The organism is Algoriella sp. (assembly GCF_036647415.1).
In the GTDB taxonomy this organism is placed as follows: domain Bacteria; phylum Bacteroidota; class Bacteroidia; order Flavobacteriales; family Weeksellaceae; genus Empedobacter.
The window spans coordinates 1-82,765 of record NZ_JAVXKG010000012.1; the positions used below are offsets into that span (position 1 = coordinate 1).

An 82,765-nucleotide genomic window follows, 5' to 3' on the forward strand; every position below is an offset into this window, starting at 1 on the left:
TAGCTCAGTTGGTAGAGCACAACACTTTTAATGTTGGGGTCCTGGGTTCGAGCCCCAGCCAGGTCACAAAAAGCTAAGCAGTAATGTTTAGCTTTTTTTATGCAAAAAATTGAGATTAATATGATAAATGTTGCGGTAAATAGCTGCGTCATTATTTTATATTAAAAACTTATCTCAGTTACTTTGCACAACCAATTATAAGTGATTATGAAGAAGAAGAAAACGGTTCTCTCTAAATTAATGAAAGTACTTAAAATTACTGGATTTTCTTTGGGTGGAATTGCATTGGTATTATATGTTTCACCTTATTTTTTTAAGGATCAAATAAATGATGGAATAAAAGAAATAGCCAAAGATTACGTAAAGACTGAAATAGAATTTAAAGATTTAGATATTTCATTTTTCAATCATTTTCCGAAACTAACGGTAACACTTACCGACTCTTCAATCAAAGGTTCTGCACCATATCAAACAGAAAATCTGATTTCTGCTAAAGAAATTGCACTTGGTGTTGATGTAAAAACATTGTTTAGCCACAAAATTATTTTCAACGAATTATTTATCAAGAATGCGAATATCAATCTTAAAGTAGATAGTTTAGGAAAAAATAATTTTGATATTATGGTTCCTTCGGATGAAGTTAAAAAAGAAGAGGAATCGAGTGTAGGATTAGCTTTGAATGATTTTGAAATCTCAAATTCTAATTTTTTATACGACGATAAATCTTCGACAACTTATCTTAAATTGGATCAATTTGATTATGATGGATTGATAGATTTTACAAATAATCAATTGACATTAGATGCTGATACCGAAATAAAGAATGCGAATTTCAGTTTTGATAATCAAAAATATGTAAAAAATTTACCTTTGAAGGGTGAAATAAATTCTAAGATTGATCTGAATAATTTATCTTTTTATTTTATTGAAAATGATTTAGAATTGGGAAATTTTCCTTTTTCATTGAAAGGTTCATTATTAATGCTAAATGAAACCAAAATATTTGATTTAAAAATTTTTTCGGATAAAAATGATCTGAAATATATTCCAGTAATTATTCCAGAAGCTTATCAAGAATGGGCGAAGGACGTAGAAATGGAAGGTTCGTCAGAAATTCTTTTTACAATGAAAGGAATCATGAATGCTGCGACTAATCAAAATCCGGATATTCATATTGAAGCAAAAATTGAGGATGGATTATTAAATTATAAAAAATCATCAACACCGATAAAAAATATAAATCTTGTTTCGACAATAGATTTACAAGCTTTGGATCCTGATAAAATGCGAGTTAAAGTAGAAAATTTAGACTTTAAACTTTTAGATGGATCAACAAAAACGAATTTCACTTATTGGTCTGGGAAAACAATGTTTTCGGAAGGTGTAATTAAATCAACTATTGATTTAGAAGCCATGAAAAATGCAACGGGTTTTCGTCAATTTGATGCAAAAGGAATTCTTGATTTAGAAGGAAATTGGAAAGGTTCTATCGTTCAGAATACAAAAAATCCATTGCAAAAAATCCCAACATTTTATCTAAAAGCAAATCTTGAAAACGGTTATTTCAAAATGAATGAAATGCCTGCGGCTTTGGATCATATTAATTTGGATATGGAAATGACGAATAAAGATGGAAATCTAAAAAATACATCGATTTTAATTCGTCAAATAGATGCAAAAGCCTTAGATAATTTTATTTTAGGAAAATTAGAAGTAAAAAATCTGAAAAATTTCCCGATTAATGCAGATTTTAAAGCAAAAATAAAATTACAAGATATTTATAAAATTTATCCCATTCAGAATATTGACATGCGTGGAGATTTGTTTGTGCAAATGAAAGCAAATGGTACATACGAACCGAAACGTAAAAAAGTACCTGTGAGTAATTCTGTTGTTATTTTGCGAAATGGATACATCCGATTGAAAGATTATTCGGATTTACCGTTAGAAAATATTACGGTTGAAACGCGTATAAAATCGGGTAGAGGATCTTTTAATGATTTATCAATAGATATTTTGCCAATTCAATTTACGATGGCAGGAAAGCCTTTTATGGTAAATGCTAATCTTAAAAATTTGACTAATCTAGATTATCGAATTCATTCGAAAGGAGAATTAAATTTAGCAGATTTTTATAAATTATTTCCAATAGAAGGTTTAGATATTGATGGAATAATAGAAACAAATGTAGGCTTGAAAGGGAATAATGGAGCTGCTTTGGAGAGTTTACAAAATCGTGGTTATGTAAAAATTCAGAACATTAAAATTAATACAAAATTTTTCCCAAGTAAATTTGTCATCAAGCAAGGAGAATTCAAATTTGAAGGTGCTCGTTTGACTTTTAAAGATGTAAAAGCACGTTATAAACGCAATGTTTTTGTATTTGATGGAGATGTTTCTAATTATATCAACTATGCGTTAAAGGAAAATGAGGTTTTAAAAGGAAATATAAATTTCACGACAAATCGCGTTAATATTGATGATTTTATGGCGTTTAATTCAGGAGAATCTTCGTCAAAATCAAGTGCTGCAGAAGGCGTTGTTTTATTGCCAACAAATGTGGAATTGAGTATAAAAGGAAAAGCAAAAGAAGTTTTATTTAAAGATATTATTCTTCAAGATTTTGATGGAGATTTGGCTTTAAACAAAGGTTTTTTAACGCTAAATCAAACTAAATTTGAGATGATTGGTTCACATTTTACAATGAACGGAACGTATAAGCCAATCAATGCCAGAAAAGCGAATTTTAGTTTTGATGTAAAAGGAAAAAATTTCGATATACAGCGCGCTTACAAAGAATTGACATTGTTCCGAGAAATGGCTAGTGCTGCGGAAAATGCGTACGGAAAAGTTTCTTTGGATTATAAATTGGCAGGAGATTTGGGTGCGGATATGTTTCCGAAAATGAAAACTATAAAAGGAGGAGGAGTTTTAACGCTGGAAGATATAAAATTCAAAGGGTTTAAATTGTTCAATTCTGTTGCAGAAAAAACCAATACAGATGCTTTGCATGATGCAAATGTGAAGAAAATTGATGTAAAAACTTCAATTGAAAATAATGTAATGAAGATAGAGCGTACCAAGTTTAAAATTGCAGGTTTTCGCCCACGTGTCGAAGGTCAAGTAACGTTAGATGGTTATATGAATGTCGGAATGCGACTTGGTTTGCCACCGTTCGGAATTATCGGTATTCCAATTAAAGTGACAGGGCCATCAGATACATTCGAGGTTGAAGTAGGAAAATATCAGAAAGAAGATTTGGACGAAAAAGATGATGATTTTACAGATTATCAAAAATCGTTAGAAGAAGAAAAATTGAAGCAAGAAGCTGTACAAGTCAAACAATAAATACAAAATCCTTCAGAATTTTCTGAAGGATTTTTTTGTTGAAAATATTCAAATTTTATTGCCAAACGCCAACTCCTGGTAAGTTGATATTGGTAACAAATTCTTTATGCCATTCTAATATTGGACCAATTTTAGCAACTTCTGGTTTTGTCCAATCTCTAAAAATTTCTGTGATAAATGCAACAAGCGTGTTAGGAACAACACCAGCTTGTATCATTCTTTTTATCGCCATTTTATTCGCTTCTATACTAATTCCGCCAATAGCATCTGTAATTGTCATCACATCAAAACCTTCGTTCAACGCTTCGATTGCAGGAAATGTCAAACAAATTTCAGTGTAAAGCCCTACCATTACCAATTTCTTTTTACCTGTAGCTTTTACTGCTGCAACAAAAACTTCGTCGTCCCAAGCATTCATTGTATTTCTGTCAATAATTTGTTGTCCCGTAGGAAGTTCTTCAGAAATTGTGCTCACAACAGGGTCATTAATTCCAATCCCAACACCAACGCTAGACATTACCGTAGGTATTTCCAATGCAGTTGCAAGTCTTGCCAATGCTTTTGTGTTATGTTCTATGTAATCTCTGTTTCCACTAGTTATAGAGGCTAACATCTGTGGTTGAAAATCTATAATAACTATAGCAATTTCTTTTAAATCCCAAATTCCAGGATTTGTTTTTCCGAATTCATTTTTCATTTTTGGTAATTTTAAGTGAATTAATTTTTGATGAAAATACAAAATAACTTGTTGGTTATCAATTATTATATAAATGAATTATTTTTTAGATGTATTTTTTCATTATAAATAGTGATTGTAATTCATCAATAAAAAGTCTAATTTTAAGATTCAAAATCAACCAATTCTGAAATTAATTTCTACAATAAAAAACACTTCGTGGTGGAAAATAGTACTTTTCCTCGTTTGGCTTTATTTCTTCGGATTAATGCTTCAAATCACGTTGCGTTATATTCCCATTTCGTCAGATGTTTCATTTTTAGCGATAAAACAAGATGAAGTTACGACAATTCCGAGTTATTTAACGATCTTCTACATTCACGTTTATTCGTCAATATTTACATTATTTTTTGGGATTGTACAATTTGTCAAAATAACCAATCAACAGGTCAAGAGAATTCATCGATTAATTGGTAAATTCTATTTTTATATTACCGTTTTTTTAGCTGCTCCGAGTGGAATTTACATTGGTTTTTATGCAAACGGAGAATTAATTGCTCAGTCAGCTTTTATAATTCTCGGTATTCTTTGGTGGGTTTTTACAGTAATTGCAGTTATCAAAATCAAACAAAAAAATATTAATTCGCACCGAAATTTTATGCTCAGAAGTTATGCGTTGGCGATTTCTGCGCTTACGTTACGTGCTTGGAAAGTTATTTTGGTTTATTTATTTCAGCCTGCGCCAATGGATGTTTATCAAATTATTGCGTGGTTGGGATTTATTCCCAATTTATTACTCGTAGAATATTATATTTATAAAACTAAACAATCTAAAATATGAAAAAATTAGCACTATTTATTTGTACAATTCTTATTGTTGCAAGTTGTAAAGACGACAAAAAAGAAGCCATTAAAAATAATGATTCTAATGATACGATTTCATCAATTCATATCGAGCCAACACAAGAAGATGTAGGGCTTTGGTCTGGAATTTTTGAGGCAGATTCTGTTGATTATGATAAAGGTGATAAATGGTCGAATCAAAATATAATTAGTGTCGTGATTCAGAAAATAAATAATGATAATACGGTTGAAGGTTATAGTGTTTCGGCTGGAAATATTCGGCCTTTTAAAGGAGATTTGGTAAAAGAAGGAAATTCGCGTTATGTGATGGCAAATGAACCTGGTGATCAGAAATATGATGGAACGTTTAAGTTTAATATTTCCGAAAATGAAGATTCTATTTACGGAACTTGGGTTTCGAAACGAAAAGATTTACCAGTACTTTCTCGAAAATTTAGTTTGAAAAAAACAACGTTTACCTATAATCCGAAAAATATCTTGGTTCAGCCAAAACATGGCATAGACGAAGAGTATACAGACGAATATGATAATGTAGATTGGGTAAACTCTAAAAAGAAAAAATACGAAGAGGCAGGAGATGGTGAAGAATATTTTATAGATGTACAACGTTCAGCTTCTAATGAGATTTATAAGATAAATGGTTCGACACAAAAGTTGACGGAAAAACAGCTAAAAAATTTACATAAGTTAGATTTAGAGATTATTCGTAATACGATTTATGCGCGTCATGGCTATTCGTTTGCGAATCGTGGAGCTCGTCAGTTTTTTGATAATGTAGATTGGTATGTACCATTGTATATAAATGTAGAGGATAAATTGTCGCCAACGGAGAAAGAAAATATTGCGTTACTAAAACGTTTCGAAAAATATGCAACTGATAATTATCAACAATACGGACGATAATATTGATTTAAAAACAGTTGATTTTTATTTTATAGATAAAACACATACAAAAAGTATTATTTTAAAATCATCATTTTGTTAATTAATGTGCAAAAAAAAAGCGTTTTTTATAAATATTTTTCACTAAAATTAAATTTTTCTAAAGTAATTGTTGATTAATTTAAATTAAATCAATTATATAGTGATTAAAAATAAATTTGTCGTAAATTTGCACCCATAATTTTCAAGGATGCAAAACATTAGAAATATTGCGATTATCGCACACGTTGACCACGGTAAAACGACGTTGGTTGATAAAATTCTTCACTCAACAAACGTTTTTAGAGAAAACCAAGAGTCAGGTGAATTAATCATGGATAACAACGATATCGAGCGTGAAAGAGGGATTACGATCTTCTCTAAAAATGCTTCGGTTATGTACAATGATGTAAAAATCAACGTTATTGATACTCCTGGCCACGCGGATTTTGGTGGTGAAGTTGAGCGTGTATTGAAAATGGCTGACGGTGTTATCTTATTAGTAGATGCTTTTGAGGGACCAATGCCTCAAACTCGTTTCGTATTAGGAAAAGCGTTAGAATTAGGTTTAAAACCATTAGTAGTAATTAATAAAGTAGATAAAGAAAACTGTCGCCCTGATGAGGTTTATGACAAAGTTTTTGAATTATTCTTCAACTTAGATGCTACAGAAGAGCAATTAGATTTTCCTGCATTCTACGGATCTTCTAAACAAGGTTGGTTTAATACAGAAAATGTACGTACAGAAAATATCTTACCATTAATGGATGGAATTTTAGAACACGTACCAGCTCCAGAAGCAAAAGAGGGATCATTACAAATGCAAATTACATCTTTAGATTATTCTAAATTCTTAGGACGTATTGCTGTAGGTAAAGTAACTCGTGGATCTGTAAAAGAAGGTGATTGGATTGCTTTAACTAAGCCAGACGGAACTTTCAAAAAACATAAAGTAAAAGAATTATATACATTTACAGGTTTAGGTAAAGTAAAAGCAACAGAAGTAAAAGCAGGTGATATCTGTGCTGTTGTTGGTATTGACGGTTTCCAAATTGGAGATACAATTGCTGATCCAGAAAATCCAGAAGCATTACCAGTAATGCATATTGATGAGCCTACAATGAACATGTCTTTCGGAATTAACAACTCACCATTCTTTGGTAAAGATGGTAAATTTGTTACTTCTCGTCACTTAGTAGACCGTTTAACAGACGAATTAGAGCGTAACTTAGCTTTACGTGTAGAGCCAACAGAAGATTCTAATACACAATTAGTTTACGGACGTGGTATCATGCACTTATCTGTATTGATTGAAACAATGCGTCGTGAAGGATATGAGTTAACAGTAGGACAACCACAAGTTATCTTCAAAGATATTGATGGTGTAAAATGTGAGCCATACGAAACATTAGTTATTGATGTTCCAGATGATTATTCTTCTAAAGCAATTGACTTAGTAACACAACGTAAAGGTGATTTATTGGTGATGGAAGCAAAAGAAGGTATGCAACATTTAGAGTTCGAGATTCCTTCTCGTGGTTTAATTGGTTTACGTTCTTTAATGTTAACTAGTACTGCAGGTGAAGCTGTAATGGCACACAATTTCTTAGCATACAAACCTTTCAAAGGTGCTATTGCTGGACGTTCTGCTGGAGTTATCATTTCTAAAGATCAAGGTACATCAACTCCTTATTCTATTGATAAATTACAAGATCGTGGTAAATTCTTTATTGCACCAGGAGAAGAAGTTTATGAAGGAATGGTTATTGGAGAACACTCTCGTAACAATGATTTAGTAGTAAACGTAGTAGAAGCGAAGAAATTGAATAACATTCGTGCAGCTGGTAAAGATGATTCATCTTCTATCGCTCCTAAAATCGAAATGACTTTAGAAGAATGTATGGAGTATATTCAAGGTGATGAGTGTATCGAAGTTACACCAAACTTTATTCGTCTACGTAAAATTCATTTAAAAGAGAATGATCGTAAACGTTTTGACAAAACTATGAGTTAATATTTTTTCTAAGAATATTATTACATTATAAATTAAAAGCCCGAACAATTTGTTCGGGCTTTTTTATGTTTCATATTTTGTAGTTACTGATATTGTATTTTTTTAATTATTAATAATGATTATAAATATTTTTATATATATTTGTTCACTTAAAATCAACCAATTAAAATTACAATGAAAAAGATCTACACTTTAGTAGGGATTAGTGCTATGCTATTCTCTATAAATTCGTATGCCCAAGTAGGTATAAGTACTAATACAGCTTTCACACCTAATCCTTATTCAATATTAGACGCAAACTCTAATTCAAAAGGAATTTTAATTCCACGAGTAACTCTAACCGATATTAATACATTAGCGCCAATATCAGGAACAGCATCTGCTCCCGAAGCATTAATGGTTTATAACACAGTAACTGCAGGTACATCTCCTAATAGAGTAACACCAGGTTTTTATTTTTGGTCAGGAGCTAAATGGACTCGCTTCTTGAATAATGATAATGAGGCTAAACCAATGGTATTTTATGCACCAAGTATTGCTTTGGATACAACTGTAGGAAATCATACAGTAGACTTATACCAAGAATATAGTAATCAATTTGGATCTCCTAAATTATCTTCAAATGTAGACACACCTTTGTCTACTTATACTGTTACTCAATTGGCATATTTCATTACTTACATTGATACAAAGGTTTTTACAAATGCAACTTTAGCTAATGACGGTAAATTAACTTATACAGTCCCTGCAAATCCAGATGTTACAGAGAAAACGTTTATCAACGTAGTATTTAAAGTTAGAAACTAATTCTATGAGAAAAATATATTTCTTTTTTCTACTTTGTCTAACATTATTTAGTACGAAGGGATTAGCAGCAGACTTTTATTGGACAGGGAATGGTGCTGATGATAATTATAATACAGTGAAAAACTGGGCCTTAGGGAGTATTTCTGGAGGTCAGCCAACTGTTGTTCCTGGAGCATCTGATAATGTTTATTTTACAGATGGAGCCACAAAATTTAATGTAAATTTTAATGCATCAAATATTGTATTTAATAATTTTACAGCAAGTTCTACGAACAATAATTATATTTTTAAGTTAACAGCTATTAATGGGGCTACTAAAACAATTACTGTAAATGGGATAATGGATTTATCTCAAAAAGCTAGTTTTTCTAGTAATTCTACTGGAAATATTAATAATATAGGTTCTTTGATTTTAAAAAAAGCTCCAGTTCTTAGTAATAATGATTTAGGTGTTTATGTTGTTTTTAATTCGGGAACGAATATCAAAGTGAGTAATAATTTTAGTGCAATGTCTATTATTGTTGATAATGGAACAGTATTAGATTTATCTAATCTATCAATTACTTTGAACAAGAGTACCAATGTAAATGAGGACACAGCAGGAATGTTGAAGATATTAAATAGTGCAAGTGGAATAAACTTAGCATCTACTATTTTAAATACTGAAACAGTATGGCTTTTAGATTTTGATTTAGCAAAATCTAATTTTACAAATTCTACAATTTATATTCATGGTGGAGGACATTCTTGGACTACTTTTAGTCACAATACAACTCTTACTACATACTATAGAGGGTTAATAGTAGAGAAACCAAATGTTAATTTACCAAATGTTATCATAGATAATATAAACAATTATACCAATAGAACTTGTACGATTATTAATAATAACAATTTAACAATTGGTAATCTAACAGTAAAAAATACAAGTGTTTATTTTGACACTAATAATTTAACCGTAAGTAATTTAACTTTAGATAAAGGATATGAGTATACTTTTTATGGAACTTCGACACAAACAGCACCAAGTACAAATCCTAACGTAAAAGTTACTAATTTTAATTTTAATCCAGCATCCTCTGGTACTACAAAGTTTAAATCTTATATTTCAGGCTCTAGTACTTTAGCTTATTTAGATATTCCAGTAGTTTCAAGTCCACCGTATAGTAATATGATTGCCAATGGTATTTATTCTAAAAATGTAGTAACCTTTACTAATTCAGTTTTAGAAAATCTAACCAAAAATATTAATGTGACAAGTGGTGTTGCTGTAGATTACTATTGGGGTGGTAAAAGTGATGGGAAAACTTGGACAGATTTAGGAAATTGGAGTTCTAGCGGTACAGGTCAATTACCAGTTGCTAATCTACCTACTTCAATTGATAATGTATTTTTTAATACAAATTCTACGATCTCTGGAAGAATAGATATTGATAGAGTGATAGATATTCATAATTTCACTGTATTACCAGATTTTATTGGGAAAAATTTTGAAATTTTTAGTTTAACAAATAATGCATTTACAATTCGCGGTTCTTTACAATTACAAGTAGGTGCCACATTAAGTATTCAGAATTTATATTTTGTACCTAAATCTACTAATATTAATTCTCCAGAGACAATAACATTAAATGATGGAGTTTTAAGAGGTTCAACTTCTAATGGAGATAGATTAGTTGTAACTGGAGGAGGTGCATTAAGTTTGAGAGGTTCAACATTTTCATATTACAATTTTACGGATGCGCTTGCCAATACATTTATTTTAGAGAACGGATCGTTAATATTTGATGTAGCTACTGCAAATTTCAACGCTTTTTCTGGAATTATTGAAAATGGTTCAAGTTTCAAAACAAATTTATATTTAAAAAACAGTATTATAAATACAAAATATTGGAGGTATAATAGTGTGAATACTACCAATCCGAGTGGTCAATTTACATTAGACGCAGCAACCAGTACAATAAATGTTTATCAAGCTTTTGTTGTGGCTGGAGATACTAATTATTATACGATTGATAATAAATTAAAATATAATAAAGTAGTATTAAAAGATTCTAATAGTGAAATATCTCAATTAATATATGGTGTTTTTGATGCTGCTTATTTAGAGTTAGAACCAAACGCCTATTTTAGGACTGAAGGAGCTGGAATATTTTCAACATCAACAAATCAAGTTAATATTAATGAGCTAAAAGTATATGCAGGAAATTTAATTTCTTTTGAAACGAACTATAGAATTAATATTATAGATAAGTATCAAACAATTAGTACAGGAAGTTGTCAATTGGTTACCATATTAGATGGGCAATTAAGCACGGTTAATTTTAAGGTTGCAGCAACAGTTAGAGATGAAACTAATACAGCAAATAAATTAACACTAAAAAATTATGATGTAAAAAATATTCAGTTCATAAAGGAATCGAATTATACATTAAATATTATTGGTAGTGCAGATGCTAAGACAGCAGGCTACACAAGTGTTACAAATGCAATACCTAATGATTTATATTTTATAGGTAGTACTGCAACGACAAATCAATGGCATAATTCTGTTAACTGGACATCAAATTCTAATGGTTCTGTAAGTTCTAGTTCTTGTGCTCCTACAAAGTTTGATAATGCACACTTCAAATCATATTCAAATTCAAAAGGAAATGAAGTTGCTATAAACAATGATGTTTACATTAATAATATCATTTTTGAGAATGATTCACCTGCAGGAATGTCTTTAAAAGGAAATGGTTCTAAAGATATTTATTTAGGCGGTTCTTTAGTTTTAAATAATAATGTGATTACAGGTTTCAATAGAGTTTTGGCAGCAGGTAAACAAACTGATGCTACTTATGATGGAACTGCAAGACATAAAATACAATTAAGAGGTACAGATTTGAAAATGCGAATTAATTTTCAAGATTTTGCGTATTATAAATTTGTTGATGATTATAAAAGTACAAATGAAGTTTTATATTTTATTGGATCTTCTGATCTTGATGCTTCAAATATTACAATGAATTTAGGAACTATTTCCGCTGCAACTGCAGCGCCAAAAGCTTCTGGTAAATTAAATATTAATAATTCTAATGTTAATATCACAGTAGGTTTTGATAGTCAATCCTCTGATTTTTTAGTTACTGCAGATAACGCAGTTATTAAAATGAGTTCAAATCAACCATTCATTACTTACAATAATTCAACAAATAGTACGACTGCATTTAGTACGGCTACTGTAGAATTTATTCGTAATACTGCCTCTACTAATGACATTACAGGACCTTTTAGTACTGCATTAGTTTTTAAAAGTATCACAACTCGTGGTATAACTTTTAATGTAAAAACAGATGTAACAACAAGTGTATTAAATTCTTTAAGTAACAAAATAAGTATTGCTGCAAGTAAAGAGTTAAAAGTAACACAACAGACAAATATAAGTGGAACTTCATGTGACGTTACACGTTCTGTAGTTTCTGCAACCGCAGGTACAAGAGCTAAATTTACAATAACTGGAGGAGCTACAAATTTTGATTATTTAACTGTAAAAGATATTGATGCAAATTCTAGTTATAAAGTTTTAGTTTTCGGAACTTATAGTACAAATGGAGGAAATAATACTAATTATGTTACTTTCTTAGATAAAACAACAGACGATTCTACTTATGGTTTTGGAGCAGTATATGCTTGTAGAGATATTACAGTAGATAAAATATTATCAGCTTCAGGTTTTTATCCAAACGCAGTAACAACTTACAAATGGTATAAATTGACAGGAGATAACGCCAATTTAACTACACCTATTGCTACAACGAGAGATATTGACTTGTCGTTGTACGGTTATGGAAGGTATAAATTAGAGATTAATTATGATCCTACTACTGTAGGGTCATGTGTTATTACAGATCAAATTAATATTAATCCAATACCAACAGCGCCAACAGAATTACAAGATGATAAATTCTGTAAAAATAAAGTAGCAACATTTGATGATATCAAGATACCAGGCTCAACATTGGTTTGGTACGATAGCGCTTCTTCTACAACACCTATATTAGGTACAGCACCTATTGTGAGCGGAACTACATATTATGTAGCACGTAAATATGATAGTGGAAGTGGAATGGACTGTGAATCTACTCAACGAGTAGCTTTAGTTTTAAAATTAGATGCATGTGGTGGAGTATACATTAATCCAGCATTAAGAATGAGAAGCTTCTAAAATAAAATTTTAATAATTTATATTACCATAAAAGGGATTGTTCATAAGAACAATCCCTTTTAAGTTTTAACTAAAAATAAAGCTTATTAGATTGATAGAATAATTGTCTTTAGTTTTTTTACTGCAAATACTAATTCGTCTTGACTTGCACCATATTCCAAAATAATTAATTCCTCTTTATATCTTGACAAGTTATAACCTTCCTCTACATCATTGTACCAAATAATCCAATTTTGATGTTTGGCAACAACCCAAAAATTTTCATGAATTACATCTTCACAAGTCCATGTTTCGGGAGAAATTCTAATTTTATTCCAAAAAACAAGTATTTCATCAGTCAAATCTTGCTCGGCTAAATAAAGCTCAAGCAAGAACTCTTTTTTAGGAAAAGGATTCCATTTATCCATATATTATTTACTTTTTACCAAAAGCCAGTTAGAGAAACGTTGTAGTTGATCAGAACCCGATTCAGTCCATTCAATCACATACCAATAACTTGTTGTTTCTACTACAAAACCATTTTGCATTCCGTTCCACGTAAAATTATTTGCCTCAGAACCTTCAAAAATTAATTTTCCAAAACGATCAAAAATAGTAAACTTCGGATTTATTTTATTTTTTAATTGCGAATAATCTAATACATCATTTTTACCATCACCATTAGGCGAAATAAAATTAAGCAATTTAATGACCGAAAATTCTTTCGAAACAGGTACACATCCCAAATTAGATTTTACATGAATAATATGATTGCCTAATGTAACATTTGTAAAAATATTTGAGGTTTGAAAATTTCCATTATCTAATGCATACAAATAAGGTGGCGTAGATCCCGAAGCAATTACAGTTACCGTAGAGCCTTGTATGTTGATAGATGTAATAATTGGATCTTCGGCAGCAATTACATTTACCTCTTGTGTATAAAAACAACCATCATATTCTAATTTTACATGATAAACACCAACAGGTACATTTTGTATAGTAGATGTTGTAGCACCATTACTCCACAAATACGAATCAAAACCAACACCAGCATCTAAAATTGTTGTCGCATTTTTACAAATTGTCACATCCTTTAAAATTGTAGATCGCTTTGGTTGCTTAAATTTAAAACTGATAGGAGCAATGTTATCACATAAACCACTTTGTTTAAATCGAATGTAAAAGGTTTTATCAGAATTAATTGTTTGAGTGAAATGAATAGAATTTACACTTTTTTTCGCATCATCCTCGTTGTTATAATAAGTTGGTAATCCATCAATATTCGTAATCAAAGTATTGATATAATCAGATAAATTAACTTCTTCTTTACCATCAATTTCTATATCGCATATTTCGACAGGTGTTATAATGTTATATTGACTTAAACCATTGTTGATAAATATTATTTCAATAATTGTTTCTTTACAGCTTCCTGGTTGTATGCGTATATAAACGCTTTTCGATGTTTCGGTAGATAAAAAAGAAACTTTATCTATTCCTGCAAAAATATTATCTTCAGCCTCTTTTTTAGTTTCAAAATATTTTATACTAAAGATAGAATAGTTAAAATCTTCAATAATATAATCTGTAAAATCGCTTAGAGATTCTTCAATTTTTCCATCTAAATCATTATCACAAACATTAAAAATGGTTTGGCTAATAACTGGATCGATTTGCATTTCGACGGTTAAATTTCCGTTTAATTTACAACCACTTATTTGTGTAATTTCCACTTCGTAATATCCAGCTTGGTCAACAGTTAATTTAGCATTGGTTTCGCCTAAAATTTCTACACCATCTTTATACCATTTGTAGCTTTGTGCATTTTTTGTTGTAGCATCAATAACATGAGTAGATCCCTGACATAGCCCTGTACCATTAGCAGTTAATAAATCATTTCCTAAACTTTTTGTAGCAACAAAACTACCAGCTTTCAAGAAAACTCCCGAATCATACAAACCATTTCCTTGATCGGCGATAACAATTTTTAAATGATATTTCTCGCCAGGAATTATAGCAGTTGTTGCTGTTAATACTTTTGTTTGACCATTAAAACCAATTGGCGAATTTGTAGGATTAAATTGACCAAAATATTGTGGATTAACAGGTGTACATTTTCCATCATTTCCATAAACTGTATTTACAGAAACTGGAGTTGATGTGTTAGGTAAAACAGCTAAGTTTTTATAAGAATCAGTACTTCCAGCTTTTTTTATTAAGAAAGCAAAACCATCTGTATAACCACAACTACCGAAGTCAGATTGTCTTAAATATTGTTCTGATGCAAACAGATAATCAAAACTAATGTGATTACTTTCTGACGAAATAAAATCAAATTCTAAGATTGTAGCATTAGTTGTTCTTGATACTCCTAAAGCATTTTCCAAATCATTATCTCCTTGCCATCCTGAGTTATCAGCACTATTTATTCCGTTATTTGGTCCAGGCGCGTCGTTTAGTTTTCCAGAAGAAAGTAAAATACCATTTTCTATTGGAAAAGAACTAGTTCCTTTATCAAAATATCCGTAACTTTTATCACCATCACCAAAATTCCAACCTTGTATTTTAATAGATCCATGGACAACTTCAATACAACTGGATCCTATAAAAATATCTTTCACCAATTTTTCTGCAGTATAATTAGGCTCTACTTTTATATATTGAGCAGATAAAAATTGAGCAGGAATGGTAAATAAAAAAAATAGTATAAATAACTTTAAAGTAAAGTTTGGTTTCATATATTTTTAATTAAATGAATAAAAAAGAGGTAAAAGGTAAGAATAAAAAAACTGTTAAATTGATTAAATTTAATCAGTTTAACAGTTTTCTGAGCATATTAGAAAAGTATTAACCTACTTTTCCTAAATTTTCTGCTATTGTTTCGATAAAAGAAGTCAATGGTTTTTTCGCCATCATTTCTATCATCATATTAAAGTTTCCGTCAAAATCTAATGTTACATCAGAAGAAGTATCATCTACAGCATCAATCGTAATTTCTAACGTATATTCAAAAGCTGGAGCTGGAGACTCAAAAACAATTTTTGATGGCTCAACAGTTTCTTTCAAACGCATACCAACCTTTGGTAAAGCACCAACACCAACCGTAAATCCTTTTCCAGATTCGTGGATTTCAAATGATTTTGTATCAGCAGGCATCAATTGCTCATAATTTTTCATGTCTAATAAAAAATTGAATGCTTCTTGTTGATTTTTTGCAAAGCGTACTTTATTTGTATTTACCTTCATATCCTTGTGAGTTTTTATTAAATTTGTAACAAATCGCTCAAATGTACAAAGTTTTTTTTAATGAAAGTTTGCTAACTTTCAGTAATCAATCGAATCCCGAAGCAAAAAATATTTTATTTCATCACGAAACACAATTTGATGAAGCTTTTCATTTATTATCGTCTAAATCAGCAGATTTAGTAAATATTTTTAATGAAAACATTGATGAGGTTTGGACGAATTTTCTAAAATATTACAAACATATACAAGCCGCTGGTGGTATTGTGAGAAATTCACAAGACGATTTTCTTTTTATTTTTAGATTAGGTAAATGGGATTTGCCAAAAGGAAAAATGGAAAAAGGAGAATCAAGAGAAGAGTCGGCAATTCGAGAAATTGAAGAAGAATGTAGTATTACAAATTTAGAATTGAAACGATTTTTGATGCCAACATTCCACATTTATTATCTGAGAGAATATATTGTGAAAGAAACTTTTTGGTTTGATGTATATTATGACGGTGCAGAGTTACCTTTACCACAAACCGAAGAAGGAATAGAAGCAGTTGTTTGGAAAAATAAGAGTGAAATTCCACAACTGTTAGAAAATTCTTATCCAAACATTCAGCTTTTAATGAATAATTATTTAGATTTGTAATAAATAAGATAATTATGAAAAAATATATTTTAGGAATTTGTGCTGTAATGGCTTTTGCTGCAACAACTAACGCGCAAACTAAAAGTAAAGATAAAAAAGTAAAAACAGAAAAAGTTACAAAATCTCAAGAAAAGATTTTAGCTAATGGAACTGCAAAAGTTGATGATATAAATGTTTATCAAGTTTATGGAGAAACATTTGATTTAAAAAATACATTAACAACTAACGAAATAGGTAAATTGTACGAAAACATGAAAAATGGAGATTCTGTAGAGAATGTTCAGTTTGTTTCAACAATAGAATCTGTTTGTAAAAAGAAAGGTTGTTGGATGAAAGTTGATCTTGGTAAAGGCGAAGAACAATCTTTTGTACGCTTCAAAGATTACGGATTTTTTATGCCTTTAGACGGTGAAAAAGCGAATGTAGTGGTACATGGAAAAGCATTTGTAAGCGAAGTTTCTGTAGATAAATTACGTCATTATGCAGAAGATGCAGGAAAATCTAAAGATGAAATTGCTAAAATTACAAAACCACAGTTACAATATAATTTTGAAGCTGATGGAGTTTTTGTAAAAGAAAATTAAGAAATTTTTATTCAAAATAAATGCAAACCTTTCTAATTTTTTAGAAAGGTTTTTTTATAAAATTAACTGAAAATAATAAGTTCAAAAAATGAATTCATTTCAAACGAATCCAGATTTATTTCTTCAATTATTAGGACAATCTATTGATGATAATTTGTATCAAAAATTTAAAGAAGAATTTGAATCTTCTACATTTAGCCGCGATAATTTTACTGAAAAATCTCCAAAAACATACGATTATGATGTTTTGTACAAAGAGAAAGGAATCTATTTAACTATTCTGAATAACAAAGTTGCATCAATCAAATTTTATTTGTCTCCAAATCCAGTTTGTACACCTTATAATGGAAAAACAGTAAATGGTTTATCGGCTGTTGTAGACGAAACTCAGGCAATTAGAAAATTTAATTTTGTGAAGAAAGGCAATTACGACCCCAACCATTTGATTAGTGAATATGTAAAAGAAAATATAACAATTGCGTTTGATTCTATGACAGGAGAAATTTTACATGTAGAAATTTCTGAAAAATTAGTTAAATAATTTTCCCTTACATATTATTTATTTTTTAGATATTTATACATTATTATAAAAATATGATGAAAAAATATTTACTTCTTGCCATTATTTCAATTTCAATTAACGGAATTTCACAAACTAATTCTACTCAAACTGTTTTCGCCAATAGAGCTATTTCTACAAAAAATTATGTAATAAATGATCGTGTAGATTCATACTCATTTCGTGGTGTTTTTACTCTAAATAAACGTGAATTAATTAAGAATAAAATTGATTCTATTATAGGAAAAGCAAAAATGAATGAAGGTGATTTTATTTGGAACAATGATGGAGGTTACTCGATAATATTGAGTTCAGGAGAAATAAAATTTGATTTACAAAAAAGTAATGACAACGAATTTTATTATCTAAAAATGAAAGAATTAGAAAGAGAATTGAAGTTGGTTTTAGATAATCCTGGACCTAAAAATATTGCAATTTCTACAAAATCTTATGTGTTGAATGACAATGTTTCGGTTTACTCGTTACGAGCAGTTTTTCATAATCGTAAAAATAATTCGATAAGAGAATTGATTGAATTTCAGTTTGGAAAGCCAGAAATTGAAGAAAATAAGCTGGTTTGGAATAAAAATGGAAGTTATAAAATTGAGCTTTTAGATGGGGTTGCGAAAATCAATTTAGGAAAAAGTAGTGACAATGATTTTTATTACAATAAAGCAAAAACGTTAGGTAATGAAATTATTTCTTCTTTGAATTAAATTATCTAATAATACATTAACGCATCGTTAACCGTTCATTAACCATTGTAAATTACATTTTTTCTGAGTTTTATAAAAAATTAAAATCAATGAAAAAGTGGATATTATTAATTGTATTGGCAGGTTCTTTTTCTGCTCATGCACAACAAGTGAAAGCGAAAACAAATACAACAACTACTCACTCTAAAACAGCAGTTAATGTAAGTGATAGTGATGAAATTTATTCTTATTCGGCAATTTTTGACTTAGATAAATCAAATAAAGCAATTAATGAAATAGAAAAAGTTTTTGGAAAAGGAAAAAAGGAAGGAAATTATACGACTTGGCGTGATGGAGAAAAATTAGAAATAAAAGCACGTGAAGGAAAAATCACGATTGAATTTGAAAAAGGTTCTACCGTTTTATATGAAAAAGTAAAACAATTAGGCGAATCGATTTCGGAAACTGTCGGAAGTAAAAAATAACAAAAAACGCATCGAAATTTTGATGCGTTTTTTGTTTTCTATAAAGCTGAGTATTATTTTACAAATTCTATTTCGAAAAGACTCATATTACCACCTCCAACAGCAGTGATGTCTATAGTTTGTGGGGAACCTGAATTTACTGTGTTAACACTAGATGTTCCAGTATCTTCAATGTATAGTGTTACTCCATTAGTAACAGCAAAATTATAAATGGTGTCCTTAGTTAATCGTGCCATTAATGTGAAATTTTGAGTCATTGGATGTCCATAATAAGATTGAGCAGTACCAATAGCAAATATTCCTTTAACAATCCATGTATCGCTTTGGTCAACTAAGCCAAGAACAAATTGACCAAATCCATTTGCACTACTAGCATTAGTAGAGGCAAAATCAAATGTAGCAGCCGCACTCATAGATATACGGTAAAGACCTGTTTTTGGAGCCTTAAATCCTCCTGTTGTAGCATCCATATTATTACCTGGGTCGTCGTATTTTTCAAAGTTTGATACTTTATATTTTACAGCCCAAGAGGCATCGGTACAATTAGGACTAGGAAAATATTGAGGAGTACCATTACCATCATAGCTTACAATAATATTACTACAAGGTGTTTCAAATTGTTGTTTTAATCCACCTCTAAAGATACCGTCTTGTAATTTTCTTTTTACAACGCCAGTAGCATCTATTACTAAGTTTTCGTCATTTAATTCTATACTTGTATCTACTTTACGTATTCTTGTATCCCCATTTACATCTAACGTATTAGTTGGTGCCGTATTTCCAATTCCTATCCTATTGTTAGCTGCGTCAACAGATAATGTGTTTCCATCAACAGAGAAAGAATTAACTACAGATCCAGTAAATGCTAATGTATTTTCATTTTGGTCGATTGTTGTTGGTTTTATTAATAAACCACCTAATTGAACTTTTTCACCACTTAAACTTAACCCATTATTGGCATTTCTAACTGCAAAACCAGTAAGCATTTTAACCCATTTTGTTCCGTCAAAATAATAATAACCTACAGAATTTACATCAACAACCTGTGTTTCACTTGGTTTACTAGATACATCACTAGTATTATCTGTTACATAAACAATGCTACCAGTTTGGTTTGTATTAAAAGTGCCGACAAGTTTATTAGCTAATTGCAATTTTGTAAGTTGCGGAGCCATAACACCTTCAGGTTTATCATTTGCATTTGCATATTCTTTTACATGTAAAGTTGCCATTGGGGTTTCAGTACTAATCCCAACTTGTGCATTCAATTGACTGAAACCAATAAGAGTAATGATAGTAATAATTTTTTTCATAAATTCATAATGATATTAAGGTGTTCAAATTTATTAAAATAAATGACATTACTCATGAAATTTTTAGTCTTTATAAATCAAATATTTTACTCTAATTTTTTTGAAAGATTCCAGATCTTTTTGCCATGTTGCTTTAATTTCACTTTCCGATAATCCGGCTTCTATTTGCTTGCGTAAATCATCTGTTCCAGAAAGTTGATCTATCCACAATTTTTTACCGTTCATCGTCCAAAAAGGCTGTTTTGTATTATTTTTATATGCATTTATCAACCATTTAAGATTAATTTGAGATTGATAGGGAACTTCCGAAAGATTTTCACCGTAGCACACTTCATCTTTAAATTTTGGACTCGTCGCACCAGGTTTTGAAGTTGGTGTATACTGATAGGGCATATTTTTAAGAAAAGGCGAACCATAAACCTGAAATTGTAAATCTGTTCCGCGACCTTCATTTACGTTTGTACCTTCAAATAAACAAGTACTTGGATATAAATTTATTGCTTGCGAATTAGGTAAATTTGGCGATGGTTTTACAGGTAAACTATATTTAGATTGATGTGTATAATTAATTAATGGAATGACTTCTAAATCTGCTTTCGCTTTATTTGCCAACCAACCTTCGCCATTTATCATCTGTGCATATTCGCCAATCGTCATTCCATAAACAATCGGAACATTGTGCATACCTACAAAAGATTTGAATTCTGACTTCAAAACTGGTCCATCAATATAATGTCCATTCGGATTTGGTCTGTCCAAAACAATTACTTTTTTACCATTTTCTGCAGCCGCTTCCATCACATAATGCAACGTAGAAATGTACGTATAGAAACGCGCGCCAACGTCTTGCATGTCAAAAACCAATACATCAATATCAGCAATTTGATTCGCTTTTGGTTTTTTATTATCGCCATAAAGTGAAATAATTGGCAAACCTGTTTGCGCATCAACACCAGATTTTACTTTTGCACCAGCATCAGCATCACCACGAAAACCATGTTCGGGTGAATAAATTTTTGTCACATTTATTCCATTTTTCAACAATAAATCTACCGTATGTGTTGTTTTTCCATCAATTGTTGCAATTCCTGTTTGATTGGATACAACGCCAACTTTTTTACCTTTTAATTTTGAGAGATAATTCGTTGTATTTTCTGCTCCAACAACAATTGGTTTTGTAACAACAGAAGTAGATGAAACCTTTTTTTCTGTTAATGATTTATTTTGAGCATTACTTTGGCTAGCAATAGATAGAAGTAAAGCAATTGATGTATATTTGACAAAGTTTTTCATTTCTTTTTTTTTAATGATATGATTTTGGAAAAATTTATACTATTTAGTTAGTTTAAGTATTTGAAAGAATTTAAAATCTGCAAAAAAAACAGGAAAATAAGTAAATACAAAAATTAATAAATAGGCATTATGCCTTAATCTTATAAAAATTATAAATATTGAGTTTTTCTTGGTGGTTTTCCAAAAAAATTGCGCTTGGTAAAAATACGAAAAATAACCTTTCGAGTATCATTATTCGAATAGGTCAAATTGCTGTAGCATTGGGTTTAATTGTTTCATTGATTACAATTTCGACAGGAGTTGGAGCGCGAATTGCGATTAAAGAAAAATTGGCCGATTTCAACGGACATATTACCATCAAAAATTATAACAGCAATACATCGTTAAATTCAGATTCTATTTCTATTAATCAGAAGTTTTATCCAAAATTTAAAGAAGTTCCAGAAATTGTTCATGTTCAGGCAATCGCTAATAAAAGTGGTGTTATTCGAACAAAAGAAAATTTTAGCGGTGTTGTTTTCAAAGGTGTCGGAACGGATTATGACACGGTTCGTTTTCATAAATTTTTGGTAAAAGGGCATTTTCCTAAAATCAACAATGATTCTATAATGAATGATGTTGTGTTGTCTAAAAAAATTGCGGACGAAATGAAATTAGACGTTGATAGCTCGTTTGTTATGTATTTTGTACAAGATGATAGCACGCCAATTTATCGTCGTTTCAAGATTTCTGGATTGTATAAAACAGACATCAAAAATTTTGACGATGTTATTATGTTAGGCGATTTGAAACATGTTCAGCGCCTTAATCGTTGGGATTCTACAACAATTGGTGGTTTCGAACTATTTGTAAATGATGTCGAAAATATAGATCCTGTTGCAAAACGTGTAAATGATTTGCTTCCGTACAATTTAACGTCAGAATCAGCAACATCTTCGTTTGCCCAAATTAATGATTGGATCACAATTTTTGATAAAAATATTATGATTATCGTCTTTATTATGCTTTTTGTAGTCGTAATTAACATGGTAATGGTTCTTTTAATTTTGATTTTAGAACGCACACATTCTATCGGAATTCTGAAAGCATTTGGTGCAACAAATTGGCGAATCCGAAAATTATTCATCAATTATGCTTTATTTATTATGTTACCTGGATTAATAGCAGGAAATGTAATTGGACTTGGATTATTATTCATTCAAAAATATTTCGGAATAATAAAACTTCCACCTGAAAACTACTATTTATCCACTGCGCCAGTTTATTTGGATGTAGGATCAATTATATTATTAAACGTTGGAGCTTTATTAGTTTGTGCAATTGTATTACTTTTGCCATCGTATATGATTTCTAAAATTACTCCTGCAAAAGCAATTAATTTTAGATAAAATTTAATCGTTTAAACTAAAAAATAGAATAAAATGAAATACGCAAACAATATATTAGAAACGATAGGTAACACGCCTTTGGTTAAAATTAATCACATTACAAAGGATTTACCATGTACTGTTTTAGCAAAAGTAGAATATTTTAACCCAGGTTCTTCATGTAAAGATCGTATGGCGCTTAAAATGGTGGAAGATGCAGAAAAAGACGGACGTTTGGTTCCTGGAGGTACAATTATCGAAGGAACTTCTGGTAACACAGGAATGGGATTGGCTTTGGCTGCGGTTATCAAAGGTTACAAATTGATTTGTGTAATTACAGATAAACAATCCAAAGAAAAAATGGATATTTTGCGTGCGGTTGGTGCTAAAGTTGTGGTTTGTCCTACAGATGTTGAGCCAACAGATCCACGTTCTTATTATTCAGTTTCGAAACGTTTGGCACAAGAAACGCCAAATGGTTGGTATGTAAATCAGTACGATAATCCATCAAATGCACAAGCAAATTATGAGCAAACTGGACCAGAAATTTGGGAACAAACAGAAGGGAAAGTAACACATTTTATTGTTGGAGTAGGTACGGGTGGAACAATTTCTGGAGTTGGAAAATACTTGAAAGAAAAAAATCCGAACGTTAAAATTTGGGGAGTTGATACATATGGATCAGTTTTCAAAAAATATAAAGAAACAGGAATTTTCGACGAAAATGAAGTATATTCTTACGTAACAGAAGGTATTGGTGAAGATATTTTGCCAGAAAACGTAGATTTTGATATTATTGATGGATTTACAAAAGTTACCGATAAAGATGCTGCTGTTTATACGCGTCGTTTAGCATTAGAAGAAGGATTATTTGTAGGAATGTCTTCTGGTTCTGCGATAAAAGGATTATTACAAATGAAGGACGAATTTGGTCCAGATGATGTTGTGGTTGTTTTATTTCACGATTCAGGTTCTCGTTATGTTGGAAAAATATTTAATGATGATTGGATGCGCGACAGAGGTTACTTAGAAGAAGAAGTAAAAACTGCTGTTGATTTAATCAAAGAACATATTGACAAACCATTGTTAACAGTTCGTACAGAGGAATTAGCTGCTCATGCAATTGACCGTATGCGTCGTTTCAAAATCTCTCAAATTCCAGTAATGGATATCAACGGATTTGTAGGTTCTTTGGATGAATCAGATTTGTTTCAAGCATTTTTAGAAGATAGAAATGTAGCTGATAAACCAGTTCATGAAATCATGGGAAAACCTTTCCCAATTGTTAAAGCAAATGCTTCGATAGAGGAAGTTTCAAAATTGATTACAAAAGATAATCAGGCAGTTTTAATCGAATTAGAAAACGGGAAATATCATATCATCACAAAATATGATATTATCAACGCAATTAAATAACAAAATATCTATCTTTGGAGTGATATGGGAATTGTATTAAAAGGACAGAATTTAGTAAAAGACTACGGTAAGAAACACGTTGTGAAAAATGTGTCTTTTCAGGTAGAACAAGGAGAAATTATCGGATTATTAGGACCAAATGGTGCTGGTAAAACAACTTCTTTCTATATGATTGTTGGTTTGGTAAAAGCAACGCAAGGTAAGGTTTTCATGGATAAACATGATATCACGAGCGATGCAATGTACAAACGAGCACAGAAAGGAATTGGATATTTGGCACAAGAAGCGTCAGTTTTTCGTAAACTTTCTGTAGAAGATAATGTTAAATCTGTATTACAATTTACGAAACTATCCAAAAAAGAGCAGCAAATGCGTACAGATGCTTTGATAGAAGAATTTTCTTTGGAGCATGTTCGTAAAAACCGTGGAGATTTACTTTCTGGTGGAGAGCGTCGTCGTTGCGAAATTGCACGATGTTTAGCAACAGAGCCAAATTTTATTTTATTAGATGAGCCTTTTGCTGGAGTTGACCCTATTGCGGTAGAAGATATTCAGAAGATTGTAAGATCATTAAAAGAAAAAAATATCGGAATCTTGATTACAGATCATAATGTTTCTCAGACATTAGCGATTACCGATAAAACATATATTATGTTCGAAGGTAAAATCTTGAAAGAAGGTTCGCCAGAAGAATTAGCAAACGATGAAGACGTTCGTCGTGTTTATCTTGGTGAAAACTTTATGTATCAACAGATATAAATTACAATATAGTATTTTCTAAACCACTCAATTTTGAGTGGTTTTTTTATTTTAATCCATCTGTCATTCCAACTTGAAAAGCTACTATAAATAAGATAACAATAAGTGGTATTAAGATTATTAATAGCCAATTTGTAGATTCGTTTTTTATCATATTTTATGATTTGATTAAATGTATGAAATAAAATTAAGATTTCCTTAAATCTTATGTTGTAAGAGATTTGTTAGTTTCTTTTATTTATATTTAAGTATCAAAACCTATAACTAAATAAATGCTTAGACTTAACTATTACTTGGCTTTCTTTTTAGCCTTTTTTATACTGAATGCTTGTACACAAGAAGAAGATTCTGTAAAAGACTCTAAAACATCGCAAAATAAAGGCGGAGTTGTTTTAACTTTTGATGATGATTATGTAGACGATTGGTTTAATGTAAACATCAAATTGAAACAATACAATTGGAAAGGAACTTTTTATATAACACATTTTGATAAGTTAACAACAAGTCAAATTCAAGAATTAAAATATTTACAAAAAAACGGAAGCGAAATTGCAGCACATGGACTACATCATATCAAAACAGTTGATTTTATTAAACAAAATGGTGATGATAAGTTTATTCATCAAGAAATATTACCAATGTTAGATTTGATGAAACAAAAAGGATTTAATGCAATAGATTTTTCTTATCCGTATGGAAATAGAAATGTAGAATCAGATCAATTGTTATTGAAATATTTCAAGACAATTCGTGGTACAACTTATGGTAATGAAGCACCAAATTTGCAAAATTGTTATTACAATAAAAATAACTTAATTTATGGTTTAGGATTAGATAATAGTTATTCTCATTTTAATATGTCATACTATTTATCATTGTTGCAATATGCAAAAGAGCATAATAAAGTGGTGATATTTTATGCGCATAAAACTGTGGCGAAAGCAACAAAAGAATACGAAACAGAATTTAATACACTCGAGCAGATTTGTAAGTTTGTAAAGAATAATAATATGAAATTTTATACAGTTTCAGATTTAGATAAAATTAAATAAAAAGCAAAAACCTCAAATCTTAGATTTGAGGTTTTTGCTTTTTATAAATCAACGTAAATAATATTTCCTTTCTGATTTACTGTATTTTTAAAATATAAAAAAAGGTCTTGTATATCAAATCGTCTAAAACTGATAAGTTGGATTTCTGGGTTATTTGGTAATTGATAAGTCATTTCAAAATTTAACATATTTCCGAAACCAGAACTTTCTATTTTTTCTACCAAAATACCAATAGATTCTAATCGTTCTATCAAACGACTTATTTCCAAATCATTATGTCTCATACTGCCTAAAGCTCACTAATTATGCGGCCTCAAAGCTAAAACTTAATTAGAAAATAATTCATTTTTATTTTAAAAAATTTACACTGTAATGCTTTATATTTATTTTAGTTCTTTTTTCAAGAAAATGACGATATCATTTATAGTTTCAAATTGTTTTACACCGTATTTTTCAGCGGTAATATCAACATTTCCTTTTCTCCAAAAACCTTCAGGACAAACAATCAAAAGTTTTCCAGTTCTTGCATATAGTCCCATTTCTAACAAACTGATTGGGCTTTTAGAATCTTTTCCAAAATACATAATAATATAATTTGCTTGCTCCAAAGCATTCAATTCCCACTCAACTTGTTTACGAAATTCAGGCTCCTCTTTTATGGGTTTCCAAGCGGTATTCCAGTCATCACGTCGTGGATTAAGTAAAATAATATGTTCATTTTTTAACTCATTACTAACTTTCGCTTGCCAATCTTCGGAATTTCCCATATCAATTGTTCCACCCAAAAATATTTTTGTTTTATCGGATTGAGCAGGAATAAGATTAGGCGATTTTATTTCGATTGCTTGTGCAGAAACAATTATACTCAACAATGAAATGATGATAGAAAAAAGAATAGTTTTCATTAATTTTTTTGCAAAAATAAGATAGAATATTTTTTTTTGAAATGATTTATACGATACTTTTAATTTGTGAAGATGAGAAAGAGAATTAGATAAAATAAAAAAGCTGAAAATCGAATAGATTTTCAGCTTCAAAAAATTACTTTTTAGCTTTCTTAGCAGGTTTTTCTTCAACAACTTCGTCTTCGTAATAATACTTGTTCCGTGGTCGTTTTACACCATAAGAGCCATTTACAATTTTTCCTCTTTTTGATTTTTTATCTCCTTTTCCCATCTAAAGTGTTTTAAATTAATAAATTTGATAATATTACAACAAGATAATTAAATCATTTTATTTAGCAAAAGTTTTACTATAACTTTTAGAAAACGCGTAATTTTGCGACATCATTTGGCGTTGCTGAATTTTAATTTTATAGAACAAAAAGAATGAGTAGAAATACAGATGCGAATAAAAAAGCTGTAAAAGCGAAAAAAGCACAAAAAAGAAAAAAGGTTAAAGATGAAGAAGCGGAGCGTAGAGCGCGTTTAAAAGAAATTAACCGAATTTTTAACGAAAAAAATAAATCAGAAAACGAAGATTAAATAATGAAAATTCTACACACTGCCGATTGGCATTTAGGTAAACGATTAGACAATTACTCTCGAATAGAGGAGCAAATAGAAGTGATGAACGAAATTTGCGAAATTGCTGATGAACAAAATATCGATTTGGTATTAGTTGCTGGCGATTTATTTGATACGTTTAATCCGAGTGTAGAAGCTGTCGAATTATTTTATAAAACGTTGAAAAGATTAGCCAATAATGGTCAACGTCCCGTTATCGCAATTGCGGGTAATCATGATTCTCCCGATCGTATTGACGCACCCGATCCTTTGGCGCGCGAATGTGGAATTATCTTAATTGGTCATCCAAATACAAAAGTGCAGGAATTTAAATTACCTGAATTTGAAATTTCTAATTCAGTAGAAGGGTTTATTGAATTAAAATTGAATCATATAAAATTTCCTGTCAGAATTATTCATACTTCTTATGCGAATGAAATTCGGCTGAAACACTATTTTGGAGAAGAAAAAGAGCAACAGTTGAATATTCTCTTAGCGGAACAATGGCAAAGTTTAGCCAATGATTTTTGTGATGAAAATGGTGTTAATCTTTTGATGACACATTTGTACATGAACAAAAAAGGACAAGAATTATTGGAAGAGCCAGAAGGTGAAAAACCGATTAAAATAGGAAATGCAGATTTGGTTTTTTCGGACGGAATTCCTACTCAAATTCAATACACTGCTTTGGGACATCTACATGCGTATAATAACGTCGGAACAATAGAAAAACCAGTTGTTTATAGTTCATCACCTTTGTGTTATAGTTTTAGTGAAGCTGGTCAAACCAAATATGTTTCAATTATCGAAGCAAATCCAAATGAAAATGTCTCGTTTGAAAAGATTGCATTGAAAAAAGGAAAACCATTGGTTAGAAAAACTTTTGATTCAGTCGAAAATACTGTCGAATGGTTAAATGAAAATCAAAATACATTGGTAGAATTGACTTTAGAAAGCGAAACTTTTTTAAAAGCTGAAGACAGAAAATTGATTTATCAATCTCATCCTGGCATTATTCATTTGATTCCGAAAGTTAAAAATGAAAAAAACTCAGAAAATCAAGCAAAAGAGATTAATCTGAACCAAAATATGGAAGATCTTTTTCAAGATTATTTCAAGTCTAAAAATGGTAATCAAGAACCAAACGATGATTTAAAAAACTTGTTCAACGAAATTCTAAATGCTTAAAGTATTTTTTTAGTTAGATTCATCACTTCGTTCAGAATGACAAATGATTATAGTCGTTCAGTTAAAAAATGTCATTCCGAGTTTATCGAGGAATCTAAAAAAAAGTTTATTTCACAATAAAAGGTATTAAATAGTATTAATAAAAAATATGATTCCAGTTAAATTAACAATAGAAGGTTTATATTCTTACCAAGAACGCCAAATAATAGAGTTTAATAATCTGACAGAAGCTGGGTTATTTGGGATTTTTGGAAAAGTTGGTTCAGGAAAATCATCAATTTTAGAAGCTATTACATTTGTATTATATGGCGAAACAGAACGATTGAATAATCGTGATAAGCGAGCATATAATATGATGAATTTAAAATCAAACCGATCATATATTGAGTTTGATTTTTATAATTATGAAAACAAATTATTTCGTGCAACGCGAGAGTTTAAACGGAATTCTAAAAATTTTGAAGATGTAAAATCTCCAACGGTCGTTTTATATGAATTCAAAAATGAAAGCTGGATTCCTTTAGAAAGTTCAGATGTTGAAGAAATTATTGGTTTAAGTTATAAAAATTTCAAGCGAACAATTATTATTCCGCAAGGTCAATTCAAAGAATTTATTGAATTAGGAGCAACGGAACGTACCAAAATGATGAAAGAAATTTTTAGTCTACATCGTTTTGATTTACAGGATAAAGTTGGTGGTTTAGTCAAACAAAATCTATCTAATTTAGATAAACTTCAAGGAAAATTAACAGGTTTTGAAGATGTTTCTACTGAGAAAATAGAAGAATTAGTAGAAGAATCAAAAATTGCGGAAGAAGAATCAAAAAAAATCAAGGAAGAATATACAATTTTAAGTGAGGTTTTTGAGAAATTGAAAAATTTAAAATTAGACTTTGATAACTTAAAAAATCGTAAAGTTGAACTTAATAATCTAAGTGAAGAAAAAATACTGATTGATGAAAAAGAAGAGAAAACAGCTGTTTATGAGCAAATTTTCAATTCATTTTTTCAATTATTAAAAAATAAAAATAAATATTCGACAGATTTAGAATTTAAAAATCATGATGTCGAAAATCTAAAAAAACAATTTCATTTAATAGATAATCAATTAAAAGAAATAAGAAAAGAATTAGAAATAATTCAACCTCAATTTGAACAATTAAATCAAAAACGACAAGAAGAAACTGATTTAGGTTTGATTGCTGAAATTATAAAATTTACAAAAGAAATTGAGGTATTAAAAGAGCGTACAGAAAAAGGTTTATTTCAGGTAGAAGAAGTAAGGAAAAATGTGATAAAAATCAATCAATCGATTGATGAAAAAGAACAAAAAATAAAGACTTTACAAGCAAATAAAGTTGATTCTCAAATTATATTTGAAGTTGGAAATTGGTTTAATCAACAAAAAAATTTAGAAAATTCTATATCTAATCAACAAAAAAAAGTAGAGCAAGTTAAGTCACAAATCAATCAATTAGAAAAAGATTTGATCGATTTTAATGTAAACAAAGATTCGTTTGAAAAGGAAAATTTAGCGCTTAAAAAACAATTTCTAAACCGTAAAAAAGAAGTTGAAGAAAAACGTAATCAATTAGAAATTCAACAAAAATTAGCACAATATGCGCATGATTTACACGATGGAGATGCTTGTCCTTTGTGTGGATCGGCGGAGCATCCACATATTATTGAAGTAGAGGATGTGAGTAATAATTTGCTGCTTTTGAAAAATTTGTATACAGAAATTGAAAAAGAGGAGACAGATTGGCAAGAAAAAGTTAATAATATTCAGCAAATTTTTTCTCATTTACAAATTTTTGGAGATCAGTTAAAACAAGAAAATAGTTTAATTGAGGATTTGAACAATCAGTTTACAAATCATTTAAAATTATTTACTTGGACTACTTTTGATTCTGCAAATTTTGCTCATTTTCAGGAAATACAACAAAATTCTATTCGATTAGAAAAAGAAATTGAACAAGAAAATGAAGCGTTAAAAAATGATCGAGTTGCAATAGAAAAAGAACGTCAAGATTTGGATAAATTTTCGAAAGCATTAGAGAGTTTTAAACTTGATGAAGGTGAAAAATTAGCTCGAATTAATCAAAATAAAACAAATTTGAAAGTTCTTTTATTTGATGATTTTAAAGTGTTTTCGGAGGAAGATATTTTATTAAAAGCAAAAGAATTAAATCAATCTAATCAGAAAATTGAACAAATTTTTCATGCTTTGAGTCAAAATTTAAATGATCTGAATCCAAAATTAGCATCTCAAAAAACGTCGATTACGTTAATTGAAGAGCAAATTAAAGAGATTTTGAATGAGTTAGATCAAATAAATACACAAATCAATACAGCATTAGTAGAGCATCGTTTAGATAAAATAGAAGAGGTAGAATCTATTTTAAAACAACAAATCAATATTTCTGAAGAACAAAAAATAATTCATGATTTTAAAGTTAGGTACGAAACAGCGAAACAAATAATAAATGATTTAGAGCATAAATTGGATGGATTAAATTTTGATGATAATGCTTTTTTAGAAGCTGAAATTAATTTTAAAAATGCAGAAATTAGAAAGAATGAATCATCCAAAAAAGTTGTTTTACTACATGCAGAAATTGATCGTTTAAGAAAAGAATTTGATGCTAAAAAAGAATTATTAGAGGAGCAGACTGCATTACAAAAACGCGCGGATAATCTTAAAATAATGAAAAATTTGTTTGATAGCGCAGGTTTTGTACAATATGTTTCATCTATTTATTTACGACAATTGTGTGAAAATGCAAATGTTCGTTTTCATCGTATGACGCGAAATCAGTTGAGTTTACAGATGAATGAAAATAATGATTTTGAGATTATCGATTATTTAAATGAAGGTAGAACACGAAGTGTGAAAACGCTTTCTGGTGGGCAAGCATTTCAGGTTTCTCTGAGTTTGGCATTGGCATTAGCAGAAAGTGTGCAAGCGAATGTGAAGGCGGAAAAGAATTTCTTTTTTATAGATGAAGGTTTTGGTACACAAGATTCTGAAGCTGTAAATATTGTTTTTGAAACATTGATGAATTTGCAAAAAGAGAATCGTATTGTCGGAATTATTTCTCATGTTGATGAGTTGAAAGATAGAATTCCAGTGGCTTTATCCATTGTAAAAGATGAAGAAAAAGGAAGTTTAATAGAGTTTATATAACGATATAGAATTAATATCAAAAAAAATCCGTTCGATTATTCGAACGGATTTTTTTTGTTTTATGATATCCTATTTTTGGTTCAATCTAATTTTCTTTAATTTTTATTGTACCTAAAATTTCAGGTAAAAAAGTATTCGGAAAAATCTCTCTCGCTTCATCTAGCAATACGCTATAATCATGATATCGATTAGAGAAATGTCCAATCACCAATTTCTTTACATTAGCTTCTTTTGCAATCATTGCAGCTTCTTTTGCTGTTGTATGACCTGTATATGTTGCCAAGTCTTTCAATTCATGTAAAAAAGTTGCTTCATGATACAATAAATCCACTTCTTTTATGATAGGAACAATATTCGGTTTGTATTTTGTATCCGAACAAAAAGCATAACTTAATGATTTTTGAGCTTCGAAAGTTAAATAATCATTCGGAATTATTTTACCAGATTCTAAGACAAAATCTTTTCCATTTTTTAAATTTTGATAATCACAAATCTCAATTTCAGGAAATTCTTCTATCGTGTCAATATTCAGTTTTCGAGGTTTCTTTTTCTCTCGGAAAAGATAACCATTTGTATAAACTCTGTGATTTAGCGGAATAGAAAAAACTTCTACTTTATCATCTTCAAAAACCAAAACAGATTCTTTGGTGTGTAATTCATTGAAAATTATTTGATAAGAATTATTTGATTCCGTTAATCGCAATTGTGTCATAATAAATTCCTCGATTCCTTTCGGACCATGAATATGTAGCGGCGTGTCACGTCCTAATAACTGAAAAGTAGAAATTAATCCAATCAATCCAAAAACATGATCGCCATGCAAATGCGAAATAAATATGTGATTTATTCGGTTAAATTTTGCCTTCGCTTTACGTAATTGCACTTGCGTTCCCTCTCCACAATCTATCAAAAAATAACGTTCTGCTATGTTGAGTAATTGCGCAGTTGGATGTGTAAAGGCTGTTGGTAATGCCGAATTAAATCCTAATATGGTAAGTTTTAAACTCAATTTTTGTTTAGGTTTATTAAAAAATTATTTAGTTTTTCTACTGCTTTTGCTCTGTGGCTTATTGCATTTTTTTCTTCTGCGGACATTTGAGCAAATGATTTCGAAAAACCATCTGGAATAAAAATAGGATCGTATCCAAAACCATTTTCTCCTAAAATTTCAGTAGAAATAGTTCCATCAATTCTTCCTTCAAAAAAATATTCCTTTCCATTCAAAATTAAGCAGAAAATCGAAATAAAATAAGCTTTTCGGTTTGTTTTTCCATCTAATTCTTTCAGTGCTTTTGCAATATTATCTTCATCTTTTCCTGTCCCAGCATAACGTGCAGAATACACACCTGGAGCGCCATTTAAAGCATCAATTACTAAACCAGAATCGTCTGCAAAGATATTTTTTCCTGTTTTCTCGAAGATTGTTTTTGCTTTTAATAGAGCATTTTCTTCAAAAGTTTTACCAGTTTCTTCTATTTCATCAAAAAAACCAATATCAGTCAAAGATTTCATCGATAAATAAGAAGGTAAAATTTGTGCAACTTCTTTTACTTTATTGTTGTTGTGTGTGGCAAAAATTAATTCCATTATATTGTTTTTTGTTGCGTCTGTTTGTATAATAAAAATACGCTTCCAATTCCTAAAATTGTTAATCCTATTAAGATTAAATAATCAGATTGTACAAAGACATCGCCTTCCATATCGCCCTGAATAAGCATTAATGAATAAGCAAGTGTGTTGTTTAAGAAATGTAAAATCATCGGTATTAATAAAGATTTTGTACGATAATAAACAAACCCAAAAATTACACCCAAAATTCCGGCACCTATAAATTGCCAAGGATTCATGTGTGCGCAACCAAAAATAAAACCATTAAGTAATATTGCAACTGTCGGATTTACATTAAAATTCAACATTCCTTTTAGTATAATTCCTCTGAAAATAATTTCTTCAAATATTGGTGCTAAAAGACAAACCATTATAAAACCTGCGATTTTATAATCTAACATCATTTCGAAAGATTCTTCGAAGATTTTATAAACAGCTTCTAAAGGACCAGTTGTCGGAATTAAACTTGTGAAAAATTCTGCTAAAGGCAAGAATAAAAACCAGCAGCAGACAGCTAAAATGAGCTGTGTAAAGGTAAATTTATGTTTGATAGATTGTAAAATAACCGTAAATTTTGTTTGTGTCAACATGAGTAAAACCACAATTGCAGCAAGCGTTCCGCTCAAAAACCCCAATGGTAATGTAATATGGTTTAATGGTTTATAAAACATTCCTGGAAGTGAAATTATACTGCCTACAAATTGCCAAACAATAACGGCTACTAAACTGTATAAAATGGCTTTTCCGATTCCGAAACTTATGATATTTGGTTGAGTTGATTTTTTTTCCTCAACATATTCTTGGTATGGAGATTTCTCATTCATGGTGATAAGGTTTACCCTGCAAGATACTAAATCCGCGGTAAATTTGTTCTGTTAAAAATAAACGAACCATTTGGTGCGTAAATGTCATGTTGGATAATGACATTTTTTTATTTCCACGATTATAAACTGTTTCATCAAAACCATAAGGTCCACCAATCACAAAAACTAAATTTTTGACAGATTGATTCATATAATTCTGAATATCGTCTGCAAATTGCTTAGAAGTTGGTTGTTTTCCTTTTTCGTCCAAAATAATTACAAAATCAGTATTTACAATTTTTGCTAAAATTTGTTCACCTTCTTTCTGTTTTTGTTGAATTTCTGACAAATTTTTACGATTTTTAAGGTCAGGAATTTCAATTCTTTGATAATTTATATGTGAAGGTAATCGATTTTCATACTTTTGCAGAAGAATTTCGATGGCTTTTTCGTCGGTTTTACCAATACAAATTGTCGTAATATTCATTTAATAAAATTATAAGGCAAAAATATGCGCATTCTGCAAGATTTTAAAACATATACAGGAATAAATTATTTTAGATCTTGGTCGAAAGCAACAATGATGAACAAAAAAACGGGCATCACGGTATATGATTTCTTGAAAGTTTTCTGGATTCGTGTAATGAAAGGAAATTTTCCACTTCGTTCTGCTGCAGTTTCTTGGATCTTGTTTTTTAGTATGTTTCCTTTTTTGCTTTTTTTGTTTAGTGTTTTGCCGCATTTGGCTTATTACGAAGAGATAAAAAACTTACTTTTCACACAACTTTTACCACAACTTTTACCGAAACATGTGAGTAATGAAGTGATTTCTTATATAGATAGCACGACGGCTTTACAGGGAAAACGAAAGGTAAATTGGTTGCTTATTATGGTGACGATTTTTATGTCATCTAATGGAATTCAGGGAATTATAAATGGATTTAATGTTTCGTATCAAGATGTTTATGTGAAGAGAAAAAATTCAAAATCAAGAATGATTTCAATTATTTTAACTTTGTTTTTTACAGTTTTTATAGTGTTGCAAGTTTTTCTTTCGTATTCAACATCAGTTATTTGGAAATATTTGAGTCATGTTAAATTTTTAACGCAAATAGGACAGTTTTCTTATTTAATCAATTATTTTACAGTATTTATTTTCTATTTTGTGTCGATGTGTATGTTGTATTATTTTGGTCCAAATCATAAAAAATCAAGAAGCACAGTTTTACCAGGAGCAATTTTGACATCGGTATTATTTTTATTAACCGTTATTGGATTTAATACATATCTAAGTTATTTTTCTAATATCGATTTATTGTACGGATCGCTTGGATTAGTGATGATTATGATGATTTTTGTTTACATTAACGTGATATTGATGTTGGTTGGATATGAACTAAATATGTCTATTAATTATACTAAAAATTATGAATATGTAAGCCATATTGATAGCAATAGATACATCAATTTAGATAAATAAAACTAGCGAAAAGGATAAACTATTCATTCAGTTTATGTCCGCAAGTTTTGCAGTAAATAGAGCCGTCAAGATGATAATCATCGCCACAATTTCTACATTTTTCGGTGTTTTTCGGAATATCTAGTTTTGATGCTTTATTCATTTCCATCGTTACAATTCCTGTTGGTACAGCAATTATTCCATAACCAATTATCATCACCAAAGAAGCAAGAAATTGTCCCAAACCTGTAACGGGAGAAATATCTCCATAACCTACCGTTGTTAAAGTTACAATTGCCCAATAAATACTAATCGGAATACTTGTAAAACCAGATTCTGGATGATCGTGTTCTACCATAAACATGATAGAGCCAATAACAACTACAATTAAAATAACGTAGGATAAAAATACAATAATTTTGTCTTTACTTTCTTTAAGACCAATAACCAAGACATTTCGTCCGTGTGTAAATTGCGTTAAATTAAAAATTCTAAAAATTCGTAATAAACGTAAAATACGAATACTCGATAAATATTTACTTGAAGGGAAAAATAATCCTAAATAGAACGGAAGAATTGACAATAAATCGATAATCCCGTAGAAACTAAAAATATAACGCCATCTGTTTTTTACACAATAAACTCTCAAAAGATATTCTATCGTAAATAAAGATGTTAAGGTCCATTCCAGTGTAACTAATGTAGAATGATAACGAGCGTTAATAGCTGGTACAGACTCTAACATTACCAAACCAACACTTACCATTATCAGAAACAATAATGTAATGTCAAATAATTTTCCATAAGGTGTATTTGCCTCGAAAATGACATCAAATATTTTTTGTTTTAATTTATTTTCTTCATCCTTACTCATTCTTCGGAATGTAGGAAATTGACTTTTAAACATTGGTTTATATTTTGGAATGAGCTAAATTAGAGAAAAAATAATTATGAATATTCTTTTAACTGGTGGAAGTGGTTTAATTGGTTCTGCATTAGTCAAAAAATTGATTGATAATGGTCATCAAGTTCGTATTTTAACACGTGAAAAAGAAGTACAACACCCTTTTTATAATTGGAATATTGATAAAATTGACGAAAAAGTTTTTGAAAATTTAGATGGAATTATTCATTTAGCTGGTGCTTCAATTTCTAAAAGATGGACAAAATCATATAAAAAAGAAATTCTGAATAGTCGTGTAGACACAGCAAATTTGCTTTATAAATATGTGGAAAAATTAAAACCGAAACTTAAATTTTTTATTTCTGCATCAGGAACTTCTTATTATGGACAAATTACTTCGGACAAAATTTTTACAGAGAATGATGCGCCTCACAACGATTTTTTAGGAAGTATTTGTGTCAATTGGGAAAACGCAGCTTATCAGTTTCAGGATTTTGATGCCAGAGTGGTTTGTTTACGAACTTCGTTGGTTTTGGCAAAACAAGGAGAAGGATTCAAGTTGCTAAAAAAGCCGATACAAATGGGTGTTGGGGCTAATTTGGGAGATGGGAAACAATGGTTACCTTGGATACATCTAGACGATTTGGTGCAAATGTATGTTGATGCTGTAGAAAATTCCACTATAAATGGTAGTTACAATGCGTCTTCACCAGAAATGATTAATCATACTACATTTAATCATATACTTGCTAAAAAACTGAACAAACCTTTTTTTATGCCAAATATTCCAAGTTTTATGATGAGATTAGTTCTTGGAGAAATGAGTGATTTGGTGTTGAAAGGTTCTCGAATTGATCCCGCAAAAATAGAAAAAGAAGGTTTTCGATTTAAATATCCAACATTAGAAAAAGCTTTAAAAGAATTATTGTAAAAGTTGATCAAAACCTTCATAAAGGATTAGATATTTACTTTTATTTATTATTGTATTTAGTAAATTTGCAAAATTATATATTTTAAAGATGAAATTTAAACTTACTCTACTTTTTGCTTTGACTACTTTTTTGAGTTTTGGTCAAACGAAAGATTTTAAATTCGGAAAAGTTTCGGAACAAGAAATTAACTTGAAAGAAGTTTCTTTTGAGAAAGATGCAGATGCAGTTATATTATCCGAAGAAGGAAAAATAGACTTAACGCCTTCTAATTATTATTTAACAGTTAAAAGACGAATCAAAATTTTGACTGAAAAAGGAATTGATGAAGCTAATATTGAATTATCTTATTACAGTAAAAATAAGAACGAAAGCGTATCAAGTATAAAAGCCAATACAATAAATATAGAAAATGGTCAACCTGTAATTAGTACTATTACAGATAAAGATATTTTTGATGTTCAGGTAAACGAGTTGTATTCTGCAAAGCGTTTTGCGTTACCAAATGTAAAAGTTGGATCTATTATCGAGTATTCATATACTAAAAGTAGCGAACATAATTTTTCTATCGACGCATGGAATTTTCAACATGAATTGCCAACTTTATACAGTGAATTTAAGTTGAATAATCAAGCCTACAACAATTTTTCTATCATCACAATTGGAGATAATCTTAATACAAAATACAAAGGAAAATCAAGCGCAACAACTTGGGCTTTAACAAATATTGAAAGTTATAATAAGCTGAAATACGTTTATAATCCTCAAGACCAGAGTGAACGTATAAAATTACAAGCCGATAATTATCACACAGAGGGAGGTAAGAAAAATACAATGGCAGCTTGGAAAAGTTTAATTTTAGATATATATAATGATTATTCGACATATAGAAACTCATCTGCTATAAAAGATATTGCACAAACTATACCCGATGGTAAAAATGATGTTGAGACTTTAAAAAACATTGTTGATTATGTTGATAATAATGTGAAATGGAATAATTTTTATTCTATTTTTCCAAGACAATCAAATAAAACTTTACTAAAAGAAAAATTAGGAACAACAGCAGATATAAATTTATTGTTGAATGAATTATTTATAGCCAAAGGGTTTGATTCTTATCTCGTTTTATATAGCACGCGAAAACATGGGCAACTAATGTTTGGTTATCCATTTATTAATCAATTTAATTCAGTTGCAACTGTAGTAAAACAGAAAAATGGGCAAAGTATTATTTTAGATGCCGCACAGTTGAATAAAGAACAAATAGAGTTTGCTCCAATTGGTGTATTTAATTATTACGGATTAGTTATTCAGAAAGGTGAACCTAATTTTGTCAAGTTAAATCAAAAACTATCAACGTACGAATCTGCGTCTAATTATCATTTCACAGATAATAAACTTATTCTAAATCGTAAAGATAATTTTGATGGATATTTTTATGATGAAGATATAAAAGATGAAAATGCATTAAAAAGATACGTTACAGAAACTGTAGATATGCAGCTAGATGTAGAGAAGGAAGATAAGGTTGTTTATGATAAAAACATGTATACAAAAAGTTATAAAGCGACGAGTAATACTATAAAATCACCGTTTTATACACTTATAAATCCTTTGCGAGAATTCTTAAAACAATACACTTTTGAGGATAAAAATCGTCAACGTAAAATAGAATTTCTGTTTCCATATTTATTTAATATTCAAACAAAAATTAAAATTCCAGAAGGTTATACAGCTGTCATTAATGAAACATTTAAGGCACATCATAAAATAGATTTAGGCTTAGAATATTATCAAGAAGCAAAAATAAAAGACAATGTTTTGATTTTAGTAATTCAATTTCTTTTACCAGAAGGTGTTTACGAAGTAGACAAGTATACTGAATTGAAACAATTTTTTGAGAAAGTAAAAATAGAATCAACAAAAGAAGTTTTAATAAAAAAGAAATAATAAAAGCTCGTTGTGCATTTTGAATTAAAATTCGTCAGTTCGAGTGATTTTTAGAAATGACACTTCGATAAACTCAGTACAAGAATGAATAAAAATTGTATCTAGAATAGAATTTTAGCAAATTGCACAATGGATTAATAAAAATATTATAAAACCGGAATTTAAAAGATTTCGGTTTTTTTTTGTCTAAATATTTAGAATAAATTATCAATAAATTTTCGTTCAGAGTAATCATATTTAGACGTATTTGTTATTATTTTAATCAATTATTTTACACTAATAATCAATTTAAAGCATTATAAATCATATACTTTATAAATAAAAAAGATAGTAAAGGGAAATAATATTAATTATCTTTTTAAGATCAATTCGAAATTTACTATCATGAAAAAAAATGTTGCAACACAAATTGTAGAACTATTAGAAAAAGCGGGCGTAAGACACGTTTATGCTGTAGCTGGCGATAGTTTAAACTACTTTAATATCGCTGTAAAAAATAGCGAAAAAATAGACTGGGTTCACGTTCGTCACGAAGAAGTGGGTGCTTTTGCAGCTTCTGCAGAATCTCAATTTTCGGGTATCGGATGTTGTGCTGGTAGTTCAGGGCCAGGACACGTACATCTTGTAAATGGCGTTTATGATGCGCACAAATCTCGTACACCCATGATTGTAATTGCGTCAACGTGTGCTACGACGGAGTTTGGGACAGAATATTACCAAGAAACTAACACAATTACACTTTTTGATGATTGTAGTTGTTTCAACCAAATGATTACCCGTGCAGAGCAAGTTCCGCGTATCGTGCAAATGGCGCTTCAGCGTGCTATCGATAACAAAGATGTTGCGGTAATCGGTCTTCCTGGCGATGTTGCGGAAATGGAAGCGGTAGAAAATAATTTTACACAAGAGTTTTTCTACAATCGTCCAATCGTTATTCCTCAGCCGTCTGAATTGGAAAAGGCTGCAAAAATGATTAATGAAGCTAAAACGGTTACATTATATTGCGGAATTGGTGCTTCAGAAGCGGCAGATCAAGTTATTGAACTTTCTCAAAAACTGAATGCACCTGTTGGATATTCTTATCGTGGAAAAATGTATATCCAAGGAAATAATCCAAACGAAGTAGGTATGACAGGCTTTTTAGGATTACCAGCGGCGTATCACGCAATGCACGAGTGCGAATTGTTGATTATGATCGGAACAGATTTTCCTTATAAAGCATTCATACCAAATGACAGAAAAATTATTCAGATCGAATTAGAAGGTGGTAAGGTTCTTGGTCGTGGTAAAGTAGATTTAGGTTTGATGGGAAATTCTAAAGAAACTATCGAAAATCTTTTACCATTAATTGAAGCGAAAACAGACAAAACTTTTCTTGACAAACAATTAGCACTTTATGATGTTGTAAAACAAAGAAAAATGGTTTATGTGGAAGATAACGGTACAGAAGACCGTATTCGTCCAGAATATGTTGCCTATCAAATTGATCTTTTATCGAAAGATGACGCTATTTATACCGTAGATACAGGTTTAAACTGTGTTTGGGCATCACGTTACATCACAGGAAATGGTAAACGCCGAATGTTGGCTTGTTTCCGCCACGGTTCTATGGCAAATGCAATGCCGCACGCAATGGGAATTCAATTAGCACATCCTGATAAACAAGTAATTGCATTTTGTGGAGATGGTGGTTTATCGATGCTTTTGGGCGATTTATCAACTATAAAACAATATAAATTACCAGTTAAATTAATCATTTTTAATAACCGAGCAATTGGACAAGTAAAAATGGAAATGGAAATTGCAGGAATTACGGATAACGAAACCGATATGGATAATCCAGATTATGCAATGGTAGCGCAAGGAATGGGGATTAAAGCCGAAAATGTACACAAACCAGAAGATGTTATTGATGCGTTGAAAAGAGCGTTTGAATATGATGGACCTTATATTTTGAGTGTATTTACAGATCCAGATCATTTCGCAGTTCCACCAAAAGCTTCTGATGCACAAATTGAAGGTTTTACAAAATTATTAGGGGCTAAATGAAAAGTATACCTAAAATAAAGGCTTTAAATAAAAATAATTTGAATTTAGTGGTACTTGGTTTGAATTTTTTGATGCAGAAATTAAAGGTAAATATAAAACGGCTTTAATTTCTGCTTATTTTTTTACGTAAAGTGGTCCCGAACTGTACTCTTTAACCACATAGCCTAAAATTAAAGCTAAATGCGATATACGATCTATCTCTATCTCGATAGGTTCATGTTTTAAACGTCCATCTGGGTATGTTTCTATATTTGTGCTATATCCCATTAAAAAACCTTCTTTTGATGAGCGTTGTAAGCATTTAGTTACTCTAATCTCATTAGTCTCAATACTATAATTACGACCCCAAAGCAATTGGCTTAAATCTAAAACCTCTCTAATAGCCAAGATACAACCACTCGGATACTCTATCATACTATCCGAATAATGGCGTATAGCTGCTGTGGCATCTGGAAACCAATCCCCTGCATCTATATACTCTGTTGTAGAGCTTACAGCGTCTAAACTTGCAACCATCTGTGTACCACCTATTGTGGCAACATCATTATATAATGGTATAAGTTTATCCCTTTCTCCTACTTTGTACTTTTCTTGTGGTTCTTTTGAAAGTGCCACATTATTTGCATTTTTCGTTTCTTCTGAAAATGTGGCGGTTTTTGTGGCGGTTTTATTCTGCCACATTTCTTGCAGGTTTGGTTTTATCATTTCACCATTTCCAGTTAATAACCATTCAGATGAGATTTCAGGAAAAAAATGTAAGATATTTTCTACTTTATCAACACCTATTGTCTTATTATTCTTATATTGACTAGCAAAAGAACCATTTGAAAAACCTACAATTTCTTCAAATTTCCTAACTGAAATCCCTTTAAAGTCAATAAATTCCTTAATTCTTCTAATAGTATTTGACATAATAAAATTTTAATATAGAAAATTTCTTACATTTATTTTTGATTGTAGAAAATTTCTTATACATTTGTGAAACAAAACTATACAAAAGTATAAAAACTCTAACAATATTAGAGTTTAAAATGTTAAAATAATAAAAATCAAGTATATGAGCAATCAAATTACACTAACAAAGCCTAAGAGTATCTATACAATACTGTCAGAAATTACAGGCTATCCTTATAGTACTTGTTATGCAATATTAAAAGGACAACGAAGCGCAAAAAGTAAAGCAGGACAAAAAATTATGCAGTCTTACGAAGAAATAAAAGAAGATTATCAACTATGCAACAATTAAACTTAGTAATAGTGTTGAATGATTTCTTCAAAGAATTAGTAAAAGAAATAAATAACGAAAAATAATTAACGAAATGGTATTAATTGAAAAGTGTATCCACTTAGTTTACAAAAGCCTTGATAAATGCTGGCAACTAGGAGCATATCATCTAAATTTTCGCATTGAAATTTCAATCGATAAACATGTTGAAATTTCTCAGGAAGAAGCCAACAATTATGTTTTACACAAGAATAGTCAGGAACATCATCAGAGTTTTGAAGAGTTTGAAGAGGCTCTTCTGAAAAGTCTAGCTGACTGTAAGATGATTTAATTACTTCTGTTAGTTTATTAATATCCGAAAATTTGTAAGACTTTTTATCGGATGCATGAGTAATAATAAAAGCAAACATATACACTATTATTTAAAAGTTGAACGCTTTAAATATAGTGTTTTCTCCCGAAAGGCATACATCACGGTTCGAGTCCGTATCGGGAACAAAGTTTATAACAAACTAATAATAAAATGAATCTACTGAATAACGACATAATAATACGCAAATACAAAGACGAAGAGCGCCTGTGGGCGTCTCAACGCTTGGTTATGCAGAATTGTGGTGTTTCAGAGGAATTTTTAAGAACACGTTCAAGAAAAGGATATGCACAATCACTAAAAAGCTATAAAACAAGTGATTATTTACCTGATACAGGTAAAGCGTGGCGTTGGGCGAAGGTAAAAGGGCAATTCTATTATGATTATGATAGAATCCCAGACCGTAAACCAACACATTACAGATCAAAATTAGGCACAAAGCATGAGCTTTTACAAGCGTATGAGGCTCTGCTGAGTGCTAATAATGGACGTAAAGAAGATTTAGTAAAAAATACTATTCTTGGGCAAGTCGCTTTATTGATAAACAATACTGATATACGTTATTACAAATATGACGGAGAGGTTATTTTTACGCACCTCCAAGCAAAACAAATGACATTAGCTAAGGCTTGGTGCGTTTGGATTGCAAAACAAGTGGAAAACGATAATTTCAAATTACTTGGAATTGCCAAAAAACAAGATTTTTATGCAATATGTACAGAAATCTTATCGCCTTTAGAATTAGAAGGTTTCAATATCAGTTCTGCTGAATATTTAAGAAATAGAACCAATGATTTTATAACTAAAACCGCTAACGATAAGATCAAGCAACTAAAATTCTTTATTTCCGAAAAATACAATAACCAAAATGCAAAGATAGTGGGTAAATATCCACTATTTAGTGAGGAAACAGGGGAAATCTTTCAGTTCGATATTCATCAAGCAATCATGTATAATGTATATATGAATCCAAAAGGATCAAATGTAGAATATGCACGTACTATTTGGGAGAATAAATATTGTGAAGACATCAAAGAATTTGGATTAGAACCAGTCGCATACCGTACATTTTGCAGTCATTTAACACGTTTCAACAAACGTATTATGATGATTAGAGAACGATATGGTAAAGAATATTACAGAAAACATATACAAACCTATGTACCATCCGATAAACTAAGTTTTTCACATTCTCTTTTTTGTGCTGATGGTTCGGGTATCATCAATTATCAATTTATTGATAAACAAGGAAAACATAAAACAAAAAAATTATATGTCATTTTAGTTACTGATGTTGCATCTAAACGAATTGTAGGATGGGCACCAGCTAAAAAAGGTTTCTCTAATGAAACGCCCGAAATGATGATGGATGCTGTAAAAATGGCTGTAAGAAGAACAGGTAAACAAACAATGTTCGAGTTTATTTCAGATAATCATGGAGCGTTTGTTTCGGCTGAATCTAAGACTTTTTTAGAAATGATTTTTAATAAAGTAAGAACGATTGAATCGGGAAACTCACAAGCTAATCCTGCTGAAACGATGTTTAGATTGTTTAAACGTAGTTTAAAAGATATTAAATCATTTATCTCTACTTCTTGGAATGCAGGGGTTGAAGGACAAGCAAATCCTGATTACATAAAATTAGATGATTTACCTAATTATGAAGATGCTTGTATAATGATGAATGAGCTTGTAGAGCGTTGGAATGACTCGAAGCAAAGAGATTTAACTACACCAAATCAACGCTACCAAATAAAACATCCTGATTGTCAACCAATGAATCCAATTGTATTACGTCATTTATTTGGTAATCATACAGAAGTAAATGTAGCAAGAATGCGTGGGTTTGTAGATGTATATAAAACAAAGGGATATAACGAATCTAAACTACATCAATTTGAAATTCCAAATTTTGGAGGAGAAGGAACAGAAATTATAGCAAAAGCAACTGGCTACAAGTATAATGCAATTGTAAAAGTAGTTTGGGACGAAGATTTTGCAGACTTATATACGTTAGATGAACAATATATAATGACATGTGAAAAAGCATTAAAAACAAAATCTTCGCACGCTGAAATGTCTGAAAAACATGAAAATGCATTGGATCATCAGATGAATCGTAAGCATTCACAGGATCAATATATTGATGATTTTGAAGCTGAGTTAGCAAATTCTATGCTTGAATTAGGCTACAGTCAACAAATTGCATTTGGAGGTAACAAAGAGAGTTACAACGGCTCTCAAATCGAAAATGAAAGTAAAAAAATCAATAAAAAACAAACTAAAACCAAACAACGAACTGAACGTGACTTCAACGAAAGCGAATGGTCTTAGTTAAACATTTAAAAGTATGACAAATTTAACACAAAATCAGAGAACTATCGACATTCCACAAGCAATGCAACGCTTTTTGGACGAAAGAAATGTAAAACAACCTGAAATAGTAAAATTATCGGGCGTAAATAAAGCAACAGTTAATTTAATAGCTCGTGGTATTGAGTTTAACGGAAATACACGTATTTCGGATAAATATTACCAACAAATAGCACACGCAATTGGTTTAAAATTAGAAAAAGCATATTGGCAACATTTCAATACGTTGAATTTTAAACAAGCAATTATCACATTTGAAAATGCTCGTAAAAATAAAGAGCGTCGAGGTATTGATGGTAATACAGGGCTTGGTAAAACATACGCTGCAACTGCTTTTAAATTGAAATATCCAAAAATAGTAACCTTAGTAAAATGCGATGAAATCGCTAACACAAAAGAGTTTGTTATTTCATTAGCAGAACAGTTGGAAACTTCTATAATAGGAACTAAACACAAAATTTTAAAGGAAGTTGTTAAAAAACTGAAAGAAAAAGACGAAGCATTCTTGATGATTGATGAGTTTGAGAACTCGAAAAAAGGAATTATCCCTGTTATAAAGTATTTAGCTGATGAATTAGAAGGTATTGTACCAATTGTGGTTCTTGGAATTGATGTTGAAAAAATGCTTTCAAAATCAGCAGAAAGAGGAAAACAAGGCTTTATTCAAGTAAATAGACGTTGGTCTTTTGGTTGGACGTTCTTTTCGCCAGAAATAGCAGAAGATATTCAGAAAATCTGCGAAATGGTAGGTATTGAGCGTAAAACAGTTATTAATTGGCTTACAGCTCGTGTAAAAGACTTTGGTTCGTTGCAAAACATCATCACTACAGCATTGATAGAGAGCGAAAAAAGCGAAGAACAAATTACAACTGAAATGCTTAACGATTTATTTGCGAACTGATGAAAACAAATGTAAATAATCGCTATTACTGTTTTCGCAAATTGGATGAATCCATTCGCAAAACTAAACCGAAATCGAGAACAATTTTTATTCCGATGGATGCTGAACTTAATTGCAAATATGCAATCAGATTACGAGACGTTTACAGATTTAATGTACAATTTGAAATACCAACAAACTAATATGGGAACACTTTATTTATCTAAAATGATGCTTGTTTTTCGCAATGAAAAAGGCAAAATAATTAAGGTTTATACGAATGAATTTATAAGCCTATTTATAAATGATAATACAATATTAATAGCAGAATAATATGAGTAATATTAAAATGTACGCTGTAAAAATTAAGGTTTCAGCAAACCGATACAAAACAAAGTTTTTAGAAGGTATATCATTAGGGAGAACACCTAAAGAAGCGGAAGAACAAGCATTGAAAATGCTAAAAAAAGAATTACAAGATCAAAATTCAGAAATAGAAATCTTATTTAATTATGAAGTAACAAAATGTATAAAATTAAGAACCGATTTTATAATTGATTCAATAAAGTAAAAACAAGCGGGATAATACCCGCTTTTGGTGATAAAAACAATAAAATAATATAAGTATGGAAGCATCAATTATGAACAAACCAGCAAGCGAAATGTCAGTAACAGAATTATTGGCGTTGGCAGATACAAAACGAGCTGAAATCGAAAAAGAAGCCGTAAAAGCAAAGAATCAATACTTAGCTGATAAGACTGATTATTTGCAAGAAATCGCAAATCGTCGCTTCGAAATTCAACAAAAAATGATCGAATTAAAGTTGTATGAAGTTGAAAATGCTGAAAAATTCAATGTTTTAAAATATGAATTGGACGGTAAAACGCCTAAAGAAGCGAAATCTTTTGAATTGAAATCTGAAACAATCAAACAGGTCATTGAAAACCAAGAACGTTTTGATTTTACTGATGAAGCTATTGTACACATCGAAGCAATTAAAGCAATTTTTAAAGAAAAATTCGAAGGACGCAATAAAGGAATGTATGACTTGCTTGATTCAATCTTAATGCGTAACAGTAAAGGAGATTACGACGCAAAACTTTTAACAAAAGCACGTAGTCAAGTTAAAAAAATCGGAGATCAACGCTTAGTTGACGAATTTGAAAAGCTAACGGATTGCTTACAAGTTGTCGGAACTGTAAAATATAGTCGTGTATATTCAAAAAACCAAAAAGGAGGTTGGACGGATATTTCTCTAAACTTTTCAAGCTTATGATTGTAAATATTTTATTTGGATTGTTCGCAGTTGGTATACTGTCAATCCTTGGTGTAGTTCTTTATTTATCTAACAAAGCAAACGACAAATTATGAGTGTTGAAATAACTAAAGTATCAAGTGAATTATACATCGTAAATGGAAAATCCATGATGTTAGAAAACTTTAAGTGGAAACCACAAATTGCCTCTCTCAATAATACCGAAGAAAAAGCATTTAAACAACGTTTAAACGCTGATTTGTTTAACGAAAAGAATAAAGATTATGCCTTTAATCTTGACAGAAATATTCGTAATTGATGATCTGACCAACGAAAAGAGAAGATTTGACAATATGAAAGATGTTCAAATTTTCATTAGTAAAAAAATAGGATACGAAGCAGACAGAATGATTTTATTTCGCAATAAATCAAGAAAAACAAGAGCATACAGACGTTTTTATATAACTACTAATGAAAATTTTAAAGCTAAAGTAAAAGCTAAACAAGTTGTTAAAGAAGCGGTTAAACCAAGTTTAAACGAACGAATGAAGCAAAAATGGTTCGCTCAAAAAACACGAATCATCAAATCCTGATCGGCAAACTCCGAGGTTCGAGTCCTCGGCAGGAGCAATCAAACCAAAAACTAAAAATTATGTTTAACACTTACCATTATGAAATGACATTACGAGACAAACGGAGTATTGTCCTGACTATTGCAACACGAACAGGCATAAAAGAGGCTGATTCTTGGACAAAATTTAACAATTGGATGTTGAATAGTAGCTGTCTTAAAAAAGAGTTGCATCAATACAAAATTGATGAATTAGACCAACTAATTAAGCAATTTAGAGGATTAGAAGCAAATTACAACAAATCAGCTTCGAAAACAGGAACTAAGGCATGGATGCACAAAAATAAGTTCCAACCATTAAGTCAAAATTAAAAAAAAGACTTGAGACGCAACAATATCCCAAGCCCCACTGACCACGGCAAAGATATTTTAATAAAACGTCTCATTAATGGCTTACAATCGAAAAAATTACCTAAAAAAGGTTCTCAAGGTTCAGCAAATAACTCTTGAGCATCGCGCCCAAGGGTTATATTTTAAAGAGATTTATCACAAATACGTTGAAAATCAATTTAATATATGCCAACGAACTTACGAGAGTTATTTGGGTGTAAATGCCAAGAAGCAGCTTAAAGAAATAGATAAAACAAATCAAATAGCGCTGTTTTGATGAGAAAAATTAAACTAAAAGTTGATTACGACGTACTAAGAGCGTTACTCAACATTATTATTAACGGTCTAAATGCGCCGTTCATTGACAATCAGGAAGAAAAATTTAAACAATCAGTTAAAGCTGATCTATTTGTTATGTTATCGAAAAAATCGGTGGCTTTAAATCTTAAAAATTTGACTTTAAAATACCATGAAGCGTATTTAATCCATGATGAAATCGGTAAAATTTCGCACACGTTAGAAGTCTCCAATTATACAAGTCTTAAAGTTCTCAATTTCTATGCAGAATTAGATCAGTTTTTAACTCAAAATTTACAAATAAGATGAAAAAAATTAAACAATTTATTTTAAAGTGGTTAGGTATAGATACCATTTTAGTAAGATTAAGACGTTTTGATTTAGTTTTAAAAACTTATGACAAGAATTTTAGACTAAATGAACACGAATTACGCTCTGTAAATGAAGATTATTCAACTCTCAGAAAGCATTTAGAATTTCTAAATTCTAATTTCTTTGCAGCTGCAGATGTAGCAAATTCAGTTCATGACTTTAGCTCTGTAGTTATAATTCGCAAAAGAGCTTCTGGAAAGGATGATGTTGTATTTTATGAATTACAAACACGAGATGTTGACCATGTGATGAGTATTATGCAAGGTTTTGGACGTAAAAACACTGTTGTTGGAAAATCTGTTGTAAAAAGTAAACCTCCTAAATTTAGATTTTAAGATGTACCTAATTTTATCACTAAAACACACGAAAAAAGAAGATGAATCAATTACTTTATGGAGAAGTAACAATCAAGGTTATTGTAGTTATTTAGAAGGTGCTGGGCAATATGAAAATTTTATAGAGGATTATCATAATTCAGAAGGAAATTTACCTATTAATCAAACAATTTTAAACAAGTTAGATAAAATACAAAGTTTAAATGATTACGGAGAACCTGTAACTTTTATTCATAATTCCAAAAAGAATCATTCAATTTTAAACATTGAATTTGTAAAAGGAAAACTATGCAAAAAATAGATTTCTCAGAAACATTAAACGAAAAGCCTTCCTATTTTATATATAAAATTTGGGAAGGTTTTTTCCGTAATAACATTGTAAGATGCGACTATTATTACAATCAAATTTTAGACGGTTATCAGTTACAATTTGGTAAAGAATGGGATAATATGGATGAGGATAATTTATTGAGTTGTCCTAAATACCATACAATACGTTCTAAAACAGGATTGTTAACAGAAGATTGCGAACTTGAATTAGTCATTAACAAAGGAACTCCACAAGAATTTACTTTTTCGCCGACACTTTATGTCTATTCAATCCAGCAAATTTGGATGATAGACGAACCCGAAGGCTTCGGATTTACGGTAAATATTGACGGAATTATCCGAAATGATGAACTAATAGAACAAATAGCAATTAACGATGGTTTTGAAAGTTTAGAAGCCTTTAAAACCTATTTTAAACAAAAAATGATAAACGGATCATATTCGGGTTTTATCATTCATTGGACACGATTAAAATATTAATAAATGGACTTTTTTGAATTTCAAAATATGATTTTAAAATCACTTTTAATCATTCCATGTACAGAAGAGGAATTATGTAAAAGAGATTTTTTAAAAAACTATTCCTTATATGGAATTGGTATGGCTTTACAAAGGCTTGAAAACTTAGGTGCAATTTATTATAAAGGAAAATCCGATATAATGTATGTAAAAAAGAAATGGATAAAAGAAAATAGAAAACATTTGCTATATGATTAAAATTGCATCATTTAAAAACCATGAAATTTGGCGTAAATGTGTTGTTTGTGGTAAATATTACGATTGGAAAATCTTAGAATTTTGTTGTAAAAACACTCATTAATTTGAGTGTTTTTTTTGTTTTTACGGGAAACCGTAAGATTATGAAAGAAATTATTGTTTAATTTTAAAGAAAATTAGAAAATGAAAAAATTACTACTCATATTAATCACTTTTTTATCTGTGAATAGTTTTGCACAGGATCAATCATATATTGAAAAAATTAGAAACTTACAATCAAAGGAAGAAACAATAAAAATTGGTTGGGATATAGTAAGTTTAATGCGGGAAAAATTTGTATTAAAAAATAATCCTGAAGAATCTGAAAAAGGAATAACATTGATATTTCTAAAAGCAAATACTGTTGATTCATTAAGAAAACATAATCCTGAAAAAATGGAATTTCCTCCTGAAGATGTGATTAAAATATTTTTCACAAAAGAAGTTAAAGGAGGAAATGTATATTTAGAAACAAAAGGAACGCCTTATTATAGTTTTTATGGAGTAAGTTATAAATATTTAGATTTATTTCCTTTTTGGCAGAAATATTTTAGATCAGATGCTTCAGTAGAAAGTACTGTTAATGAAGCTGAAAATTTTGAAGAAAGAGAGTATCGTTGTAAAGAAATTGATGATTTTTGTGGTTATAGATTTGAAAGTAATAAAAGTTATTGGGATTTGAAAAGGATACATTAATGAAAACAATTATATTATTAATATTATTTTCTTTCAGTTGCCAAGCGCAAAGTTTGTACAATCCTAAAGCGAATGATAAATTAAGTTATGTAGATTCTGAATCATTTTCTATTACATTTACAAAGTCATTGTATGGCTTAACTTTTGAGCAAAATGATAGAAAATTAGATAACGAATTAAAAACAAAAATAGAGCGATTTATGAAAAACACAAATCGCCCCAAATTTAAAGGTCAAGGTAAATTTACCTTAGGTATTGTAAAACGAAATAACCAATATTTCGTTGTTGAAAGTAGGAAACCCGAAAGATTATTAGAATTATAAATCATACTCAACCTTTTCAACCAATTGCCCTGTAAGTTGCAATTTATCATACGAGCCCTCATGGATATTTCTTTGAGGGCTTTTTCGTCCGTTGTAACTACATTCATATTCCAAAATATAAATATCAACAATCGAATCCATTTTATTAAAGCCTTCCTTTGTCAACTCTAATTTACCTGTTTTCTCGGATTCAAACCCGTCTAAAATATTATGTACTTGATCTACATAAGTTAAGAATTTCAAACCTAATTCACGGTTAAGCGAAATGTTAGAAGTATCTCGTAATTGCTCATACGCCAAACGAAAAGTAACTGTAGCTGTTGGCGGTTCTGTCGTGTGGTCGATGTCCCAATCTATGAATAACGCATTTTCTCCAAACAAATCAAAATTATCTTCGTCCAAATCTTGACCTGCATAAATATCAATATACTTAGGAGGCGAAACTCCTTCTTTGATGAAATCATCTAAAACCTCCTCAGATTCTAGTTTTTCAATTATTTTATTATATAGATTTTTCATTTTAAATGGTGTTTAAACAAGGTTTAACTATTAAGAATTTTATCAATTTCACGTTGTGTTAAACGTTCAACCTTTCTCGCTAATAAGGCAGACTGTCCGATAAATCGACGCTCGGATATTGTCATTTTCATTTTACGAGTGTGTGCTTTTACAGTTGTTGTACCTGCACTAACACGTTTTTTTAGCAGGCGTCCTGTACGCTCACTTCTCGCTCTTTTGGTTACTTTACGTGTATGAGCTTTCACTCTAACCGTTTTATTGATGGTTTCTCCATCATTGTGCGCTTGTGCATAAGGCACATCTGTACCAATGGTAACAGAATTGCGTGTATAACTTAATTTTCGAATTGAGCGTTTTAATCGTCCAGACTTTACCATCAAAGAACCTCTGTCTTTTCGTTTTCTCTTTTTCCAAGATGTTCGAGAGCGATCCACCCAATTTTTTTGCACAAAGCGTTCTTTAGAAAAATTAACCGCTTCTATTGCAGCCATATTAGGAAACTTCTCGTAAAGTTTCCCTAAGGCTCTTAATTTTCTCTCGTAATCATTAGGAACTGGCATAATTAAGCGTTTTCTGCATCAATAATAATTCTCATAAACATTTCTTTCATCCATTTTTCTACATCATCAGCCGACATTCCTTTACCTTTTTCGTTGGTAATATTGATACCTCCTTTGTTGAATGAATCGATTTTAATATCAATTTTTTTAACTTGATTCGCTTGCCCTGTAACTTTGTTTATGTCATCTTTTGTTTTCTTAGAACCTTTCTTATCCTTTTTCCCGTCATCCGCTCCAACTAAACCGTCTAATGTTTGCGCCTTATATAAACTATTACGCTTATCGTAAGCCATCATTGCATCTAAATAACCTTTCTGCTCATCACTTCCTTGAAAAGCTTTTTGCCTAACATCCATTTCGCCTGTCGTAACAAGTTTGTTTTGTGTACGAAAATCGCTAACCCTTTTTAATAGTCCATCCGAAAGACCTGTAGGATCAAACTCTGAAATCATTTCGAGAATTTGTTGCAATGGTTTCAAAAAAGTATCCATTAATACTAAATGTATTCGTTTCAAACCTCCGATTATTCCATCTGTTTTGAAAGCATTGACAATACTATCCCAATGATCTTTTATCGACTGAAAAGCATTAATAACCCAGCCGATAGGTCCGAGAAATTGTAAAAGAGCTGCACCCCACTCATCATACTTGTATATTGCAATACCAATAATAGCGACTAAAGCCACAATAGCAGCTATAATAATACCTACAGGATTTGCGTACATCGCAGCGTTTAATGACCATTGTTCGGCTGTCATCATTCGTGTAACGATTTTACTTATACCTAAAACTTCATTAAGTGTCGTCAAAATAGAAATAATCGAAGCAATAGTAATTGCACCCATTCCGATGAATTGGATAAAGGGCATCCATTCACCAGCTGCATCAGCTAATTTGTTTTGAAATTTTGAAATCCAACCAGTAAGACCATTCCCAAAAATTTCAAATTCAGGTATCTTGTCAAAATCAGGTATTCCACGTGCTAAGCCTTGTAAGAAGCCTTGTCCAGCGTCCTCGCCTGCACCTTTAAATAAATCTGTCAAAGCCATTTGTTTCTGTTGGACAGTCAAACCAGCTTTATCCATTGATTTTAAAACAAGTTGTATAGCCTCCCATGTATTTTTTCCAGCTAAATCCTTTTTACTAAGTCCAAGTCCTAACAATGCAGCTTCTTGATTCTTTCCAAACTCACGTAGCGCTAAGCCTCCTTCTTTTAATGAATCTATTGCTTTATCCGAAAAAACACCATCTTTCCCTGATTGTGCCATGATTGCCAAATAGGTTTTAATTGGCATTCCCATTGCTTGCATTTGGGCTGGGTATTCTTTAATTTGGTCTATCATATCACCATTAAGATTTGCACCTTTATTAAAGGCTTTCTCCATAAGATCAATATTTCCTGTCATCGTTCCACCCATTTGTTTTGTAATTCCATTGGCTGCTCTAGCAATTGACATTTGATCTTCCTCCATTTTTTTACTCAAACTATTGATGCTTGATGCTGTTGTATCAACATCTATTACACCCATTTGTTGGAGAGCAACTTTTGTTTTATTAATATCATTTACAAAATCCATTTGACCGCTTATTTCTCCAAATAATTCTGATAATTGATTAATCTTTGTTGAGTCGAAATTTTCGCCTATATGAGCAAATATTTGACGTTGTGTTCTATTAAAACCTTCAAGTCTTTGCTCCATAGAGTCAACACCACTTCTCAAACGTTGTTGAACACCTGTTAATGCGTTATTGAATAGTCTATCAGATAGTTCTAACAATAATTCTAATTTATTTCTACCTGCCATATTAAATTATTTTGTACATTTGTTGAAGGAAAAGGTTAAACCCGAAGGATCACTGCTTGCATAGACTTCAACATTGGGGTTTAACCTTTTTTATTTTTTACAAGCAATCCGTTTCTTGTTTTTTTTTCGTCTTTCATTTCAAACCATGTTTTTATTTCGAAATGATTATTGTTCATTTCACCAAGAACGACAAAAGCCTTGTCTTTGTAATATTTAATATATCTTAAGGTTTGGTTATTTTTTGTTTTTTCTCGGGTTAACCAAACTTCATCAGGATTAGAAATAACATCTTTAATGTGAGGAAATAATTGAGGTCGTTTTTCTGAATCGTTTGTATAATGCTGGTCTATATGAGTGTCAAATGTTCCTTTTTGTAAAATTAATTTTCGTCCGAAATAATCTTCAAAACCCATAAATGGTTTACCTCCTTTTGTTTTACCATTAGTTTTGAATAATTCATTTACATTGTTTTCTGTAATTGTTTCATCTAATTTTATAGGTTTTAAACCCGTTTTAAACTCATTGTAAGGCTTCAAATTATATTTATCAAAAGTCATATCATTTATTTTTTTTGACATTCCTTTCGTGTTTGCATAAAATTGTTCATTAGTGAACACTTGTTTTAAATCACCTCTATTTATTTCAAACTGAGATTTTCGCCATTTAGGATCAATTCTACTCATTAAGTCCATTGCATCATCTCCATTTGTAACATCTTCTTTGTTTGGTTTTGATGGTAATTGAATCATTTCACATCGACAACCGTAACCGTTAGGAGGAAATAATTTCATTGCTTTTTTATCATCAAGATTAACAATTAATCCATCTAATTTAGCGTGCGCACTTCGTACATTACTATCTCCTGCTGTTTGATATTGTACATATTGAAAATCGTCTTTTTCAGCCATAAATCGTTGATAAGCTGCTGAATTTTGCCCAACTGAAATGGATAAATTATATTCAGCTAATAACCATTCTTCGTTAAATTCAGAAACTTCTTTAAGCGCTAATTTTTTGAAATCTTCAAATGATCTGATTTGTAATTTTTCTTTATCAATTAATAAATCAGTCATTGCAGCTAAACGAGCTTCTGTTTTACTTTCTGCAAATTCGAACAGGTTAAATTCCATCATTTGATAAGCAAGTGTATCGGGCGTGTTCCAACCTGTTGTTACGCCATACCCTTTTTTTAAGCCATCAACCAAATGCAAAGCCTCTTTAGCAATTATTCGTCCTTGCGTGCCTAAGCTGTCTTCATCTTCATAAACTTGTTTAGCAAGCTCTTTATTTAACTTATCCAAAAAAGATGGCTCGCCTGTTGCAATAAATTTTGGTTGTTCACAACAATTATGTATAGTCTGGACGTTTCCAAGTTGCAACGGCTTTACCTGTATTTTTTTGTTCGGGATTGTTGTTTTCATCTTGTTGATTTGATTCATTAAAATTGACTTGACGTTGTTTTTTACCTGTAATTGGTACATTGAATGTTGTTGATAACCATTCTGTATCAACTTCATGATCGAGTAATATTCCTTGTACTACGTTCCAATATTGTAATAAATCGATTTCTTCTTTAGATTCAACCCATTCCAATACATCATCTTCTGACAATTCAGAATATCCCTGTGCAATTAAAAGCGGTATTAATTCATCATTTACGTTGAAAGTAATATCACGTCGATCAGCTTGTGAGATTTTAAAATCTAAGCTACGTTCGTGTACTTCTGTTTGTGATCTGTTTGCAGAATTTTCAGTTAGAGTATTTGAACCAACAATAACAGCAGATATTTCGCTTGTATGTTGTTCGATGAATTTTGAATAAACATTATAGGCATCGGTTCTATTCGCTTCATCAAATTTAATTGTTGTGCCTTCTGGAAAAACTCCGACACTTGCTTCAGCTAATGCTAAAAGTTGTTGTTCAATTTTATCTAAATTGTCGTCATCACTACGAGTTGTTGTCGCCGAAACTAAAGGCATTCCAAACTTTTCGCAGAACTCAGCCCAGCTTTGAATTACATTTCGTTTCCAAATAAGGTTTGGAATGATGTTGTTAATTAGCCCAAAATCGTCCTCTCCAAGTTGAATTACCCAGTTTTTGTGTTGTTCTTCCGAGTAGTCAATAAATTTATCGTTTGCTAAATCGGGATAAATCTTGTTGTAATTTGTTGCAGTATTTCGTTTTGGTATTTCTTGAAATTCTATTTTATGCCCATTGAACAATGTAAATTCAATAAGCTTTGCACCGTTAACGATAGCAGTAAGATATTTTACTTTATAATCAAAGAACCATTTTTGGTTGAATAGTTCTGTACCTGCTTCGTTTATTTCGCCTGTACGTTTATTTCTAATTTGTGATGAAATACTCAACGTTGATGAATAGCGCAATTGTTCTTGTGCTTTGAAAATTCCATCAATTTTTAAATCATCAACCAAATCAGCATAAACATTGAATTTTGGTTTTTCGTAATTGTTCGCTGCAATTAATGACATTCTCCATTTGTCAATGTCTTTCCGAGATGTATCTTTAAATTGCTTGGTAATTTTATTGATTATTGCATCAATATTTGCATTTCCGTTGCTTCGTTTTGGTGGTTTACTTGAAGCTATGTTTTTAGGCGATTTCGTCGATTTAAAAATGTTATTAAATAATTTCATTGTTAATTTTATTAAAGTTTCTTAAAAGCGAGTTTAAACAAGGTTTAAACAAAGTCTAGTACCTGTGATTTTGTTGTTTGTATTTTGAAACGATACGAATGTTCGATTTTGCCTCGCCTGTACTTGGATCAACAATTTGTGGTAAATCTGCACGAGCTTCTCCTTTTGAAATAGATTTTAACCATTCTAAAGCATCAGCATAACGATCTGATCGATGTTGCGGAATTTTATTTGGCGCTAAACTGGTGTATAAATGATACAAGGCACAATCTATTGTTATCATTACAACAAAAGCATTTCTTTCCGTATTTTGAGTTGAAAATATTTTATCCGTATCATAATATCCACGGATGTAATTTTTAATTTGTGCGATTGCCATATCTTCAGCTCCTTTTAATTTGGTGTCTGAATAATTTTCAATTAATATTCCTTTGATTTCTTTGCGTATCAAAACGCTGTAATCGTCATCTGTAATAAAACTCATTTTAAAACTTGTTTTTTTTGCGTTGATTAATCTTTTTTCTTGATATTGTTCGGGGTTTGAATTTATCTTGAAAAGAAGCTCTATTTACCTCTGACATTCCAGATTGTAAAAAATCGGGTCCGTCATCATTTGCAGTACTTCCTTTTTCAAAAGCGTACAATTGATCTTCCATCGTAGCGTAATCGTTGGATTCTTTAAATTCTTCATTGAAAAAAACATTTAACCTTTCAAAAAAACCAGCCATCGATTCGATACGGTCATATTTATTAATCTTCGTTTTTTTATCAGCTACGACAGGAATGTAATAACCTCTTTCTTCTCCAACTAAATCAAAATCGTTGACAAATTCATCCATTGCGAAAAGTCCTTCAATCAAATATTTTATATTATATTTTGACAAATTATGTTTCTCATATAAGTCATACAGCCATTCTGCAACAGCTTTACGAGTAGATTGGCGTAGAAAACAGAATATTAAATGATATTCTTTGTCTATACGTCCAATCAATCCCATTCCTTTGTAATCTCCTGCATCTTTGTAGGATAAATCGCCATAAAAACAAAGTGCATCGTATTGGTCGAATCGAAGCCTTTTTTTATACTGAATAAATTCTGGTTTGAAAATTTCTCCATCCTGTATATGTTTGTGCATATACTCCCGCATAAACGAGCGATAAGGCGTATCGTCATATTTTTGACGCCAATATTCAGCTGACGTTTTCTCTTTCCAATTCGGCTCAAAGGTTATCAATGATTTTACTGCTGGAACTGTAAGAACGAAATGTTTAATCTTACGATTTGCCTGTTTTGCTTTTTCATTGATCCGAACAAATTCCTGCTTAAGTTGATTGATTATAGTATTTTTATGAAAGTTGTTATTGGCAACAACAAAGCGTTTTATTTTCGCTCCTTCGTCAAAAGTTCCTTTTAAATCCTCCCAAACCCACTCATAAGCTCTACGAGATAATTTTTCGTTATTACATAGTTTTTTCGTGTCGACATCATCAACTACTATATAATCTGGGCGTTGTGCTCCTTCACGTAAACCACGCACCGACTGCCTAAAACCACGAGATACAAAGCGCACACCGTCGACAGTACTAAAATCGCCCTCTGACCAATCTCCATATTTATATCGTTTCCCGTAATCATTGATTAATCGTGGATTATGCTGTAATTGTGCCTGTACATCTGAAATCAGTTTTTTAGCTTTATCAACGGTTTCTCCAATCAAAAGCATAAAAAATAAATCTTGCATTACGAAATAGATATACAAAGGAACGCCCATGTCTAAATGCACAGATTTTGCACCTGAGCGATATATTTCGGCTAATAATTCCGCATCACAATTTTCAATTAATATTTTGGCAAATTTCTTATGAAACCACGCACATTCAGATTTTGCGTACATTGGAAAATAGTATTCGAACCATTTGACATAATCTTTTTCAAGTTCTCTAATACGCTTTAATTTATCCTTGGGTGTTTCATTGATATTTACAGTTGCCGATTGTTCAATTTTACGACAATGATCCTCATACTGTTTAAGTATTTTTTCAAAACTCTTTGTCATTATTCCTCTTGATTAATTCGGTGTTGTAAAAATCTTCTATGCCATTCTAAAAAAGCAATAGCCATCTTTGGTTCTTGATCCGACATCCAGTTATCAAATTCTTTTAGTACAGAAAAAATGACCTGTACAGAAGTACGTGAAGAAAGCGATTCAATAACTTTACTTACTTTGGCTAAAGCATCTGCATCGATGGTAGAACCTTCTCCAGTTGCAATGCTTTTCAGCTCTTTCATTAACACTTCCTTGATCTTATGTGGAGCTGCTAAAAATTCATTTCGTTTATTTTCCCAATTTCCCTCTTTACGCCAACGTGATAATGTTTGTTCAGAAATACCGATCATTGATGAAATATCTTTGGCTGTTAATCCATCTTCTATAAATAGTTTTTCTGCAAGCTCTTTTTTTGCTTTATTATTAATATTTCCACCTCCTTTAATTACCTCCATTTTATCGGCTTTTATTAACAAAATTCTTTGATAATCAAGTGATAATCTAATAAACCCGAAAGCCTTGCCGAAGATTTAGGATTGACCCGAAAACCTTTCAATATTTGCGACATCAAATTATTAATGACGTGATATTTACAGCAGAAAACAACGTATTAAAATGTATAGGTACTATTTGGGGTGGAGACGGAGAGCAATTTATCCGTATTTGGCAAATGGTTGAAAATTCATACGATACTATCATAATAAAACTTCATACAGATGGAGGTTCTGTATTTGATGGTAATTTGATTTTTAATGCAATTAATAGTTCTAAAAAAAATATAGAAATACATATCATAGGTATTGCAGCCTCGATGGGTGCTGTCATCAGTCAATCGACAAAAAAAGTTTATATGGTAGAAAATGGATTCATGATGATTCACGCACCATCGGGCTTTGTCTATGGTACTGCTCCAGAATTTGAAAAATACGCAATCTTATTGCGAGAAATAGAATCAAATTTTAGCAAAACACTTCAAAAAATTACAGGGAAATCGAAAGATTATGTAGATAAATGGTTAACGGGTGATAATTGGTTTTCAGCAGAACAAGCATTAAAAGAAAATTTAATCGCCGGTATTATCGAAAATGAAACGGAAATAGAACGCTTTGATCCTTTACAATTAGAATCTAAAAACGAGGCATTTGCAAGATTTGCAGCCTTGTATATTCCAAATAATGATAATAATAATTCAACAAACGAAGAAATGAAAAAACCATTGATTCAAGCCTTGGGATTACAAGGCGTTAATGAGCAAAGCTCTGACACAGCAGTAATTGATGCTGTACAACAGCATTATGAAGCTGAAAACTCTCAAACTAAAAAAGATTTAGAAGCTGAAAAGAAAAAAACAGCTGATTTACAAGCAAAATTAGATGCTCAAACCGATAATGAAATTAAAGCTTTTCTTGACGAAAAAGAAACTGCGAAAGCGTTCAAAAAGGAAGATAGAGCAACTTATGAAGCTATTGGAAAAAGTTCAGGACTTGAAGCTCTACGTACTGTTTTAGGTAATTCTACACCAATACAACGTCAGTCAATTACTGGGCAGATTCAAGGTCAAGGCAATTCAAGCCAAGACGGAGAGCGTGCCAATTGGACGTTTGCACAATGGCAAGAAAAAGATCCTAAAGGTTTAGAGAAACTATCTCAAGATAAACCTGATGATTTCAAAGAATTGTTTAACAATAAAAACAAATAATAATGGCAGGTTTAGAAGATGGATTATGGTTAAAAGAATTTGTAGACCCTCAATTATTAGAGGATTTTAAAAATTATAAAGACGATTTTATCGGAACGTTTAAAGCTCCAAATGCAGCTGCAATTGATACAGATGGTATTAAGTTTAACAAACTGAATAATTCTGTTGGTTTTAAAATTAATACAGATTCTGATTTTACAGCTCAAAAAATTACAGGTAAAAAACGCTTAATTGATTGGGATCGTTTAGACACAACGCCAACGGAATTATCAGAAGATGAAGCACGTGCGATGGCTTTTGATCGTGAGGCAGAATATAGAGTTTTACACGCTAATGCGTGGAAAATGGGAGTTAGAAATTATGCGATGTATAAAGCAGCTCCTTTAGCAAAAACAGTTGACACACCTATTATTAGAACGACTGGTGCTGATGATGGAACAGGACGTAAAAGAATGACATACATCGATTTGATTAATTTATATAATTCTGTTTTAGGAATGAATTTAACTAATCAAGAAGAATTGTATATGGTTTTGAGTGCAGAACATAGTCAAGATTTAATCGCAGACCGCGCTAATACAAACAACTACAGAGATATTGTAATTGATCCTGTAACTGGTGCTATTCAACGATTTTTTAAATTGAAATTTTTTGAAAACAATCACTCAGTAAAATATACTGCAGCAAATACGTTGGTTGGATTGGATGCTACACCATTAGCAACTGATATGAATGCGTCAATTTTCTATTATGCACCAAACATTGTGCATCACGTAGAGGCGGTTCAAACGCTTTATAAACCGATGATTCAAGACACAAAAAGTAAGATTCCAAAATCTGAAATGCGTTTACACTCTTGGGGATTAACGGAGAAAAAGCAAGAAATGGCTTCAGCTGCTATTGTATCAACTAAAATCTAATCATGATGGAAGTAGATAAACAAAAAGAACAAATTGCATTGAGTGTTTTAGAACAAAACACTCAAGCAAATGCAGTGTGGATTTCATTTGATAATCAAGCTTTTTTATCAGAGGAAAGTGCCGAAAAACATCATGTAAAACATAATACAGATCAAGACCCGACTGTTTTTTTTCGTGAAGGAACTCAAGATGAAAATATATCTGAGGAAGATTTTAAAGCTATTATCGAAGATCAAGGCAAACGTTTAGACGCTGCAATTGAGGCAAGAAATAGAGCTTTAGAGCATATCGGAATTTTAGAACCTAATTACAATACAGTTTACGAAAATAATCTAAAGTTAGTTTCGGAAATACAAGAAAAAGATTCTAAAATCGAAGATATTTCTGCTTTAAATCTTGAAAAAGATGAAAAGATTGAAGTATTAGAGAAAGAAAACGAAACACTAAAAGCTCGTATTCTTCAATTGGAAACCGAAAAACCTGAAACTTTGAAAGATGAAGGAAACACTCCAAAAAAAAGTAAATAGAATTTTTGCCCAAAGTAGCTATACGGAGCTTTGGGCAAATAAATCAGAAGAATTGTTTTCAAGCGAACAAAAAGCCTTAGAAACAATGCAAGAAGGCGAATTGCCAAAGAAATTTGTTAAACAAGAAAATACAAAAGTAGATGAGCAATCTTAACGGTGTTACGACAAAAAAAGGTAAAATTGGAGCAAATCGCACCAATAACAAACGTGCAGTTTCGGCTTTAGTTATTGCATCGGTTTTATTGGCTGATTTAGCATTCAATACACCTGTAACCATTTACAATGTTGAAGATTTAGATCAATACGGTTTAGATGCTGATTTTGACAAAACAAACAATATCAATGTTTATCGTCATATATCAGAATTTTACAGAATGGCAGGTGCTGGTACTGAGTTAAATTTAATGCTTGTTGAACAAACTTCAACACTTAAAACGTTAGTTCAGTCTGAAAGTGTAAAAACATTGCTTGCTCATGCTGATTATGAAGTTCGTCAAATAGCTTTTGCGCTTAATCCTACAGAAGCTCCAGCAGTAGTTGATGGAATGCCTACAGATGTTATCGAAGCAATTCCATTGGCTCAAGGATTAGCAATTTGGGCTTTCGAGCAAAATATGCCTTGTCAGGTATTTTTAGAAGGCTATGGATTAGATGGTCAATCTAATGTTGTTGAAGATTTACGAGCAATTGAAAATGTAGAAGCAACAAAAGTTTCTATCGTTATTGGACAAGACTGGAAGTATGCTGATACAAAAACAGGATTAGCACAAAAATTTGCCGATGTAGGAACTGTTCTAGGAGTATGTTCATCTGCAACAATAGCACAAAACATTGGAGACAACGAAGCTTTTGATTTAAATGATTCAACAAAAGATGCTTGGATGATTGCTGGTTTATCGAACCATAAAAAGAATACTGAAATCTATTCACAACTTCAAACTTTTGAAAATAAAGGTTATGTTTTCGGATTGTCTTATGCAGGATTAGCAGGTATTCGTATCAACAATGACCATGTTTGCACGCCGATTATTGTCGATCAAGAAGGTAATATGAATGAGCATACCATTGCATACGGACGTGTATTAGATGACGCAATTCGTCAACTTAGAACGGTTTATTTACCAAAAATTAAAAAGACTTATCCAGTTGATGAAAACGGTAAATTATTAATTGGTTCTTTGGTCGCATTAGAACAGATTGGGGATGATGTTTTCGCTGATATGCAAAATTCAAATGAGTTAAGCCTTGGAAAAACAACAATAGATCCCGATTCAGATTTGCTTGTAAAAAAAGAATTGATTGTCAATTTTGTCATTGTACCAATGGGAACGCTTGGCGAAATTACAGGAACAATTAACATTAAAAATAGTTTATAATGGCAAAAATCACAAGAAACGGTAAAACGTACGACAGTGTTGATGTTAAGTGTTTTATAAATGGTATTCAACTTGAAGTTACTTCTTTAACGTACGGTAATGAGCAAGAACACCAATTAAATTGGACGCTTGGTTCAAGTGAAGGCACATCATGGAGTACAGGAAAAAGAACGCCTAACGCTTCTATGGGCGTAATGATGCATGATATGACACCGCTCGAGATTGCATCAGCTGGTAAAAGTATTTTAGACATCAAACCTTTCAATTTGATTGTCACTTTTACCAACGAATATAATATGCCTGTTGTAGATCGTCTTTTAGTAAAATTTCAAAAAGAAGGTCGAGAAGTAACAGGTGAAATGGGGTTGAAAATGGATTATCCATTATTTGCTCTAACTGTAAAAATGAATATGAAAAAATAAATTTAAAACACATTTAAAATGTCAAAAAATAAAAAAGAATTATCTACTGAAACAATAGAAAAATTAGGTGGAGAAAAGAATTTACGTCGTCTAATCTTAAAAGACGAAAATGATCAAGAAGTTGAGGTAATTGTTAGTGTTCCTGATCGTGTGACGATCGGAGAGTATTTAAAATTTGCTAACTCGAATCCTTTGAAATCACAAGAAATTTTAATTAATAATTGTGTGAAGTCTGAAAACAAAGAACTAATAAAATCTGATGATAGATTATTTTTTAGTTGTGTATCAGGTATTTCAGAAATTATTCCATTAGGTTCTGCTAAAGTGGAAAAGTATTAGCCGATTGCACAGGTTTAATCGATGATGATGGCTTTGATCAGATATTTAAGATTAATGCATTTATATCTCATTTTTTGAACGTTCCATTTCCCGAGCAATTGGACGACGATACGTGGGCGTTGAAATGGGCGCAAGTAAAATGGTTGTCTGACAAAGGTATTTTGTCCTTAAAACAAAAAGAATAGATGAAGAAAACTCAAATAAGTCTTGCTGCACGTTATGCAGCTGCATTTGGAATAGCAAACGCAATTGATAAGGTAAAACTAGTACTGAAACCCGATAAAAGGTTTAATGTCGATTATTTTCCTGAGAAAAATTCAGACTTTGAAAAAGTCTCTTTTGAAATAGATTTTACAGAAAAAGACGGAAAACGTTACAACAAGAAACTTGAGTTTTCTTCTGTTCTTCATGGCAAGCAAGGTTCTATTTTCGCACCTCCATTAATGATGACGTTTTCACAAGAAAAATCATTAATTGAAACCGAGGTAAACGATGATGACCCAGTTGTAGTTGAGCGTTGGGGAACAAAGCCATGGAATATTGAAATAAAAGGCTTGTTGATTGATTTGGAAAATCGAATTTATCCAACTAAGGAAATTAAAGATTTAAATAATTTTTGGTCAAAAAACACAATAGTTGTGGTTTCTGGATTACAATTCGAAGAAAAACAAATTGATGCTATTTATTTTAAATCGATTGATTTTACACCACTTGAAGGATTTCAAGATACAATACAATTTAGTATTAGTGCAAGTTCAATAAAATCTGTTTCATTTCTTCTTGGTAAACCTGACGTAAAATTCGATTTCGGACCCGTAGAAATTTCACAATTAGACGGCACACCTTTTTGATTATGAATTATTTGTATTACAATATCAACATTAAAGTAAAGCTAGGCAAAAGAGTTGAATTTTATCGTTGTGAAAACATTCAAATTGAACGAAGTGTTCAAACCTTGATTAACACGGCTAAAATCACATTACCTCGTGAATATCGAAATGCAGTTGATGAAGATGGTAATGCAGTTGATTTACACGGGAAATCAATTTTAGATTTTATTAAACGAAAAGATAAAGTTGAAATTTCATTTGGTTATGACGGTCATTATTCAAAAGAATTTGTCGGTTATATAACTAAAATAGGCGCAGATGCTCCCTTGATTATTGAGTGCCAAGATGAAATGTTTCAATTAAAATCGGCGAAACGATATTCGGGATATTTCAAAACAGGAAACGTCAAAGATATTTTAAAAGCTGTAATTCCACCACAATATGAAGTGGTTTATGATGCTGAATATTTTGTCGGAAAATGGAAAATTGAAGACGCTACACCTTACGAGGTGTTGCAGGAACTTAAAGAAAAAGGTTTTATAAGGGCATGGTTTAGTAATGATGGAAAATTAAACGTAGGAATGACATTGGATTTCAAACCACGTAAAATTCATAAGCTTAATTTTTCGCAAAACATCCGCCGTGGTTCTGATATTAAGTTTGAAAGAAAGGAGTCTAAACAGCTTTACTTGACGATTGAATCTGATCAGAAAGACGGTACAAAAATTAAACAATCTGTTGGTGAAAAAGGCGAAAATGAATTAACAATAAGTCGCCCTGGTCTATCAAAAATAGAACTAAAAGATTTTACAAATAATTATTATAAAGCTAAAATTTTTGATGGTTTTGATGGGACAATTGACACATGGTGTTATCCATTGATAAAGGAAGGTGATGCAGTAGATGTAGTGCGTCCATATTATGAAGATGGACATCAAGATGGACGATATTTTGTTGAAGCTGTTACGATAGATGTAAGCGGTTCTGAAGGGATTAAAAGGAGTTTAAAAATTAGTTACAAATTGTAATTTATGGAAATAGCAGAATTATTTGAAACAGCCGTAAAAAAAGCCAATAAAAAAGGTGTTCGTAGATTTCCATTAATGTTAGAAACTGTTACAGAAGTTACAGAAACAACCTGTACAACATCTGATGGTGTTGATGATATTCGACTAAATGCAATAGATGCTGATCTTAATTCTAATATTACCGTTTATCCAAAAATCGGCTCTAAAATCATTTACGGACGATTAAATGATACAGATGATTTATTTGTTTTGAAATACTCAGAAATCGAACGAATTGTCATTAAAATGGATCAACAAGTTTTTGAAATGAAAGATGGAAAATTCAGAGTTTTAAATGAGAATACAAATCTTAAAACTGTTTTCAACGATTTGTTTTCAACACTTGAAAATGCAATAATTCAAACGCCAAGTGGTGCTGGAAAATTTATTGAAATCAACAAACAAAAATTCAAATCGCTGAATCAACAAATTGATAAACTTTTATTCTAATGGCTTTAAATGATGAACAATTAGTACAGGAAATTATTTCAATTCAAGATGAAATGATCCGATCAGAAAATTACGAAGAAAGTAAACGTATTTATGCTGAAAAGTTGATGCAAGCAATCAAAAACTATTTAATATCATCAGTGATTCAAATTACAGGAACATCGAGCCAAGGAGCTTTTACAGGACAAGGAAAAATTGAGTAATGAAAGATTTTAAATGTACAGATAATCAAGATTTAGAAATCATAAATGGCGACTTTTTGATTGATGAAAGTGATCAACAACATATCGAAGATATTTTCATCGCTCAGAAAGGAGAATTTAAAGAATTTCCTCAAGTTGGATTTGGTGCAATTAATTATATCAAAACAAATATTTCTCCTTACGAATTTGAAAGAGACCTAAGAATACAACTAGAATACGACAATTACTCGAACCCTGAAATTGACACAACGAACGGAATTGAAAACACTACAATTACAATTTAATGGACTGGACACAATTATTGATAACATTTTTGGGATACTTATTAGGTGCTGGAGGTTTAGTTTTTTGGTTTTTAGAAAGGAAAAAATTTAATGCAGAAGTTTCAGCTGCTTTAGAAAGTGTAAATACATCAAAAATTGAAAATGATGTAAAACTATCTAATCATTATAAAGACATCTTAGACGATCTGAAACAACGATACGAAAACAGGTATCAAGAATTTGATGCATTAATGAAATCTAAAGAAAAGATTTTAAAAGAAGAAATTTCGATGTTGAATCGGAAAATTAAAATGTTGAAAACAGAAAATGCAGAGTTACGAAAAAGAGTTGTAGAACTTGAAAAACAAACTAAACATGCAAATAAAAGTCCTGCATAATCAAACGCTATTAGATATTTCCATTTATCTATTTGGAACTGCTATTGGTGCAATGTCTTTGGCGATTGAAAATAACATCAGTTTAACAGATGATTTGGAGGTCGGACAAATTTTAAACGTTCCTGCAAATAGTGATTTTGGACAAAGGTTAATCGCCGAATATTTCCAAAATAAAGGTTTGAAACCTGCAACAGCAATCACAATGATTGAAAAAGAAATAGAAACGCCAAGTGGAATTGATTACTGGGCTATTGAAGTAGATTTTGAAGTACAATAATTATGAGTGTAGAAAATTATCAAAGAGAAATGATTGCAGCTAAATCATCTAATCCAAATTTAGATGGTTTAACGTCAACATCAAAAACGTCAGTTTGGCGAATGATGTTGTATATCATGGCGTATTCAATTGAGCAATTAGCACAATTATTTACGCTTCATCGCACCGAAATAGACACAAAAATATCAACGCAAAAAACACATCGTTTACCTTGGATTCAATCGCTGTATTTGAATTTTCAATACGGATTTCAATTGATAAAAGAAACAGATTTATTTGACAATACAAATGCAACTGCTGAACAAATTGAAGCTTCAAAAATCATTAAATATTGTGCGGTTAACGAAAGTGATACAGGACGTGAAGTCATCATAAAGATTGCAACCGAAAAAGATGAAGTTTTATCGCCTTTAGAAATGGATAAAATGGAGGCTATACTTGAATATACTGAACGAGTAAAAGGAACAGGTATTCCATATCGAATAATCAATTATTTACCCGATAGATTAAAATTAAACATTCGTGTGTTTCGTGATCCATTGGTGATAAATGCGCAAGGAATGGATATTACTACAGGTAAATATCCAGTACAAGAAGCTTTACAAGAATTTATGAAAGAATTGCCTTTTGATGGTGAATTGCGAATTCAAGATTTAGCCAATAAATTGGAAGCAATTACAGGCGTTAATATGGTTTCGGTTGATTTAGCACAAAGTTGTTGGATAAATGCCACAACCAATAATTACGGCGATTGGACAACAATAGATGTAAGACGAATTCCCGAAAGTGGCTATTTCACAATCGAAAATTATAATGATATAAAGTATGAAGTTTAACATAGATTTCAATAAGCTCGTGGTTTTGTTGTTGCCTACTTTTATGCGCCAACCTCGAATCATCGCTTATTTACGTTCGGCAATTGCTCCAGTCGTAACGATTCATTATAATTTTTTAGTCAAACGAACTGACGATCATTATAAGTTAGATCACAATTGGCAGGTTTGCTACTTAGAAGCCGCTTTAAATGATCGTTTTGATATTTCAGAACGTCGTATCAAAATAGTTGAAGGCGACCAATTTGAACGAAAATACATCTATACAGAAGGTGAGCAAAAACCGAAATATTTAGGCACATTATTTATTCGTCAAAGTTCAGATTATTCAGACGATAGTTTCGATTTCACAGTCGATATGAATGGCGTAAGTGCAGACATTTATGATGTTGAAGCACAAGTAAAATTTTACAAATTAGAAGCAACACGATTTAATATTATCAATTTAAGATGAATAAAATAAATGTACAACAAACAGGAGGTTTTCCTCTTGAAACGGACACACTAAATGCCATGCAAAATGCGTATGATATATTCAATTCATTGGGTAATATCATTGCGCCTTTGGCAATTGTAAAAGGTTGTGAAATCGTAGGAAATACTGTTGCCAATGGTGTAGTTTACATTGATGGTGAAGTATTGGAGTTCCGAGGTGGTCAAGCTGGTGCAACAGTAATTATTAGAGAAGAAACGAAATCGAAGAACTTTGAAAATGGTGAAAATAAAGTTGTTTACCTAACTCGTTACGCAACTTTCGGTTCATCAGTTCAAAATATAAATTATCAATGGGTTGACTTTCATCGACCAATGTCAATCAAAGAAATTCAAAAAAGATTGATGCCTGTAGGTTGTGTTGTTTTGGATTACTACGGAAAGATTGAAGATATACCAACAGGTTATCAACTTTGCGACGGAACGAATGGAACGCCCGACCTTCGCGGTCTTTTTATAGTTGGTTATGATCCACGTGATGCAGATTATAACGCAATCAGTAATACAGGAGGAGCAAAAGATGTAAAGTTAACAACGGCACAAATGCCAGCGCATAAGCATAGTGGAAGTACGTCTAGTAATGGTGCGCATACACATTCATATAATTATACATATTGGGAAGGTAGTGATTCATTTCGTCGTGGTTCTGATGGTAATGGATCAAAGAGCGGTACAACGTCATCGGCTGGTAATCACTCCCATACTTTTGAAACGAACGAAGTCGGAGGAAATCAAGCGCACGAAAATAGACCGCCATTCTTTGTTTTGGCGAAAATAATGTATAAAGGTTAAAATTATGGCATTAGATAATAATACACAGATTAATTACACCGATAGAAACACAATTGATAATTGGTTTAAGACGGGTTTAAAACCAACTCAACAACAGTTTTGGGCGACTTGGGCTTCTTTTTGGCATAAGTCAGATACTTTGCCAATTAGTTCTATAAATAGGCTTGGAGATTTACTTGATGGCAAAGCTGAAACCAACCATACACACGACATGTACGCAATGAATGATGCAACTTCGTTAACGTCTGAAGATGTAACATCTTGGAAAAATGCGCTTGGTGTTGCGAATCTTGAATTTAATGACAATGCAATTTTAATTACAAGTGATTACGCTCGTTTTAATTTACGAATAGGCGCTGCACAATCTGCATTTAACGGTTGTGTTGATGAAGAATTTGGATTGGTGCTTTATAAGCCAACCGAAACTGGAACTGTAACCGAATTTCCTTATGTGGTTGGAATAGATGCTGAAGGAAATTCTGCACAATTACCAGCTGGTGATTTAGGAAAGAATTTTGCAAATACAAATTTGAATGTTTCCACTAATCGAAAGCATACAGGAACTGCAAGCGTTGAATTTGGTTTTCCTTTCATTTGCTCCAATTCTTCTGTACGTTATTCAGGATTATTAGACAAAAGTGCTGATGCGACTTTTAATCAATTATTAGGCTCTGACAGTAATGGAAATATGGCTAAAGTAGGGTTGAATGCTGTTACAAATGCAATGTCAAAATCGACAGATGCACAAAAAGATGCTTGGAGATTGGCTCAGCGTAAAACGGGAGAAATTTATTCTACAAGTCAACCAAGAGTAGATTTTCTATTTCCTAACATAATTAAGAATGAAAGTTTTATTCAATATATTAGAATTAAAGGCTCTAATCTATTTATAGATACTCGTGAAAACACTTTAAGTTGGGTTAAGTTGAGAAATAAAGTAACGTTACAAGAATATTTAGTTCCAATTGTTAATGTGATACAAACAGACCCTACATATATGTCTTTTGGAATTGATTTCTCAAACATACCTTTAGGAGTTTATCTGATAAAAATTTATAATCATCAATTACAAATGACAAATGCAGATACAACGGAACTTAGTGTAGTTGATTATTTAGATGTACAAGATTTGCCACCATTGGTGTGGAATAAAGTAACTGATTCCTCAGTCACATTTGATACTAATGATTATGAGTTAGATAAGAATGTTTATTTCGTCGTTCCGAATACCCCACATATTTCGGTTATAAAACCAATCAAAACGCTGTTATCTCAACCTGTTTTAACATCAGAAATTATGCAGCGAGATTTTATATTGTCATTTAAAATAACGTCTACTGCTTGGAATGCCAACTTCGGAGGGTTAAAAATTGGTTTAGTAGAGGAATCAATGCAAAATCAGTTGTTTATTCCATTTACATTAAATATCTATAAAATTTTTGTTGATAAAAAAATTGAACCTAATGGGGATTTAATTACGATGGATCAGAATAGTATGATATTAGACATCAAGATGATCAAAAAATCAAATTTAATTGATGTACAAGTCACAGCATCTACAGGTTCTGGAGGTCGTTCACTTGTAGTTCTTGACAGTTTATCCGCTAAAGCTATTGGTGTCAGTTTGTATTCAAAAAATTTAGTTATTGGATATACACCAAATGATATTAAAATATTTATTGACAAAATAACATTTTTAAACTAATTAAAAACTACTACCAATGGACAAAGTGAAAGGAAGAATACTTTTAGAACAGCAAATATCAAATTTGAAGGAAGTAGGATTTGAAGATATAGAACGTACAGTTAATGTAATGCAGGCGCACATTGACGGTGGTAATTATAACCAGTTCTACGTTAATTATTTTATCTCATACACACGTGATGGTGTAGATGTGTCGCATTTGTTTAAAAACCAAACATCATACGATTGGTATATCAATAACAATGAAATGATCCAACAACGAGATGAGAATTTCGAACCCGTATTAGATGATGAAGATAATTTTATCTTATTACCTGCATTTGATTACATCATGGGAGTTTTTGATAGTCTTAACGCTATTTCTTATGCAGTTCTAAAGGCTTACATTTTAGAAAATGACGGTGACGGAAAATGGGATTTAGTAGCGGAATAAATGGTTGCGGTGCTTGTGGTGGTTTTTGGAAATGGTTTAAACCACCGCATTATAAATTTTTTACGAGCCAATGCAATCAACATGATGAGGCGTATAGCGTAGGAGGAACAAAAAATGACAGATTAATTGCCGATAAGTTATTGTTTCGACAAATGATAGAATTAACCTTGTGTTATTTCGGAACTCGCAAAGTAGCTTCTCAATATTGGTATATAACACTTGCGTTGTGTTATTATTTTGCGGTCCGAATTTTTGGAGCAAAACAATTCAACTTCAAAGTAAAATAACCATTTAAAACATAATTAAAAACAATTTAAAGCACGTGTAAAAACTACACGAGCAGGATAAACTCATTTTTAAAATTAAAATATGACACCACAAGAATTTACACAAAAGTATTATCCTTTTGCCCTCGAATCGCAAAAGAAAACAGGTATTAATGCACTTGCTGTAATGGCGCAAGCTGCACAAGAAACTGGTTGGGGAAAAACAGTTGTTGGAAATATGCTTTTCGGTGTAAAAGCAAAAGCAACTACACCAGCGAATAAAAAACAATTGTTGACTACAACAGAATATCACAAAACAAATTCGGTTAAATATCCAGTTTTAATCTCGATTACAAAACAGGCAAACGGACTTTATAAATATAAAATCAAAGATTATTTTATGAAGTATGATTCGCCAAAAGAATCATTCGACGATCATTCAGATTTCTTTTTCAGAAATCCACGATATGCAAAGGCGTTAGCTGTGAAAAGTGATGCAAATAAGTTTGTTGACGAAATCGCAAAAGCTGGTTATGCTACTGATCCAAATTATGCAGCTTCTTTGAAATCAATCATCAAAAGAATTCAGCAATATGTATAAGTATTTGTTATTAATTATTGTTTTGTTGTTCACGAGTTGTGCAACAAAATGGAAAACAAAGGAAGTTGAACAGGTGAAGATCGAAAATAATCAATCAATTAAAAATGATTCGTCAGTAAATCTCCAGTTGCAGAAATCTACCTATGATTATTTGCAAAAATATTCCTCAAACGAAACTCTATTGCAAAAGCTTGGTTTGACCTACGCAGGTAAAACGAATGAGGATAAAGGTAAAGTTTCCTTGAAACAAACAAAAGACGGCTTAGAACTCGATATACAAGGTGCAATAGCTATGGCATTGGATCAAGCTCAACAAAAAGATGAGAACCTTACACAATCTGAAATGATTAAGTTGATGGATTCTATTTATACAGCTAAGATTCAACAAGATTTAGTTCAAAGAGAGCAACGCCTGATTGATAGCTTTAAATCAGATACTGAAAAACAAAAAAGTGATTTTAGTATTTGGATTTATGTCCTCATTGGAGGAATAATATGTTTTGTTATTTTTTTAGTGTTTATAACAATTCAAATTAACCATCTTAAGAAAACACAAGCGATAATGGGAGGAAAATAAAGTCCTCCAACAAATTAAAATACTTCCTACGGTAATTTTAAAATAGCACAAAGCCCACAGTTGGAGGACAGAAATGTCTTCTAGTTGTGGGTTTTTGCATTCATTACCGTAGGAGCAACAAATTTAATAAATATTATGAAAAATTACACACAAAGTCCATTGCCATTTCAAGGGCAAAAGAGAAAGTTTTTAAGCCATGTAAAGCAAGTTTTAGCAAATAGTTCAAATGATGCAACTTATGTTGATTTATTTGGTGGTTCAGGTATTTTGAGCCATACAATAAAACAATTGAAGCCATCAGCAAAAGTAATCTACAACGATTATGATAACTTCAGTAAACGATTATCAGCAGTAGCGCAAACCAATGTATTGTTGGATAAAATACGATTGATTACTAATAATTTGGTAAAGGATAAAGTAATTTGTGAGCCTTATAAATCTGAAATTCTGAAAACAATCAAACAAAAAGAAATAGAAGCTGGTTATGTAGATTATATTACATTATCAAGCTCGTTGTTATTTTCGGCTCAGTATGCTAATGATTATGAAGAATTAAGCAGACAGACATTTTATAATAAAGTACGTCAAAGTAATTATTTTACAGAGAATTACTTGCAGGGTGTTTACATTGTGCGTAAAGACTACAGAGAGTTGTTTGAGCAATACAAAGAATTGGACGACGTTGTTTTCTTGGTTGATCCTCCATATTTAAGTACTGATTGTTCAACATATTCAAGTGATAACTACTGGAAATTGAAAGACTACTTGAATGTAATTGATGTACTGGTTGATACAAATTACTTGTATTTCACGTCAAATAAAAGTCAAATAGTGGAGTTGTGCGAGTGGATGGAGGGTAGAACTGACAATGGAGATGTTAATCCATTTAAAGGCTCTACAACTGTATGTATCAACACAACATTGAATCATACTTCTAAATATACAGATATGATGCTGTATAAGTTGGATTAATTGTATTTTAAAAACCGTTTAAAGATGTTTTAAACGGTTTTTATATTGAGTAAAGTTTTGCGATTTTATTGTACATTTCGTTTTAAAAAAGTGTACATTTCGTTTTGCGGATTATAAAATCGATGGAAAAATTGATGTTAGGTGGAAAAATGCAAGAAGAAATGGACATTATCAATTCTAATATCAAGCATATTGATGATTTAAAACTGTAAAAAATTAATTATTAGTTAATTCAAAAAACATTGAAATTATGGCAAATCCAAATTTAAGTTTCAAATACGAATTAGAAAAAAAAGCACCACGTACCAATGATGGCGGTATTACAAGAGGTGCTTCGGTTACAGATTTCCCAGCATCAATAGGCATTGCGGGCGTTTCTATGCGTTTGGCACCTGGTAGTATGCGCGAAATGCATTGGCACGCTAATGCGGCAGAATGGGGATATGTGATTACGGGCGCTTGTAGAACCACAATTTTACATCCAGACGGCACAAGTTATATCGACTATTTTTATCCAGGCGATATTTGGTATTTCCCGAAAGGTTATGGTCATTCCATTCAAGCAATTAGCGATGAAGAATGTCATTTTATATTAATTTTTGATAATGGCGATTTTTCCGAAGATCATACCTTTAGTGTAACAGATTTTGTTTCTTCTGTTCCACCAGAAATTGCTGCTCAAAACCTTGGATTAACTTTAGAAGAAGTAGCAAAACTTCCTCAAAAAGAGGCTTATTTCGCAGCAGGACCAGTTCCAGATCCTTCTACAACATTGGCATCTGCACGTAGCGAAGCCGATATTTCTTTGGTAAGTATGCACCGTTATCCGCTTCACGCACAGCAACCACGCATTGTTCCGGGTGGTGGTACGCAACGTTTGGTAACGTCTAAAGAGTTTCCAATCAGTACCACAATGTCGGGTTCTTTTATAGAAATGCAACCAGGTACTTTGCGCGAAATGCATTGGCATCCAAATGCTGATGAATGGCAATATTTTATAGAAGGACAGGCAGAAATGGGCGTGTTTTTAGCACAAGGTAATTTTGTTAAAGATCAATTCAACGCTGGTGATGTAGGTTACGTGCCAATGGGTGCTGGGCATTACATCAAAAATACGGGCGATACGGTTCTTAAAATCTTGTTAGGATTTAATAGTGGAATTTATCAATCGGTAGATTTAAGCGAATGGATATCAAGTAATCCTAAAGATGTTGTGGAAACTAATTTTTCTCTTCCTCCAGGTGAGATAGATGAATTCCCAACAGGAAAAATCTTTATGAAACCAAAAAATTAGGATTAATTCTTAAAATACCTTAGGATTTTCCTGAGGTATTTTATTTAAAAAATTTAAAATTATGGAAACACCTTCAGCACCAATTACAAATGATGCTATGAAAATGAATGAAATAAAACTAACAAGAGTAGAACAAATGTTGGCCTACATCATCGTTTTCACAGCTGGTTTTGTAGATGTTATTGCATTTCTGAAATGGAAAACCTATGTTTCGCTGATGAGTGGAAACACCACACAAATGGGTATTTTTTTGAATGAAGACTCTACCAAAAACACTTTAAATCTATCTATAACAGCAATTGTTGGTTTTATGGCAGGTATTTTTATAGGAACAACTTTAGCAACGTGGAAAAAGAATAAAATAAGTACGCTTTCATTTTTTCTAATCGCTATTTTGTACAGTACTTATACTTTTATTAATATGAGCCATCCTATAACACCTATTTTATCTGTTGCAACATTGGCTTTGGGCGTTGGTATGTTAAACACCATAGTAACTGTGGAGGGAAATATGAAGTTGAATACTGTATTTGTAACTGGAGCATTGGTAAACGTTTCTATTTATTTGTCCAATTGGATGATGCTTGATGATAAAGATGCAAAGAAAAAATCTCGTTTTCAGGCATTTAACTTTTTACTTATTTGGGCATTATTTCTTTTAGGTACATACGCAGGCTCTTCTGTATTGGATGATTTGGGAGAATGGATACTTATGGTACCGGTTGTATTGGTATTAATTTGCGCTTTTATAATGCACTTTTTTTGTGAAAATCTTATATTACCATCTAAGTAATTTTATTTCAATTATTTATCACTTGATTAATAAATTTGTTAAAAAAAATAATAGAAACACTTCGTTGATAAAAAAGCGAAGTGTTTTTTTTATTATATTTATACAATAACTCTAATATGAAATTTAAATTTACGCTATTATTTTGCTTTTTAAGCTTCTATAGTTTTTCTCAAAAATCTTTATCTGGTTTTGTGAAATTAACGCAGGAACAGTTAAAATTAACAAATGTATCATTTGAAAAAGATGCAGATGCTGTAATTCTTGATGAAGAAGGTTACATAAATATTACTGGAAAAGATTATTATATCGATGTAAAAAGACGTGTGAAAATATTAACGGAGAAAGGAAAACAGCAAGCAAATATCGAAATAGATTATTTTTCGGATAATAATTTACAAAATATTTCAAATATAAAAGGTCAAACAATTAATGAAGAGCATGGACAATTTGTTAATTATTCGATTGATGATAAAGAAATATTTACAATCAAAACAAATCAATATTATAGCGTAAAAAGATTAACATTTCCTAATGTAAAAGTAGGATCGATTATAGAATATCAATATCGTATGATTGGAAATCATTTATACTTAATTGATGCATGGGATTTTCAACATGAATTACCAACAATGAAAAGTTTTTTTAAAGCTGAAGTCACTGGTTATTTAGACTATACAAATTTATTGGTAGGCAAAAGAATGTTCGAAAAGTATAGTAAAGTTTCTAAAAACGAATGGGTTTTGATTAATATACCAAGTTATAAAGACATTAAATATGTAAATAATATCAAAGATAATAGTGAAAGAATTCGCTTACAATTAAAAGGTTATTATGGTAATAGTGGAAGTGTATTTGGAAATGATCCTGAATATAAAACAACAATACAAACATGGAAAGATTTAAAAAAAGAAATTACAACAGCCAATAATAATTTCTTAAATGAAGGCTATGTAAGTAAAATAGCGGAACAAATTCCGAATGGAAAATCGGAGTTAGAAACATTAAAAAATGTAATTACTTATTTTAATTCAAATTTTAAATGGAATAGATTTCGTGCTATTTTCTTAAGAGATACGCAAAAAAATGTTATCGATAATAAAACAGGAAATTTAGCTGATTTAAATAAATTATTTCAAACAATTTTAAAAGCAAAGAATATAAAATCGGATTTATTATTAGTGTCAACAAGAACTAATGGAAAATTAATTACAAATTTTCCTTATCTCAATCAATTTGATGCAATGGTAAATTTAGTTAAGTTAAAAGATAATACCACTTATTTGATAAATGCTGCCACTATTTCTGATGATCAATTTATTTATCCATCACTTAATATATTTAATGATTATGCATTCAATATTGATGAAAAAGAAGATATTTTTCTTGATATAAAACCTACAATTTCTTTATACGAGTCTGATATCACATATAAAATTCAGAATAATTCGATTAGTCAAAATAGAAAAGAAATGTTTAATGGATATTTTTATAATGAATATTTAGAGGATAAAAATGAGTTAATCAATCAATATTTAACACCTCCAATTAGTCGATTTTATGATGATCAAAATAAAATGGATTTATTGTTTGATAAAACAGATGAAAAGTATAAAATAATGAAAATAGGAAAAGCAAATTTAGATAAAACTGAGAGCTTTATTCCGATAGAAAATCCATTAAAAAAATATTTAACCGCGTATACATTTGAGGAGAAAGATAGAAAATTCCCTATTGAATTTAATTTTCCATATTATTTCACAATCAATGTAAAAGTTGTTATTCCAGAAGACTATGAATTAGTTTCTCCTTCTAATTTTACAAATACAATAAAGCCAAATGAGAATTTGGTTTATTATCAAAATTCAGTTTATAAAAACGGAACGTTGAATATTATTTATCAGTTATTAGTAAACAAATCAGTTTTTGATGCAAAAGATTATAATGTATTAAAATCATTTTTTGAAAGCACACAAAAACTAACAGAAGATCAATTTATATTAAAAAAGAAATAACTAAAAAACCACTTCATATTGAAGTGGTTTTTTATATTATTCGACAAGCATCAAGTTGCAACCTCGCACGTCAGAATTATCAAAACGTCCTAAAATTTCAAATTGATTGGCAGATATTTTTTTTCCTAAATCATCTGTTGCTATAAAACTGATTGAATTATAATTTGCTAAATCAATAACATTTACTCCACCAGTTTTTCCTTCTTCAACATAGCGAAAAGGATCTTCGGTTTCACGAATCAAAATTCGCATCCAATTAGGTGATTTAAAGGTTAAATCTCCTCTCGAATAACCTTGCGAAAGCAATTCTGTCATTCCATATTCCGAATGAATTTCATTTGTTCCAAAACCATTTTTCAAGATTGTATGCAATTCTTCACGTGTAATTTCTTTCTTGCGACCTTTCATTCCTCCAGTTTCCATCACAATTGTATGCTGTAAATTCATTTTATAATTTTCAACAAAATCTAACAAAGCAAAAGAAACACCGATTAAAATGGCTTTTTTACCCGTTTTTTCGTGCGCCAAGAGATTTTCGTACAAATCATCGTGATTGTACAAATAAAATCCACTCTGTGTGCGACAAGATTTCTCAATCCAATATTCCACCATATCAATCAAAGACGAACCGTTTCGTTCTAAATAGGAAGGTAAAAGTGCAAATATTGTATAATCCGAAAGAGGTCCATAAAACTGTTCAAAACATTTTTCTAAACTATAATGGTATAATGCCAAATCTGTTACGAAATGTTTACTTGTCGTCATTCCAGTTGTACCCGAACTTGTAAACGTTTTTTCGACAGGACGATTTCCTGAAATCAATTCATGTTTTTTGAAAAATTGAATTGGTAAAAAAGGAACGTTATCAGTGTGTTGTATTTTTGTGTAGTCAACGTTCAAGAAATGTAGAAAGTCTTTGTAAACTTCATTTTCTTGCGCCTGATAACGGAAAACTTCCAATGCTATAGCCTGAAAATCGTCTTCGGATTGAATAGAAAAAATTTGCTTAGAATCAAACATAATGCAAATTTACAAAATAGAGGAGAAGTGAACGAATTTGAATGAAATTATTCTACTCTTTGAAATATTCATCATAATGATGTTTGAATAATGTAGACATTATTTCTGATATTACTCCACCAAATTGAATTTCAAAATAAATTCCATCATCTAGAAGTTCTGAACCAGTAATTGCACCTCCCCAACCTAATAATTCCTTTTGAAAATTATTATAGTAAACTTTTAGGTTTGGAATTACTACAGTATCAATCATTTTAATATCTTCATAATCATCATTAATTTGAATTTTATATTTTTAAATAAAAGATAGGGAGATTCAATATTTATAAATTTTATTTTACCATAAACTACTCCCATAGGAGCATCTGCAAATTCAAATTCTGTTGTTCCGATAATTTGATCTTCAAGTTTTATTGTAAATATAGTTGGCATTTAATAATGTTTCTCTAAACATACAAAAAACTACTGATTTTTCAGTTTCACGATAGTGATATTTGCTTTGTACAGATGGTCGCCAAGAATTTCGTAGTTTTGGATCAAATCTTTATAAAAAAGTGCACTTGTTGTCAAAAGCTTCTCTTTTTCTATGGTTTTCATCAAATTTATTTCTGCTTCTTTATAAATCGTATTAATTGTTTTCTCAATAAACTCGGCTTGTTTACCAGAAACTTCTTCTAAAGTTTCGTTCAAGTTCTGATTCAAAATTCGAGTTGCTTGATCTAAATTATCTTGAAAATCGACCAAATAAGTTCTCATTTTTGGCGTAAAATAACTATTTGTCATACGACGACGACGATGAATAGACGAAATCTTTATCGCAATATCGCCCACACTTTCTAAGTGATGACAAAGCGTAATCAATTGATGAATTGCCAATGTATTTTCGTTCGGTAAATCCAAATCAGCAATTTCATTCAAAAACTCATTCACTTCACGTTCCAATTGATCGCCTTCTTTTTCAAGTTCTAAAATACGTTCACGAAAAACCAAAATCTTTTCTTCATCACTTTCCGTAATCATTCGTCCAAGTGTATAAATGGTTTGTTTGGTTGTGGTAGCCAGTTTCAGTAACTTTTTGTTGGCTTCATTTTTATATAAATCCGAATTTGTTCCGAAAGGAATGGCATAAAATTCTAACTTTTTATCTGTTTGTTGTATCGAAAAATATTTCTTTTGACAATAAAATGCTAAGCGATTAATAAACGGGTAAAATAAAATAACACCAAAAAGATTGATAATTGTATCAAATGTAATTAATTGAACAGCAAGATTTGAAGAGATATTAGTCCCGATAAATTTCAACAATAAATCACCTAAAAATAGAAATATCAACGAGATTATAACATTGAAAAATGTATGAAATGCAGCAACAACTTTTGTGTATTTATCGCCAATCGCAGCAACTAAATGCGCTGTGAAAGTTGTTCCGATATTTGCTCCTAACACAATCATAGCCGCTAATTCTATCGGTAAACCTTTGCTTACAAGTAATATTGCAATTGTAATAGAGGCCGACGAAAAATGGACTAAAATTGTTAATAAAATTCCGAAAGCAATAAACAATAAATTGGTTAATAAACCATAATGAGAAAGATGTTGAAAGAATTCTTGCAACTCTTGATGACTTTCTATTGATGGTAAAAAGGTTTTTAAGAAATATAATGCGAGAAATAAAAGCGAAAGTGAAAATAAAATTCCACCAATTTTGCGTTGATTTCTTTTCTTTGATAAATAAAACGGAAATGCAATTAAGGTTAAAGGAAGCGCAATTTGTACAAGATCGAATTTCATACCGAAGTACACAAGCCATAATGTAAGGGTAGTTCCGAGGTTTGCACCCAAAATTAACCCAAACGCTTTACGTAAATTGATTAATCCTGCATTTACAAATCCTAATATAAAAACACTGGCAGCCGAGGAAGATTGTATGGCTGTTGTAAAAACGGTACCTGTAACAATTGTAGAAAAATTGTTTTTAGTAAGTGTATTTAATGTGCGTTTAAAATTAGATCCAGATAAAGCTTGTAAATTTTCGCTTAATAATTTTATTGCAAAAATAAACAAAGCAATTGCTCCGAAAAGTTGTAATATTAGGATGAAAAGATGCATTTATTAATTATAGATGACAAAAATAGGGACTCTAATGTAAATAGAATATTATCTTTTTAAGTTTTATTGAAAAAAACTTAAAAAGTTTTTCTAAATCTAAAATTCTGATTTTCAAAATCGAAGTAGTGAAAACTAAAAAACTTCTACTTTTTTTTTGAAAAATATTTGCGAGATTGGAAAAACTGCCCTAATATTGCACCACGAAAAAGGAACAATTGCCTTTAAAGGTTTTAAAGTTCTTGTTTTCAATTTGACATTTCAAAAAAGAAAATTTTTGCCGATGTAGCTCAGTTGGCCAGAGCAGCTGATTTGTAATCAGCAGGTCGTGGGTTCGAATCCCTCCATCGGCTCGTTCTTTTTTGAAAAAAAACTTTATAAGGTTGGGGAGATACTCAAGCGGCCAACGAGGACGGACTGTAAATCCGTTGGTTTCACCTTCGCAGGTTCGAATCCTGCTCTCCCCACAAATTGCCGATGTAGCTCAGTTGGCCAGAGCAGCTGATTTGTAATCAGCAGGTCG

The 82,765-nt window shown here is 31.0% G+C and carries 92 protein-coding genes and 3 tRNA genes; 68 read left to right on the plus strand and 27 right to left on the minus strand.

Annotated features, from left to right (window positions below):
* Nucleotide 1: 1 nt before the first annotated feature.
* Nucleotides 2–63 (plus strand) — tRNA-Lys (locus RSC72_RS06825).
* 144 nt (nt 64–207) lie between these two features.
* Complete coding sequence (locus tag RSC72_RS06830; RefSeq protein ID WP_332578457.1) at nt 208–3,348, plus strand: AsmA family protein; 3,141 nt, start codon at nt 208–210, stop codon at nt 3,346–3,348.
* A gap of 55 nt (nt 3,349–3,403) precedes the next feature.
* On the opposite strand, the gene RSC72_RS06835 is transcribed toward RSC72_RS06830, so the two are convergent.
* On the minus strand, nt 3,404–4,045 hold the full coding sequence (locus tag RSC72_RS06835) for an isochorismatase family protein (RefSeq protein ID WP_332546102.1): 642 nt from the start codon (nt 4,043–4,045) through the stop codon (nt 3,404–3,406).
* A 247-nt stretch (nt 4,046–4,292) separates the two neighbouring features.
* On the opposite strand from RSC72_RS06835, the gene RSC72_RS06840 reads away from it, so the two are divergent.
* From RSC72_RS06840 to RSC72_RS06860, 5 genes are all read left to right on the plus strand, one after another.
* A complete protein-coding gene (locus tag RSC72_RS06840; protein ID WP_332546101.1) occupies nt 4,293–4,865 on the plus strand; it encodes a DUF2306 domain-containing protein in 573 nt (190 codons plus the stop codon).
* Nucleotides 4,862–5,791 carry a YARHG domain-containing protein gene (locus RSC72_RS06845; protein ID WP_332546099.1) on the plus strand — a complete coding sequence of 310 codons (930 nt, stop codon included), beginning with the start codon at nt 4,862–4,864 and terminating at the stop codon, nt 5,789–5,791. Before RSC72_RS06840 ends, RSC72_RS06845 begins: the two co-directional genes overlap by 4 nt.
* Before the next feature lie 229 nt (nt 5,792–6,020).
* Entirely contained in the window at nt 6,021–7,823 is a 1,803-nt protein-coding gene (typA, locus tag RSC72_RS06850) for a translational GTPase TypA (protein WP_332546097.1), read from the plus strand.
* A 174-nt stretch (nt 7,824–7,997) separates the two neighbouring features.
* On the plus strand, nt 7,998–8,630 hold the full coding sequence (locus RSC72_RS06855) for a hypothetical protein (RefSeq protein WP_332578458.1): 633 nt from the start codon (nt 7,998–8,000) through the stop codon (nt 8,628–8,630).
* A 4-nt stretch (nt 8,631–8,634) separates the two neighbouring features.
* The gene (locus tag RSC72_RS06860) at nt 8,635–12,840 is read left to right on the plus strand and encodes a hypothetical protein (RefSeq protein WP_332578459.1); all 4,206 of its coding nucleotides are present in this window, start codon (nt 8,635–8,637) and stop codon (nt 12,838–12,840) included.
* Nucleotides 12,841–12,926: 86 nt separating this feature from the next.
* Here the strand turns inward: RSC72_RS06860 and RSC72_RS06865 are convergent, their stop codons facing one another.
* The 3 genes from RSC72_RS06865 to RSC72_RS06875 form a co-directional block, all read right to left on the minus strand.
* Nucleotides 12,927–13,247, minus strand: coding sequence for a hypothetical protein (locus tag RSC72_RS06865; RefSeq protein WP_332546089.1), 321 nt, complete (start codon nt 13,245–13,247; stop codon nt 12,927–12,929).
* A gap of 3 nt (nt 13,248–13,250) precedes the next feature.
* A complete protein-coding gene (locus RSC72_RS06870) occupies nt 13,251–15,560 on the minus strand; it encodes a choice-of-anchor L domain-containing protein (protein ID WP_332566129.1) in 2,310 nt (769 codons plus the stop codon).
* A gap of 109 nt (nt 15,561–15,669) precedes the next feature.
* A complete protein-coding gene (locus RSC72_RS06875) occupies nt 15,670–16,068 on the minus strand; it encodes a hypothetical protein (protein ID WP_332566128.1) in 399 nt (132 codons plus the stop codon).
* A 41-nt stretch (nt 16,069–16,109) separates the two neighbouring features.
* On the opposite strand from RSC72_RS06875, the gene RSC72_RS06880 reads away from it, so the two are divergent.
* The 5 genes from RSC72_RS06880 to RSC72_RS06900 all read left to right on the plus strand — a co-directional run bounded on the left by RSC72_RS06880 (nt 16,110) and on the right by RSC72_RS06900 (nt 19,026).
* Nucleotides 16,110–16,703, plus strand: coding sequence for an NUDIX hydrolase (locus RSC72_RS06880; RefSeq protein WP_332545259.1), 594 nt, complete (start codon nt 16,110–16,112; stop codon nt 16,701–16,703).
* Between the two features lie 14 nt (nt 16,704–16,717).
* Nucleotides 16,718–17,287: a DUF4920 domain-containing protein gene (locus tag RSC72_RS06885; protein WP_332545261.1), complete on the plus strand. Its 570-nt coding sequence runs from the start codon at nt 16,718–16,720 to the stop codon at nt 17,285–17,287.
* 88 nt (nt 17,288–17,375) lie between these two features.
* On the plus strand, nt 17,376–17,828 hold the full coding sequence (locus RSC72_RS06890) for a hypothetical protein (RefSeq protein ID WP_332545263.1): 453 nt from the start codon (nt 17,376–17,378) through the stop codon (nt 17,826–17,828).
* 53 nt (nt 17,829–17,881) lie between these two features.
* Nucleotides 17,882–18,562, plus strand: coding sequence for a hypothetical protein (locus RSC72_RS06895; RefSeq protein WP_332578460.1), 681 nt, complete (start codon nt 17,882–17,884; stop codon nt 18,560–18,562).
* Between the two features lie 89 nt (nt 18,563–18,651).
* The gene (locus RSC72_RS06900; protein ID WP_332545267.1) at nt 18,652–19,026 is read left to right on the plus strand and encodes a hypothetical protein; all 375 of its coding nucleotides are present in this window, start codon (nt 18,652–18,654) and stop codon (nt 19,024–19,026) included.
* A gap of 53 nt (nt 19,027–19,079) precedes the next feature.
* Here RSC72_RS06900 and RSC72_RS06905 read toward each other — a convergent pair whose 3' ends face one another.
* Together RSC72_RS06905 and RSC72_RS06910 are read right to left on the minus strand one after the other, a co-directional pair.
* Entirely contained in the window at nt 19,080–20,258 is a 1,179-nt protein-coding gene (locus RSC72_RS06905) for a hypothetical protein (RefSeq protein ID WP_332545268.1), read from the minus strand.
* Nucleotides 20,259–20,402: 144 nt separating this feature from the next.
* Nucleotides 20,403–21,632, minus strand: a complete 1,230-nt coding sequence (locus RSC72_RS06910) for an exo-beta-N-acetylmuramidase NamZ family protein (protein WP_332545269.1) — start codon at nt 21,630–21,632, stop codon at nt 20,403–20,405.
* A 158-nt stretch (nt 21,633–21,790) separates the two neighbouring features.
* Here RSC72_RS06910 and RSC72_RS06915 point away from each other — a divergent pair, with 158 nt between their 5' ends.
* From RSC72_RS06915 to RSC72_RS06930, 4 genes are all read left to right on the plus strand, one after another.
* Nucleotides 21,791–23,020 (plus strand): ABC transporter permease, encoded by a 1,230-nt coding sequence (locus RSC72_RS06915; RefSeq protein WP_332545270.1) that lies wholly within the window; start codon nt 21,791–21,793, stop codon nt 23,018–23,020.
* A 33-nt stretch (nt 23,021–23,053) separates the two neighbouring features.
* The gene (locus RSC72_RS06920) at nt 23,054–24,415 is read left to right on the plus strand and encodes a pyridoxal-phosphate dependent enzyme (protein ID WP_332545271.1); all 1,362 of its coding nucleotides are present in this window, start codon (nt 23,054–23,056) and stop codon (nt 24,413–24,415) included.
* 30 nt (nt 24,416–24,445) lie between these two features.
* Nucleotides 24,446–25,174, plus strand: a complete 729-nt coding sequence (lptB, locus tag RSC72_RS06925; RefSeq protein ID WP_332545295.1) for an LPS export ABC transporter ATP-binding protein — start codon at nt 24,446–24,448, stop codon at nt 25,172–25,174.
* 272 nt (nt 25,175–25,446) lie between these two features.
* Nucleotides 25,447–26,226: a polysaccharide deacetylase family protein gene (locus RSC72_RS06930; protein WP_332545273.1), complete on the plus strand. Its 780-nt coding sequence runs from the start codon at nt 25,447–25,449 to the stop codon at nt 26,224–26,226.
* A 41-nt stretch (nt 26,227–26,267) separates the two neighbouring features.
* Here the strand turns inward: RSC72_RS06930 and RSC72_RS06935 are convergent, their stop codons facing one another.
* From RSC72_RS06935 to RSC72_RS06945, 3 genes are all read right to left on the minus strand, one after another.
* On the minus strand, nt 26,268–26,510 hold the full coding sequence (locus tag RSC72_RS06935) for a hypothetical protein (RefSeq protein ID WP_332545275.1): 243 nt from the start codon (nt 26,508–26,510) through the stop codon (nt 26,268–26,270).
* A 99-nt stretch (nt 26,511–26,609) separates the two neighbouring features.
* Nucleotides 26,610–27,131, minus strand: coding sequence for a nucleoside 2-deoxyribosyltransferase domain-containing protein (locus RSC72_RS06940; RefSeq protein ID WP_332545277.1), 522 nt, complete (start codon nt 27,129–27,131; stop codon nt 26,610–26,612).
* A 136-nt stretch (nt 27,132–27,267) separates the two neighbouring features.
* Entirely contained in the window at nt 27,268–27,402 is a 135-nt protein-coding gene (locus RSC72_RS06945) for a 30S ribosomal protein THX (protein ID WP_332545279.1), read from the minus strand.
* Nucleotides 27,403–27,554: 152 nt separating this feature from the next.
* Between RSC72_RS06945 and RSC72_RS06950 the strand changes: the two genes are divergently transcribed.
* The 3 genes from RSC72_RS06950 to RSC72_RS06960 all read left to right on the plus strand — a co-directional run bounded on the left by RSC72_RS06950 (nt 27,555) and on the right by RSC72_RS06960 (nt 32,106).
* Nucleotides 27,555–27,710, plus strand: coding sequence for a hypothetical protein (locus RSC72_RS06950; RefSeq protein WP_332545281.1), 156 nt, complete (start codon nt 27,555–27,557; stop codon nt 27,708–27,710).
* Between the two features lie 3 nt (nt 27,711–27,713).
* A complete protein-coding gene (locus tag RSC72_RS06955; RefSeq protein ID WP_332545283.1) occupies nt 27,714–28,919 on the plus strand; it encodes a metallophosphoesterase family protein in 1,206 nt (401 codons plus the stop codon).
* Nucleotides 28,920–29,067: 148 nt separating this feature from the next.
* A complete protein-coding gene (locus RSC72_RS06960) occupies nt 29,068–32,106 on the plus strand; it encodes an SMC family ATPase (protein WP_332545284.1) in 3,039 nt (1,012 codons plus the stop codon).
* Nucleotides 32,107–32,191: 85 nt separating this feature from the next.
* Here the strand turns inward: RSC72_RS06960 and RSC72_RS06965 are convergent, their stop codons facing one another.
* The 4 genes from RSC72_RS06965 to rlmH are packed head-to-tail and all read right to left on the minus strand — an operon-like array spanning nt 32,192 to nt 35,004.
* Entirely contained in the window at nt 32,192–33,115 is a 924-nt protein-coding gene (locus RSC72_RS06965; RefSeq protein ID WP_332545285.1) for a ribonuclease Z, read from the minus strand.
* Nucleotides 33,112–33,693: an RdgB/HAM1 family non-canonical purine NTP pyrophosphatase gene (gene rdgB, locus RSC72_RS06970; RefSeq protein ID WP_332545287.1), complete on the minus strand. Its 582-nt coding sequence runs from the start codon at nt 33,691–33,693 to the stop codon at nt 33,112–33,114. The genes RSC72_RS06965 and rdgB overlap by 4 nt, the downstream gene beginning before the upstream one ends.
* Nucleotides 33,693–34,538, minus strand: coding sequence for a CPBP family intramembrane glutamic endopeptidase (locus RSC72_RS06975; protein WP_332545289.1), 846 nt, complete (start codon nt 34,536–34,538; stop codon nt 33,693–33,695). Before RSC72_RS06975 ends, rdgB begins: the two co-directional genes overlap by 1 nt.
* Nucleotides 34,531–35,004: a 23S rRNA (pseudouridine(1915)-N(3))-methyltransferase RlmH gene (gene rlmH, locus RSC72_RS06980; RefSeq protein ID WP_332545291.1), complete on the minus strand. Its 474-nt coding sequence runs from the start codon at nt 35,002–35,004 to the stop codon at nt 34,531–34,533. Before rlmH ends, RSC72_RS06975 begins: the two co-directional genes overlap by 8 nt.
* A 24-nt stretch (nt 35,005–35,028) precedes the next feature.
* Here rlmH and RSC72_RS06985 point away from each other — a divergent pair, with 24 nt between their 5' ends.
* Nucleotides 35,029–35,997, plus strand: coding sequence for a YihY/virulence factor BrkB family protein (locus RSC72_RS06985; protein WP_332565888.1), 969 nt, complete (start codon nt 35,029–35,031; stop codon nt 35,995–35,997).
* A gap of 19 nt (nt 35,998–36,016) precedes the next feature.
* Here RSC72_RS06985 and RSC72_RS06990 read toward each other — a convergent pair whose 3' ends face one another.
* Entirely contained in the window at nt 36,017–36,883 is an 867-nt protein-coding gene (locus RSC72_RS06990) for an ion transporter (protein WP_332546505.1), read from the minus strand.
* Between the two features lie 43 nt (nt 36,884–36,926).
* Here RSC72_RS06990 and RSC72_RS06995 point away from each other — a divergent pair, with 43 nt between their 5' ends.
* From RSC72_RS06995 to RSC72_RS07005, 3 genes are all read left to right on the plus strand, one after another.
* On the plus strand, nt 36,927–37,811 hold the full coding sequence (locus RSC72_RS06995) for a TIGR01777 family oxidoreductase (protein ID WP_332546507.1): 885 nt from the start codon (nt 36,927–36,929) through the stop codon (nt 37,809–37,811).
* Between the two features lie 88 nt (nt 37,812–37,899).
* Nucleotides 37,900–39,762: a DUF3857 domain-containing protein gene (locus RSC72_RS07000; protein ID WP_332546509.1), complete on the plus strand. Its 1,863-nt coding sequence runs from the start codon at nt 37,900–37,902 to the stop codon at nt 39,760–39,762.
* Nucleotides 39,763–40,146: 384 nt separating this feature from the next.
* A complete protein-coding gene (locus RSC72_RS07005; protein WP_332578461.1) occupies nt 40,147–41,811 on the plus strand; it encodes a thiamine pyrophosphate-dependent enzyme in 1,665 nt (554 codons plus the stop codon).
* A 114-nt stretch (nt 41,812–41,925) separates the two neighbouring features.
* On the opposite strand, the gene RSC72_RS07010 is transcribed toward RSC72_RS07005, so the two are convergent.
* A complete protein-coding gene (locus RSC72_RS07010) occupies nt 41,926–42,723 on the minus strand; it encodes a helix-turn-helix transcriptional regulator (protein ID WP_332546513.1) in 798 nt (265 codons plus the stop codon).
* Between the two features lie 145 nt (nt 42,724–42,868).
* On the opposite strand from RSC72_RS07010, the gene RSC72_RS07015 reads away from it, so the two are divergent.
* From RSC72_RS07015 to RSC72_RS07095, 17 genes are all read left to right on the plus strand, one after another.
* Nucleotides 42,869–43,057, plus strand: a complete 189-nt coding sequence (locus tag RSC72_RS07015) for a hypothetical protein (RefSeq protein WP_332546514.1) — start codon at nt 42,869–42,871, stop codon at nt 43,055–43,057.
* A 73-nt stretch (nt 43,058–43,130) separates the two neighbouring features.
* Nucleotides 43,131–43,367 (plus strand): hypothetical protein, encoded by a 237-nt coding sequence (locus RSC72_RS07020; protein ID WP_332578462.1) that lies wholly within the window; start codon nt 43,131–43,133, stop codon nt 43,365–43,367.
* A gap of 192 nt (nt 43,368–43,559) precedes the next feature.
* Nucleotides 43,560–45,740 (plus strand): hypothetical protein, encoded by a 2,181-nt coding sequence (locus RSC72_RS07025; protein ID WP_332565889.1) that lies wholly within the window; start codon nt 43,560–43,562, stop codon nt 45,738–45,740.
* A 16-nt stretch (nt 45,741–45,756) separates the two neighbouring features.
* Nucleotides 45,757–46,680, plus strand: coding sequence for an AAA family ATPase (locus RSC72_RS07030; protein ID WP_332544203.1), 924 nt, complete (start codon nt 45,757–45,759; stop codon nt 46,678–46,680).
* Nucleotides 46,681–46,725: 45 nt separating this feature from the next.
* Nucleotides 46,726–46,992 carry a hypothetical protein gene (locus RSC72_RS07035; RefSeq protein WP_332544202.1) on the plus strand — a complete coding sequence of 89 codons (267 nt, stop codon included), beginning with the start codon at nt 46,726–46,728 and terminating at the stop codon, nt 46,990–46,992.
* Between the two features lies 1 nt (nt 46,993).
* Nucleotides 46,994–47,230, plus strand: a complete 237-nt coding sequence (locus RSC72_RS07040; RefSeq protein WP_332544201.1) for a hypothetical protein — start codon at nt 46,994–46,996, stop codon at nt 47,228–47,230.
* A 55-nt stretch (nt 47,231–47,285) separates the two neighbouring features.
* A complete protein-coding gene (locus tag RSC72_RS07045; protein WP_332544200.1) occupies nt 47,286–47,936 on the plus strand; it encodes a DUF3164 family protein in 651 nt (216 codons plus the stop codon).
* 91 nt (nt 47,937–48,027) lie between these two features.
* The gene (locus tag RSC72_RS07050) at nt 48,028–48,234 is read left to right on the plus strand and encodes a hypothetical protein (RefSeq protein ID WP_332544199.1); all 207 of its coding nucleotides are present in this window, start codon (nt 48,028–48,030) and stop codon (nt 48,232–48,234) included.
* Nucleotides 48,200–48,508 (plus strand): hypothetical protein, encoded by a 309-nt coding sequence (locus RSC72_RS07055; RefSeq protein ID WP_332578463.1) that lies wholly within the window; start codon nt 48,200–48,202, stop codon nt 48,506–48,508. Before RSC72_RS07050 ends, RSC72_RS07055 begins: the two co-directional genes overlap by 35 nt.
* A 59-nt stretch (nt 48,509–48,567) precedes the next feature.
* Entirely contained in the window at nt 48,568–48,858 is a 291-nt protein-coding gene (locus RSC72_RS07060) for a hypothetical protein (protein ID WP_332544197.1), read from the plus strand.
* A 291-nt stretch (nt 48,859–49,149) separates the two neighbouring features.
* Nucleotides 49,150–49,482 carry a hypothetical protein gene (locus RSC72_RS07065; RefSeq protein ID WP_332578464.1) on the plus strand — a complete coding sequence of 111 codons (333 nt, stop codon included), beginning with the start codon at nt 49,150–49,152 and terminating at the stop codon, nt 49,480–49,482.
* The gene (locus tag RSC72_RS07070) at nt 49,479–49,880 is read left to right on the plus strand and encodes a hypothetical protein (protein WP_332544195.1); all 402 of its coding nucleotides are present in this window, start codon (nt 49,479–49,481) and stop codon (nt 49,878–49,880) included. The genes RSC72_RS07065 and RSC72_RS07070 overlap by 4 nt, the downstream gene beginning before the upstream one ends.
* A 1-nt stretch (nt 49,881) precedes the next feature.
* Nucleotides 49,882–50,181, plus strand: coding sequence for a hypothetical protein (locus tag RSC72_RS07075; RefSeq protein ID WP_332544194.1), 300 nt, complete (start codon nt 49,882–49,884; stop codon nt 50,179–50,181).
* Nucleotides 50,169–50,690, plus strand: coding sequence for a hypothetical protein (locus RSC72_RS07080; RefSeq protein WP_332544193.1), 522 nt, complete (start codon nt 50,169–50,171; stop codon nt 50,688–50,690). Before RSC72_RS07075 ends, RSC72_RS07080 begins: the two co-directional genes overlap by 13 nt.
* A 3-nt stretch (nt 50,691–50,693) precedes the next feature.
* Nucleotides 50,694–50,927: a hypothetical protein gene (locus RSC72_RS07085; RefSeq protein WP_332544192.1), complete on the plus strand. Its 234-nt coding sequence runs from the start codon at nt 50,694–50,696 to the stop codon at nt 50,925–50,927.
* A 183-nt stretch (nt 50,928–51,110) separates the two neighbouring features.
* Entirely contained in the window at nt 51,111–51,662 is a 552-nt protein-coding gene (locus RSC72_RS07090) for a hypothetical protein (RefSeq protein WP_332544191.1), read from the plus strand.
* On the plus strand, nt 51,662–51,985 hold the full coding sequence (locus RSC72_RS07095; RefSeq protein ID WP_332544190.1) for a hypothetical protein: 324 nt from the start codon (nt 51,662–51,664) through the stop codon (nt 51,983–51,985). The genes RSC72_RS07090 and RSC72_RS07095 overlap by 1 nt, the downstream gene beginning before the upstream one ends.
* Here RSC72_RS07095 and RSC72_RS07100 read toward each other — a convergent pair.
* From RSC72_RS07100 to RSC72_RS07135, 8 genes are all read right to left on the minus strand, one after another.
* Nucleotides 51,980–52,504: a hypothetical protein gene (locus tag RSC72_RS07100; RefSeq protein ID WP_332544189.1), complete on the minus strand. Its 525-nt coding sequence runs from the start codon at nt 52,502–52,504 to the stop codon at nt 51,980–51,982. The two genes, RSC72_RS07095 and RSC72_RS07100, sit on opposite strands and share 6 nt — an antisense overlap.
* A 23-nt stretch (nt 52,505–52,527) precedes the next feature.
* Nucleotides 52,528–53,064 (minus strand): phage virion morphogenesis protein, encoded by a 537-nt coding sequence (locus RSC72_RS07105; RefSeq protein ID WP_332544188.1) that lies wholly within the window; start codon nt 53,062–53,064, stop codon nt 52,528–52,530.
* Nucleotides 53,065–53,066: 2 nt separating this feature from the next.
* Entirely contained in the window at nt 53,067–54,869 is a 1,803-nt protein-coding gene (locus RSC72_RS07110) for a phage tail tape measure protein (RefSeq protein WP_332544187.1), read from the minus strand.
* Between the two features lie 80 nt (nt 54,870–54,949).
* A complete protein-coding gene (locus RSC72_RS07115) occupies nt 54,950–56,290 on the minus strand; it encodes a PBECR2 nuclease fold domain-containing protein (RefSeq protein WP_332544186.1) in 1,341 nt (446 codons plus the stop codon).
* Entirely contained in the window at nt 56,217–57,527 is a 1,311-nt protein-coding gene (locus tag RSC72_RS07120; protein ID WP_332544185.1) for a phage portal protein family protein, read from the minus strand. The genes RSC72_RS07115 and RSC72_RS07120 overlap by 74 nt, the downstream gene beginning before the upstream one ends.
* Nucleotides 57,528–57,582: 55 nt before the next feature.
* Entirely contained in the window at nt 57,583–58,011 is a 429-nt protein-coding gene (locus RSC72_RS07125; protein WP_332544184.1) for a phage protein Gp36 family protein, read from the minus strand.
* Between the two features lies 1 nt (nt 58,012).
* Nucleotides 58,013–59,584, minus strand: coding sequence for a hypothetical protein (locus RSC72_RS07130; RefSeq protein WP_332544183.1), 1,572 nt, complete (start codon nt 59,582–59,584; stop codon nt 58,013–58,015).
* Complete coding sequence (locus RSC72_RS07135; RefSeq protein WP_332544182.1) at nt 59,584–60,030, minus strand: phage terminase small subunit-related protein; 447 nt, start codon at nt 60,028–60,030, stop codon at nt 59,584–59,586. Before RSC72_RS07135 ends, RSC72_RS07130 begins: the two co-directional genes overlap by 1 nt.
* A 104-nt stretch (nt 60,031–60,134) precedes the next feature.
* Between RSC72_RS07135 and RSC72_RS07140 the strand changes: the two genes are divergently transcribed.
* From RSC72_RS07140 to RSC72_RS07265, 26 genes are all read left to right on the plus strand, one after another.
* Complete coding sequence (locus RSC72_RS07140; RefSeq protein WP_332544181.1) at nt 60,135–61,274, plus strand: Clp protease ClpP; 1,140 nt, start codon at nt 60,135–60,137, stop codon at nt 61,272–61,274.
* A gap of 2 nt (nt 61,275–61,276) precedes the next feature.
* Nucleotides 61,277–62,194, plus strand: coding sequence for a hypothetical protein (locus tag RSC72_RS07145; RefSeq protein WP_332544180.1), 918 nt, complete (start codon nt 61,277–61,279; stop codon nt 62,192–62,194).
* Between the two features lie 5 nt (nt 62,195–62,199).
* Complete coding sequence (locus RSC72_RS07150; RefSeq protein WP_332544179.1) at nt 62,200–62,721, plus strand: hypothetical protein; 522 nt, start codon at nt 62,200–62,202, stop codon at nt 62,719–62,721.
* Nucleotides 62,690–62,875 carry a hypothetical protein gene (locus RSC72_RS07155; protein WP_332544178.1) on the plus strand — a complete coding sequence of 62 codons (186 nt, stop codon included), beginning with the start codon at nt 62,690–62,692 and terminating at the stop codon, nt 62,873–62,875. The genes RSC72_RS07150 and RSC72_RS07155 overlap by 32 nt, the downstream gene beginning before the upstream one ends.
* Entirely contained in the window at nt 62,862–64,097 is a 1,236-nt protein-coding gene (locus RSC72_RS07160) for a DUF2586 family protein (RefSeq protein ID WP_332544177.1), read from the plus strand. Before RSC72_RS07155 ends, RSC72_RS07160 begins: the two co-directional genes overlap by 14 nt.
* Nucleotides 64,097–64,519 (plus strand): hypothetical protein, encoded by a 423-nt coding sequence (locus RSC72_RS07165; RefSeq protein ID WP_332544176.1) that lies wholly within the window; start codon nt 64,097–64,099, stop codon nt 64,517–64,519. The genes RSC72_RS07160 and RSC72_RS07165 overlap by 1 nt, the downstream gene beginning before the upstream one ends.
* An 18-nt stretch (nt 64,520–64,537) precedes the next feature.
* Nucleotides 64,538–64,858 carry a hypothetical protein gene (locus RSC72_RS07170; protein ID WP_332544175.1) on the plus strand — a complete coding sequence of 107 codons (321 nt, stop codon included), beginning with the start codon at nt 64,538–64,540 and terminating at the stop codon, nt 64,856–64,858.
* A gap of 185 nt (nt 64,859–65,043) precedes the next feature.
* Nucleotides 65,044–65,709, plus strand: coding sequence for a DUF6046 domain-containing protein (locus RSC72_RS07175; RefSeq protein ID WP_332544174.1), 666 nt, complete (start codon nt 65,044–65,046; stop codon nt 65,707–65,709).
* A 2-nt stretch (nt 65,710–65,711) separates the two neighbouring features.
* On the plus strand, nt 65,712–66,716 hold the full coding sequence (locus RSC72_RS07180) for a hypothetical protein (protein ID WP_332544173.1): 1,005 nt from the start codon (nt 65,712–65,714) through the stop codon (nt 66,714–66,716).
* A 3-nt stretch (nt 66,717–66,719) separates the two neighbouring features.
* Entirely contained in the window at nt 66,720–67,205 is a 486-nt protein-coding gene (locus RSC72_RS07185) for a hypothetical protein (protein WP_332544172.1), read from the plus strand.
* Complete coding sequence (locus RSC72_RS07190; protein ID WP_332544171.1) at nt 67,205–67,408, plus strand: hypothetical protein; 204 nt, start codon at nt 67,205–67,207, stop codon at nt 67,406–67,408. Before RSC72_RS07185 ends, RSC72_RS07190 begins: the two co-directional genes overlap by 1 nt.
* A complete protein-coding gene (locus tag RSC72_RS07195; protein WP_332544170.1) occupies nt 67,408–67,692 on the plus strand; it encodes a hypothetical protein in 285 nt (94 codons plus the stop codon). Before RSC72_RS07190 ends, RSC72_RS07195 begins: the two co-directional genes overlap by 1 nt.
* Entirely contained in the window at nt 67,692–68,069 is a 378-nt protein-coding gene (locus tag RSC72_RS07200; RefSeq protein ID WP_332544169.1) for a hypothetical protein, read from the plus strand. Before RSC72_RS07195 ends, RSC72_RS07200 begins: the two co-directional genes overlap by 1 nt.
* On the plus strand, nt 68,047–68,346 hold the full coding sequence (locus tag RSC72_RS07205) for a hypothetical protein (protein ID WP_332544168.1): 300 nt from the start codon (nt 68,047–68,049) through the stop codon (nt 68,344–68,346). The genes RSC72_RS07200 and RSC72_RS07205 overlap by 23 nt, the downstream gene beginning before the upstream one ends.
* A 2-nt stretch (nt 68,347–68,348) precedes the next feature.
* Entirely contained in the window at nt 68,349–69,182 is an 834-nt protein-coding gene (locus RSC72_RS07210; protein WP_332544167.1) for a nucleotidyltransferase, read from the plus strand.
* On the plus strand, nt 69,172–69,633 hold the full coding sequence (locus RSC72_RS07215) for a hypothetical protein (protein WP_332544166.1): 462 nt from the start codon (nt 69,172–69,174) through the stop codon (nt 69,631–69,633). The genes RSC72_RS07210 and RSC72_RS07215 overlap by 11 nt, the downstream gene beginning before the upstream one ends.
* Nucleotides 69,630–70,463, plus strand: a complete 834-nt coding sequence (locus RSC72_RS07220; RefSeq protein ID WP_332544165.1) for a phage baseplate protein — start codon at nt 69,630–69,632, stop codon at nt 70,461–70,463. The genes RSC72_RS07215 and RSC72_RS07220 overlap by 4 nt, the downstream gene beginning before the upstream one ends.
* Before the next feature lie 4 nt (nt 70,464–70,467).
* Nucleotides 70,468–72,168, plus strand: a complete 1,701-nt coding sequence (locus RSC72_RS07225; protein ID WP_332544164.1) for a hypothetical protein — start codon at nt 70,468–70,470, stop codon at nt 72,166–72,168.
* A gap of 16 nt (nt 72,169–72,184) precedes the next feature.
* Entirely contained in the window at nt 72,185–72,601 is a 417-nt protein-coding gene (locus RSC72_RS07230) for a hypothetical protein (protein ID WP_332544163.1), read from the plus strand.
* Nucleotides 72,580–72,888, plus strand: a complete 309-nt coding sequence (locus tag RSC72_RS07235) for a hypothetical protein (protein ID WP_332544162.1) — start codon at nt 72,580–72,582, stop codon at nt 72,886–72,888. The genes RSC72_RS07230 and RSC72_RS07235 overlap by 22 nt, the downstream gene beginning before the upstream one ends.
* Before the next feature lie 82 nt (nt 72,889–72,970).
* On the plus strand, nt 72,971–73,468 hold the full coding sequence (locus RSC72_RS07240; protein WP_332544161.1) for a glycoside hydrolase family 73 protein: 498 nt from the start codon (nt 72,971–72,973) through the stop codon (nt 73,466–73,468).
* The gene (locus RSC72_RS07245; RefSeq protein WP_332544160.1) at nt 73,461–74,045 is read left to right on the plus strand and encodes a hypothetical protein; all 585 of its coding nucleotides are present in this window, start codon (nt 73,461–73,463) and stop codon (nt 74,043–74,045) included. Before RSC72_RS07240 ends, RSC72_RS07245 begins: the two co-directional genes overlap by 8 nt.
* A gap of 135 nt (nt 74,046–74,180) precedes the next feature.
* Nucleotides 74,181–75,017, plus strand: coding sequence for a DNA adenine methylase (locus tag RSC72_RS07250; protein WP_332544159.1), 837 nt, complete (start codon nt 74,181–74,183; stop codon nt 75,015–75,017).
* A 250-nt stretch (nt 75,018–75,267) separates the two neighbouring features.
* The gene (locus RSC72_RS07255; protein ID WP_332565891.1) at nt 75,268–76,311 is read left to right on the plus strand and encodes a cupin domain-containing protein; all 1,044 of its coding nucleotides are present in this window, start codon (nt 75,268–75,270) and stop codon (nt 76,309–76,311) included.
* Nucleotides 76,312–76,372: 61 nt separating this feature from the next.
* On the plus strand, nt 76,373–77,104 hold the full coding sequence (locus tag RSC72_RS07260) for a YoaK family protein (RefSeq protein WP_332544156.1): 732 nt from the start codon (nt 76,373–76,375) through the stop codon (nt 77,102–77,104).
* Nucleotides 77,105–77,220: 116 nt separating this feature from the next.
* On the plus strand, nt 77,221–79,116 hold the full coding sequence (locus RSC72_RS07265) for a DUF3857 domain-containing protein (protein WP_332544155.1): 1,896 nt from the start codon (nt 77,221–77,223) through the stop codon (nt 79,114–79,116).
* A gap of 36 nt (nt 79,117–79,152) precedes the next feature.
* Here RSC72_RS07265 and RSC72_RS07270 read toward each other — a convergent pair whose 3' ends face one another.
* Genes RSC72_RS07270 through RSC72_RS07285 form a run of 4 tightly spaced genes read right to left on the minus strand, consistent with a single transcriptional unit; the run spans nt 79,153 to nt 82,245 of the window.
* Nucleotides 79,153–80,136: an acyl transferase gene (locus tag RSC72_RS07270; RefSeq protein ID WP_332544154.1), complete on the minus strand. Its 984-nt coding sequence runs from the start codon at nt 80,134–80,136 to the stop codon at nt 79,153–79,155.
* Between the two features lie 52 nt (nt 80,137–80,188).
* The gene (locus RSC72_RS07275) at nt 80,189–80,389 is read right to left on the minus strand and encodes a hypothetical protein (RefSeq protein ID WP_332544153.1); all 201 of its coding nucleotides are present in this window, start codon (nt 80,387–80,389) and stop codon (nt 80,189–80,191) included.
* Nucleotides 80,386–80,568, minus strand: coding sequence for a hypothetical protein (locus tag RSC72_RS07280; protein WP_332544152.1), 183 nt, complete (start codon nt 80,566–80,568; stop codon nt 80,386–80,388). The genes RSC72_RS07275 and RSC72_RS07280 overlap by 4 nt, the downstream gene beginning before the upstream one ends.
* 30 nt (nt 80,569–80,598) lie before the next feature.
* Nucleotides 80,599–82,245, minus strand: coding sequence for a Na/Pi cotransporter family protein (locus RSC72_RS07285; RefSeq protein WP_332544151.1), 1,647 nt, complete (start codon nt 82,243–82,245; stop codon nt 80,599–80,601).
* A gap of 276 nt (nt 82,246–82,521) precedes the next feature.
* Here RSC72_RS07285 and RSC72_RS07290 point away from each other — a divergent pair.
* Both RSC72_RS07290 and RSC72_RS07295 read left to right on the plus strand, forming a co-directional pair.
* Nucleotides 82,522–82,595 (plus strand) — tRNA-Thr (locus RSC72_RS07290).
* A gap of 32 nt (nt 82,596–82,627) precedes the next feature.
* Nucleotides 82,628–82,709 (plus strand) — tRNA-Tyr (locus RSC72_RS07295).
* Nucleotides 82,710–82,765 lie beyond the last annotated feature (56 nt).

Coding starts and splice junctions, on each gene's coding strand:
- RSC72_RS07195 (WP_332544170.1), top strand. CDS start 67,408: ATGAAAGATTTTAAATGTACAGATAATCAAGATTTAGAAATCATAAAT.
- RSC72_RS07175 (WP_332544174.1), top strand. CDS start 65,044: ATGAAGAAAACTCAAATAAGTCTTGCTGCACGTTATGCAGCTGCATTT.
- RSC72_RS07115 (WP_332544186.1), bottom strand. CDS start 56,290: ATGAAAACAACAATCCCGAACAAAAAAATACAGGTAAAGCCGTTGCAA.
- RSC72_RS07235 (WP_332544162.1), top strand. CDS start 72,580: ATGGGATTTAGTAGCGGAATAAATGGTTGCGGTGCTTGTGGTGGTTTT.
- RSC72_RS07155 (WP_332544178.1), top strand. CDS start 62,690: ATGAAGGAAACACTCCAAAAAAAAGTAAATAGAATTTTTGCCCAAAGT.
- RSC72_RS06995 (WP_332546507.1), top strand. CDS start 36,927: ATGAATATTCTTTTAACTGGTGGAAGTGGTTTAATTGGTTCTGCATTA.
- RSC72_RS07260 (WP_332544156.1), top strand. CDS start 76,373: ATGGAAACACCTTCAGCACCAATTACAAATGATGCTATGAAAATGAAT.
- RSC72_RS07150 (WP_332544179.1), top strand. CDS start 62,200: ATGGAAGTAGATAAACAAAAAGAACAAATTGCATTGAGTGTTTTAGAA.
- RSC72_RS07090 (WP_332544191.1), top strand. CDS start 51,111: ATGAAAAAATTACTACTCATATTAATCACTTTTTTATCTGTGAATAGT.
- RSC72_RS07165 (WP_332544176.1), top strand. CDS start 64,097: ATGGCAAAAATCACAAGAAACGGTAAAACGTACGACAGTGTTGATGTT.
- RSC72_RS07205 (WP_332544168.1), top strand. CDS start 68,047: ATGCAAATAAAAGTCCTGCATAATCAAACGCTATTAGATATTTCCATT.
- RSC72_RS07135 (WP_332544182.1), bottom strand. CDS start 60,030: ATGGAGGTAATTAAAGGAGGTGGAAATATTAATAATAAAGCAAAAAAA.
- RSC72_RS07010 (WP_332546513.1), bottom strand. CDS start 42,723: ATGTCAAATACTATTAGAAGAATTAAGGAATTTATTGACTTTAAAGGG.
- RSC72_RS07210 (WP_332544167.1), top strand. CDS start 68,349: ATGAGTGTAGAAAATTATCAAAGAGAAATGATTGCAGCTAAATCATCT.
- typA (WP_332546097.1), top strand. CDS start 6,021: ATGCAAAACATTAGAAATATTGCGATTATCGCACACGTTGACCACGGT.
- RSC72_RS07105 (WP_332544188.1), bottom strand. CDS start 53,064: ATGCCAGTTCCTAATGATTACGAGAGAAAATTAAGAGCCTTAGGGAAA.
- RSC72_RS06855 (WP_332578458.1), top strand. CDS start 7,998: ATGAAAAAGATCTACACTTTAGTAGGGATTAGTGCTATGCTATTCTCT.
- RSC72_RS06960 (WP_332545284.1), top strand. CDS start 29,068: ATGATTCCAGTTAAATTAACAATAGAAGGTTTATATTCTTACCAAGAA.
- RSC72_RS07250 (WP_332544159.1), top strand. CDS start 74,181: ATGAAAAATTACACACAAAGTCCATTGCCATTTCAAGGGCAAAAGAGA.
- RSC72_RS07215 (WP_332544166.1), top strand. CDS start 69,172: ATGAAGTTTAACATAGATTTCAATAAGCTCGTGGTTTTGTTGTTGCCT.
- RSC72_RS07050 (WP_332544199.1), top strand. CDS start 48,028: ATGAGTGTTGAAATAACTAAAGTATCAAGTGAATTATACATCGTAAAT.
- RSC72_RS06945 (WP_332545279.1), bottom strand. CDS start 27,402: ATGGGAAAAGGAGATAAAAAATCAAAAAGAGGAAAAATTGTAAATGGC.
- RSC72_RS06865 (WP_332546089.1), bottom strand. CDS start 13,247: ATGGATAAATGGAATCCTTTTCCTAAAAAAGAGTTCTTGCTTGAGCTT.
- RSC72_RS07085 (WP_332544192.1), top strand. CDS start 50,694: ATGGACTTTTTTGAATTTCAAAATATGATTTTAAAATCACTTTTAATC.
- RSC72_RS06985 (WP_332565888.1), top strand. CDS start 35,029: ATGCGCATTCTGCAAGATTTTAAAACATATACAGGAATAAATTATTTT.
- RSC72_RS07100 (WP_332544189.1), bottom strand. CDS start 52,504: ATGAAAAATCTATATAATAAAATAATTGAAAAACTAGAATCTGAGGAG.
- RSC72_RS06990 (WP_332546505.1), bottom strand. CDS start 36,883: ATGTTTAAAAGTCAATTTCCTACATTCCGAAGAATGAGTAAGGATGAA.
- RSC72_RS07130 (WP_332544183.1), bottom strand. CDS start 59,584: ATGACAAAGAGTTTTGAAAAAATACTTAAACAGTATGAGGATCATTGT.
- RSC72_RS07070 (WP_332544195.1), top strand. CDS start 49,479: ATGAAAAAAATTAAACAATTTATTTTAAAGTGGTTAGGTATAGATACC.
- rlmH (WP_332545291.1), bottom strand. CDS start 35,004: ATGAATATTACGACAATTTGTATTGGTAAAACCGACGAAAAAGCCATC.
- RSC72_RS07265 (WP_332544155.1), top strand. CDS start 77,221: ATGAAATTTAAATTTACGCTATTATTTTGCTTTTTAAGCTTCTATAGT.
- RSC72_RS07185 (WP_332544172.1), top strand. CDS start 66,720: ATGGAAATAGCAGAATTATTTGAAACAGCCGTAAAAAAAGCCAATAAA.
- RSC72_RS06845 (WP_332546099.1), top strand. CDS start 4,862: ATGAAAAAATTAGCACTATTTATTTGTACAATTCTTATTGTTGCAAGT.
- RSC72_RS07125 (WP_332544184.1), bottom strand. CDS start 58,011: ATGAGTTTTATTACAGATGACGATTACAGCGTTTTGATACGCAAAGAA.
- RSC72_RS07000 (WP_332546509.1), top strand. CDS start 37,900: ATGAAATTTAAACTTACTCTACTTTTTGCTTTGACTACTTTTTTGAGT.
- RSC72_RS06900 (WP_332545267.1), top strand. CDS start 18,652: ATGAAAAAGTGGATATTATTAATTGTATTGGCAGGTTCTTTTTCTGCT.
- RSC72_RS07110 (WP_332544187.1), bottom strand. CDS start 54,869: ATGGCAGGTAGAAATAAATTAGAATTATTGTTAGAACTATCTGATAGA.
- RSC72_RS07170 (WP_332544175.1), top strand. CDS start 64,538: ATGTCAAAAAATAAAAAAGAATTATCTACTGAAACAATAGAAAAATTA.
- RSC72_RS07015 (WP_332546514.1), top strand. CDS start 42,869: ATGAGCAATCAAATTACACTAACAAAGCCTAAGAGTATCTATACAATA.
- rdgB (WP_332545287.1), bottom strand. CDS start 33,693: ATGGAATTAATTTTTGCCACACACAACAACAATAAAGTAAAAGAAGTT.
- RSC72_RS06840 (WP_332546101.1), top strand. CDS start 4,293: ATGCTTCAAATCACGTTGCGTTATATTCCCATTTCGTCAGATGTTTCA.
- RSC72_RS07040 (WP_332544201.1), top strand. CDS start 46,994: ATGAGTAATATTAAAATGTACGCTGTAAAAATTAAGGTTTCAGCAAAC.
- RSC72_RS07080 (WP_332544193.1), top strand. CDS start 50,169: ATGCAAAAAATAGATTTCTCAGAAACATTAAACGAAAAGCCTTCCTAT.
- RSC72_RS07035 (WP_332544202.1), top strand. CDS start 46,726: ATGAATCCATTCGCAAAACTAAACCGAAATCGAGAACAATTTTTATTC.
- RSC72_RS07005 (WP_332578461.1), top strand. CDS start 40,147: ATGAAAAAAAATGTTGCAACACAAATTGTAGAACTATTAGAAAAAGCG.
- RSC72_RS06830 (WP_332578457.1), top strand. CDS start 208: ATGAAGAAGAAGAAAACGGTTCTCTCTAAATTAATGAAAGTACTTAAA.
- RSC72_RS07190 (WP_332544171.1), top strand. CDS start 67,205: ATGGCTTTAAATGATGAACAATTAGTACAGGAAATTATTTCAATTCAA.
- RSC72_RS07120 (WP_332544185.1), bottom strand. CDS start 57,527: ATGAAATTATTTAATAACATTTTTAAATCGACGAAATCGCCTAAAAAC.
- RSC72_RS07240 (WP_332544161.1), top strand. CDS start 72,971: ATGACACCACAAGAATTTACACAAAAGTATTATCCTTTTGCCCTCGAA.
- RSC72_RS07145 (WP_332544180.1), top strand. CDS start 61,277: ATGGCAGGTTTAGAAGATGGATTATGGTTAAAAGAATTTGTAGACCCT.
- RSC72_RS07200 (WP_332544169.1), top strand. CDS start 67,692: ATGGACTGGACACAATTATTGATAACATTTTTGGGATACTTATTAGGT.
- RSC72_RS07245 (WP_332544160.1), top strand. CDS start 73,461: ATGTATAAGTATTTGTTATTAATTATTGTTTTGTTGTTCACGAGTTGT.
- RSC72_RS07180 (WP_332544173.1), top strand. CDS start 65,712: ATGAATTATTTGTATTACAATATCAACATTAAAGTAAAGCTAGGCAAA.
- RSC72_RS07025 (WP_332565889.1), top strand. CDS start 43,560: ATGAATCTACTGAATAACGACATAATAATACGCAAATACAAAGACGAA.
- RSC72_RS06930 (WP_332545273.1), top strand. CDS start 25,447: ATGCTTAGACTTAACTATTACTTGGCTTTCTTTTTAGCCTTTTTTATA.
- RSC72_RS06950 (WP_332545281.1), top strand. CDS start 27,555: ATGAGTAGAAATACAGATGCGAATAAAAAAGCTGTAAAAGCGAAAAAA.
- RSC72_RS07275 (WP_332544153.1), bottom strand. CDS start 80,389: ATGATTGATACTGTAGTAATTCCAAACCTAAAAGTTTACTATAATAAT.
- RSC72_RS07270 (WP_332544154.1), bottom strand. CDS start 80,136: ATGTTTGATTCTAAGCAAATTTTTTCTATTCAATCCGAAGACGATTTT.
- RSC72_RS06835 (WP_332546102.1), bottom strand. CDS start 4,045: ATGAAAAATGAATTCGGAAAAACAAATCCTGGAATTTGGGATTTAAAA.
- RSC72_RS07020 (WP_332578462.1), top strand. CDS start 43,131: ATGGTATTAATTGAAAAGTGTATCCACTTAGTTTACAAAAGCCTTGAT.
- RSC72_RS06955 (WP_332545283.1), top strand. CDS start 27,714: ATGAAAATTCTACACACTGCCGATTGGCATTTAGGTAAACGATTAGAC.
- RSC72_RS06905 (WP_332545268.1), bottom strand. CDS start 20,258: ATGGCAACTTTACATGTAAAAGAATATGCAAATGCAAATGATAAACCT.
- RSC72_RS06895 (WP_332578460.1), top strand. CDS start 17,882: ATGATGAAAAAATATTTACTTCTTGCCATTATTTCAATTTCAATTAAC.
- RSC72_RS07060 (WP_332544197.1), top strand. CDS start 48,568: ATGTTTAACACTTACCATTATGAAATGACATTACGAGACAAACGGAGT.
- RSC72_RS06920 (WP_332545271.1), top strand. CDS start 23,054: ATGAAATACGCAAACAATATATTAGAAACGATAGGTAACACGCCTTTG.
- RSC72_RS06910 (WP_332545269.1), bottom strand. CDS start 21,632: ATGAAAAACTTTGTCAAATATACATCAATTGCTTTACTTCTATCTATT.
- RSC72_RS06875 (WP_332566128.1), bottom strand. CDS start 16,068: ATGAAGGTAAATACAAATAAAGTACGCTTTGCAAAAAATCAACAAGAA.
- RSC72_RS06890 (WP_332545263.1), top strand. CDS start 17,376: ATGAATTCATTTCAAACGAATCCAGATTTATTTCTTCAATTATTAGGA.
- RSC72_RS07220 (WP_332544165.1), top strand. CDS start 69,630: ATGAATAAAATAAATGTACAACAAACAGGAGGTTTTCCTCTTGAAACG.
- RSC72_RS07160 (WP_332544177.1), top strand. CDS start 62,862: ATGAGCAATCTTAACGGTGTTACGACAAAAAAAGGTAAAATTGGAGCA.
- RSC72_RS07075 (WP_332544194.1), top strand. CDS start 49,882: ATGTACCTAATTTTATCACTAAAACACACGAAAAAAGAAGATGAATCA.
- RSC72_RS07225 (WP_332544164.1), top strand. CDS start 70,468: ATGGCATTAGATAATAATACACAGATTAATTACACCGATAGAAACACA.
- RSC72_RS06860 (WP_332578459.1), top strand. CDS start 8,635: ATGAGAAAAATATATTTCTTTTTTCTACTTTGTCTAACATTATTTAGT.
- RSC72_RS06870 (WP_332566129.1), bottom strand. CDS start 15,560: ATGAAACCAAACTTTACTTTAAAGTTATTTATACTATTTTTTTTATTT.
- RSC72_RS07095 (WP_332544190.1), top strand. CDS start 51,662: ATGAAAACAATTATATTATTAATATTATTTTCTTTCAGTTGCCAAGCG.
- RSC72_RS07280 (WP_332544152.1), bottom strand. CDS start 80,568: ATGCCAACTATATTTACAATAAAACTTGAAGATCAAATTATCGGAACA.
- RSC72_RS06935 (WP_332545275.1), bottom strand. CDS start 26,510: ATGAGACATAATGATTTGGAAATAAGTCGTTTGATAGAACGATTAGAA.
- RSC72_RS07230 (WP_332544163.1), top strand. CDS start 72,185: ATGGACAAAGTGAAAGGAAGAATACTTTTAGAACAGCAAATATCAAAT.
- RSC72_RS06885 (WP_332545261.1), top strand. CDS start 16,718: ATGAAAAAATATATTTTAGGAATTTGTGCTGTAATGGCTTTTGCTGCA.
- RSC72_RS07285 (WP_332544151.1), bottom strand. CDS start 82,245: ATGCATCTTTTCATCCTAATATTACAACTTTTCGGAGCAATTGCTTTG.
- RSC72_RS07255 (WP_332565891.1), top strand. CDS start 75,268: ATGGCAAATCCAAATTTAAGTTTCAAATACGAATTAGAAAAAAAAGCA.
- RSC72_RS06940 (WP_332545277.1), bottom strand. CDS start 27,131: ATGAAAACTATTCTTTTTTCTATCATCATTTCATTGTTGAGTATAATT.
- RSC72_RS07055 (WP_332578463.1), top strand. CDS start 48,200: ATGCCTTTAATCTTGACAGAAATATTCGTAATTGATGATCTGACCAAC.
- RSC72_RS07030 (WP_332544203.1), top strand. CDS start 45,757: ATGACAAATTTAACACAAAATCAGAGAACTATCGACATTCCACAAGCA.
- RSC72_RS07045 (WP_332544200.1), top strand. CDS start 47,286: ATGGAAGCATCAATTATGAACAAACCAGCAAGCGAAATGTCAGTAACA.
- RSC72_RS06975 (WP_332545289.1), bottom strand. CDS start 34,538: ATGAATGAGAAATCTCCATACCAAGAATATGTTGAGGAAAAAAAATCA.
- RSC72_RS06880 (WP_332545259.1), top strand. CDS start 16,110: ATGTACAAAGTTTTTTTTAATGAAAGTTTGCTAACTTTCAGTAATCAA.